We start from the raw sequence: 115,343 nt of genomic DNA on the forward strand, positions 1-115,343 counted from the left end.
CACATCGAGCATCTGCGCGTCGATGCCGTCGAGGCAGCCGCGGGTCTCGGGCGAACCCAGCACCCAGGCCAGTTGTGCGTCGGCGGCGATGTAGCGCAGGCGTTCGGCCGGGTAATCCGGATCCATCGGCACATAGGCCGCGCCGGCCTTGAGGATCGCCAGCAGCGACACCACCAGCGCCGGGCTGCGCGACAGGCACACGCCGACCAGCGCGCCGGGACGCACGCCGCGCGCGATCAGCTCGTGCGACAGGCGATTGGCGCGCGCATTGAGCTCGGCGTAGCTCAGCGCTTCATCGCCGAAACGCAGTGCGACCGCGTCGGGCGTGCGCCGCACCTGGCGTTCGACCAGGGTGTGCATGCACTGCGGCGCTTCGGCCACGGACGTTTCGGGCGAGACAGTGGCCGGCGTCGAGCCGGACAGCACGAAGTCCTTCAACTGCTGCGCCGAACCGTCGGCCAGCTGATCGAAGATGCGGCTCAGGTCGCCCGCCATCTGCACGATCATCCACGGCGAGAACAGCGCCTTGCGGTAATTCGCGACCCAGCGCATCCCATCAGGCTGCGATGCCGCATGCAGGACCAGATCCGCTCCCTGCGCGGTCTCGTCGCCGATCCAGCTCGAGTCGTCGACCGCCAGCAGGATCTGGCACAGCGGGTTGAACGCGCCGTTCGCCTCGACGCCGAGATGCGCGGCGATCCGGTCCAGGCTCAGATCGCGATGTGCCCAAGCTTCCAGACGCGCCTGGCTCAGTCGAGCCAAGTAATCGTCCACGCGCTGCGTCGCCGAGCAATGGCTGCGCACCGCCGAAACCTGCCCCGGCGCTACGCACAAGGCTTCCAGCCCGGCCGGCGGCCGCACCGAATCGGTCAGACCGACCACGACATCGGCGTCGCCCGCATAGCGCGACGCCAACAGATTCAAACCCGCATGCAGCACCACGCCGAGTTCGACGCCGCAGGCCTGCGCCCGCGCCTGCAGCGCCGCGAGCGTAGCGGCCGGCAACGACCACTCGTGCCGCGCGGCCTCGCGGCTCTCGTCGTGCAGGCCGGCGTCCAGCATCGGCAGGCCGTGGCGCGGCGGCAGCTCGCGCAGCGCCCGCGCCCAGTAGCGCTCGCTGCCGTGCGGCGAGGCCACCAGCTTGCCTTCGTGATCGAAGCGGACCCGGCGCCCGGTCGGCAGCAGGCGCTGCTCGCCGGTCAACGCCGGCGGCGCCGGGATCGTAGCGTCGTGCGCGCCCGCCTGCGCCAGCGCGGCGACGCGCGCGCCGCCGACGTGCAGTTCGCCCTCGAAGCCGTACGGCAGCGGCCGCCGCGCGTCGTCCAGCACGTACAAGCGGTCGCCCGTCGCCGAACCGGCGAAGGACGCGCGCCCTGCGTGCTGGATCAGGCGCCGGCGCTCGTCCTCGCCGAGCAGGCTCAGTTCCGCCACCGGCGCATCCGGCCGCTGCGACAGATCGTCGAGCAGCGCGGTCAACTGTTCGGCCAAGCTCACGATGGTGCGTGCGCTGAACAAGGCCTTGCAGTAATTCAGTTCCAGCGTCAGCCCGTGCTCGCCCGCGGCGACGCCGAGGCTCAGGTCGAACTTCGCGGTTTCGTCCTCGGACAGGCGCGGCGCGCTCAGCGGCGCCGCGGCGCCGCCCTGCTCCACGTTGAGCATGATCTGCGCCAGCGGGTTGTGCGCGGCGCTGCGCTCGGGGTTCAACGCTTCGACCAGATACTCGAACGGCACGTCCTGGTGTTCCTGCGCCTCCATGTTGGTCTGCCGCACCGCCTGCAGATAGGCGGAGAACGGCAGCTCGCCGGCGACCCGCGTGCGCAGGATCACCAGGTTCGCCAGCAGACCGATCAGGTTGGCGACTTCCGGCCGGTCGCGGTTGGCCGCCGGCGTCGACACCACCACGTCGGCCTCGCCGGTGCGGCGCGCCAGCAATACCGACAGCGCGGCGTGGAACAGCATGAACAGCGAGGTTCCGCTGCTGACCGCGAGCTGGTTCAGGCGCTCGTGGCAGGCCGCGTCGACCGGCCAGGAATAGCTCGCGCCTTCGAAACTCTGCAGCTCCGGGCGCGGGAAGTCGGCAGGCAGGCGGTGCAGCGTCGGCAGCGCGGCCAGTTGCCGCTTCCAGTACTCGACCGAGCCGGCCAGCGCGCCGTCGCGCAATTGCCGGTGCTGCCACGCCGAATAATCCAGGTACTGCAACGGCGCGACGGCTTGCTCGGCCGCCGATCCGCTTTCCAGCGCCGCGTATTCCTGGTCGAACTCGCGCCAGAACACCTCGATGCTCCAGCCGTCGGCGGCGATGTGGTGCACGCCGAGCAACAGCGCCGTGCCGAACTCCTCGACGATCGCGTCCATGCGGATCAGCAGGCCGCCGCTCAGGTCGAACGGTTGCCGCGACTTGGCCTGGAACACCTGGCGGACGAAGGCTTCGCGCAGCGGTTGCGGCACCGACAGCGCGTCGACCATGCCCAAGCGGAACGGCGCGGGCTCGGCCACGATCTGGAACAGCTCGAAATCGCGCGCCTCGAAGCGCGTGCGCAGCGCGCTGTGGCGACGCACGATGCGCGCGACCGCGGTTTCGGCCAGGGCCAGGTCCAGTTCGCGGTCGAACCGGCGCAGCCCGTGGATGTTGTAGCTGCCGGCGGTCTGCGCGACCTGCTCCAGGTACCACAGCTGCTTCTGCGCGAACGACGCCGGCGCGACGCCGTCCGGGGTCGAGTTCGGCGCGATCGCCACGGCCTGGTGCAGGGATTGCTCCTCGATCTTGCGCGCGAACTCGCCCAGCACCGGCGTTTCGAAGATCTGGCGCACGTTGAAGCGCTTGCCGAACGCTTCCTGGATGTCGTTGAGCAGGCGCACCGCCAGCAGCGAATGGCCGCCGACTTCGAAGAAGCTGGTGTTGCGGCCGATCGCCGCGAGCTCCACCCGCAGGCGCTTGGACCACAGCGCGGCCAGGGCCTTTTCGGTCGCCGTCGCCGGCGGCACCGCGGTGGCCGCCGACACCGCGCGGAACGGTTGCGCCAGCAGCAGCGAGCGCGCCAGCTTGCCGTTGCCGGTCAGCGGCAGCGCGTCCATCACCGCGTAGGCCGAAGGCACCATGTAGTGCGGCAGCGCGGCCTTGACCTGACGGTGCACCCGTTCGATCAACCCGTCCGCGTCGCCGCGCGCATCGCCGGCATCGGGCACCAGCGCCGCGACCAGCCGCGCTTCGCCGCCCTGCCCGTCGAGCAAGACCACCGCCATCGACAGGCCCGGCACGGACAGGATCTGCCGCTCGATTTCGCCGGTGGCGACGCGGAATCCGGAAATCTTGATCTGGTCGTCGCGCCGGCCCACGTACTCCAGCGCGCCGTCGCAGTTCAGCCGCACCAGATCGCCGGTGCGGTAGCTGCGGTGCACGCCGCCGCGGCCATCGACCGTCTGGCCGAACGCCGCCGCGGTCTGCTCGGGCTTACCGAAGTAGCCCAGCGCGACGCTGTGGCCGGCGAGGATCAGCTCGCCGACCGCGCCCGGCGGCGTCGGCTCGCCGTGCGCGTCGCGGATCAGGCAGTGGCTGTTGCGCAGCGGCGTCCCGATCGGAATTTCGTCCTGCGCCTGCGGATGCGCGGTGACGTCATGGACCGTGGCGATCACCGTCGCTTCGGTCGGCCCGTAGGTGTTGAGCACGCGCACGCCGGCCAGGGCCGGGGTTTGCTGCCATTGGCGCAGGGACTCGGCGGCCATCTTCTCGCCGCCGGCGATCAGCAGGCGCAGGCGCAGATCCGCGCGCGGCCGGCCGGCCGGCTGGGCCAGCTCGCTGCACAGCAGATGCCAGTACGCGGTCGGCAGCGAAGCGACGGTGACGCCGTGCGCGGCGATCTCGTCCCAGAACCCGCGCTGCGCGGCCGGATCGCGTTCGCGCAGGACCAGCGCGGCGCCGGCGAACAGCGCGACGGTGAGTTCCTCGATGAAGATGTCGAACGACGGCGACGAGAACTGCAAGACCCGGTCGGCGTCGGTCGCCGCGTACACCCCGCGCACCGCGGCGTGGTAATGCAGCACGTTGCCGTGGCTGACCATCACGCCCTTGGGCTCGCCGGTGGAGCCGGAGGTGTAGACGATGTAGGCCAGCGAGGCGTGGTCGGGCGCGGTCGGGTCGCCGTCGGGTTCGTCGGCGTTCCACTGCACCTCCTCGCCCCAGAACAGCACGCGCGCGGACACGTCGGCCAGACGCTCGCGATGCTCGCGGCGGGCCACGACCAGGCGCGCGCCGCTGTCGGCGAGCATGTAGGCCAGGCGCTGGCGCGGATAATCGGGATCCAGCGGCACGTACACCGCGCCGAGCTTGAACAGCGCCAGCGCGGCGACGATCAGTTCCGGCGAGGATTCCAGATGCACGCCGACGCGGTCGCCATGGCCGATGCCGGCGGTGCTGAGGTCGGCGGCGAAACGCTGCACGTCCGCGGCCAGTTCGGCGTAGCTGCGGCGGGTCGCGCCGTGCAGCAGCGCCGGCTGTTGCGGGTGGGCCGACACGGCGCGTTCGAACGCGGCGGCGAGGTTGGCCGGCAGTTCTTCCGCGCCCGCGTCATCGCCGCCGAAGTCCAGCAGTTGCTCGCGCAGCGGCTGCGGCAGGATCGAAAGCTGGCGCATCGGCGCCCGCGCGTCTTCGGCGATCGCGCGCAGCAGTTCCTGGAAGTACCGGTCCAGGCGCTGCACGCTGGCTTCGCGGAAGATGTCGCTGGCGTAGCGCCAGCTCAGCTCGATCCCGTCCGCGCCCTGGACCGCGTCCAGCGACAGGTCGAACTTGCTGCTGTTGGACTCCTGCGCCAGCGGCGCGAACCGCGCCTCGCCGAGCGCGAACGAGGTGCGCTCCTGGTTGTGCAGGGCGAACATGATCTGGAACAGCGGGTTGTACTGCAGGCTGCGGCTGGGCTTGAGTTCCTCGACCAGATACTCGAACGGCACGTGCTGATGGTCGTAGGCGTCGAGCAGTTGCTGCCGGCACTGGCGCAGGAACTGGGCGAAGGATTGCTCGACATCGACCCGCGCGCGCAGCACCAGGGTGTTGACGAAGCAGCCGATCAGGCCTTCCTGGTCGGGATCGTCGCGGCCGGCGATGGGCGTACCGAGGACGATGTCGTTTTCGCCGGTGTAGCGCGCCAGCAGCAGGTTCAGCGCCGAATACAGCGTCATGAACAAGGTCACGTCCTGCGCGCGGCCCAGCGCCACGATGCGCTCGGACACCGCCTTGGGCACCCGGCTGCGCACTACGCCGCCGCGATACGACTGCTGCGGCGGGCGCGGCGCGTCGAGCGGCAAGGCATGCACTTCGGGCAGGTCGCGCAGGTAGTCGCGCCAGAACCCGCCGCCTTCGATGCTGTCGCCCTTGCGGTAGCGGCTGTCCTGCTGCCTGGCGTAATCCGCGTACTGGATCGGCAGCGCCGGCAGCCCGGCGTCTTCGGCCCGGCCGCCTTCGCGAAAATGCTTGTAGAGGCGGTTGAGTTCGCGGATGAACACCGACAACGACCAGCCGTCGGCGGCGATGTGGTGCATGTGGATCATCAGCCGGGTTTCGTCGGCGGCGTAATCGGCGACGCCGACGCGCAGCATCAGGTCCTGGCTCAGGTCGAACGGCCGCGCCGCATACTCGGCGGCGATCGCGCGCCATTGCGCGTCGCGCGCCGCCTCGTCGCCGCTGAGTTCGAAGCGGTCCAGCGTCAGCCGGCCGTCTTCGCGCAGGCGCTGATAGGGCTCGCCGCTCTCCTGGCCGTAGACCGTGCGCAGCACGCCGTGGCGGGCGACGATGGCGTTGAGCGCGCGTTCCAGCGCGGCCGCGTCGAGGCCGCCGCGGATCGAGAAATTGCCGCCGATGTTGTAGAGGCCGCCGCCTTCGAGCTGTTGCAGGAACCACAGCCGCTTCTGCGCGAACGACAGCGGCCCGCGCGCGTCCGACACTACTTGCGCGGGCGCTTCCTCGGCCGCGGGCTGCTCGGCCAAAGCTTGGAGCAGCGCGGCCTTGTGCTCGCGGATCAGGGTCTTGAGCTCGTCGTTCAAGGTCCCGGCGGGCGCCAACACCTTCAGGTTGCCGGCGTTCTCGCGCAATTGGATATGGTGCTCGCGCAGCAGCGCCAACAGCTCGGTGGTGGTCATACGTCGAATTCCTCCATGTCTTCCCGCTGCGCCTGCTCCGGCGCTTCGACGGACAGCTGCGCCGGGATCTTCAGCAAGGAAATCAGGCGCGCCTGCTCCTCGATGCTCGGCAGTTCGAACAAACTCTTGAGGGTGAAATCCACTTCGAAGCGGCGGCGGATCTGGCTCGCCAAGCGGGTCGCCAGCAGCGAGTGGCCGCCGCGCTGGAAGAAGTTGTCGGTGACGCCGATGTCGTCGGTCTTCAGCAGCGCCGTCCAGATTTCCAGCAATGCCGATTCGATGTCGTTGGCGGGCTCGCGCCGCTTCGGCGCCGCGGCGTGGCCGCGGACCAGAGCGTTGCGGTCGATCTTGCCGCTGCGGGTCAGCGGCCATTCGTCGACGCGCTCGTAACCGCTCGGGAGCAGATAAGCCGGCAAGCGCGAGGACAGTTGCGCTTCCACCTGGGCCAGGTCGCCGGAATTCAGCGCGACGTAGGCGCACAGGCTGTCTTGCTCGGCCTTGACCACCGCGCCGGCGACGCCGTCGCAGGCTTGCAGCGCGGCTTCGATTTCGCCGAGCTCGATGCGGTAGCCGCGGACCTTGACCTGATGGTCGTTGCGGCCGACGAACTCCAGCTCGCCGAGTCCGTTCCAGCGGGCGCGGTCGCCGCTGCGATACAGCCGCTCGCGCTGGCCCGGAACCGGCTCCAGTTCGACGAAGCGTTCGCGGGTCTGCTGGTCGCGGCCCCAATAACCGTCGGCCAGACTGCTGCCGCCGATGCACAGTTCGCCGACGGCGCCGCGCGGCAACGCATGGCCCTGCTCGTCCAGCACCCAGTAGCGGGTGTTGGCCAGCGGCCGGCCGATCGGCACCGCCGTCTCGTCGCCGCGTACGCGGTGGACGCTGCTGGTGATGGTGATTTCGGTCGGGCCGTAGGAGTTGTAGAGCGCGATGCCTGCGCGTTCCGCAACGAACCACGCCTGTTGCAGGCCGCGGTCGAGCACGTCGCCGCCGCTGCTGACGCGGCGCAGCTTTGTGTTGGCCCAGCCAGGCACTTCCAGCAACTGACGCAGATACGCCGGCACCACATGCATCCAGGTCACACCCTGCGTTGCGACGTACGCCAACAACGCGTCCGGTTCGGTCACCCCGTCCGGACGCAGCGCCACGCTGCCGCCGACGCTCAGCGTCGTCAGCAACTGGCTGATCGAGGCATCGAAGCTGGTCGAGGCGAACAGCAGGCTGCGATCCGTCTCGTCCAATCCGTAGTTCTGGGCCAACGCGGCCAGCTTGTCGGCCAACGCGCCGTGGCTCACCACTACGCCCTTGGGCTGCCCGGTCGAACCGGAGGTGTAGATCATGTAGGCCGGCGATTCGGCGGTGATCGGGCTGACGAAGGCCGCGCCGTCCTGCGCGTCGGCCTCGGACACCAACACCACCGCCTGGCCGCGCAACGGCAGTTGCGGCGCCAGATACGCCTCGGTCAGGACGTGGCCGATCCCCGCGTCGCTCAACAGATACGCCAGACGCTCGTCGGGATAACCCGGATCCAGCGGCACGTACACCGCCCCCGCCTTCATCGTGCCGATCACGCTGGCCAGCATGTCCAGCGTCCGTTCCTGGCAGACGCCGACGCGGTTGCCGGCCTGCACGCCGGCCGCGACCAGGGCGCGCGCGATCTGGTTGGCGCGACGTTCGAGCCCCGCGTAATCCAGCGTGGCCTCGCCCAGCGACAGCGCCGGAGCTTGGCCGCGCTCGCCGGCCTGGGCCGCGATCAGCTCGGGAACCAGCACGGACGGGCTTGCCGCTTCCGGTCCCGCGGCCAAGGCCTGCAACGCCGCAAGCTCATCGCTGTCGGCCAACGGCAAGGAGTGCAGCGGCGCGTCCGGCGCGGCGACCAGCGCGGTCAACAGCGATTCCAGGCTCGCGGCCATGCGCTCGATCGACTCGGCGACGAACAGATCGGTCGCGTAGCGCCACATCAGCTTGATGCCCGAAGCCTGCTCCACCGCATACAGGGTCAGGTCGAAGTTGCTTTCGTAGCTCGGCTGGCCCTTGCTCTGCACGTCGGAACCGCGCAGGTGGAAGCGCTCGCTGTCGTTGTTGTCCAGGTTCAGCACGATCTGGAAGATCGGGTTGTGGCCGAGGCTGCGTTCCGGGTTGAGCTTCTCGGCCAGCAGTTCGAACGGCAGCTGCTGGCGGTCGAAATCGGCGATGTTCTGGCGCTTGATCCGGGCCAGGCAGGTCGCGAAGCTGTCCTGCGCTTCGATCCGGTTGCGCAGCACGATCGAGTTGGAGAAGAAGCCGATCAGCGGCGCGACTTCGCTCTGCTCGCGGTTGGCGATGGCCGTGCCCAGCACGATGTCGTCGCTGCCGGAGTAGCGCGACAGCCAGGTCGAGAACGCCGCGTGCATGCCCATGAAGAAGGTCGCGCCCTGCGCCCGGCACAGGCGCTTGAGGCCGTCGGCGACGTCGGCGCCGAGCTGCTGGCGATGCACGGCGCCGCGGTAAGAAGGCTGTTCCGGACGCGGACGGTCGGTCGGCAGCGCGTGCAGGGTCGGTATGCCGTCGAGACGCTCGCGCCAGTAGTCGACCAGTTCCTCCAGGTACGCGCCCGACAGGCGCTCGCGCTGCCAGTGCGCGTAGTCGCGGTACTGGATCGGCAGCGCGGGCAGCGCGGCCTGGGTTTGCGCGGTGTCGCGGTCCTGGGTGTAGGCGCGGTACAGCGCGTTGAACTCGTTCATCAGCAGGCCGACCGACCAGCCGTCGCAGACGATGTGGTGCATGTGCACCAGCAGCGTGTGGCGCTCCTCGGCCTGCTTGACCAGATGCACGCGCAGCATCACGTCGCGCGACAGATCGAAGCGCCGGGTCTTGGCCACGCGCGTCAGCGCCAGCAGTTCGCGCTCGGCCTCGGTCGCGGACAGGCTGCTGAGGTCGACCCACTGCACGCGGAACGCCGCGGCGTCGATCACCGACTGCATCGGGCCGGACTCGTGCTCGCGGATCACCGTGCGCAGGACGCGATGGCGCTCGACGATGGCGGCGAAGGTTTTCTCGACCGCGGTGACGTCGATCGCGCCGTCGATCGCCAGCGAGGTGCCGGCGATGTAGCTGGCGCTGGAGCCCTCGATCTGGTCGAGCAGCCACAGGCTGTTCTGCGCGTAGGACAGCGCCACCGGGCCGTCGTGGTCGAGCGGACGGATCGCGGGATTGCGCGGCGCGGCGATGTCGGCGGCTTCGGCGATGGCCGCCTTCTGCGCCAGGATCAGGCCGGCCTGCTCCTCGATGCTCGGCAGTTCGAACAGGCTCTTGAGAGTGAAGTCCACTTCGAAACGGCGGCGGATCTGGCTGGCCAGGCGGGTCGCCAGCAGCGAGTGGCCGCCGCGTTGGAAGAAGTTTTCGGTCACGCCGATGTCGTCGGTCTTCAGCAGCGCCGACCAGATCTCGAGCAACGCGGATTCGGTTTCGTTGCCGGGTTCGCGGCGCTTGGGCGCTGCGGCCTGGCCGCGGACCAGGGCGCGGCGGTCGATCTTGCCGCTGCGGGTCAGCGGCCATTCGTCCACTTGTTCGTAGCCGCCCGGCAGCAGGTAGCCCGGCAAGCGCGAGGACAGCTCCGCTTCGACGTGGGCTAAATCGCCGGATCCCAGCGAGACATAGGCCCATAGGCTGTCTTGCTCGACCTTGACGACAGCGCCTGTGACGCCATCGCAAGCTTGCAGCGCAGCTTCGATCTCGCCGAGCTCGATGCGGTAACCGCGGACCTTGACCTGATGATCGTTGCGGCCGACGAACTCCAGCTCGCCGAGTTCGTTCCAGCGGGCGCGGTCGCCACTGCGGTACAGGCGCTCGCGTTGACCCGGGATCGGCTCCAGTTCGACGAAGCGTTCGCCGGTTTGCTGATCGCGGCCCCAATAGCCATCGGCCAAGCTGCTGCCGCCGATGCACAGTTCGCCGACGGCGCCGCGCGGCAACGCGTGGCCCTGCTCGTCCAGTACCCAGTAACGGGTATTGGCCAGCGGCCGGCCGATCGGCACCACGGCCTCGTCGCCACGCACGCGATGGACGCTGCTGGTGATGGTGATTTCGGTCGGGCCGTAGGAGTTGTACAGCGCGATTCTCGAGCGCTCCGGAACGAACCACGCTTGTTGCAGGCTGCGGTCGAGCACGTCGCCGCCGCTGCTGACGCGACGGAGCTTGGTCTCCGACCAACCCGGAACTTCCAGCAGTTGGCGCAGATACGCCGGCACCACATGCATCCAGGTCACGTCTTGCGCAGCGACGTAAGCCAGCAGCGCCTCCGGCTCGGTAACGCCATCCGGACGCAGCGCCACGCTGCCGCCGACGCTCAGCGTGGCCAGCAACTGGCTGATCGAGGCATCGAAGCTGGTCGAGGCGAACAGCAGGCTGCGATCCGTCTCGTCCAAATCATAGTTTTGGGCCAACGCCGCCAATTTGTCGGCCAACGCGCCATGGCTCACCACCACGCCCTTCGGCTGCCCGGTCGAACCGGAGGTGTAGATCATGTAGGCCGGCGATTCGGCGGTCGCCGGGCTGGCGAACACGGCCGCGTCCTGCTCGTCGGCATCCGACACCAACACCACACGCTGCCCGTTCAACGGCAGCTGCGGCGCCAGATAGGCCTCGGTCAGCACATGACCGATCCCAGCATCGCTCAGCAAATACGCCAGGCGCTCGTCCGGATAGCCCGGATCCAGCGGCACGTACACCGCCCCCGCCTTCATCGTGCCGATCACGCTGGCCAACATGTCCAGCGTCCGCTCCTGGCAGACGCCGACACGGTCGCCCGCTTGAACACCCGACACAGCAAGCAACCGCGCGATCTGGTTCGCACGAGCTTCCAGCCCGGCGAAGCTCAGCGTCTCGTCTTCCAGCGACAAAGCGACCTTGTCGCCAAGCGCAGCCGCGTGCCGCTCGATCAACGCAGGCACCAGCACCGCTTCGCGCTCCAGCGCAGGCCCCTGCGCCAGCACCGCCAACGCTTCGCGTTCGCCGAGCGACAGCATGTCGAGGTCGCCGACCGTGCGATGCCGCGCCGACACCAAACCCTTCAGCACGTTCTCCAGATGCCCGCATAAGCGCTGCATCGCCGCCTCGGCGAACCTGGACGCGTCGTACGTCAAAGTGAACTGCAAGCCCGCATGCGGCGAAACGCCGAGCACCAGCGGGTAATGCGTATGCTCGTGCCCCACTCCGCCCTTGATGCCGGCCTTCTGCATCGCCGACGCAGCCTGCTCGACCGGTTGGCTGTGGAAGCCCAGCACGGTGTCGAACACCGCCTGGCCGTCGTCGACGGCGGCGAGCTTGACGATCTCGGACAACGGCATGTGCCCAAACGTCTCGCGTTGCAGCTGGCGCTCGTGCAGCCCCTGCAGCCAGCCGGCCAGGCTCTGGTCGCGCACCAGCCGCACTACGGCCGGCACGGTGTTGACCATCAGGCCGACGATGTCTTCCACGCCAGGCAGTTCCGCCGGGCGGCCGGACAAGGTCATGCCCGTGGTCACGCAGTCGGTGTCGCGATAGCGCGCCAGCAGGTAGGCCCACGCGGCCTGCACCATCGTGCTGACGGTAATGCCGTGCTGCGCGGCGAAACGCTTGAGCGCCGCGTAATCGGCGTCGGCCAGCGCATGCCGCAGCGTGCGCTTGCCGGCTCCGGCCTGCGCCGACGCGGCTTCGATGCCGACCCGTTCGGCCGGTTCCGCGCCGCCGACTTCCTGGGCCCAGAACGCGCGCGCTTCTTCGCCGCTGCGTTGTTGCACCCATTCGATATAGCGGCGGTATTCCGCGACCGGCGCCGCCGCCGGCTCGCGCCCCGCGCGCATGGCTTCGTAGGCGGCCAGCATGTCGCGGTAGACGACGCCCAGGCTCCAGCCGTCCAGCAGCGCGTGCGAGCACGACCACACGAACACGCTCCGCCCGGCTTCGACCTGGAACAGCGCGAAACGCGCCAGCGGCGCACGCTGCTGATCCAGCGGCGTGCGGTTGTCGTCGCGCAGATACGCGTCGATGGCGGCTTGTTGTTCCGACTCCGGCAGCGAGCGCAGGTCCTGTTCGTGCCAGCGCAAGTCCACATTGCGCAGCACCAACTGCAGGCTCTGCTCGCGGTCCAGGCCGACGAACACCGTGCGCAGCACCGCATGGCGCTGGGTCACCCAGTCCCAGGCGCGCTTGAACGCGGCGGCGTCGAAACCGGCCGGGAACCGCACCAGGTTCTGGGTGGAATAGCTGGCGCCGTCCTCGAGCTGGGCGTGATAGAGCATGCCCAACTGATTGCCCGAGGCCGGATACAAGTCCTCGATGTCGCCGAAATCGCGCTGCCATTGGTCGATGTCGGCCTGCGACACCGCGCACAGCGGGAAATCCGCTGGCGACGCCCAGCGCCGGGTCTGCTGGCGGCAATGCGCCAGCACGCGGCGCAGCGCTTGTTCGAACCCCGCGGCGAGCTTGGCGACATCGTCGCGCTCGAAGCGCCGCGCATCGAAATCGATATGGAAGCTCAGGCGCCCGTCGGCGACGCGGCCGTTGAAGCCCAGCGCGTACTCGCGGCTGCGACGGCGGTCGACATCGAATCCGGTCGGTTCGGCCGCGCGGGCGAAACGGCTGCTGCGGCCCATTTGCTGGTCGAACTGGCCGAGGTAGTTGAACGCCACGCCCGGGCGCACCGCCACGCGCTCGCCGTGCAGATAGCCCAGGCCCAGATGCGGCACCTGCCGCAACGCCTGCTTGGCGTGGCGGATGGTCGCGCGCAAGCCGTCCTCGTCGTTGCCGTGCGCGGCCAGGCGAACCGGATACAGCGAGGTGAACCAGCCCAGGCACTGGCCCAGGTCGATGCCGTCGAACAGGCCGTCGTCGCGGCCGTGCGATTCCAGGTGGATGTCGTGGTGTCCGGCGCCGTTCCAGCCGTTCAAGGCCACGGCCAGCGCCGCCAGCAGCAGATCGTTGATCTGGGTGTGGTACGCGAAGTGGCTGTCCTGCAACAGCGCGGCGGTTTCGGCGATGTCGAGCGAGGCGGTCACCGACTCGGTGTCGGCCAGCGTTCCTGCCGCCCGCGGATCGTCGTCGCGCGCCTCGTCCTCGGCCGGCCAGTAAGCCTGCGCTTCCAGACCGCCTTCGGCCGCGCGCCACACCGACAGGCGCCGGCTCCATTCCTGGAAACCGGTCGCCTTGGCCGGCAGCCGCACGGCTTCGCCGCGCTCGTACTGCTCGAACGCCAGGGCCAGATCGTCGAGCACGATGCGCCAGCTCACGCCATCGACGATCAGGTGATGGAACGCGATCAGCAGGCGGCGGTCCTGCGCCTGCTCCGCATCGAACAACAGCAGCGAGAACAGCTTGCCCGCGCCGATGCCGATCGCCGCCTTGCAGGCATCGCCGGCGGCCTCGATCCGTTGCCGGCGCTGCTGCGCGTCGAGGCCGTGCAGGCGCTCGACCGCGAACGCGGCCATCGGGTCGGTCTGTTCGAGCGGATGCAACCAGGCCTTCGGCTGCGGCCGGTCGAGTTCGCCCAGACGCAAGCGCAGCAGGTCATGACGCGCGTACAGCGCCGGCAGGAACTCGGCGAAGAACGTCGGGTCCGCGCCTTCGGGCAAATGCAGCAAGGCCGACTGCAGGAAGCGGTCGTCGTGGCCGTCGCGCAAGGCGAAGAAGCGGCGCTGGATCGGCAGCAGTTCCACGGCGCCCTCGCTGGGCGCCTGATCGAAGCCGGCGCCGTCGCGGGCGCCGTTCTCCAGCAGCGCGGCGATGCCCTCGACGGTGCGCGCGTCGAAGAACTGGCGCGAGGTCAGGCGGTGCCCGTGGGCGTTGATCCGGGCGATGGCGCGGATCGACAGGATCGAATCGCCGCCCAGGGCGTAGAAGCTGTCCTTGACGCCGATCTTCTGCTGCGGCAGCAGTTCGGCGAGCACCGCGCAGACCAGGCGCTCGGCTTCGCTGCGCGGCGCGAGGTATTCGCGCTGCACCGAATCGCTTTCGCCGGGACGCGGCAGCGCGGCCGAATCGATCTTGCCGTGCGCGGTCAGCGGCAACGCGTCCATCGGCACATAGGCCGCCGGCACCATGTAATCGGGCAGGCGCTGTTCCATGAACTCGCGCACGTCGCCGCGGCTGGCGGCGCCGTCAAGAACGAAATAAGCGGTCAAGCGCGGTTCGCCGCTGACCTCGTCGTGCCAGACCTTGGCGTGCGCCGCGGTCACCTCGGGATGGCTGGCCAGCACCGACTCGACTTCGCCGAGTTCGATGCGGAAGCCGCGGATCTTGACCTGCTTGTCGACGCGGCCGAGATACTCGAGCTGGCCGCCCGGCAGCCAGCGCACCAGGTCGCCGCTGCGGTACCAGCGCTCGGCCGCGCCGCCGTCGACGCTGTGCCATACGAAGCGTTCGGCGGTCAGCTGCGGATTGTTGTGATAGCCGCGCGCCAGGCCGATGCCGCCCAGATACAGTTCGCCGACCGCGCCCAGCGGCACCCGCCGGCCGTTGCCGTCGAGCACCGCGCAACGGTGGTTGGCGATCGGCCCGCCCATGTGCACGCGGTCGCCGCCGAGGTATTCGCCGACGGTGGCGCATACCGTGGCCTCGGTCGGGCCGTAGGCGTTGTGGAAGCGCCGGCCGTGGTTCCACTTCTGCGCCTCGGCCGAGCCGATCGCTTCGCCGCCGACGATCAGATGGCGCAAGGTCGGCAGGCTGTCGCGCTCGAACGCAGCCAGATAGACCGGCGGCAAGGTCGCGTGGGTGACGCCGTGACGGCGCAGGAACGCCGCCATCGCGGCCGGATCCTGCTTTTCCTCGGGCTCGGGCACGATCAGGCAGCCGCCGTTGCACAGCGACATCAGCAGCTCCCAGGTCGCCGCGTCGAAGCTGATCGAGGAGAACTGCAATACGCGATGGTGGGTTTCGCCCTCGCCGTTGAGGTCGAACAGCTCCACGTGCGCCAGCGCCAGATTGACCGCGCCGCGATGCTCCAGCAACGTGCCCTTCGGCAAACCGGTCGAGCCGGAGGTGTAGATCATGTAGGCCAGATCGCCGGCTTCGACCCGGATGTCGGGCGCGTCGGCGCGGCGGCCGCCGGCCGCGGCCAGCAGCGCGTCGATCTCGATCAGCTCGGCGCTGCCGCCGCTGAGGCCGGCGACGTCGCCGTCGCCCAGCCACAGGCGCGCGCCGCTGTCGCGCACGATGTGTTCGATGCGCAGCGCCGGATAGCGCGGATCCATCGGCAGATACGCCGCGCCGGCCTTCAACGCGGCCAACGCCGCCAGCGGGAACCGGCGCGGGTGGTGCAGGCAGATGCCGACCACATCGCCGCGGCCGACGCCGCGCTCGGTCAGCGCATGCGCCAGCGCGTTGGCCTGCTCGTCCAGTTCGCGATAGCTCAGCGTGCGCTCGCCGCACACCAGCGCCGGTGCGTCGGGATTCGATCGCGCCCAGCGTTCGAACAGCCGGTGCACCGCGGTATCTTCGACCGCCAGGGCCGCACCTTCGCCGAGCGTCGACAGCAGATTTTTTTCTTCATCGCTGAGCAGATCGAGCTCGGCCACCGGACGCCCGGGCGCGGCGACGATGCTGCGCAGCAGCTGGACGAAGTTCTCGGCCAAACGCGCGATGGTCGCCGGCTCGAACAGATCCGAGGCGTACTCCCAGGCGAACACCAGACCGTCGGCGGAGGAACGCGCGATCAGGCTCAGGTCGAACTTGCTGCCGGTCGCGCTGCGGCGCTGGCTGGAACGCTCGAGCGTGCGCTCGGCGGCCGACGCGGCGGCGCCCTGCCCGCCTTCCTCGAACACCAGCATCATCTGCAACAGCGGATGGTGGCTGGCGCGGCGCGGCAGTTGCAGCGCGTCGATCAGCATTTCGGTCGGTACGCCGTGGTGCGGCAGGTCGGCGACGAAATCGGCGCCGGCTTGGGCGAGCACGTCCAGGAACGAAGCCTCGGGCGCGACCCGCGTCCGCACCGGCACCACGTTGGCCAGATAACCGACCATTCCGGCGGTGGCGGGGATCTCGCGATTGGCCACCGGCGTGCCGAACACGACGTCGGCGCTGTCGCTGTAGCGCGACACGAACACGGCGAAGGCGGCCTGGACCGCGGCGAACAAAGTGCAGCCCTGGCGCGTCGCCAGTTGGCGCAAGGTTTCGCTGGCGGCCGCATCCAGGCCGAAGCGAAGCCGGTCGCCGCGCTGGCTCGGCACCGGCGGGCGCGCCTTGTCGAGCGGGAAGCGGTGCAGCTCCGGCATGCCGGCCAGGCGCCGCTTCCAGTAACCGATCTGGCTATCGGTCGCGGCGGCGTCGAGCCGGGTCTGCTGCCACGATGCGTAGTCGCTGAAGCGGTGCGGCAGCGGCGCGGCGTTCGGCCGCTCGCCGCGCGCGAACGCGTCGTAAGCGGCGTTGAGCTCGTCGACGATGATGTCGAGCGACCAGCCGTCGACGGCGATATGGTGCAGGGTCAGGAACAGCAGGGAACCCTGCCCGCGCCGATGCATCAGTTCGGCGCGCAGCATGAATTCGCTGGAAAGATCGAACGCGCGCGAGGTCTGCTCGGCGGTCAGGCGCTTGGCCAACGCATCGCCGTCGGCCGTTTCGTCGTGCTCGACCAGCGCGAACGTTTCCGCGTCGAGCAGGTAAGGCACGGCCACGCCGTCGTCGGTGCGGATCGCCGTGCGCAACGGCTCGTGCCGCTGCACCAGCCAGCGCAAGCCCGCGCGCAGCGCGTCCGGGTCGAGCCGGTCGCGGCTTTCGAGCGCCAGCGGCACGTTGTAGACCGCGCTGTGCTCGTCGTACAGCTGCTGGAACCACAGCCGCTGCTGCGCATACGACAGCGCCGGCGCGTCCTGGGTGGCGGGCAAGGACGGCGCCGCCGGCGTGCGGTGCTCGGACAGCAGCGCGACCAGCGCCGGCTTGTGCGCGCGCACCAGCGCCACGATCCGCTCCGGGATGGCGCCTTGGCTCGCCGACAGGCGCAGGTCGGCGCCTTCCACGGCTAGGTTCACGCCGAATTCCTTGCACAGCTTGTAAAGCTCGACAGCGTTCATCGGATCCACTTCCTTATTGCGATCAGGCCAGGATGTCGCTGCGGCTGCGCGAGAGCTTGAGCAGGCTGCGGTCGTATTCCTCCGTCATGTCGTGGAAGAACTCCTCCTTGAACTCGGTGAGCTTGCGCACCACCGTCAGGCTGCGCTGGGTGAACTTGTGCGGCTCCAGGAAGGTCAGCAGCTCGGCTTGGCGCGACTGCAGCTGCGGACGCAGCGCATCGAACACCCGGTCCAGGTCTTCCTTGTGGTCCTTCTCGCTGCTGGTGGTGTTGTGGAACGCCATGATTCCGCCGTCGCCGCGCACATGGGCGTAGGTTTCGTCGTAGAAACGCTTCTTGTTGCCGAAGTCGTTCCAGGCGAAATCGATCGGCAGGCGTTCCTGCGGCACCAGCTTGACGTAGTCGGCGACGCGGCAGCCGGCCGAGAGCGTGAAGTAACCGTCGAGCTTCAGGTCGGCGACCAGGCGCGAGAGCTTGCTGACATAGGCGTCGTCGCTCGGCAGCACTTCGAAGGTGAACAGACGCGGCCGGTAGCTGCGGGCGTAGAACGAGGGAATCGGCACCACCGGTTCTTGCCCGTAAACCTCCTGCGTGGTCGGGTCCAGCAGCCAGTCGTCGGGCGTCATGCCGGCGCGCTCGGCCTGCGAGAGCTTGGCGAAGTGCTTGATCACCCGATTCTTCAGCAGCTTCTGGTTGAGCTTGAAGTCGTCCTCGTTGTCCTTCAGCGCCTGCAGGATGTACGGCGTGGTGTAGCCGCTGCCGAACTCGACCACGGTCTGCGGTTTGAGCATCCGGATCAGCTGATACAACAAGGGCGCGACGTGCTCCGTTCCCGACAGATGCTGGAACGGCGTGATTTCGGCAATGACCTTGCCGACGAACTCCTCGGAAAACCCCAGCTTCATCTCAGTCCCCACCTTTCCCTGTAATGACTACCCCGTACCGGGCGCGCGGCCCGGCCGGCTTCGTTGTGGCGAAGCCGTCCCCTGGTACTGCGTTCGACTAGATCACCAACTCGTCGCTGACGCTGCGAGCCGCGCTGTGGTCGAGTTCGGCCACCATCCGCCCCACTTCGATCCATTCGGCCAGCCCGCGCACCGTCGGCTGCTCGAACACCGCGCGGATCGGCACGCGCGCATGCAGCGATTCGGCGAGTTGCGCGACCAGGCGCGTGGCGAGCAGCGAGTGGCCGCCGAGCTGGAAGAAGTTCGCGGTGACGCTGACCGTCTCCACGCCCAGCAGCTGCGACCACAGCTGGGCCAGCTGGCGTTCGATGTCGTTGGCGGGCGCCACGTACGCCGCCGCTGCGGTCTGCTGCGGCGCCGGCAGCGCCTTGCGGTCGATCTTGCCGTTGGCGGTCAGCGGCAGCGCGTCGAGTACGGTCAGGCTGGCCGGGTGCATGTAGTCCGGCAACTGCGCGGCCAGGTGGCTGCGCCAGGCGTCGTCGGCCGGCGCGTCCGCACCCGCTTGCAGCACGGCGTAGGCGACCAGTTGCGGTTCGCGGCCTTCCCCGGGCCGATACACATCGACCACGGCATCGGCGATCGCGCTCAACCCGTGCAGGCACTGCTCGATTTCCCCGAGCTCGATGCGGTGGCCGCGCAGCTTGATCTGCTGATCGATACGGCCCAGGTAGCGCAGTTCGCCGTCGTGGCGCAGCTGCACCCAGTCGCCGGTGCGGTACCAGCGACGCGGGCCGTCGAGCAGGTCGCGTTCGACGAAGCGTTCCGCGGTCAGTTCGTCGCGATTCCAGTAGCCGGCGGCCAAAGCCTTGCCGCCGAGCCACAGTTCGCCTACGCCACCGATCGGCGCCGGTTCGCCGTCCAGGCCGACCACTTGCTGGTCGACGTGGCGCAAGCGGCCGCCGAGGTCCGAGACCGTGCCGGTCAAACGGCCGTCGCGGGCGAACGGCTTCATGTGCGTCCACACCGTCGCTTCGGTCGGACCGTAGCAGTTCCACGCGCCCGCGCTGACGCTGGCCAGCCAGTGGCCCAGCGATTCGGCAACGAGTTCGCCGCCGACCAAGGCCTTCAAGCCTGCATGGCCTTGCCAGCCGACTTCGCGCAGCAGCTTCCACGTCACCGGCGTGGCTTGCAGCGCGGTGATGGATTGGGTGTCGATCAGCGCGGCCAGGGCGTTGCCGTCCTGGGTCGCGGCGCGGTCGGCCAGGACCACGGCACCGCCTTGCGACAGCGGCAAGAACAGTTCCAGCACCGAGATGTCGAACGACACCGGCGTTACCGCCAGCCAGCGATACGGGACATCGTCGCCCGTCGCCAGCGCTTCGTGCGCGCTGGCCAGGAACCGGGTCGCCGCGCTGTGCCCGATCATCACACCCTTCGGGCGGCCGGTCGAACCGGAGGTATAGATCACATAAGCCAGATCGGCGGGCGCGACGCCGACGTCGGTGTTGGCTGCGTCGCCATCGACGGTTTCGATGGCGTCGAGCGGCAAGCGCACGATATCGGCTTCGGCCCACGCGTCCAGGCAGACGCGATCGCCGAGCAGCCAACGCGCGCCGCTGTCGCCGACCATGTAATGCAAACGCTCCGCCGGATAAGCCGGATCCAACGGCAGATACGCGGCACCGGCCTTGAGCGTGCCCAACAGCGCCGCGACCAGGTCGGCGTGGCGTTCGGCGCAGACGCCGACCACGCTGCCGACGCCCGCGCCTTGCTCGCGCAGGCGACGCGCCACCGCGTTGGCACGGGCGTTGAGGGTCGCATACGTCCACGCCGCATCGCCGCCGACAAGCGCGACCGCATCGGGCGTTTGTGCCGCCTGTCGCTCGAAGTTCCGATGCACGCATGTCGCGATCGCCTCGTGCTGGGCATCGTGGCGATGCCAGCCCAAGACGGTGTTTTTCTCGTCCTCGCCCATTACCGGCAGTTGGCCGACGCGCCGCGCGGGATCGGCCGCGATGCCTTCGAGCAGGCACGCGAAGCTGTTGGCCCAGGCTCGAACGCTGACTTCATCGAACAGGTCGCTGGCATAGCGCCACGACAGCCACAAACCGCCGTCGTCGGCCTCCTGCACCGTCAGCGTCAGATCGAACTTGCTGACCGCGCGTTCCAGCGGGTAGTCGGAGAACCGCAACCCCTCGCCCAGATCCAGCGCGGCGCGCTCGTTGTTCTGCCACAGCAGCATGATCTGGAACAGCGGATTGTGGCTGAGCTGACGCGCCGGGTTCAGCGCCTCCACCAGCAGTTCGAACGGCATGTGCTGGTGGGCGAAGTCGGCCAGCAACTGCTGCCGCGAGCGCTCCAGCAACTCGACGAACGGTTGCTCGGCGGCGACCTGGGTGCGCAGCACCAAGGTGTTGGCGAACAAGCCGATCAGCTCGGCCAGTTCCGGCTGCTCGCGGTTGGCGATCGCGGTGCCGACGACGATGTCGCCCTCGCCGCTGAAGCGGCTCAGCAGCACCGCGAACGCGCTTTGCACCGTCATGAACAGCGTGGTGCGCTGGCGCTGCGACAGCGATTCCAGCGCCTGCTTGAGCTTCGCCGGCAGTTCCTGGCGATACAGGGCGCCGCGGTAACTCGGCTGCACCGGCCGCGGACGGTCCAGCGGCAATTGATGCACCTGCGGCAAGCCGCCCAGTCGCTGCAACCAGTAATCCCTGGCTTCTTCGAGCGCAGGCCCCTGCAGCCACTGTCGCTGCCACTGAGCGTAATCGCGATACTGGATCGGCAATGGCGCCCGAGTGTCGCCACCACCGATCGCAGCCGCCGCGTACAACGCGTTCAGTTCCCGCGTCAACACCGCCTTGGACCAGCCATCGCAAGCGATGTGGTGCAAGGTCAATACCAGCACGTGGCGGTCCGCCGCGCGCCGCACCAGGCAACCGCGCAGCATCAGGTCCTGGCTCAGATCGAACGGCGTGCCGGCGCTGTCGTGCGCGATCGCCGCGATGGCTTGGTCCTGCGCGTTTCCGCTCAGGCCGCTCACGTCGCTGCGCAACAAACGGAACTGCGGCGCCGGCAAGGCCGATTGAACCGGGCCGGATTCGCCTGCGCGAACCACGCTGCGCAGCGCCGCATGCCGTTCGATCAGCATCGCGAACGCCCGCTCCAACGCGGCGACGTCCAGTTCGCCGTCGACGGCCAGGCTCCAGCTGGCGTTGTACGCACCCGACCGGTCTTCCATCTCGGACAAGAACCAGATCCGCAGTTGCTGGTACGACAAAGGCGCGCCGGACTCCGATCCGGGCGCGGCCTCGATAGCCGGGCGCGAACGCTCCGCGACCGAACCGCGGCGCTCGTCGATATCCGCGGCGAGCTGCCGGATCGTGCGCGCCTCGAACAGCACCGACAGCGGCAGCGCGACGCCGAACACGGTCTCGATCCGCGCCACCAGCTTCATCGCCAGAATCGAATTGCCGCCGAGCTGGAAGAAATTTCCGGCCACGTCCGCTTGCTCGCGGCCCAGCACCTGGGACAAGGCCTCGCACAGCGCGACTTCGGTAGCGGTGTTCGGCGGCTGCGCTTGTGCCGCGACCGTTGCCAGCGTCTGCGGCTTCGGCAACGCGCCGCGGTCGACCTTGCCGTTTTCCAGCGTAGGCAGTCGCGCCATCCGCACGTATGCGGACGGCAGCATATAGGCCGGCAGTCGCGCCGCCAGCGCATCGTGCAGACCCGCGCTCAGGCGCGCCCATCCGTCCTCGTCCAGCGGCTGCGCGGGCACGACATAGGCGACCAGCGATTTCTCGTCGCCGGCCAACGCCAGAGCGTGCGCCACGGCTTCGCGAACCCCTGCGAGCTCGCCGATGCAGGCGGAGATTTCATCGGTCTCGACGCGATGGCCGCGCACCTTCACCTGATCGTCGAGGCGACCGAGGAACTCGATGCGCCCATCCCCGCGCCGCCGCGCCAGATCGCCGGTGCGGTACAGCCGCTGCACCGCGCCGGTTTCGAAACGGTGTTCTACGAAACGCTCGGCGGTCAACGCCGGTTGATTCAGATAGCGCAGGGCCAGGCCCACGCCGCCGAGGTAGAGCTCGCCCGGCACGCCCTGCGGCACCACTCTGCCGTTGCCGTCGAGCAGGTAGGCGGCCATGTTGTCGATCGGATGGCCGATGGCCACGCCCTGCCCCAGATATTCCTCAGCGACCGCGCAGATCGTCGCTTCGGTGGGGCCGTAGGCGTTGAACAGGCGATTATGCCGCGACCACGCCTCGGCCTGCTCGGCGCGGATCGTCTCGCCGCCGACGATGATGGATCGCACGCCGCGCAAGCGCTCGGGCGGCAGCAGCGCCAGCACCGAGGGAATCAGCATCAGATGGGTGATGCCGGCGGTTTCGACATAGCGCGCCAGCGCCAGCGGCTGGGTCTTCAGCGGCTCGTCGACGATATGCAGCTCGGCGCCGCTGCACAGCGCCAGGAAGGTCTCGCAGGCGGCCACGTCGAAGCTCATCGCCGCGTATTGCAGGATGCGGCTTTCGGCGCCGACCGCGAACAGCTCGCGCTGCGACAGCACGTGATTGACCAGCCCGCGGTGATGCAGGAGCACGCCCTTGGGCCGTCCGGTCGAACCGGAGGTGTAGATGGCGTAGGCCGGCGCTTGCTCGCTGGACACCGCGTCCGCGACGACCGGAACCGGCGGCGCCGGCTCGAACGGCGCGGTGGCGTCGACCTCGATCGCGATCCACTCGTCGGTATCCGACCATGCGGACGCAACGCCGGCGTTGCCGCGACGGATCAGCAAATGGGCGATGCCCGCCTCAGCCGCCATGTGGCGCAGCCGGTCCGGCGGATACGACGGATCCAGCGGCACGTACGCACCGCCGGCCTTGAGGACCGCCAGCATCGCCACCGCCGACTCCAGCGACGGCGCAATCAGCAGGCCGACCCGCTCGCCCGCGCCGACGCCGGCCGCGCGCAACTGCGCCGCGACACTGTCGGCGCGGCGGTCGAGTTCGCCGTAGCTCAATCGCGCGGCGCCGGCGACCACCGCCGTGGCCTCGGGCGTCGACGCCGCCCAGCGCTCCACCAGTTCGTGCACGCGCCGCTCGCCGTCCGCGAACGTGCGCCCGGTGCGGTTGCAGTCCGAAGTCTGCCGCGCGATTTCCGTTTCGCTGAGAATCGGCAAGGCATGCACATCGCCATCGGGATCGGTCAGCGCCTGCCCGATCAGGCGCAGCAGCGCGCCGGCCAGCTCGGCGATGCGCTCGCCGTCGAACAGTTCGGTGGCGTAACGCCAGGCGAACACCAGCGTGCCTTCGTGCTCGCGCACCGCCAGGGTCAGGTCGAACTGGCTCGAGCCGCGATCCTGGTCCTGGGCGACGAAGCCGTCCGCCTCGGCGTCGGCGCCGGACGTCGGCGATTCGAGGTTCTGCAGCACCAGCATGATCTGGAACAGCGGATTCGCCGCGAGCTTGCGCTCGGGCTTGAGCGCATCCACCAGCAGTTCGAACGGCAGCTGCTGGTGTTCGTGATCGGCCAGGAAGGCGTCGCGCGCCTCGCGCAGCAGGCTGCGGAAGTCCTGGCGCTCGCGCATGCGCTGGCGCATCACCAAGGTATTGGCGAAGAAACCGACCACCTGCTCCAGCGCACGGTGCGGACGGTTGGCGACCGCGGTTCCGATCACGATGTCCTTCTCGCCGCTGTAGCGCGCCAGCAACGCGCAGAACAGCGCCTTCAGGCCGACGAACAGCGACGCATCCTGGCCGCTCAGGAACGATTTGAACCGCGCGGTGGTCGCCGCATCCAGAATCTCGCGATGGATGGCGCCGTCGAAACTCGGCAGCGCCGGGCGCGGGCGGTCGAGCGGCAGCCGGTGCTCGGACGGCGCGCCGTCGAGGCGCTGCGTCCAGTACGTCATCAGCTGTTTCAGGGGTTCGCCCTGCAGCCAGTCGCGCTGCCAGTCGCTGTAGTCCTGATAGCCGCTTTCCGGCTCGGCCAGCGAGTCTTCCACGCCGTCGCGATGGCAGACGTACAAATGCTGCAGCTCGCGCACGAACAGGTCGACCGACCAACCGTCGCTGACGATGTGATGGAACGTCAGGAATACGTACCACTGTTCCGCGCCGGCCTTGATTACCGACAACTGCAAGGGGCTGTCGCGGGTCAGATCGATCGCCCGGTACTTCTGTTCGTCGCACAGCGCGCGCAGGCGCGGCGCGAGTTCCGGCCCGGCCACGCTGCTGAGATCGAACAGCGCGACCATCGGCGCGAGCGCGGGACGCACGACCTGATACAGCGTGTCGTCGCTGTACTCGAAACGCGTGCGCAGTGCGGCATGGCGCTGGACCAACTGCGAGATCGCCGCATTGAACGCGGCCAAGTCCAGCGCTTCGTCGAGCTTCAACAAGGTGTTGATGTGGTACGCGCCGGGCACCGGGCGCAACCGTTCGAGGAACCACAGGCGCGTCTGCGCAAACGAGGCCAGCGTGCGCACCGCGCCGCGGCGGGCGGTTTCCGGCGAACGCACCGGCAGCGGCGGCGCGACCGGCTGAGCGCTGGCCTGCCCCAGCTGCGCGGCCAGGGCGCGGATGGTCGGGTGCAGAAAGATCTGCTTGAGCTCGAGCGAGATGCCTTGCTCGGCCAGGCGGTTGATGAGGCGCGCGGCCAGCAGCGAATGGCCGCCGAGCTGGAAGAAGTTCGCGGCGACGCTGACGTTTTCCAGGCCCAGCAGTTGCGACCACAAGTCCGCAAGCAAGCGCTCGTTGTCGCTGGTCGCTTCGGCATGCTCGTCGGCCGCTCCGAGCTGCGGCGCCGGCAGCGCCTTGCGGTCGATCTTGCCGTTGGCGCTCAGCGGCAGCGCGTCGAGCACGGTCAGGCTGGCCGGGTGCATGTAGTCCGGCAAATGCGCTGCCAGGTGGCTGCGCCAGGCGTCTTCGGCCGGCGCGTTCGCGCCCGCTTGCAGCACGACGTAGGCGGCCAGTTGCGGCTCGCGGCCGTCGCCGGGGCGGTACACATCGACCACGGCGTCGGCGATATCGCTCAGTCCGTGCAGGCACTGCTCGATTTCCCCGAGCTCGATGCGGTGGCCGCGCAGCTTGATCTGCTGGTCGATACGGCCCAGGTAGCGCAGCTCGCCGTCGTGGCGCAGCTGCACCCAGTCGCCGGTGCGGTACCAGCGGCGCGGGCCGTCGAGCAGATCGCGGTCGACAAAGCGTTCCGCGGTCAGTTCGTCGCGATTCCAGTAGCCGGCGGCCAAAGCTTGGCCGCCGAGCCACAGTTCGCCTACGCCGCCGATCGGCGCCGGTTCCCCATCCAGGCCGACCACTTGCTGGTCGACGTGGCGCAAGCGGCCGCCGAGGTCCGAGACCGTGCCGGTCAAACGGCCGTCGCGGGCGAACGGCTTCATGTGCGTCCACACCGTCGCTTCGGTCGGGCCGTAGCAGTTCCACGCGCCCGCGCTGAGGCTGGCCAGCCAGTGGCCCAGCGATTCGGCAACGAGTTCGCCGCCGACCAGGGCCTTCAAGCCTGCATGGCCTTGCCAGCCGACTTCGCGCAGCAGCTTCCACGTCACCGGCGTGGCTTGCAGCGCGGTGATGGCTTGGGTGTCGATCAGCGCGGCCAGGGCGTTGCCGTCCTGGGTCGCGGCGCGGTCGGCCAGGATGACCGTGCCGCCTTGCGATAGCGGCAGGAACAGTTCCAGCACCGAGATGTCGAACGAGACCGGCGTTACCGCCAGCCAGCGATACGGGACATCATCGCCCGTCGCCAAAGCTTCGTGCGCGCTGGCGAGGAACTGGGTGGCCGCGGCATGGCCGATGGTCACGCCCTTCGGACGGCCGGTCGAGCCGGATGTGTAGATCACATAAGCCAGATCGGCCGGGGTTGCGCCCGCATCGAAGTTCTGCGCGTCGGCCGCCGCCGTTTCGACAGTCTCCAATGTCAGCAGCGCAATGTCGGAATCGCTCCACGCATCCAGGCAAGCGCGATCGCCGACCAACCAGCGCGCACCGCTGTCGTTCACCATGTACTGCAGGCGTTCGGCCGGATAGGCCGGATCCAGCGGCAGATACGCGGCACCGGCCTTGAGCGTGCCCAGCAGCGCGGCGACCAGATCGCCATGGCGTTCGGCGCAGACGCCGACCACGCTGCCGATGCCCGCGCCTTGCTCGCGCAAGCGACGCGCCACCGCGTTGGCGCGGGCGTTCAGGGACGCGTAGGTCCACGATCGATCGCCGCTCGCCAGCGCGATGGCATCGGGCGTGGCCGCGGCCTGGCGTTCGAAATTCTGGTGCAAGCATGCCGGAGCCGGCGCGGCGCCGGCGTCGCGACGATGCCAACCCAGCACGGTCTTACGAGCGTCTTCGTTCATCGCCGGCAGCTTGCCGACACGCTGGCCCGGATCGGCCGCGACGCCTTCCAGCAGGCACGCGAAGCTGTCCGCCCAGGCTCGAACGCTGATTTCATCGAACAGGTCGCTGGCATAGCGCCACGACAGCCACAAACCGCCGTCGTCGGCTTCCTGCACCGTCAGCGTCAGATCGAACTTGCTGACCGCGCGTTCCAGCGGGTAATCCGAGAACTGCAACCCTTCGCCCAGATCCAGCGCGGCGCGCTCGTTGTTCTGCCACAGCAGCATGATCTGGAACAGCGGATTGTGGCTGAGCTGACGCGCCGGGTTCAGCGCCTCCACCAGCAGCTCGAACGGCATGTGCTGGTGGGCGAAGTCGGCCAGCAACTGCTGCCGCGAGCGCTCCAGCAACTCGACGAACGGCTGCTCGGCGGCGACCTGCGTACGCAGCACCAAGGTGTTGGCGAACAAGCCGATCAGCTCGGCCAGTTCCGGCTGCTCGCGGTTGGCGATCGCGGTGCCGACGACGATGTCGCCCTCGCCGCTGAAGCGGCTCAGCAGCACCGCGAACGCGCTTTGCACCGTCATGAACAGCGTGGTGCGCTGGCGCTGCGACAGCGATTCCAGGGCTTGCTTCAAGTCGGCCGGCAATTCCTGGCGGTGGACCGCGCCGCGATAGCTGGGTTGGACCGGTCGCGGCCGGTCCAGCGGCAGTTGATGCACTTGCGGCAGCCCGCTCAGACGCCGCAGCCAGTAATCGCGGGTCTCATCCAGCGCCGGGCCTTGCAGCCACTGACGCTGCCAATGGGCGTAGTCGCGATACTGAATCGACAGCGGCGCACGGACGTCGACGCCGTTTTCGGCCGCCACCGCATACAGCGCGTTCAATTCGCGCGTCAGCACGGCCATCGACCAGCCGTCGCAGACGATGTGATGCAGGGTCAGCACCAGCACGTGACGTTCCGCCGCGCAGCGCACCAGGCAGCCGCGCAGCATCAGGTCTTGGCTCAGGTCGAACGGCGCGGCCGCGCTGTCTCGCGCGATCGCCGCGATTGCTTCGTCCTGTTCGCGTTCGGCCAGACCGCTTACATCTTCGCGCGTCAAACGGAACACCGGCGCCGGCAGGATCGACTGCACCGGTCCGGACTCGCCCTGGCGGATCACCGTGCGCAGAATCGTATGGCGCTCTACCAGCGCGCCGATCGCGCGCTCCAGCGCCGCCGCATCCAGTTCGCCATCGATGGCGATGGTCTGCGGCGAGTTGTAGGCGGAACTGGCGTTCTCCAGTTCCGACAGAATCCACAGCCGGCTCTGGGCGTAGGACAGTTCGACCGGCTCGTCGGTAGACAGCGGCACGATCGCAGGCAGATGCGGAGCCTGCACCGTGGCTTCCTGCGTGGCGGAGTTCGCCTTCTGCGCGAGGATCAGGCCGGCCTGTTCCTCGATGCTGGGCAGTTCGAACAGGCTCTTGAGAGTGAAGTCCACTTCAAAACGGCGGCGGATCTGGCTGGCCAGACGGGTCGCCAGCAACGAGTGGCCGCCGCGTTGGAAGAAGTTTTCGGTCACGCCGATGTCGTCGGTCTTCAGCAGCGCCGACCAGATCTCCAGCAACGCGGATTCGGTTTCGTTGCCGGGTTCGCGACGCTTAGGCGCCGCGGCCTGGCCGCGGACCAGAGCGCGGCGGTCGATCTTGCCGCTGCGCGTCAGCGGCCATTCGTCCACTTGTTCGTAACCGCCCGGCAGCAGATAGCCCGGCAAGCGCGAGGACAGGTCCGCTTCGACGCGAGCCAGATCGCTGGAACTCAGCGAAACATAGGCCCACAGGCTGTCTTGCTCGACCTTGACGACCGCGCCGGTGACTCCATCGCAAGCTTGCAGCGCAGTTTCGATCTCGCCGAGCTCGATGCGGTAACCGCGGACCTTCACTTGATGATCGTTGCGGCCGACGAACTCCAGCTCGCCGAGTTCGTTCCAGCGGGCGCGGTCGCCGCTGCGATACAGCCGCTCGCGCTGGCCCGGAATCGGCTCCAGCTCGACGAAACGTTCGTGGGTCTGCTGGTCGCGCCCCCAATAACCGTCGGCCAGACTGCTGCCGCCGATGCACAGTTCGCCGACGGCGCCGCGCGGCAACGCGCGGCCCTGCTCGTCCAGCACCCAGTAACGGGTGTTGGCCAGCGGCCGGCCGATCGGCACCACGGCCTCGTCGCCGCGTACGCGGTGGACGCTGCTGGTGATGGTGATTTCGGTCGGGCCGTACGAGTTGTACAGCGCGATGCCCGAGCGCTCCGGTACGAACCACGCTTGTTGCAGGCCTCGGTCAAGGACGTCGCCGCCGCTGCTCACGCGGCGCAGCTTTGTGTCGGACCAGCCCGGCACTTCCAGCAACTGGCGCAGATACGCCGGCACCACATGCATCCAGGTCACGCCTTGCGCCGCGACGTAAGCCAGCAGCGCCTCCGGCTCGGTAACGCCATCCGGACGCAGCGCCACGCTGCCGCCGACGCTCAGCGTCGTCAGCAACTGGCTGATCGAGGCATCGAAGCTGGTCGAGGCGAACAGCAGGCTGCGATCCGTCTCGTCCAAATCATAGTTTTGGGCCAACGCCGCCAATTTATCGGCCAACGCACCATGGCTCACCACCACGCCCTTCGGCTGCCCGGTCGAACCGGAGGTGTAGATCATGTAGGCGGGCGATTCGCCGGTTACCGGACTAGCGAACGCCGTCGCGTCCTGCTCGTCGGCATCCGACACCAACACCACGCGCTGCCCGTTCAACGGCAGTTGCGGCGCCAGATACGCCTCGGTCAGCACATGACCGATCCCGGCATCGCTCAGCAAATACGCCAAACGCTCGTCCGGATAGCCCGGATCCAGCGGCACGTACACCGCCCCCGCCTTCATCGTGCCGATCACGCTGGCCAACATGTCCAGCGACCGCTCCTGGCAGACGCCGACGCGGTCGCCCGCTTGAACACCCGACACAGCAAGCAACCGCGCGATCTGGTTCGCGCGCGCATCCAGCTCCGCGAAGCTCAGCGTTTCGTCTTCCAGCGACAGCGCGACCTTGTCGCCGCGCCCGGCCGCGTGCCGCTCGATCAGCGCAGGCACCAGCACCGCCTCGCGCTCCAGCGCGGGCCCCTGCGCCAGAACGGCCAGTTCGGCCAACGCACCGTCATCGGTCAACGCCAAAGAACTGAGCTTGCGTTCCGGATCCGCCAGCACCCCGGCCAACAGGCTGCGCAACCCCGCCGCCATGCGCGCGATCGTTTCCGGCTTGAACAGTTCGACCGAATACCCCCATGCGATCTCGATGCCGTCGCCGACCGGTCCGGCGTGAAGCGAAAGATCGAATTTGCTGACGTCGTACTCCAGCTCGTGGCGCTGCAACCCCAGCGCCCCGGTTTCGCCGTCGGACGTCGAACCGTTCTCGTAGGTGAACATGATCTGCACGAGCGGATGGTGCGCCAGCGACCGCTCGGGATTGACTTGCTCCACCAGCAACTCGAACGGCACGTGCTGATGTTCGAAGTCCGCGATGAAACGGCGCTGTTGATCGCACAGGAACCGCGAAACCGGCTGATCGACGCTCAGGTCCGCGCGCAACACCAGGTTGTTCAAGAAGCAGCCCAGCAACGGCTGCACCGCGGCTTCGACGCGGCTGGCGTTGGCCGACCCCATCAGTACATCGTGGTTGCCGCTGTAGCGCGAAATCAGCAAGGCGAACAGCGACTGCAACACCACGAAGGCGCTGGTGTTCAACGAAGACGACAGCGCGGCCAGACCCGCCGCGGACGCAGCATCCAGGCGCTGGAGGTGCACGCCGCCGGCGTGGCCTTGGCGCTGCGGACGCTCGAAATCCAGAGGCAGGCCGTGAACCGCGGCGACGCCGTCCAGGCGTTCGCGCCAGTAATCGAGCAGCGTTTCCAGCGAACGCCCGGACAGGCGCGCGCGCTGCCAGACGGCGTAGTCGACGTACTGGATCGGCAGGTCGGGCAGCGGATCGGGCTCGCCGCGCAGGCGCGCGCCGTACAGCGCATCCAGCTCGCGCAGCAGCACACCGGTGGACCAGCCGTCGGTAGCGATATGGTGGATCGTGATCACCAACTCGTGATGATCGTCGGCGAACTCGAGCAAATGCACGCGCAGCGGCGGATCGCGCCCCAGGTCGAACGGATGCAGCATCTCGCGGTCGACGAGGGCGCGCAGCGCCGCGGCCTGCGCATCGGCGTCGAGGCCGCGGTGGTCGCTCAGCGATACGCGCACCTGCGCCGCCGGCAGAACCTTCTGCAACGGCTCGCCTTCATCGGCCAGATACACCGTGCGCAGAATGGCGTGACGCGCGACGATGGCGGTGAACGCCGCTTCCAGCGCGTCCAGCGACAGTTCGCCGCGGATGCGGCCGGCCACGCGCGTGTTGTAGATGGCCTTGTCGTCCGACAGCGTCGATTCCAGCCAGATGCGGCGCTGGGCGAACGAAGTCGCCTGCGGCGAAAGCAGCAGCGCCGGATCGGCGACGATGTCCTCGTCGCGATAGTCCGCCGCTCCGCCCTGCCCCAGCATGGCGATCAGCAACAGCTTGTTGGCCTTGAGCAGCGCCTTGATCTCGTCGGAGACCCGATTGCGGGTGGCGGTGACGCGCAATGCGCCGTCCTTGACCGCCAACTCGATCCCTTCTTGCTTGCACAGCGCGAGTATGTCGGCGAGCTTCACAGCGAGAACTCCTCCACGGCTTCCGTTCCTTGCTCGCTGCGTTCGCTGGCAGCGGCCTTGTCCTTGAGCACGTCGATGAACACGGCCTGCTCTTCGATGCTGGGCAGCTCGAACAGGCTCTTGAGGGTGAAGTCGACTTCGAAACGGCGGCGGATCTGGCTCGCCAGGCGGGTCGCCAGCAGCGAGTGGCCGCCGCGTTGGAAGAAGTTGTCGGTCACGCCGATATCGTCGGTCTTCAGCAGCGTCGACCAGATCTCCAGCAACGAGGTCTCGACCTCGTTGCCGGGCGCGCGACGCTTCGGTGCCGAGGCATGGCCGCGGACCAGGGCGTTGCGGTCGACTTTGCCGCTGCGGGTCAGCGGCCATTCGTCCATACGTTCGTAGCCGCCCGGGAGCAGGTAGCTCGGCAAGCGCGAGGACAGTTGCGCTTCGACGTTAGCCAGATCGCCGGAACTCAGCGAAACGTAGGCCCACAGGCTGTCCTGCTCGACCTTGACGACGGCGCCTGTGACGCCATCGCAGGCTTGCAGCGCGGCCTCGATTTCGCCGAGTTCGATACGGTAGCCGCGGACCTTGACCTGATGATCGTTGCGACCGACGAACTCCAGCTCGCCGAGTTCGTTCCAGCGGGCGCGGTCGCCGCTGCGATACAGCCGCTCGCGCTGGCCCGGAACCGGCTCCAGCTCGACGAAGCGTTCGCGGGTCTGCTGGTCGCGCCCCCAATAACCGTCGGCCAGACTGCTGCCGCCGATGCACAGTTCGCCGACGGCGCCCCGTGGCGTCGCATGGCCCTGCTCGTCCAGCACCCAGTAGCGGGTGTTGGCCAGCGGCCGACCAATCGGCACCACGGCTTCGTCGCCACGCACGCGATGGACGCTGCTGGTGATGGTGACTTCGGTCGGGCCGTAGGAGTTGTACAGCGCGATGCCCGAGCGCTCCGGAACGAACCACGCTTGTTGCAGGCCGCGGTCAAGGACGTCGCCGCCGCTGCTCACGCGGCGCAGCTTTGTGTCGGACCAGCCCGGCACTTCCAGCAACTGGCGCAGATACGCCGGTACCACATGCATCCAGGTCACGTCTTGCGCCGCGACGTAAGCCAGCAGCGCCTCCGGCTCGGTAACGCCATCCGGACGCAGCGCCACGCTGCCGCCAACGCTCAGCGTCGTCAGCAACTGGCTGATCGAGGCATCGAAGCTGGTCGAGGCGAACAGCAGGCAGCGATCCGTCTCATCGAGCCCGTAATTCTGGGCCAACGCCGCCAGCTTGTCGGCCAACGCGCCATGGCTCACCACTACGCCCTTGGGCTGACCGGTCGAACCGGACGTATAGATCATGTACGCGGGCGATTCGGCTTTTACCGGACTGGCGAACGCGGTCGCGTCCTGCTCATCGGCGTCGGAAACCAGCACCACACGCTGCGCGCTCAACGGCAGCTGCGGCGCCAGATACGCTTCGGTCAGCACATGACCGATCCCGGCATCGCTCAGCAAATACGCCAGGCGCTCGTCCGGATAGCCCGGATCCAGCGGCACGTACACCGCCCCCGCCTTCATCGTGCCGATGACGCTCGCCAGCATGTCCAGCGTCCGCTCCTGGCAGACGCCGACGCGATCGCCCGCCTGCACACCCGACGTCGCAAGCAATCGCGCGATCTGGTTCGCGCGCGCATCCAGCTCCGCGAAGCTCAGCGTTTCGTCTTCCAGCGACAGCGCGACCTTGTCGCCGCGCTCCAGCGCATGCCGCTCGATCAACGCGGGCACCAGAACCGTCTCGCGCTGCAGCGCCGGCCCCTGCGCCAACGCAGCCAACCCTTCGCGATCCGACCCGTTCACCAACGGCAACGCCCCCAGCCGCTGCGCCGGATCGGCGACCACCGCAGCCAGCAGCGTCTCCAGGCTGGACGCCATCCGCGCGATGGTCGACGGCTTGAACAGATCCGCGGCATAGCACCACGTCAACTCCAGCCCCTGCTCGGAAGGCTTCGCGTACAGAGTCAGATCGTAGTTGACGTTGATCGTCTGACCGCCGCCCACGCCCGACTCGCCGCCTTCGAACCCGACGATGTCGTTGTCCGAATAAATCAGGTTCAGCACCAACTGGAACAGCGGACTGTAGCCGCCGTTGCGCTCCGGATTGAGGGTGCGCACCAGCGCTTCGAACGGCATGTCGAAGTGCGCCTGGTCGTCCAGGGTCTGCTCGCGCACCGCTTGCAGGTGATCGACGAACGACCGATCTTCGCGCACCTCGTTGCGCACCACGCCGGTGTCCACCAGCGCGCCGATCAGGTGGCGCGTGTCGGGGTGGTCGCGGTTGGCCGTGGCGGTGCCCAGGACGATATCGTCCTGGCCGGACCAGCGCGCCAGGAACGCAGAAAACAGCGCCTGCAAGCCGACGAACAGCGTCGCCTTGTGGTTCAGGAACAGCGTCGACAGCGCCTTGTGCAAGGCCGGATCGATGCGGTGCGAATGGAACGCGCCGACCGAACTCGGGCTGGCCGGACGGGCGAAATCCAGCGGCAGGCCATGCACCAGCGGCAGGCCGTCCAGGCGCTGGGTCCAGTACGCTTCCAGGACAGGCAAGCGCTGCTGCAGGGCCGCGTGCTGCCAGGCCGAATAATCGCGGTACTGGATCGGCAACGCGGGCAGATCGACCGGCCGTCCCTGCGCCAGCGCGGCATAGGCCGCACGCAGTTCCTGCGCCAGTTGCTCGTTCGACCAGGCGTCGCAGACGATGTGATGCAGATTGACCAGCAGCGCGCCGCACTCCGGCAGCTGGACCAGCGTCGCGCCGATCAAGGGACCGGTGCGCAGGTCGCGAACCAGCGCGTCCTCGGCCGCCAGCACGTCGTCCAGGCGGCGCGCGCGCTCGTCCGCGTCGCAGCCGCGCAGGTCGACCACGCCCAAGCCGCACTGGCCGCGTTCGTGCACGACCTGCCACAAGCTCTCGGCATGCTCGAACGTGGTCCGCAGCGCCTCATGGCGTGCCACCACCGCGTCCAGCGCCTGCCGGACCAGGCCAGGATCGCAATCGCGCGGCAGCTCGATGCGCATCACCACGTTGAACCGCTTGCCGCTTTCGCTGAGGTTGTCCACGAGCCAGAACTTGTTCTGGCTGTAGGACGCCGGGAACCGCGCCGCACCATCCGCCGATGGCGCGGACACGGTGGCGATCGGCACCGCACCGGCGCGCGCCAGCGGCGAGCGGATCCGCTCGGCCAGATCCGCGAAGCGCGAATGTTCGAGCACATCGCGCACCTGCAACATGCAGCCGAGCGATTGGTACAGCCGGCTGGTCAGCTGGATCGCGATCAGCGAATGGCCGCCGAGCTTGAAGAAACAGCTGTCCGCGCCGATCGACGAAAGCGGCACGTTGAGCAGCGAAGACCACGCCTCCGCCAGCTTGAGCTCCAGTTCGCCGACAGGCGCGCGGCCGGCATCGGCGATGGCGGCGACCGCGGGCAGATTCATCAATGCGTGGCGGTCGAGCTTGCCGTGGCGGGTGCTCGGCCACGCGTGCAGGCAGGCGTAGCGCGCCGGATGCATGTACGCAGGCAGACGTTCGTGAAGCGCGAGCCGCACGCGCTCGATCAGCGCCGGATCGGCCTGCGCGCCTTCGCCGGCGCCGGCCTGCGCATCGACGATCGCGAACGCGAGCAACTGCTGCGCCTGCGGCTCGAACATCACCCGCACGTCGCGGACCAGGCCCGTCGCCAGGATCGCGTGCTCGACTTCGCCGGCCTCGACCCGATAGCCGCGCACCTTGACCTGGGTGTCGCGGCGTCCGACGAACTGCAGGCGCCCGTCGTCCAGCCAGCGCACGAAATCGCCGGTGCGATACAACCGGCCGCGCTCGGATGCCGGGAACGGACTGTCTACGAACGCCTCGCGGGTCAGCGACTCCATGCCGAGATAACCGCGGGCGACGCAATCGCCGCCGATGTAGAGCTCGCCGACGCTGCCGCGCGGCAGCAGCGAGCGACCCTCGCCGAGCACGTACGCGGCGCAGCCGGGCATCGGCCGGCCGAGCGTCACCTTGCCGTCGATCACGTCGAAGGCGCAGTTGACCGTGGTTTCGGTAGGCCCGTAAGCATTCAGCGCCTTGCGGCCGAAACGCGCGCAGTAATGGCTCAGCCGTTCGAGCGCGTGCGCGGAGGTGTCGTCGCCGCCGACGATCAGGTGCGGCGCGTGCCCGGCCCGCGCGATGCCGTCGATCAAGGCCACCGCCAGCGACGGCGAGGTCTTGAAGATGGGCACCTCGTAGCGTTCGATCAGCCGCAGGATCTCGGCCGGCTCCTGCATCTGCCCGGCAGAGAGGATCACCACGCGTGTGCCGGCGCACAGCAGCGCCAGACCGATCAGCGCGGGGTCGAAGGTGAACGCGTGGTTGATCAGCCAACTGTCGGGCGATTCCACACCAAGCGCCCTGCATTGCTGGGCGAAGCCCGGCACGAAGCCGGCGAACTGGCGGTGCTCGACCATGACGCCCTTGGGGCGGCCGGTGGAACCGGAGGTGTAGACCACGTACATCAGTTCGTCGGCGCGGACTTCGCGGCCCGCGTCCGCGGCCGTCGGTTCGAACGCCAACGCCTCGGCCAGATCGAGCAGCGCCGTGGGTTCCGGCAAGGCTTCGCGCCAAGCCGCGGGATCGGCGCACAGCAGCAACGCGGGCCGGGCGTCCTCCAGGATCGCGCGATTGCGCGCCAGCGAGGCTTCCGCATCCAGGCAGACGAAGGCGCCGCCGGCCTTCAGCACGCCCAGCATCGACGCGACCGTCGCCACGCCGCGCGGACCGTGCAGCGCCACCAGGAATTCGCCGCGCTGCGCCTGCGGGCACGCCGCGCGCACGGCCGCGGCGATGCGTTCGACGCGTGCGGCGAGCTCGGCGAAGGTCGCCGATTCGTGCTCGTCGACCGCGGCGACCCGATCGGGAGTGCGCTGCGCCTGGGCTTCGAAACGCGCGATCAACGGCTGGAACGGCGCCGGTTCGGCGGCCTCGCCCTGCCCCAGCGCCAGCAACTGCGCCTGTTCTTCGGCGCCGAGCATCGCCAGCGCATAGATGTTCCGATCCGGCGCCGCCGCGGCGGATTCGGCGAGGTTGAACAGATGCCGCTGCAGGCCGCCGATCCACTCCGCCTCGAACAGATCGGCGTTGTAGTTGAAATGGAATTCGATGCGCTCGTCGCCGCGCTCGGCCACGTACAGGGTCAGGTCGTACTTGGCCTGATCGCCGGCCACCACCTCGAATCCGCCGCCGGCCTCGCCGTCGCCGTGCATCGCGCCGTCGACCATGTTCAACATGATCTGGAACAACGGCGGCGCGCGGCCGCTGCGGTCCCTGTGCAGTTCGTTGACCAGCGATGCGAACGGCACGTCGGCGTTGAGCAAGGACTCCAGGCTGGTTTCGCGCGCGGCGGCCACCAGTTCGGCGAAGCTCAGCGACGGCCGGCAGTCCAACCGCAGCACCACCGGGTCGGCGAACTGTCCGATCAGGTCTTCCAGCGCGGCGCCGCTGCCGTCGGCGCCGGAGCGCTTGGCGAACGGCACGCCGACGACCACGTCCGCAGTGTTGCCGTGGCGCGCGATCAGCAGCGCGAACAGCGCGTGGATCACGCTGAACAAGGACGCGTTGAACGACGCCGACAGCGCCTTGATCCGCCGCGACACGTCCGCATCCAGCGTCGCCGAATGCACCTTGCCGCGATGGCCGTAGGTCTCGCGCCGCGACGCATCGACCGGCAGGCTGTGCACCGCCGGCAGGCCGTCGAGGCGGTCGCGCCAGTACTCCAACTGGCGCTGGAACGCCTGTCCGGCGACCTGCGACTGCTGCGCGCGGCAATAGTCGAAATAGCTCATCGCCGGCGTCGGCAGATCGCACGGCAGGCCCGCCGCGTACGCCGCGTACAGCGCGTCGAACTCGCGTTCGAACACCGTCATCGACAGCGCGTCGAAGCAGATGTGATGCACCGCGAGCACCAGCACGCTGTACCGGCCGCTCAGTTCCAGGTGTTCGAACCGCAGCAACGGACCTTCGGCCAGATCGAACGGCTGCTCCTGCGCATGCGCTTGGTCAATGCAGGCGCGCTGCTGCGCCTCGTCCAGGCCGTCCAGCCTCGCATGCGTCCACGGAACCGTGGCGTCGGCGACGAGTTCCTGCTTCAACACACCGTCGACGACGCGAAAGCGCACGCGCAACGCGGCGTGGCGACGGACGATTTCGGCGACGGCCCGGCGCGCCGCGGCATCGTCGAGCGGGCGCTCGAAGCGGCGGGTGTAGACCAGGTTGTAGAGGTCGCGCTCGTTGCCGAGCTGGCTGTGCAGCCAGATGCCTGCTTGCTGCGCGGAGACGGCAATGCCGGTTCCACTCGCGGTATCGGACGGTGCGGAATCGTGAAACAACGCCCACGAACTTTTGAGCATGTGCAAGAACATCCTTTGTCCGAACGCACGCCGCCATGCGGCAAGCCGCATGCGTGCGAACGCTCCCCCTGTCCGGACGCCGACCTGCGGACGAGCCGCGATGCCGACGCAATTGTTCCGAAGCATCCGTCACGGTCGAACGGACAAATCGGTCACACTTCCCCAGTACGCCCGCCACAACGTGGCCCGTACGTAACCCAAATATTGAGAATCCCCAAGCCCTCGAAGGGCACCGCGCATCACAAAAAGTGTGAACGACAGACCAGATCGATCACTTGCTTCACACAATGCGAAGCACGCATGGCAAGTGAATTTCTTGATCGCCGTACGCCTGAAAAATCCCCCGATGGCGCAATTCGTTTATGACGGCGGCACAAGAATTCTTACGCCCGCCTATTTGCCTTGTCAACACGGTTGCGAGACAGAATCGCACCGAAAATGTGCGCTCCGTTCGTTCTTCAATTTTGCTTCGCGACGCAGTGTAAGCACGCGCTTTCGCACACGTTGATACGCGCGCCGGCGCACGCGGCGGTTCTTCGCTGCGTCCTGTTTTTCCGAGTGTTTTTCCGTTTTTTCGTTCGAATTCATCGATCGATTCGAACCCGTCGAAGTCGCACGCGTCGCGACGGTTCGCTGTGCTCATCAAGGTTGCGGATGCGAGCAGAGCGAATTTGGACATCTACAACATTCATGTATCTGAAACGCAACTTCGATGCGTTGCGCGCGCATCGCTTCGCGAGCGCAGCTCAAGAAATTTTGTGATGCCTGCACATCGAAGAACGATTCATTTGTCTGAAGACCGTTGCCGACGCACGGGCGGCTCGACGTTGCCGCGAGCGCGAAACTGAGACGGTCGACGCGAATGTGTCGACACGAGACGCTGGCGTACGGTCGAGCAATGATCGAGTCGACACTGTCGCGAACGGGCCTTCCCCGCCCTGGCTCCGACCACGCGCGAACGCGGACGCGCCGCAATCGGCGCGCCCGGCGCCGCAGCGACGCTCAGGCCAGGTAGTCCTTCAGGAAGTCCACCCACGCGCGCACCTTGTGCGGCACGTGTCGAGTCGGCGGATACAAGGCGTAGACGGACTGCGCCGGAAAACGGTAGTCGGGCAGCGCGTCGACCAGCGCGCCGCTGGCCAGATCGTCGCGCACCAGCCAGTCGGGCAGCAGCGCCACGCCGCTGCCCTGCCGCGCCAATGCGCGCAGCACCGAAGCGTTGTCGACGACGGCGCGCGGCTTCGGATCGGGACGGAACGCGTGTTCGCCGCCATCGGCGCCGCTGAGCGGCCATTGCGCCACCCGCTGCAAGCGCGAGTGGCCGAGCTGCGGCAGACGCGCCAGTTCGGCGGGCGATCCGATCCGCGCCAGGCCGTGCGCGGCCAGCAGCGACGGCGCCGCCACGGCCAGCACCCGGTAACTGGCCAGCGCGGCCGCACGGTACGGCAGGTCCTGGAACTGTTCGGGCCGTCCGAGCCGGATGGCGACATCGAGCCGGTCGCGGATCAGGTCGGCGCGCGCGGTGTTCGTCTCCAGGCGCACGCGCAAGCCGGGATGGCGTTGCATGAACTCGTGCAGCGCCGGGGCCAGCACCATCGACGCGTATTCGACCGTCGAAGCCAGCCGCAACACGCCGCGCATGCCGCCGTGCTCGCCGCGCGCTTCGTCGATCGCCGCATCGGCTTCCTCGAGCGTGCGCAGGCAACGCGCGTAGAAGCGCGCGCCCGCTTCGGTCAGTTCGACCCGGCGGGTGGTGCGCACCAGCAGGACCACGCCGAGTTCGGTTTCCAGTTGCTTGATGTTGAAGCTCACCGCCGCGCGCGCCTGGTTGAGGCGTTCGGCCGCGGCGGTGAACGAGCCGGCTTCCACCACGGCGCGGAAGACGGCGAAACGGTCGAGACTCACCATGAGGCGGCGCGGATCCTGCGGGAAAGCGAGATGCTGGCGCGAATACTGCGCCGATTGGCAAATTTTTTCGACCAGTGTTTCCGTCGGATCGGCCTTATCCGCGGCGGCCGCGCTGCCTAGACTGCGCGCCATTCCATCCACATCGCCGTCATGACCGCCCGCTCCAGGATCGCCGCCGTCTACTTGCTGGGTTTCGCACTGGATCTGGCCAATATGTTTGCGCTGAACGCCGCCTACCCCGCTCTGCAACGCGAGCTGCGCGCGTCGCTCGCGCAACTGGCCTGGACCAGCACGATCTATGTGCTCGGCCTGACCGCGGTGATTCCGCTCGGCGCCTGGCTCGCGCGCCGCTTCGGCGAGCGGCGCTTGCTGATCGCCTCGCTGTCGCTGTTCGCGCTCGGCACGCTCGGCAGCGGCGCGTCGGGATCGATCGGCGCGCTGCTCGGCTGGCGCTTGCTGCAAGGCCTCGGCGGCGGCCTGTTGATTCCGGTCGGGCAGACGATGGCCTACCGCGCCTACCCCAGCCACGCGCGCGCGCACCTGACCTCGGTGGTGATGGCGGTCGCGCTGCTGGTGCCGGCGCTGTCGCCTGCGTTCGGCGGCATCGTGGCCGATCGCTGCTCGTGGCGCGCGATCTTCTTCGCGATGGCGGCGCCGGCGGTGCTCGCCTGCGCGCTCGCCGCGGTGTGGTTGCCGCGCGACGGCGCGAACCCGCGGCCGGCGCCGCTGGATCTGCCGGGCCTGGGCTTGAGCACGACCGCGCTGGTCGCCTTGTTGCTGGGCCTGAGTTTCGCTGGACAGGCGGGTCAAGGCCGCGTCGCCGCCGCAGCGCTCGCGCTCGCGTTCGCAGCCGGCCTCGCCTACCTCGTTCAAGCCCGGCGCGCCCGCGCGCCGCTGCTGGACCTGAGCCTGCTGGCGCAGCCGCAGCTGCGCGTCGGCCTGATCGTGTACCTGTGCGTGCCCGGCGTGTTCGCCGGCGCCAATCTGGTCGCATTCCTGTATTTCCAGAATGCGCTCGGGCTCAGCGCCACCCGCAGCGGCGCCTTGATGATGCCCTGGGCCGCGGCCGCATTCGCCGCCATCGCGACCACCCGCCGCTGCTTTGCGCGATACGGCGCCAGGCCGCTGTTCGCCTGCGGCATCGTGGTCGAAGCGTTCGCGCTGGCCGCGCTCGCCACGCCGCTGGCCGAATCGGACGCCGGGCGCGTGATCGCGTTCGCGGCGATGGGCTTCGGCGCCAGCCTGTGCACCAGCGCCGCGCAAAGCGCCGCCTTCGTCGACGTTCCGGCCGCGCGCATGGGCGATGCCAGCGCGCTGTGGAACCTCAATCGCCAACTCAGCTTCTGTCTCGGCGTGGCCTTGCTCGGCAGCGCGTTGGGCGCATTGCTGCCGCTGTACGGCGCGGCCGCGCGCACCGCGTATCAGCACTGTTTCGTCCTCGCTGCGGCGTTGACCTTGCTGCCGCTGCCGTGGGTGGCGCGCCTGCCTGCGGTTCGCGTTGGCGCCACGACCTCCTCTGTTTCTTCTCAACCGCACGAGTGATTCCATGAACCCGACCGATCCGTTCTTCTGCGAAATCGTCGACACCCTCGCCGAGATCGAACACTGGCTGTCCGGCCGCGCCGACGACGACGCGCTGGCGCCGCTGCTGGCGCGCTTCGCCGAGGCGTTCTCGATGATTTCGCTGAGCGGCGATGCGCTCGACCGCGCGCAGATCGCGACGTTCTTCCGCACGGGTTTCGGCGCGCGCCCCGGATTGCGCATCGCGATCGACGAGGTGCGCCTGCTGTGCGCGTGGAACGGCGGCGCCGTGCTGGCCTATCGCGAGATCCAGACCGTCGGCTCAGGCGGCCGCAATGTGCGGCGCGCGACTGCGGTGTTCGAACGCGACGACGCCGGCCGCATCCGCTGGCTGCGCCTGCATGAGACGGCGGCAACGCCGTAAGCGCGGGCCTGCGCGGCGCGTGCCGTGCGAGCGGCCGCTGCGCGATGGCCATCGACGCCAATTCTCGAACGCTCTTGCGCTAAATGTGCGCGGCATCGCGCCGCGCGGCGGATGCGGTCACGCTTCAGCCCACGCGCATGCGGCAGCGCCGCATGACAGCAACATTCGCGAACGTATGCTCGTTGCCATCGCCGCGCAGGAGCGCGCGGCCGCATCGACCGCGGATGGGCGCGAGGGAACGCGCCGGGGAATGCATCGGCGGTCCATCGGGGAGAACTCATGCATCAGCACCGCACCACGCCGCGGCCGCGCGCCGCCGCGCTGTTCCTCGCCGCCTCGCTGGCGGCCGCGCCGTTCGCCGCCGGCGCGGTCACCGGCGTCGCCTTCGTCCACGGCACCGGCAAGCAGACCAACGCGTATCAGGATTACTGGCAGCCGACGATGGTCGACAGCGTGCGCCAGGGCCTGGCCAATCCGGGCAACTACGTCGTGGTCAACTGCGACTTCGAGCAGTACATGTGGGACAGCCGCGCGGCCGGTTGCCTGGCCCAGCAGCTCACCGACTTCATCGCCAGCAAGGGCATCACCCAGCTGATCGTCATCACCCATTCCAACGGCGGCAACGTGATGCGTTGGATCCTGTCGAACCCGACCTACGACAGCCGCTATCCGAACATCATCGCCAAGACCGTGCGGGTCAACGCGATCGCGCCGTCCTCGGCCGGCACGCCGCTGGCCGATGCGGCGATGAACGGCAACGCCTTCGAACAGGCGGTGGGCTGGCTGCTGGGCTACAAGTCCGACGCGGTGAAGATGCAGCAGGTCAGCTGGATGGCGACCTACAACGCCAACAATCTGTACGGCACCGCCGGCCGTCCGGCGTTGCCCAAGCCGTTCCGCAGCGTGGTCGGCACCGACGTGGATTCCTCGCCGTTCGACAGCGACAGCTATTGCGGCGGCTATGCCGAGAACGTCGGGCTGGAGACCACCCAGAACTGGTTGAACAGCTGTTCCGACGGGTTCCTCAACTGCTCCAGCCAGTCGGCCGCGGGCACGGTCTGGTTCCAGGACAAGCAGCGCACCGCCGATGCCGAGCCGCTGAGCCACAACCAGAGCCGGCGCGCCTGCTTCAACCTCAACACCATCCTGCGCAACGACATGACCCCGTGAGGACGCCGACCATGCGAACGATTCTGTCCCTTGCCCTGCTCGTCGCCGCCGGGCACGCCAGCGCCGCCGACGCGCCGATGTTGCCGGCGGCCAAGAACGACCAGATCCCGCAGCGCCTGGCCGTGGTCGCCGCGCCCAAGGCCGCGGCCGAACGCGCGCCGCTGCGGTTTTCCTGGGCGCTGGATCCCGACGCCGAACTCGCCGCCGATGCGCTGCCCGAAGCGGTGGAAAGCCGCGAGTACTGGCAGGAAACCGACGGCGCGGCCTTGCAGCGCGGCGTGCCGGTGGCCACCAGCGCGCCGGGCGCGTTGATCCGGGTCAGCCCGGTCGCCGGCGCGGCCCGGGTCGGCGCCGATTCGGTGCGCATCACCCGCGCCGGCCAGCCGGTCGGCGCGCTCAAGCGCACCGGCGCCGAACAGTTGCAAGCCGCCGGCCTCGCGGTCGGCGCCGGCACCGCCGCGGTCCAGCTCGGCGCCGACGCGGCGCCGGGCGCGTACGCGGTGCAGGTCGCGCAGGCGCGCGGCCGCTACGTGGTGCACGTGTTCGAACCCAACAGCGACGTACGCCTGCTCGCGCGCTTGAACCGCGACCATGCGTTGGCCGGCGGTTCTCGCGAAATCGAAGTCGACCTGCAGCGCGGCAAGTCGTCGCTGAAGGCCGAAGGCGGCGCGTTGCTGGTGGCGCCGTCCGGACGCAGCTGGCCGCTGGCGCTGAAGGCCGGCGGCGACGGCAAGCTGCGCGGCGCGGTGCCGCTGCCGGCCGACGCCGGCGACGAGCCGGCGGGCCTGTGGGAAGTGCAGGTGTTCGCCGGCGACGGCAGCATCCAGCGCGATGCGCGCACCGCGATCGCGGTGGCGCAGCCGACCGCCCGGCTCGACGGCGCCTACGCCTTCGATGCGCGCACGCTGAGCTTCGCCCTGCCGCTGCGCGCCGCTTCGCCGGGCCGCTACGAAGTGCGCGGCACGCTGTACGCGAGCAATGCCAAGCGCGAATTGCGGCCGGTGGCGATCGCGCACAGCGCGCAGTGGCTCGACGGCGGCGCGGCGCGGATCGAGCTGGCGTTCGAGCGTTCGCAGTTGCCGAAGGGGTATGGCGCGCCGTTCGAGCTGCGCAATGTGGAGCTCAACGATCAGAGCCGGTTGGCGCCGATCGAGCGGCGCGAGCGGGTGGCGCGGGTTCGTTGATGGCTTGAAGACTGCGCGCGCCCTCATCCGCCCCTTCGGGGCACCTTCTCCCGCAAGCGGGAGAAGGGACAGCTGGCAGCGCTGCTGCTCTTAGCCCCTCTCCCGCTTGCGGGAGAGGGGGTGGGGTGAGGGCCGCCCACCGCGACGCAAACCCAGCCAGCCCCGCTTCATGCCGCCCCCGCCCGACGCGGCTACCCTGACGGCTCCCGTCACGGACCGCCGCATATGAAGAAATGGATCGTCGCCCTCGTCCTGATCGCTGCCCTGCTGATCGGCTACATCGCCGCCGGGCCGTTCCTGACCGTCCACGCCATCCGCACCGCGGTCAAGGAAGGCAACACCGGCGAGTTGTCCAAGCACGTGGATTTCGCCGCGCTGCGGCTGAGCCTGAAGGCCCAGGTCGACGATTATCTGGTGCGCCGCGCCGGTCCGAAGGTGCAGTCCAGCCTGCTCGGCGCGATCGGCCTGAGCATGGCCAGCGGCGTGGCCGGCACCGCGGTCGACGCGATCGCGACGCCGATGGGCATCGGCGCGGTACTGGAGGGGCGCAATCTGGTCAAGCGCTTCGATCCGACCGCGCCGCGCCGCGATGCCTACGCGCCGGTGGATCCGGCCGAACCGCTCAAGCGCGCGAGCTATCGCTTCGAGTCGCCGTCGCGGTTCACCGCGACGGTCGCCAACGCCGACGGGGATCCGGTGGTGTTCGTGCTGACCCGCGATGGGTTGAGCTGGAAGGTCACGGATGTGCGGCTGCCGTTGGAGAAGATGTTGCCTTGAGGGGTGCGCGGGTTCAGCGAGGTTCGTCGTGGTTGGGTTGGCGCGGTCGCGGCTCGCGCCGCTCCTACATGAAAGCAGAGTGCTTGCTTTCTGTGAGCGCCGGCAATATTTTTCACGCGACCGCCGGCCGCCGCGCGCAGCGGTCGCCGGACAGGCATGCCCGGCCCCGATCGTCAACGCCACACGCATTGGACTGGAACGCCATGAAAACGATCTTCTCCGCCCTCGCCTTCGCCGTGCTCGCGCTCAGCGCCAACGCCGCCTACGCCCAGGGCGAGTGCGACAAGTACCGGACCAGCTACGACAAGACCTACTGCTTCGCCAAGCTGTTCCTGGAATCGGACAAGGAGCTCAACGCCGCCTACACCGAGCTGCGCGGCGTGGCCAAGGAGCCGGCCAAGACCCAGCTCAAGCAGACCCAGCTGCAGTGGATCAAGCACCGCGACGCCAGCTGCGAAAGCTCCGGCAGCATCAACGTCGACTGCAACTACCGGGTCAACCGCGAGCGCACCGAGTACCTGCGCGATCGCGCCCGCGAGTGCAAGGCCGGGACCTGCCGCGACGAGATGATCGTCAAGAAGTCCTGGGACTGAGCGGACGCGCCAGCGCGAACGCCGGCGCAAGCCACGCCGCAAGGCGTGGTTTGTTTCGTTTCGGGGTCGCTTTTTGTAGGAGCGGCGCGAGCCGCGACCGCGATAACGCAACTACGCCGTAACCTGCGCAATGGTCGGGTTGTCGCGGTCGCGGCTCGCGCCGCTCCTACAGGGAGCAACCCAACCGCGCTCAGCGATTGGCGACGCCGTGCGGCACGTGCCCCGCCGCGACGTGCCCGCGCGCCGAGGCGATGTTGCTTTCGGAGTCGTCGAAGAAGATGTCCGCGCCGAACGCTTCCAGGAACGGCCCCTTGGCGCGGCCGCCGAGGAACAGCGCTTCGTCGAGGCGGATGCCCCATTCGCGCAGGGTGCGGATCACCCGCTCGTGCGCGGGCACCGAGCGCGCGGTGACCAGCGCGGTGCGGATCGGCGCGTCCTGGCCGACCGGGAACGCGGCCTGCAGGCGATGCAGCGCATCGAGGAAACCGCGGAACGGGCCGCCGGACAACGGCTCGCCGGCGTGGCTGCGTTCGTGCTCGGCGAACGCGGCCAGGCCGCCTTCGCGCGAGACCCGCTCGCCTTCGTCGTCGAAGATCACCGCGTCGCCGTCGAAGGCGATGCGCAGTTGATCCGGCGGCAGGTGCGGGGCCAGCTTGGAGTTCGGCACCGCCGGCAGCAAGGTCGCCGCAGCGATGCCGGCTTCGAGCGCGGCGGTCACGTCGTGGGCGTTGGCCGACAGGAACAGGTCGGCGCCGAACGGCCGGATGTAGGGAAACGGCGGCGCGCCGTTGCTGAACGCCGCGCGCTTGATCGACAGGCCGTGATGGGCGATGGAATTGAAGATGCGCAGCCCGCTGTCGGCGGAGTTGCGCGAGATCAGGATCACCTCGACCCGCGGCGCCTCCGGCGGCGCGTCGCGGTTCAGCGCGAGCAGCTTGCGCACCAGCGGGAAGGCGATGCCGGGGCGCAGGATGTCGTCCTCGCGCGCGCGCTGGAACGCGGCATAGGCGTCGATGCCTTCGCGTTCGAACAGCGAATGGCTCTCTTCCATGTCGAACAGGGTGCGCGAGGAAATCGCGACGATCAGGGGGTCGGCATCACGGTCGGGCATGGGGGCATTGTGCCTGAGGTGCGGGGATTCGGGATTCGGGATTCGGGAGTTGGTAGTTGGGAGTCGGTCGTTGAGTCGAGGGTTGCGTCGTTGGTCGATTGGCGCGGTCGCGGCTCGCGCCGCTCCTACAGGTAGGTCGCGCGCCATGGCGCGAACCGCGGGCGGTGGCCGTGCCGATCCGGACGCTCCGGCGTGTCGCGACGGGCGGCTCGGCCGGCGCCGCTCGCCCCCGCCGCCGATGCGGTATCGTGCCGCACTTCCCGCCGCACGCCCGGACCCGCTCGATGCCCGCCAGTCCCGCCGCCACCGCCGCCGATCCGCAACTCGGCCACGCCCTCAAATCGCGTCAGTTGGTGATGATGGGCCTGGGCAGCGCGATCGGCGCCGGCCTGTTCCTCGGCTCCGGCGTCGGCGTGCAGACCGCGGGCCCGGCGGTGCTGCTGTCGTACCTGATCGCCGGCACGCTGATCATCATCGTGATGCGCGCGCTCGGCGAAATGGCCGCGGCGCGGCCGACCAGCGGCGCGTTTTCGGTGTATGCCGCCGATGCGATGGGCCCGACCGCGGGCGCGACCCTGGGCTGGCTGTGGTGGGTTCAGATCGTGATCGTGGTGGCGGCCGAATCGGTCGGCGCCGCGGGCTTGCTGTCCACGGTCTGGCCGGGGCTGCCGGTCGCCGCCACCTCCTTGGTGTTCATGACCGCCTTCACCCTGGTCAACCTGCTCGGCGTGCGCAATTTCGGCGAGTTCGAGTTCTGGTTCGCGATCCTCAAGGTCGCCGCGATCCTGGCCTTCATCGCGATCGGCGCGGCGCTGCTGCTCGGCCTGCTGCCGGACGTGCCCTCGCCCGGCCTGTCGAACTTCAGCGAGCACGGCGGCTTCGCGCCCAAGGGCTGGGCCGGCGTCGGCGCGGCCTTGCTGGTGGTGGTGTTCGCGTTCGGCGGCACCGAGATCGTCGCGGTCGCCGCGGCCGAGACCCAGGACCCGCAGCGCAGCATCACCCAGGCGATCCGCACCGTGGCCTGGCGCATCCTGGTGTTCTACATCGGCTCGCTGGCGGTCATCATCGCGGTGGTGCCGTGGACCAGCGAACACTTGAAGTCGCCGTTCGCGGCGGTGCTGGAAGTCGCGCGGATTCCCGGTGCGGCCACGGCCATTACCTTGGTCGCGGTGGTGGCGCTGCTGTCGGCGCTCAACGCCAACCTCTACGGCGCCTCGCGCATGATCTATTCGCTGGCCCAGCGCAGCGAAGCGCCGCGCTTGCTCGCCCACCTCAGCCGCAGCCAGGTGCCGGTGGCGGCGGTGCTGGCGAGCGTGGCGTTCGGCTTCGTCGCCACCGCGCTGGAGCTGCTGTATCCGGACAAGGTGCTGCCGGCGCTGTTGAACGTGGTCGGTTCGACCTGTCTGTTGGTGTGGACGCTGTCGCTGGTCTCGCAGCTGATCCTGCGCCGCCGCGCGGACCGCGCCGGCACCGTGCTGCCGTTCAAGATGTGGGCGTTCCCGTACGTGACCTACATCGGCCTGGGCATCCTCGCCCTGGTGTTTGTGCTGGCGCTGATGACGCCGGGGCCGCGGGTGCAGTTGCTGTCGACGGTGGGGCTGACCTTGGGCATCGCGGCGATCAGCGAGATCGCGCGGCGGATCCGCGCGCGGGGTTGAGGGCGGTTTCGCCGTAGCTGGGACGGCGCAGTCGCGGCCTGGGCTCATGTAGGAGCGGCGCGAGCCGCGACCGCGAATCCACAACCACGGCGCCTGCCGCCCCTGCCCGCCGGCCTCAACCGACCTTGACCAACTGATGCAGCGCCAGCGCCCCACCCGGGAACTGGTGCAGACGCCCGCCTTCGGCCAAACCGCCCAGGTCCACCGTGAAGTAGCCGGTCCGCTGCAACAAGCCCGCGACCTCGGCCTTGGCCGCCGCGTCGTCGCCCGACAGGAACAGCGTGCGCTGCCCGCCGTCGGCGTGCGGATCGCTGCCGAGCACCGGCGCCAGCAAGTGATTGAGCGCCTTGACCACGCGCGCGCCCGGCACGAGTTCGGCGAACGCCTCGCTCGAGGTCTTGCCGCCCAGGTCGAACGGCTTGAACTCCGGCGCCTCGATCGCGTTGTTGGCGTCGACCACGATGCGGCCGCGCAGGTCCAGCCCGGCCAGCGCCGCCGGCAGCTTGGACCAGTTCACCGCAACGAAGACCAGGTCGGCCTGCGCCGCCTGCGCGACCGTGCCGGCGCGGATCGACGGCCCGAGCTCGGCGAGGGTGGCGGCCAGCGAGGCCGGACCGCTGCGGTTGGACAAGGTCGCCTGGATCCCGCTGCGGGCCAGGGTGCGGGCGATGGCGGTGCCGATCTGGCCCGCGCCGATGATGCCGATGTTCATGAGGTTTCTCCTTCAAGCCTTTGATAGTGAATGACCCGGCGACGGAAACCTCAGACCGTTTCGAGGTTGTGGCGGCGCCTTGGACGTCACTATGGATGTGGCATTGCGTTCGGATAAGCCGGCAATGCTTAGAATGAATTTCAAGCGATGCTTGAAGGTAGCAACCCCGTGGAAACCCTCGCCAATCTCGAATCCTTCGTCCGCAGCGCCGAACTCGGCGGCTTTTCCGCGGCCGCGCGCCAGCTCGGGCTGAGCCCGGCCGCGGTCAGCCGCAACGTCGCGGTGCTGGAGCGCAACCTCGGCCTGCGCCTGTTCCAGCGCAGCACCCGCAAGCTGACCCTGACCGAAGCCGGCGAACGCGTCCTCGACTCGGTGCGCGAACATGTCGAGGCGCTGCGCGCCGCGCTCGGCGCGGCGGCGCTGGACCGCAGCGAGCCGGCCGGCACGCTCAAGCTCAGCCTGTCGCCCGGTTTCGGCCTGGATTACGTGCTGCCGCTGATGCCCGAATTCCTGCGCCGCTATCCGCGTCTGCGCCTGGACTGGCGCTTCGAGAACCGCCCGGTCGAGCTGATCGCCGAAGGCTTCGACGCCGCGATCGGCGGCGGCATCGAACTCGCCGCCGGGCTGGTGGCGCGGCCGCTGGCGCCGCTGCACCTGATCGCGGTAGCGGCGCCGGCGTACCTGCATCGCTGGGCGGCCGACGGCGGCGCCCTGCCCGCGCATCCCGACGATCTGGCCGGGCACGACGGCATCGTCATGCGTTCGCACCGCCACGGCCGCATCAACCACTGGACCCTGCGCGACGGCGCCGGCCGCGAAGCCGCGGCGCTGCCGCGCGAACGCATGGCCTTCGACGACCCCGAGGCGATGGCGCGCGCCGCCGCGCTCGGCCTCGGCGTGACCCTGGTCGCGGTGCAGTACGCGTTGCCGTATCTCGAAGACGGCCGCCTGCAACGGCTGTTGCCGGACTGGCATGCGGACCTGGGGCCGATCAATCTGTATTTCGCCGGCCGCAGCCTGCTGCCGGCGAAGACCCGCGCGTTCGTGGATTTCCTCGGCGCGGCCTGCGAGCGCGCCGGGCTGGCGCGACGGCTGTCAGGGCGCACGGCGGGGCCTTGACCGCCTCCGCCCCGAGCCAGCCGCGCCGGACGCGCGTCGTCCGGACCGGGCCGCGCCAAGCCGCCCTTGTGCCGTCTATCTGTTGAAACCGTTACGCCACAGCGACCACCACGGTTCGGGCGCCTGCACCAACTGCCCGGTCTTCAGATCGACCTGGAACGGCGTCCAGCCGTCGGGCGGGTCGCATTGCGCCGATCCGCGCACGCAGCCGGCGCGCACCCCGTGCAGGACCACTCCATCGACCGCGAGCATCTCCTGGCGCCAGCGCTCGCTGCCGTCCTCGTTCAAATGCCACAGGTCCAGATAACCGCCGACCAGGAAGCCGAACGTGCCGGCCGGCTCGGCCAGATCCTCCGGCACGATCACCTGCTCCATCGGCGATCCACGCCCATCGCAGAACGATCGCATCTCGCCGGTCTCGGGCCCGACCACATGGCCGTGCCTGCCCGCGACGATCACCACCGCGCGCGCCGAGCAACGCACCTCGCGCGCGAAGGTGTAGCCGCACTCGTGCCACAGATCGATCCGCAGCAACGGGCGGCCGCCGCCGTCGGCGATGCCGACGCGGTCGTCGGCCACGACCGTCGGCCGCGAGTCCCAGGCGAAGGCGATCGCCGGGACGCTTGCCCACGGCTCGGGCAGGCCTTGCAGGAATTGCGCCTGGTACATGTCCGATCGGATGGCGGTAGGCGGGCCGGCTGCGGCGCTCAGCCGCTGGTGAACTGCTCGATCAGCATCCGTTCTTCCAGGTTGTGCTCCGGATCGAACAGCAAGGTGACCGTGCGGTCGCGCGATTCGCGGATGGTGACTTCGACCACGTCGCGCACTTCGTGCGAGTCGGCGGTGGCGCTGACCGGGCGCTTGTACGGGTCGAGCACGCGGAAGCGCACTTCGGTGTCGGCCTTGAGCAGCGCGCCGCGCCAGCGGCGCGGGCGGAATGCGGCGATCGGGGTCAGCGCGATCACCGCCGAGCCCAGCGGCAGGATCGGACCGTGGGCGGAGAAGTTGTAGGCGGTGCTGCCGGCCGGGGTCGCGACCAGGACGCCGTCGCAGATCAGCTCGTCGAGGCGGGTCTGGCCGTTGAGGTCGATGCGCAGGTGCGCGGCCTGGCGGGTCTGGCGCAGCAGCGAGACTTCGTTGTAGGCCAGCGAGCCGAAGCTCGCGCCCGACTCGGTCTGCGCGACCATTTCCAGCGGCCGCAGCACCGCCGGCTCGGCCAGGGTCAGGCGTTCGAGCAAGTCGTCGCCGCCGCCGGCGTGCTGGTTCATCAGGAAGCCGACCGTGCCGAGCTTCATCCCGTACACGGGTTTGCCGAGCGCGCCGTGGCGGTGCAGGGTCTGCAGCATGAAGCCGTCGCCGCCGAGCGCGCACAGGATGTCGGCGTCGGCCGGTTCGCACTGGCCGTGGCGGGCGCTGAGTCCGGCGAGCGCGCGCTGCGCTTCGTCGGTGTGGCTGGCGAGAAAGGCGATGCGGGGCGTCGCGGTCATCGGCGGCTCCGGGAGGACCGCGTCAGCATAACCCGGCCGGTGCGGGGGATTGGTGTCGGGGCGGCGCAACGCGAGGTGTTGGCGGAATGTGTTTTTCGCGACGCGGTCGCGGTTTGCGCGCGCATTGGTACCGCGCCGTCGCGGTTTCTTCCTGTAGGAGCGGCGCGAGCCGCGACCGCGACAACGCAGCGATTGCGCAAGGTCCGTCGTAGTTGCGTTTTCGCGGTCGCGGCTCGCGCCGCTCCTACAGGGGACCGCCCACGAAAAAGCCCCTCGCCCGCGAGGGCGAAGGGCTTGGTTTCGCTGCCGCGAAGCCGGCGCGAACGCCGGCCCCGCGCATCGCCGTCAGCCGCGCGCGGCCAACTGCGACAGACGCTGCACCGCGACCGACGCGGTCGGGTAGTCCAGGGTCTTCTGCGCCGCCAGTTCGGTCAGCATCGCCAGGGTGAAGCGCAGCGACTGGTCGTCGCGGCTCAGCCACTGCTTGACCTTGGCTTCGGCGTTGGCGCCCGGCATCTTCAGCACCTGGCCGACCAGCACGCGCTGCTGGGTCGACAGTTCCTCGCGCAGCACGCCGCGCGCGACCGCGTGCCAGCGGCCGTCGACGGCCAGCGCGTCGATCTGCTCCTGCAGCCACGGCAGGCGCAGCGCTTCGCCGAGGCGGAAGTGGACCTTGGCCACGTCGACCGGCTTGAGCTTGCGCTCGCGCGCCAGTTCGATGATGTCGCAGCTCGGCTCCAGGTACGGCAGCGCCGCCAGCTGCGCGGCCAGCGCTTCCGGCACGCCCTTGGCCTTCCAGTCGGCGAACGCGGCATCGTGCGCCGGACGCTCGCCGTCGCCGAGGATGCCGTGGCCGGCGCGGATGTTCTTGAAGCCGTCGTGGTAGCGCTCCACCGCGGTGGTGATGTCGGGGATCGCGCCGGGGCGCGACAGCAGCCAGCGCGTGAACGAGCGCTGCAGGTTCCAGATCACCTGCAGGGCGTCGATCTGGGTCGACTCGGCGACCTTGCCGTCGAGCGCGTCGATCTGCGCCCACAGCTCGCGCGCGTCGAGCGTCTCGCGGGTGATGGTGAAGGCCTTGGCGACCTCGCCCGGGGTGCGGCCGCTGTCTTCCTGCATGCGCAGCAGGAAGGTCGCGCCCATCCGGTTGATGGTCGAGTTGGTCACCGCGGTGGCGATGATCTCGCGCTTCAGGCGGTGGTTCTCCATCGCCTTGGCGTACTTGGCCTGCAACGGCTGCGGGAAGTAGCGGACCAGTTCCTTCGACAGGTACGGGTCTTCCGGCACGTCCGAATCGAGCATCTGCTGGAACGCGACCAGCTTGGAGTACGACAGCAGCACCGACAGTTCCGGACGGGTCAGGCCCTGGCCGCGCGCCTTGCGCTCGGCGATCTCGGCGTCGGTCGGCAGGAACTCGATCTGGCGGTCGAGCAGGCCCTGCGATTCCAGGGTGCGGATGAAGTGCAGCTTGCTGCCCAGGCGGGTCAGGCTCATCCGCTCCATCAGGCTGATCGCCTGGTTCTGGCGGTAGTTGTCGTTGAGCACCAGCTCGGCGACCTCGTCGGTCATCGACGCCAGCAGCTTGTTGCGCTCCGGCAGCGTGAGCTTCTTCGCCTGCACCTGCCCGTTGAGCAGGATCTTGATGTTGACCTCGTGGTCGGAGGTGTCCACGCCGGCGGAGTTGTCGATGAAGTCGGTGTTCAGCAGCACGCCGTGCTGGGCCGCTTCGATGCGGCCGAGCTGGGTCAGGCCGAGGTTGCCGCCCTCGCCGACCATCTTGCAGCGCAGGTCCGCGCCGTTGACGCGCAGGGCGTTGTTGGCGCGGTCGCCGACGTCGCCGTTGGACTCGCTGCGGGCCTTGACGTAGGTGCCGATGCCGCCGTTCCACAGCAGGTCGACCGGCGCCTTGAGGATCGCGCTCATCAGTTCGGCCGGGCTCAGCGCGCTGACGTTGCCTTCGATGCCGAGCGCGGCGCGGGCCTCGGCCGACAGCGGGATCGACTTGGCCGAGCGCGGGTACACGCCGCCGCCCTTGCTGATGAGCTTCTTGTCGTAATCCTCCCAGCTCGAACGCGGCAGCTTGAACATGCGGTCGCGTTCGGCGAACGAGCGCGCCGCGTCCGGAGTCGGGTCGAGGAAGATGTGGCGGTGGTCGAACGCGGCGACCAGCAGGATGTGTTCGCTCAGCAGCATGCCGTTGCCGAACACGTCGCCGGACATGTCGCCGATGCCGACCGCGGTGAAGTCCTGGGTCTGGCTGTCGCGGCCGAGCGCGCGGAAGTGGCGCTTGACCGATTCCCACGCGCCCTTGGCGGTGATGCCCATGCCCTTGTGGTCGTAACCGACCGAGCCGCCCGAGGCGAACGCGTCGTCGAGCCAGAACTTGTGCTCGGCGGCGATGCCGTTGGCGATGTCGGAGAAGGTCGCGGTGCCCTTGTCGGCGGCGACGACCAGGTAGGGGTCGTCGTTGTCGTGACGCACGACATTAGCCGGCGGCACGATCTTGCCGTCGACGATGTTGTCGGTGATGTCGAGCAGGCCGTTGATGAACATCTTGTAGCAGGCGATGCCCTCGGCCAGCACCGCGTCGCGGTCGCCGCCCAGCGGCGGACGCTTGGCGAAGAAGCCGCCCTTGGAACCGACCGGCACGATCACCGTGTTCTTGACCATCTGCGCCTTGACCAGACCCAGCACCTCGGTGCGGAAGTCCTCGCGCCGGTCCGACCAGCGCAGGCCGCCGCGGGCGACCGGGCCGAAGCGCAGGTGCACGCCTTCTACGCGCGGGCCGTAGACGAAGATTTCGCGGTAGGGCTTGGGCTTGGGCAGGTCCGGCACCTGCGCCGAATCGAACTTGTAGCTGACGTAGCCGCGGTCGGAACCATCGTTCGCGCGCTGGTAGTAGCTGGTGCGCAACGTCGCCTGGATCGCGCCGATGAAGCTGCGCAGGATGCGGTCTTCGTCGAGGCTGGAGACGCGGTCGAGCAGCGACTTCAGCGCGGTCACCGCGGCCTCGGCCTGGGCCTCGCGCTTGCCGGCGCGGGCGGCGATGACCGGCTCGAGCGCGGCGCGCACGGCGTCGTCGCCGTCGTGCAGGGCTTCGAACTGGACCTTGAGGCGGTCCTGGCCGGCCTTGATCTCGGCCTTGCTCTCGCTGCCGGTGGTCGGGTCGAAGCGCGCTTCGAACAGCTCGACCAGCAGGCGCGCCAGCAACGGATAGCGGGCGAAGGTTTCTTCGACGTAGCTCTGCGAGAACGGCACGCCGACCTGCAGCAGGTACTTGCAGTACGCGCGCAGCATCGCGATCTGGCGCCAGGACAGGCTGGCGGCCAGGATCAGGCGGTTGAAGCCGTCGTTCTCGGCGTTGCCGCGCCAGATCTGGGCGAAGGCGTCCTCGAAGTTCTCGTCGAGGCGGTCGACGTCGATGTCGGTGTTGGCGGTCTCGACTTCGAAGTCCTGGATGTAGACCGGCTGGCCGTCGACGGTCAGCCGGTACGGGTGCTCGGAGATCACCCGCAGGCCCATGTTCTCCATCATCGGCAGCGCGTCCGACAGCGGGATGTCGTCGAGCTGGCGGTAGAACTTGAAGCGCAGGCCGCCCTCGCCCGGACGGGTCCGGCACAGGCTCAAGCGCAGGTCTTCCGGACCGCTCAGCGCGGCCAGGTGGGCGATGTCCTGCGCGGCGACGCCGGCGGAGACTTCGTCGATGTAGCCCGGCGGCAGCGCGCGGCCGTAGCGCTGGATCAGCGCCAGGCCCTGCTGCTCGCCGTTGTTGCGCACCAGCGCTTCGCGCAGGTCGTCCTGGCGGTTGCGCACGATCTCGGTCAGCTGCGCTTCGATCGCGCCGTTGTCGACCTGCACCGCCTCGCCCGACTTCGGCCGCACGATCAGGTGCAGCTGGGCCAGCGGCGACTCGCCGATGTGCACGGTGGTGTCGACGTGCTCGCCGTGCAGCTTGTCCTTGAGCATCGCTTCCACGCGCAGGCGCACGTCGGTGTTGAAGCGTTCGCGCGGGATGTAGACCAGCACCGAGAAATAGCGGCCGTAGCGGTCGCGGCGCAGGAACAGCTTGCTGCGCACGCGCTCCTGCAGGCCGAGGATGCCCGAGGTGGTCTTGAGCAGTTCTTCCTCGCCGGACTGGAACAGCTCGTCGCGCGGCAGGGTTTCCAGCACGTGGCGCAGGGCCTTGCCGCTGTGGCTGTCGGCGGCCAGGCCGGACTGCTGCATCACGTAGTTGTGGCGCTGGCGCACCAGCGGGATGTCCCACGGGCGGCGGTTGTAGGCGCTGGAGGTGTACAGGCCGAGGAAGCGCTTCTCGCCGGTCGGACGGCCCTGGGCGTCGAAGCTGAGCACGCCGATGTAGTCCATGTAGCCCGGACGGTGCACGGTCGAGCGCGCATTGGTCTTGGTCAGGATCAGCGCATCGACCGAACCCGACTGCGGCATGTAGTGGGCCGCCAGCGAGGTCAGCGCGCGCGGCTTGCCGCCCTGCTTGCCGCGCAGCAGGCCCAGGCCGCTGTCCTTGACCGCGCGCAGCACGCCTTCGCCGCCCTGCTGCACGACTTCGTATTCGCGGTAGCCGAGGAAGGTGAAGTGGTTGTCGGCGGCCCATTGCAGGAACGCCTGCGCCTCGAGCTTGCCCTGCTCGTCGATCGGCATGGTCTGCGCCGGCAGTTCGTCGGCGACCTGCTTCATCCGGTCGCGCATCTGCGACCAGTCGCGCACGATCGCGCGTACGTCGGCGAGCACGGTGTCGAGCGCCTGCTTGATCTGCGCCATCGCTTCCGGCGTCTGCCGGTCCAGCTCCAGGTGCATCAGCGATTCGGCCTGGCCTTCGCCGACCGCGAGCAGCTTGCCGGCCTTGTCGCGCTGGAACTTGACCACCGGATGGCCGAGCACGTGCACGCCGACGCCGAGGTCGGCCAGGGCCATCGTCACCGAGTCGACCAGGAACGGCATGTCGTCGTTGGCGACCTGCAGCACGGTGTGCTGCGATTCCCAGCCGTGGCTCTTGAGCTGCGGGTTGAACAGGCGCACCAGCGCGTTGCCGGGCTTGCGGTCGCGGGCGAAGTCGAGGAAGTCGGCGGCCAGCGCGGCCCAGCCGTCGGCCGCGTGCTGCGGCATCTCGTCGCTGCTCATGCGCTTGTAGAACGCCTGGGCGAAGGCCTCGGCCTCGGCATGGCGCGCCTTCGGCAGGCGCTTGCGCATGGCTTCGACGACCGGGCGCAGGTCGACCGACTGCGCGTCCAGCGGCGGCGCCGACTGCGGCGCGCGGCTGGCGGACTTGGCGGCCGGCTTGGCGGCGGCCGCGGGCTTGGCGGCGGACTTGGCGGCCGGTGCGGTCGCCTTGGCTTGCTTGGCCGGGGCCGCCTTGGCGGCCTTGGCGGCCGGTTTGGCGGGTTCGGACTTGGAAGCTTTGGGTTTGCTGCTCATGGGAACGTTTTAGGTCCGGATGGAATGAGGCCCACGCTTGCGCGCGGGCCAAGAGAGAGGTTGTTGCAGCGGATACAGCGGAATTCGTACGGCGGCAAAAGCGCCGGCGCCGTAATCGGGCGACGCCGCGGCGCAGCCGCGCGCGCCGGCGCGAAGGCCGGAGCGCGGGCCGGCGTGAAGCGCGGCGGCGACGACGGCGCGCAGGCCAGTGCCGCCGTCCTCAGGACAGGCGGTGGGCCGGGACGAGCCGAAACGTTTCATCGGCGGGGAACGTCAGCGCAGGCCGGTTTCGTTGCGGGCGATGACCAGACGCTGGATCTCGCTGGTGCCTTCGTAGATCTCGGTGATCTTGGCGTCGCGGAAATAGCGCTCCAGCGGCATCTCCTTGGAATAGCCCATGCCGCCGTGGATCTGCACGGCCTGGTGGGTGATCCACATCGCCGCTTCCGAGGCTGTCAGCTTGGCGATCGCCGCCTCGTTGCTGAAGCGGCCGCCGTTCTTTTCGGTCCGGCCCTTCTGCCAGGCCGCGCGCAAGGTCAGCAGCAGGGCCGCGTCGAGCTTGCACTTCATGTCGGCGATCTTGGCCTGGGTCATCTGGAAGGTGCCGATCGGCGCGCCGAAGGCCTTGCGTTCCTTGACGTAGTCCAGGGTGCGCTCGTAGGCGGCGCGGGCGATGCCGATGGCCTGGCTGGCGATGCCGATGCGGCCGGCGTCGAGCACGCCCATCGCGATCTTGAAGCCGTGGCCTTCCTCGCCGAGCACGTCGTCGGCGCTGGCGACGTAGTCCTCGAATTCGATCTCGCAGGTGGCCGAGGCGCGGATGCCGAGCTTGGGCTCGGTCTTGCCGCGGTGGAAGCCGGGCTTGGCGGTGTCGATCATGAACGCGGTGATGCCGCGCGCGCCCTTGTCCGGGTCGGTCATCGCGAACAGCACGATGTACTTGGCGACCGGGCCGGAGGTGATCCAGCTTTTCTTGCCGTTGATGACGAAGCTGCCGTCGGCCTGCTTGACCGCCTTGCAGCGCATCGCGGTGGCGTCGGAGCCCGACTGCGGCTCGGTCAGGGCGAACGCGCCGATTTCGCGGCCTTCGGCGATCGCGCGCACGTACAGCTGCTTCTGCGCTTCGCTGCCGAACTTGAGGATGCCGTTGCAGAACAGCGAATTGTTGACCGAGACGATGGTCGAGTGCGCGGCGTCGCCGGCGGCGATCTCGACCATGGCCAGCACGTAGGCCACCGGGTCCATGCCGGCGCCGCCGTACTCGGCCGGCACCTCGATGCCCATCAGGCCGTTTTCGCCGAGGGTGCGGATGTTCTCGAGCGGGAATTCGCCGGTCTGGTCATGGTGCTCGGCGCTGGGAGCAATCTTCTCCTGGGCGATACGGCGCGCCACGTCCTGGATCATCAACTGCTCTTCGGTAAAGCCAAAATCCACGTCGCACCTCTGCTGGGTTGAGCGCTGCGGCCGTTCCCCCTTTTCGCGGCGCGCTCTGCGGCGCGGTCGCATCCCGGAACGACCGGCGCGTTGGTTCTGCGTCCTGGTCCGCGACCGTGCATCGGGCCGCGAATGCGAATTGTAGCCGCGCGCGCCGCAGAACCCCACCCATGCGGCTGCCCCGATCTGGCGTCATGCCGGTCTTCGCCGCCGCGCTTCAGTCGCCGTTGCGGCGTGCTGCGGCGCCGCACGACTTGACCTGGGCGCACGGCCGGCACACACTTATCTCTATATCGCGATACGTTGATGAAAGCCGGGAATAGGGATTCGGGATTGGGGATTCGCAGAGCGGATCGTCCCGCCCATACCGCGTAACCGCTTTCACCGATCCCTCATCTCAAATCCCGAATCCCGACCTATGGACCTCGAAGGCTGGTCAGCCCGACTCAAAGTATTCGCCGACGCGACCCGCGTGCGCCTGCTCGCCCTGCTCGAGCGCGAGGAGCTGACCGTGGCCGAGCTGTCGGCGATCACCCGGCTGGCCCAGCCGCGCGTGTCCACCCACCTGTCCAAGCTCAAGGAAGCCGGGCTGGTGCGCGACCGCCGCGCCGGCGTCTCGGCGTACTACCGTTTCGACGAAGGCGCGCTCGACCAGGCCCAGCGCGCGCTGTGGCAGACCCTGAGCACCGGCAGCGACGATCCTTTGCTGCGCCAGGACGCCGAGCGCGTGACCGCGGTGCTGGCGATGCGCGCCTCCGACCAGAACTGGGCCGACTCGGTCGCCGGCGACATGGAACGCCACTACTCGCCTGGCCGCACCTGGGAAGCGCTGGCGCGTTCGGCGCTGCCGTTGCTGCAGCCCGGCGACGTGCTCGACATCGCCTCCGGCGACGGCGTGCTGGCCGAACTGCTGGCGCCGCACTCGCACCGCTACATCTGCCTGGACGCCAGCACCAAGGTGGTCGCCGCCGCGTCCGAGCGCCTGCGCAAGCTGCGCAACGTGGAAGTGCGCGAAGGCGACATGCACGCGCTGCCGTTCGAAGCCGAGACCTTCGACCTGGTGGTGCTGATGCACGCGCTGACCTACGCCGAGCAGCCGGCCCAGGCCGTGGTCGAGGCCGCGCGCGTGCTGCGCCCCGGCGGCCGCCTGCTGCTGACCAGTCTGGCCCGGCACGAGCACCGCGGCGCGGTCGAGGCCTTCGGCCACGTCAACCTCGGCTTCACCGAGAAGGACCTGCATAAGTTCGCGTCCAAGGCCGGCTTCGAGATCGTCAGCTGCGAGACCGTCACCCGCGAGCGCCGTCCGCCGCACTTCGAGGTGATCGCGCTGATGGCGCGCAAGCCGCAGCCCGAGCCGGCGCGCAAGCCCGGCAAGAAGTGACCGTCCGCCCGCACCCGCACCGTCGACAAGAGCAACGCCGATGAACGCCCTGCCCTGGCTCCACCCCGAACGCGCCCACGCGCTGCTGCGCGGCCTGTCCGAACGCATCCTCATCATCGACGGGGCGATGGGCACGATGATCCAGCAGCACTCGCTGAGCGAGGAGGACTACCGCGGCGAACGCTTCGCCGAAGGCTACGACCGGCTGTATTCGCCGCCGGTGCGCGAGCACGACGGCGAACACGTGCACGGCGAAGGCTGCGGCTGCGCGCGCGACCAGCGCGGCAACAACGACCTGCTTACTTTGACCCGCCCCGACATCATCGCCGGCATCCACCGCGAGTACCTGCAGGCCGGCGCCGACCTGGTCGAGACCAACACCTTCAACTCGACCACGATCTCGCTGGAGGACTACGGGCTGGAGCATCTGGCGCGCGAACTCAACTTCGAAGGCGCCAGGCTCGCGCGCGGCGTCTGCGACGAGATCGAGGCGCTCGACCCGGCGCGCCCGCGCTTCGTCATCGGCGTGCTCGGCCCGACCAGCCGCACCGCCTCGCTGAGCCCGGACGTGAACCGCCCCGGCTACCGCGCGATCAGCTTCGACCAACTGCGCGAGGCCTACCGCGAGGCCGCCGACGGCCTGATCGACGGCGGCGCCGACGTGCTGATGGTGGAAACCATCTTCGACACCCTCAACGCCAAAGCCGCGCTGTTCGCGATCGAGGAAGCCTTCGACGCGCGCGGCGCGCGGCTGCCGGTAATGATCTCCGGCACGATCACCGACGCCTCCGGCCGCACCCTCTCGGGCCAGACCGCCGAGGCGTTCTGGTACTCGGTGCGGCACGTGCAGCCGACCGCGGTCGGGCTGAACTGCGCGCTCGGCGCCAAGGACCTGCGCGTGCACGTCGACGTGCTTTCGCAGATCGCCGACGCCCACGTCAGCACCCACCCCAACGCCGGCCTGCCGAACGCCTTCGGCGGCTACGACGAAACCCCCGAGGACATGGCCGCGGTGCTCGGCGAATTCGCCCAGGCCGGGCTGTTGAATCTGGTCGGCGGCTGCTGCGGCACCACGCCGGCGCATATCGCCGCGATCGCCGCGGTGGTCGCAGGGGTGCCGCCGCGGCAGCCGTTGCAGTTGGTCGACGCGGCGGCGTGAGGCTCGCTCTCGCCCGTCGCCGCGCTCCCTACCTACCGTCATTCCCGCGAAGGCGGGAATCCAGAGACTTCAGAGTCCTGTCGCGATAAAGCCCTGGATCCCCGCCTCCGCGGGGATGACGAGCCAAAAAAACCGATACCGCCGATGACCACCGCCCTTCCCCGCCAGACCCGCCTCAGCGGCCTCGAACCGCTGCAGATCACCCCGGAAAGCAACTTCGTCAACGTCGGCGAACGCACCAACGTCACCGGCAGCGCGCAGTTCAAGAAACTGATCCTGGAAGGCCGCCTCGACGAAGCGGTGGTGGTCGCGCGCCAGCAGGTCGAGAACGGCGCCCAGGTCATCGACATCAACATGGACGAAGGCCTGCTCGACTCGCAGCAGGCGATGGTCGAGTTCATCAATCTGATCGCGGCCGAGCCGGACATCGCGCGGGTGCCGGTGATGGTCGACAGCTCCAAGTGGAACGTGATCGAGGCCGGGCTGAAGTGCCTGCAGGGCAAGGGCATCGTCAACTCGATCTCGATGAAGGAAGGCGAAGCCGAGTTCCTGCGCCAGGCGCGGCTGGTGCGCCGCTACGGCGCGGCGGTGGTGGTGATGGCGTTCGACGAGGTCGGCCAGGCCGACACCATCGAGCGCAAGGTCGAGATCTGCTCGCGCGCCTACCAGCTGCTGACCGAGCAGGTCGGCTTCCCGCCCGAGGACATCATCTTCGACCCCAACGTGTTCGCGGTCGCCACCGGCATCGAGGAGCACAACGATTACGCGGTGGCCTTCATCGAGGCCACGCGCGAGATCAAGCGGCGTTTCCCGTACTGCCACATCTCCGGCGGCGTGTCGAACGTGTCGTTCTCGTTCCGCGGCAACGAGCCGGTGCGCCAAGCCATCCACGTGGTGTTCCTGTATCACGCGATCAAGGCCGGCATGGACATGGGCATCGTCAACGCCGGCGCGCTGCCGCTGTACGACGACCTCGACGCGGATTTGCGCGAGCGGGTCGAGGACGTGGTGCTGAACCGCCGCAGCGACGCCACCGAGCGCCTGCTCGAGATCGCCGACCGCTTCAAGGGCAAGAAGGGCGAGAAGAAGGTCGAGGACCTGCGCTGGCGCGACAAGCCGGTGCGCGACCGCCTCAGCCACGCCCTGGTCCACGGCATCGACCAGTGGATCGAGGAAGACACCGAGACCGCGCGCGCCGAATCGACCCGCCCGCTCGACGTGATCGAAGGCCCGCTGATGTCCGGCATGAACGTGGTCGGCGACCTGTTCGGCGCCGGCAAGATGTTCCTGCCGCAGGTGGTCAAGTCGGCGCGGGTGATGAAGAAGGCGGTCGCTTATCTGCTGCCGTACATCGAAGCCGAGAAGCTGCGCACCGGCGATGTCGGCAAGTCCAACGGCAAGATCGTCATGGCCACGGTCAAGGGCGACGTGCACGACATCGGCAAGAACATCGTCGGCGTGGTCCTGGCCTGCAACAACTTCGAGGTCGTCGACCTCGGGGTGATGGTGCCGGCGCAGACCATCCTCGATCGCGCCCGCGCCGAGAACGCCGACCTGATCGGCCTGTCCGGCCTGATCACGCCGTCGCTGGAGGAGATGAGCCACGTCGCCCGCGAAATGCAGCGCCAGGGCTTCACCATGCCGCTGCTGATCGGCGGCGCGACGACCTCGCGCGCGCACACCGCGCTGAAGATCGACCCGCACTACAAGGCGCCGACGATCTGGGTCAAGGACGCCTCGCGCGCGGTCGGCGTGGCCCAGTCGCTGATCTCGATCGAACTGCGCGAGCCGTTCGTCGCCGCCAACGCCTCCGACTACGCCGAGATCCGCCAGCGCCATCGCCAGCGCGGCGACGGCAAGCGCCTGGTGTCGCTGGACAAAGCCCGCGGCCAGCGCTTCGACGGCGGCTGGAGCGAGTACGCGCCGCCGGCGCCGAACGCGCCCGGCGTGTACGTGTTCGACGATTACCCGCTCGACGAGTTGGTCGACTACATCGACTGGACGCCGTTCTTCAACACCTGGGAACTGGCCGGGCGCTACCCGGCGATCCTGACCGACGAGATCGTCGGCACCCAGGCCAGCGAGCTGTACCGCGACGCGCGCGCGATGCTCAAGCAGCTCGTCGCGGAGAAGTGGATCCAGGCCAAGGCGGTGTTCGGGCTGTGGCCGGCGAATGCGGTCGGCGACGATGTCGACGTCGACCTGAGCGTCGCCCTCGATGCGGCGCCGCTGCCGGCGGACGGCGCCGGCGGCGTGCAGCCGCGCCGCGTCGGCAACGGCGTGGACGGCACGATGCGCTTGCACTTCCTGCGCCAGCAGGTCGACAAACCGGTCGACCGCCCCGACTTCTGCCTGGCCGATTTCATCGCGCCGAAGGACAGCGGCCGCCAGGACTGGATCGGCGGCTTCGCGGTCACCGCGGGTCTGGGCATCGAGCCGCACGTGGCGCGCTTCGAGGCCGATCACGACGACTACAACGCGATCATGCTCAAGGCCCTGGCCGACCGCTTCGCCGAAGCCCTGGCCGAGCGCCTGCATGAGCGCGTGCGCAAGGAGTTCTGGGGCTACGCGCGCGACGAAGCGCTCGACAACGACACCCTGATCGACGAAGGCTACCGCGGCATCCGCCCGGCCCCGGGCTACCCGGCCTGCCCCGAGCACAGCGAGAAGCGCAGCTTGTTCGACCTACTCGACGCCAGCGCCCACACCGGCCTGGAGCTGACCGAAAGCTTCGCCATGTACCCCGCCGCGGCGGTGTCGGGCTATTACTTCAGCCATCCCGACAGCCAGTACTTCGTGGTCGGCCGGGTGTCCAAGGAACAGGTCGAGGACTACGCCCGGCGCAAGGGCGCCAGCGTGGCCCAGGCCGAGCGCTGGCTGGCCTCGAATCTGGATTACGATCCCGAGTGAACCGCGCCGGCCGGCGCCGGCGCCGCACCAGGGACCATCACGGATGAGCGACATCCTCCTGCCCGAAGACCTCGACGAGAGCGAGTCCAACGACCCGCTCGGCAATCGCGCCTTCATCGAAAAGCACGCCGCGCCCGGCCGCATCGGCCTGTGCGGCGGGCGCGACTTCATCAACAAGCTGATCCGCAAGGCGCAGTCGCCGCTGACCGAGGACGGCCACCGCAGCCTGTGGTCGCACGCCTTCGTCTTCAGCGAACGGCGCGTCGACGGCCAGTGGTGGGTCATCGAGTCCGACCTGGACCTGCGCTACCGGCAGATCCGCCTGGGCGTGCAGGAAAACCGGGTGGCGCGCTACTACGACGCCGAAGCGTTTCCGAACATCGCCATCCTCGACTTCGGCTTGAGCCCGGAGCAGGTGCTGCAAGTGCAGAAGGCCGGGCTGGACCTGCTGGCCGGGTTGTCGAGCTATTCGCTCAGCGAACTGCTCGGCACGATGATGGCCATGCACAGCCGCCGCCTGCGCAAGCGCGGCAACCTGCTGGCCAAAGACGGCGCGCTGTTCTGCTCGGCGCTGGTGCAGCACTGCTACCTCGCCGCCGGCATCGAGTTCCTGCCCGGCGTGCCCGGCAAGAACATCGCGCCGCACGACATCGACGAATCGCCGCTGCCGCATGCGACGCATCGCATCCTGCGCGACCTGGGCGTGTCGACGGTGCGCGAGTTGGGGCATTCGCTGCGCGAGCGGCTGGCTTCGTCGCTGGATTGAACTTTCGTCGGATTCAACCATCGTTGGATTGAGCCGTCGCTGGATTCGGCTATCGTCGGATTCGGCCATCGCCGGATCGAGCCCGGACCCGCGCCGGCGCGAACGGCGCGGCCGTCGCGCGGCGTTGCGGATAAACCGCGACGCGTCACGCATCCGCGACGATGCTGCTGCGCGGGATACGGCTGCAGCCTAAAGTAGCGGTTCGACGCAACCGCCGGCCGCGAACGCAGCCGCGCAGCGATACCGCCGGCCGGCGCGCGCACAGCTGCCCGCCGCTGGTGCGTCCCCTGCTCCCCCCTTGCGACAGGAGTCCGCATGCCTTTCCAACTGTTCCGCACCGACAACCGCGATCCCGACACCATCGCCCGCGACGGGTTCCAGGCGCGCGCGCCGATGAGCGCGGACGCCGCCCGCCAGTTCGTCGAGCGCAGCGTGGTCGATGCCAATACGCCGCTGAACCTGCCGGTCGCGGCGCAGCGCGGGGTCATGGCGGACTATTTCGCCAGAAATCAGAGCCTGGTCGGCCTGGGTTCGCTGTATCAGGAGATCCGCCGCGAAACCAGCCAGTCGACCCTGCACGTGTCGACCTCGCCCAGCGACGGCACCGGCGGCATCCGCAGTCGCCATCTGTACGAAATCGAGGTGCCGGCGCAGCGTCTGTATGCGTGGCAGGAAGGCCGGCTCGGGCGCATCAGCGCGACGCCGACCGAAGTGTCGAGCCTGGCCGAGGCGCATCCCATCAACAACAGCCTGGGCCTGCCTCCGACCCGGCCGGTGTTGCTGACCGACGCGCCGACCCTGCGCGACTCCACGATGTTCGCCATCTCCAGCCCCAGCGGCGAAGGCGAGGTCGCCTTCCTGACCGGCATTCCGCGCGAATGGACCCAGCGCAGCCGCGCGCTGGCCGAAGGCGGCGGCTGGCAGCCGATGCCGGCGCCGGCGCAGGGCCTGGGCGCGTCGACCGTCGCCACGCCGGTCGCGACGCCGGCGGCGCCGGTCGCGTCGAGTTCTTCGGTTTCCTCGCCTGCCGTGCCGACGCCATCGACCACGCCGGTAACGACTGCGCCGGTCGCGTCGACCTCATCGCTCTCCTCGCCCGCCGTTTCGCTGTCCGCATCGAACCCGGGTTCGAGCAGCGCCTCGCCGGCCATGCCGTGGACGGCTTCGGCCTCCTCGACCCAGGACCACGCCGAAGGCCGCCGCCCGCCGCCGGTGCCGGCGCGGCCGCTGTCGATGCTGACCCATCCGTACCAGGAAGCCGGCCATTCCAGGCACGAGGCGTACGAGCAGGCGCGCGACGGCTTGCAGCGATTGCAGCCGCAGCGTCCGGCCGGCGAGCGCTCGCTCGCCGCCGCGGCCCTGGCCGATGCCGCCCACAACGCGACGCCGCCGCTGCCGCGCATCGATCACGTCGCCGAAGGCCCCAACGGCCGGCTGTTCGCGGTCCACGGCGAATTGGGCAACTCGGCCGCCCGTTACGCGCATGCCGATCCGGCGCAGGTCAAGGCGCAGGCGCAGGTGGTTTCCGATTACGCGGCGGGCCGTCTCGCCGCGAGCCACACCGCGTCTGCGAGCCAGCGCGCGCCGGCTGCGGCGACGCCCGGGCAACAGCCGCAGGCGCCGAATGTGGCGCAGGCGCCGCAACAACAGCAACAAGAGCAGCCCGCTCAGCAGGAAGGCAATCGGGTGCGCGCGCTGGCGGCGATGTTCGAAGCGTCCGCTGCGGATCAGAACCAGAACCAGGGCGGCCAGAACTCAGGCGGCGGCCCGCGCCATCGCTGATCGGTTTCGCGCCGTCCCGGCGGCGCGATGGCGGCCTGCGCGCATCGCCGCTGCGGCCGCAGCGGCATGAAAAGCCTGCGAGACCGACAAAGAAAAACCGCCGCGGCCGGAGCCGCGGCGGTTCGGGTCGGTCTTCGCGCCCTTGTGCCGATCAGTCGTTGACGATCTGCTCGACGTTGTCGCGCTTCACCGAGCACTCGTCGAACCCCGACGGCGAGGTGTTGATGAACACGTTCTCGACGCAGGTCGCGTCCAGCGCGCCGACCAGGCCGCGCCCGGAGAGGCCGCGGCGCAGCATCGCGGTGTTGTGGACCAGATGCGCACGCGGCGAATACTCCATCCGCACCGCCGCCGAGCCGCCTTCGTTGAGGTCCAGCAACTGATTGCCGGTCAGCCGCGCGTCCGGCGCGCGGTCGAGCCAGATCGCGCTCCAGCCGCGGAAGCCGGCGACCACGTTGTTGATCAGCACCGGCTTGGCCGCATGCTGGATCTCGATCGCCGCGTTGGCGCCGTTGCCCGGGCCGTAATAGAAGATGCGGTTGCCGATCAGGCGCGCGTTTTCGTCCTGCGGCCGGTCGCTGCCCTGCACGGCGATGCCGATGCCGCCGGCGTCGACGGTGTTGTTGATGACCTGGGCATTGCCGCGCTCGCTGACCAGGATGCCGTAGCTCCAGCCATACAAACGGCAGTTGCGCACGGTGGCCTTGTCGCCGCGGCGCAGGTGCACGCCGATGCCGTCGTTGCCGTCGCCGGGCGTCCAGGTCAGGCGGTGGCCGGCGCAGTCGAGCTCGACGTTGTCGGCGAGGATCGCGACCGGCGCGGTGCGGTCGGCGGCGAGGCAGTACTTGCCGGGCTGGTCGATGAAGCGCCGGTCCGGGTCCAGCACGGTGTCGCAGGCCAGCGCCGAACCGGCGCCGGCGAGGCAGGCCAAGGCCAGGCCCGCATGGATGAAGTTGCGCATGAAGTCCCTCTCTGATGATGGCGTCCGTGGATGATGCGCGGCGGCGCCGCATGGGGCGTCGCCGGCACAACGAGTATGCGCAAGCCATCATGGCGGCGCTATCGCCGCTGGCAAAACCGCCGTTTTAATCTGTGCGTCGCGAGCTCTGCGACGACACGCGCATAGCGCTCAGCCGGCGCCGCGTTCGCCGATCCACTGCCGCGCCTGTTCGAGGATTTCCTCGCTCAGGGCCGCATCGTCGCTGAGCCGCGCCAAGGTCAAGGCGCCGACCATCGCCGACCAGCGCCCGATCGCTTCGCGCCGGCGCGCGAGCGCGTCGGCGCCGGGCGCGCTGTCGCTCATGCGCCGCAATTGCTCGCGCAGGCCGGCGGTCATGGTCGCGCGCGCCTGCGGCGACTGGCGCAGCGTCTCCGCGCCGAGCCCCGCGACCGGGCAACCGCCGGCCGCGTCGGCGCAGTGCCGCGACGACAGGTAGTCGGCGAGGAAAGCCTCGGGTTCGGCGCGGACTTCGGCCGTGGCCAGCACGTGCGCCAGGGTCTGCGCGATCAGGTCGTCTTTGGACTGGAAATGGCCGTAGAACGCGCCGTGGGTCAGCCCGGCGGCCTTCATCACCTCGGCCACGCTGACCGCGTCGAAGCCGCGCGCGCGGAACAGCCGGCCGGCCTCGTCGAGGATGCGGCGGCGGTTTTCGCCGACCTGCTCGCGGCTGACTTTCATCGCGGGAACCTCGCTTCGGGTGGCTTGACAGCTTACATGACGATCATCATGATAACTCAAACATGATATTCATCATGAATAAACCCGATTCCTCCCCCGACCCCACCGAGCCCGCCATGTCCACTCTCCCCACCGTCCTCATCACCGGCGCCTCCACCGGCATCGGCGCCGTCTACGCCGACCGCTACGCCCGCCGCGGCCACGACCTGATCCTGGTCGCGCGCGACCTGGGCCGCCTGCAAGCCCTCGCCGCCCGCCTGCGCGCCGACTACGGCGTGCGCGCCGAACCGCTGCAGGCCGACCTCGCCGACCCGGCCCAGCTGGCCCGGATCGAAAGCCTGCTGCGCGACGACGCCCGCATCGGCGTGCTGGTCAACAACGCCGGCGCGACCCTGGCTGGCGGCTTCCTCGAACAGACGCCGGAGCAGACCGCGCAGCTGATCGCGCTGAACGTCACCGCCCCGACCCGCCTGGCCGCGGCGATCGCCCCGCGCCTGGCCGCGGCCGGCACCGGCGCGATCGTCAACCTCGCCTCGGTGGTCGGGCTGGCGCCCGAGTTCGGCATGAGCGTCTACGGCGCGACCAAGGCCTTCGTCCAGTACCTGAGCCAGTCGCTGCAAGGCGAAATCGGCGGCCAGGGCGTGTACGTGCAGGCGGTGCTGCCGGCGGCGACGCGGACCGAAATCTGGGAACGCTCCGGGCGCGACGTCGAGCAGATCCCCGGAGTCATGGAAGTCGACGCCTTGGTCGACGCCGCGCTGGCCGGCTACGACCGCCGCGAGCCGGTGACGATCCCGCCGCTGCACGACGAAACCCTGTGGCAGGCCGCCGACGCGGCGCGCAAGGCGATGCTGCCGCATTACAGCCAGTCGCAGCCGGCGCCGCGTTATCTCAACGGCGGTTGAGGCTTCGAACCGCTCTCCTGTGCCGGCCGAAGCGCCGCTCCTACAGGGAGTCCATGCACCCGCGAGGCGGCTGCTGACACCAAACAGTACGCAATGGTATGTTTCGCCCACCGCCGCCCCGCGTGCCCGCGCCGCCATGCAAGACCTCTTGCTGTTCTCCCACGCCAACGGCTTCCCCGCCCCGGTCTACCGGGTGATGCTGGAGGCCTTGTCGGCGCGCTACCGGGTCGTCCGGCCCGAACGCATCGGCCACGATCCGCGCTACCCGGTGACCCTGGACTGGCCGCACCTGATCGACGAATTGGTCCAGCGCGTGCAGGCCGCAGCCGGCGACGCGCGGCGGATCTTCCTGGTCGGCCACTCGCTCGGCGGCTATCTGAGCCTGCTCGCCTCGCACCGCCTCGCCGGCACCGCGCTGGCCTCGCGCCTGGGCGGCGTAGTGATGCTGGATTCGCCGCTGATCGCCGGCTGGCGCGCGCGCCTGGTGCAGCTGGGCCGGCGCACCGGCCTGGACAATCTGGTCATGCCGACCCGCGCCACCCTGCAGCGCCGCCGCCACTGGCCCGACCGCGCCGCAGTGCGCGCGCATTTCCTGGCCAAGCCCGCGTTCGCGCGCTGGGACGCGCGCGTGCTCGACGATTACGTCGAATACGGCACCCGCGCGGCCGACGACGGCGCGCGCGAACTGTCGTTCGAACGCGAAATCGAATACCGCATCTACCGCAGCCTGCCGACCACCTCGCTGAGCGGCCTGACCGCGCAGTTGCGCACGCCGGTCGGCTTCCTCGCCGGCACCCGCTCGCGCGAGTTGCGCAATGCCGGCAGCGCGGCGACCCGGCGCCTGGTCGGCGAGCGCTGGAGCTGGGTCGAGGGCAGCCATCTGTTTCCGATGGAGCGTCCGCTGGAGACCGCGCAGGCGATCGAGGCGATGCTGGAGCGGATGGCGCCGGCGGCGGCCGACGCGGTAGCGTTGCGCCCCACCGGCACTTGATGGGCCCCCTGTAGGAGCGGCGCGAGCCGCGACCGCGAATCCTCAGCTACGCCGCAACCATCGTCGTAGTTGAATTGGCGCGGTCGCGGCTTGCGCCGCTCCTACACGGAGCTACCGATCCGAAAACGCGAACGGCCGCGATTCGCATCGCGGCCGTTCGCGCAAATCCGTCAGGCGCGCAGCGCCCGCGGTCGTCTCACCAAACCAGATCGTCCGGCACCTGGTACATCGGATCCGCATACGGATCCTCGTGCGCCGGCGCGTTCGGATCGACCTTCAGCGCCACCGCCGGGGCGAAGATCTCCTCGGCCTGGGCCAGCATCGCCGCGGTCACCAGCAGGTAGCGGCCTTCCTGTTGCAGCACGCCGAGTTCGCCGGCGTTGAGTTGCTTGAGCTGCTCGGCGGTCACGTACACGCGCTTGATCTTGCCGCCGTACGGGAAATGCCGGGCGATGTCGGCGTCGGCCACGTTCAGGGCCTGGTCCTTGAGCAGTTCGGTCAGTTTGGCCCGCGCTTCGCGGCGCAGGCGCGCTTCTTCCTGCTTGGCCTGTTCCGCGGCGATGCGCTCGTCCTTCTCGCGCTGGGCGCGGATCGCATAGGCCTTGGCCAGATCGATGTCCTCGCGCGAGGCCGGACGCCCGCGCTGCTCGCCGGGTTTGCCGCCGCCGGGACGGCCGTGGCCGCGCTGCTCGCCCGGCTTGCCGCCGCCGGGGCGGCCCTGGCCGGGCCGTGCGGCGGGCGCGGCGCCCGGACGTTGCCCGCCCGCCCGCGCATCGCCGTCGGCGCGCGCCTGCGGCTTGCCGCCCGCAGGGTGTCCGCCCGCAGGCTTGCCGCCGCCGGGCTTGCCGCCGCGGCGGTCGTCGCCCTTGCGTTCGGGGCGTTCGGGCTTGGGCGCGGGCTTGAAGCCCAGGCCCAGCAATTGGTCGCGCAAGCTATCGCTCATTGCAGTTTCGTCAGTAGTGCGGCGGCGGCGGTTCGTTGGCCGAATCGCCGGTCAGGGGGCTCGCGGCCAGGGCCGCGCGCAGGTGCTTGATTTCTTCCAGCGCGCGGAACAGCAGCAGGCTGTTGCGCGCTTCTTCGCTGCGCGCGGCGGCGAGCGCGTCGCTGAGTTCGGTCAGCGCGTGCTCCTGGAACGCCACGCGGCTTTCCAGGTCGATCAGGCGCTGCTGCATCTGGCTCAGGTCGGAATCGGAACTCACGGGCGGCGGCTCACGCATCGATCAGGATCGAACGGCCGCGGCCGATGCCGTAATAGGCCAGATCGGCGGCCTCGACCTCGTCGGGATGGTACAGGTTGCGTCCGTCGAAGATCACCGCGTCGGCCAGGGCCTGGCGCACGCGGACGAAATCGGGGCTGCGGAACTGCTTCCACTCGGTCACCACCACCAGCGCGTCGGCGTCGGCCAGCGCGGCGCGCGCCGAGTCGCACAGCACCAGGTCGTCGCGCTCGCCGAAGATGCGCTGCGCTTCATCGCTGGCTTCCGGATCGTAGGCGCGGACCTTGGCGCCGGCCTCCCACAGCTGCGCCAGCAGGCGCCGGCTGGAGGCTTCGCGCATGTCGTCGGTGTTGGGCTTGAACGCCAGGCCCCACACCGCGAAGGTCTTGCCGCGAACCTCGCCGCCGTAGTGGCGCTGGATCAGTTCGAACAGATGGCCCTTCTGGCTGTCGTTGACCGCTTCCACCGCATCGAGCAGGCGCGCGTCGTAGCCGTGCTGCTGGGCGGTGCGCGCCAGCGCCTGCACGTCCTTGGGGAAGCACGAGCCGCCGTAGCCGGCGCCGGGATAGATGAAGTGCCAGCCGATGCGCGGGTCCGAGCCGATGCCCTGGCGGACCATCTCGATGTCGGCGCCGACTTTCTCGGCGATGTTGGCGATCTCGTTCATGAAACTGATCTTGGTCGCCAGCATCGCGTTGGCCGCGTACTTGGTCAGCTCGGCCGAGCGCACGTCCATGACCACGATGCGTTCGTGGTTGCGGTTGAACGGCGCGTACAGGCGCTTGAGCTTCTCCACCGCGAGCGGATTGGCCGCGCCGATGACGATGCGGTCCGGGCGCATGCAGTCGTTGACCGCGTCGCCCTCCTTGAGGAATTCGGGATTGGAGGCGATGTCGAACGCGACCTGCGCGCCGCGCGCGGCCAGTTCGGCGGCGATCGTCGCCTGGACCTTGTCGGCGGTGCCGACCGGCACGGTCGACTTGTTGACCACGATCACCGGGCGCTCGATGTGGCGGCCGATGGTCTGCGCCACCGCCAGCACGTACTTGAGGTCGGCGCTGCCGTCCTCGTCGGGCGGGGTGCCGACCGCGATGAAGATCAGGTCGCCGTGGGCGATCGCGCCGGCGGCGTCGGTGGTGAAGTGCAGACGGCCGGAGGCGTGGTTGGCCTTGACCATCGATTCCAGGCCCGGCTCGTAGATCGGGATCACGCCGCGGTTGAGGCCCTCGACCTTGGCCTGGTCGATGTCGACGCAGACCACGTCGTGTCCGACGTCGGCCAGGCAGGTGCCGGTGACCAGGCCCACATAGCCGGTGCCGAAGATGGTGACGCGCATTTCGTGCTTCCTTGGGTGTTGCGGGATCCGTCGGGCGAACCGCTAGGTCCGACGCCCTGGGGACTGAAGTCCGCCGGCCGCGGCCGCGCCGTGGCGCGCGCCGAAGCCCGCAGCGGCGAAACCGGCCGGACGACGGCAGCGGTAGCCGCAAGGGTATGGGGACGGCGGCCGCGCTGCAAAAGCGCGTGCGGTCCGCCGCCTGCGCCGGACCGACCGGATCGGGCCCGATCGGCCTGGCCTGCGGCCGCGAGCGCGCCGAACGCGCTCCGCCGCACGCTCCCGCCGCGAGGGCGGAAACGACGCGGCGCCGGCGCGGATCGCGCGCCGGCGCCGCCGGTTGCCGCTTAGTGCTTCGGCGCGGTGCCCATCGCGGCCGATTCCGGACCGTCGGCCTTGACGATGTCGAGCAGCTCGACGTCGAACACCAGGGTCGCGTTCGGGCCGATCGGGCCGCCCGGGGTGCCCTGCTCGCCGTAGCCGAGCTTGGCCGGGATCCACAGCTTGAACTTGCTGCCGACCGGCATCAGCGCGATGCCTTCCTGCCAGCCCGGCACCACCGCGCCGAGCGGGAACACCGCCGGCTCGTTGCGCGCGTAGGAGCTGTCGAATTCCTTGCCGTCCAGCAGCGTGCCCTTGTAGTGCACGCGGACCGTGTCGGAGGCCTTGGGCTTGGCGCCCTTGCCTTCGCTGACGATCTGGTACTGCAGGCCCGAAGCGGTGGTCACCACGCCGGCCTTCTTGCCGTTGGCGGCGAGGAACTTCTCGCCCTCCTCCTGGTTCTTCTTGGCCGTCGCCAGCATCTTCTCGACCTGCTTGTTGCGCACGGTCTCCTGCAGGCGCTGGCGGATCTGCATCGCTTCCTCGTCGCTCAGCGACGACTTCTCGCCCTTCATGCTGGCCTGCATCGCCTTCTGCAGCACGGCCAGGTCGATATCGTCCTTGAGCAGCTCCAGCGAGCGGCCCATGTCCATGCCGATCAGATAGCTGTTCTGTTCCTTCTCGGTCTTCATGCCGCCCAGGACCTTGACGTCCTTCTTGGCATCGGCCGCCTTGTCGCCGCTCTTGCTCTCGGCGGCCTTGTCGCCGGCCGGCTTGCCGGTCTGGTCGCAACCCGCGGCGAACAGCGCCATCGAGGCCACGGCGATCGCCAAGGCGGTGTTACGCATGAAAGGCTTCATCAAACTGCACTCCTGAAAAAGACTGGACCGGAAGGTGGTGGGCCGGCCGGACAAACTGCCCGGAACCGGCTGAACGTTGCTTCACGCGCCGCGCGTGCGCGGCGCGCATGGGGGATTACAGGATGTCGAGCAGTTCGACTTCGAAGGTCAGCACCGCGTTCGGGCCGATGCTCGGCGGCGCGCCGTTCGGGCCGTAGGCGAGTTCGGACGGGATCCAGAACTTGAACTTGCTGCCGACCGGCATCATCGCCAGGCCTTCCTGCCAGCCCTGGATCACGCCGTTGACCGGGAATTCGGCCGGCTGGCCGCGATCGTAGGAGCTGTCGAAGGTCTTGCCGTCGAGCAGCATGCCCTTGTAGTTCACGCTGACCTTGTCGGTCGGCTTGGGACGCTCGCCGGAGCCCTGGCGCAGGATCATGTACTGCAGGCCCGAGCCGGTCGCGAACACGCCCTTGACCTTCTTGTTCTCGTCCAGGAACGCCTTGCCTTCCTTGAGGTTCTTCTCGCCGGCCGCGGCCGCTTCGGCCTTGGTCTTGGCCTGCATGCGCTCGCTGAAGTTGGTCAGCACGGTGCGCGCGTCGCCTTCGGCCAGCAGCGGCTTGCCGCCGCCGAGCGAGGTGCGCACGGCCTGGGCCAGCACCGGCAGGTCGATTTCGGATTTGATCTGCTGCAGGGCCGGGCCGACCATGAAGGTGCCGATCATCAGGCCGACCTTGGTCTTGTCGACCGCCGGCGGCGGCGTGCCCGGCGGGGTGCCCTGGGCCGGCTTGCCCTCGCGCGAGGCGATGCGCGCGCGCAGGGCGGTGTCGACGCTGCGCGCCTCGTCCTGGGTGATCAGCGGCTTGCCGCCGTCGAACACGTTCTTGACCGCTTTTTCGAACGCCGCGGCGTCGAGGTCCGGGCCGACCGGCTTGAGCGAGGAGGCCACGTCCAGGCCGATGGCGTAGCTGATCTTTTCGCGTTCGTTGGCGAGCACGGTCTTGTCCTGGGCAGAGGCGGCGCCAGCGAACAGCGCCGCGGTGGTCATCAACACGGCCGCGCCGCGCACGAAGTGCTTCATTAGGGTCCCGCTCCTGGTACCTGGTCCTGGTGGTGTAAGAGTCCGGCGTCGCCGATCGCTGCGACAGCGACGACGCGGACGCCGACGCGCCGCCGTGCGGCGCGAGCCCGCCATTGTCGCGGTCGCGGCCTTGTGCGGCAACGCTCCAGTGTGACGGCGGCCCGGCGTTTTAGTTCCGCTGCGGCGCCGGCGGACCGGCGCGGAAACCGGACCGGGCGCGCAAATCGCGCCGCGGCGGCGCCGGCCGGCGCCGCCCGGGCGAGCGATCGATCAGCGCGCCGCGACCGGCTTGGGCGCCGGCGCGGCCAGCGCGCGCTCGATCGCCGCGACCACCGCCGGATCGTCCGGCGTGGTCTTGCTGCCGTAGCTGGCGATCAGCTTGCCGTCGCGGCCGATCAGGTACTTGTGGAAATTCCACTTCGGCGCTTCGCCGGCGGCCTTGGCCAGGTCCTTGTACAGCGGCGTGGCCTGGTCGCCGACCACGTGCACCTTCTCGAACATCGGGAACTTGACCCCGTAGGTCAGCGTGCAGAACTCCTGGATCTGCTTCTCGTCCTCGAACTCCTGCGCCTTGAAATCGCCGGACGGGAAGCCGAGCACGGCGAAACCGCGCGCCTTGTACTTGGCGTGCAGGCCTTCCAGCGCTTCGAACTGCGGGGTGAAGCCGCATTTGCTGGCGGTGTTGACGACCAGCACGACATCGCCGGCATAGGTCTTGGACAGCTCGACCGGCTGCTTGCCGGCGAGCGGGCGGTAGCTGCGGTCGAGCAGGCCGCCGGCCGCGGCGGCGGCGCCGACGGCCGCGGTCAAGGCAAGCGCCAGCAGGGCGCGGGCGGCGCGGCGGGTGTTCGAGGGGGCGATGGCGGGCATGGGACGCCTCAGGAAAGTGGGGAAAGGCCCGTCCGGCGGGCCGCGAGGGGGGCACGACCCGACATGGGGGCGGCCGGACGGATTCGGGCCAAGTATGACTTCAGTTGGGTCCGCAGCGATTGACGCGGCGTGATTAGGTGTTATAGTTGAATACAACACCGGCCCACTAAAGAGCAGGACGTTCGCATGAACCGCAAGCTCCATAACTCGATTTCGGCCCTGATGGCCGCCGGCGGCGCCCTGGTCCTGGGCCTGGTGGTCGCGCTGCCGCTGCCCGCCCCCGACGCCCCGCCGGCGCCGCTGCTGGCCCAGTTCGCCGCCGACGCCCCGGCGACCCGCCCGATCGAGGTCAACCTCGGCGCGGTGCAGGCGCGGATCAGCTTCGACCGCGATTTCCTCGAACGCGCCCGCAGCCGCTCCGGCGACGTCGCCGGCGCGGTGCGCAAGATCGAACAGCGCGCCCAGCAACTGGAAAACACCGACCAGGCCGGCGAACTGACCGCCCTGGCCGGCGCCCTGGCCGGCGATGTCGCCGACCTGGCCGCGCTGGCCAATGCGGTCGCCCCGGGCCTGGCCCCCGCCTCCAACGCCGCCGCGGAGCCGGCCGGCGCCGCCGAACCCAAGCGCAAGGCCGGAAGCGCCGCGCGCCGCAACCGCAGCAATCTCGTCATGCCCTATTTCTCCTTCCTGTCGCGGGGCTGAGCCATGACCGCAATCCAATGGAGCGACGGCGCTCCGATCTATCGCCAGCTCAAGGAACGCGTCGTCGCGATGATGCTCGACGGCGTGCTCAAACCCGGCGACGCCCTGCCCTCCGTGCGCCAGGTCGCCGCCGAATACCAACTCAATCCCATCACCGTCTCGCGCGCCTACCAAGAGCTGGCCGACGAGTCGCTGGTCGAAAAACGCCGAGGCCTGGGCATGTACGTGACCGAAGAAGCCGCGAAGAAACTGCTCCTCAACGAACGCGAGCGGTTCCTGCGCGAGGAATGGCCGCTGGTGCTGGAACGCATCGCCCGGCTCGGCCTGCGCGCGGAAGAACTGTTCGGCGGCAACGGCGGCAACGGCACCCACAAGGCGGACGCACCATGACCAACGCCCTCACCATCGATCCCGGCCAGGTCGTGCGCGCCCGCGGCCTGCGCAAGACCTACCGCAACAAGAACGCGCTCGACGGCGCCGACTTCGACATCCCGACCGGCCGCATCGTCGGCCTGATCGGCCCCAACGGCGCCGGAAAGACCACCGCGCTCAAGGCCGTGCTCGGCCTGACCCAGTTCGAAGGCGAGCTGTCGGTGCTCGGCCTGGACCCGCGCCACCAGCGCGACGCGCTGATGCGCGAGGTCTGCTTCATCGCCGACGTGGCGGTGCTGCCGCGCTGGCTGCGGGTGCGCGAGGCGATCGAGTTCGTCGCCGGCGTGCATCCGCGCTTCGACCGGGCCAAGTGCGAGCGCTTCCTGCACGGCACCCAGCTCAAGCCCGACCTGCGCGTGCGCGAGATGTCCAAGGGCATGATCGTGCAGCTGCACCTGGCGCTGGTGATGGCCATCGACGCGCGCCTGCTGGTGCTCGACGAGCCGACCCTGGGCCTGGACATCCTGTACCGCAAGCAGTTCTACCAGCGCCTGCTGGAAGACTACTTCGACGAGAACAAGACCATCGTGGTCACCACCCACCAGGTCGAGGAGATCGAACACATCCTCACCGACGTGATGTTCATCCGCGACGGCAAGATCGTGCTCGACTGCCCGATGGAGAACCTCGGCGAGCGCTTCGTCGAAGTGCTGGTCGACCGCGACAAGGCCGAGCACGCGCGCACCCTCGGCCCGCTCGACGAACGCGCCCTGCCGTTCGGCAAGACCGTGATGCTGTTCGACGGCGTCGCCGCCGCCCAGCTCGACGGACTCGGCGAAACCCGCACCCCGGGCCTGGCCGACCTGTTCGTCGCCACCATGAAGGGGACTTACGCATGAACGCCGCCACCGACGACTACACCTCCCCTGCCGCCGTACCCCGCGCCGCCGCCGCGATCTCGCCGTCGCAGGTGTTCGTGATGCTGCTCAAGCGCGAGTTCTGGGAACACCGCGGCGGGTTCCTGTGGGGCCCGCTGATCGCCGGCGCGATCGCCGTGGCGTTCACCGTGCTCGGCGTGATCGCCGGCTCGGTGCTGTTCAACAAGTACTCGGTGCGCGACCACGACGGCATCAACCTGGAAATGACCGGCGACCTCAGCCGCGCCGGACAGATCGGCGACGCCGCGCTCGCCGGCGGCCTCGGCATCGTCTGCCTGGTGTTCGTGTTCGTGGTGTTCTTCTACGCGCTCGGCTCGCTGTACGACGAGCGCAAGGACCGCAGCATCCTGTTCTGGAAATCGCTGCCGGTGTCCGACACCCAGGCGGTGCTGTCCAAGCTGGCGTGGGCGCTGTTGCTGGCGCCGCTGATGGCCGCGGCGATCGGCCTGGCCGTGGGACTGCTGATGTGGGTGCTGGCGTGGCTGGCGGCGGTGCTCAACGGCTTCGCCGGCGCCGGCGCGATCTTCACCCAGGCGCATCCGTTCCGCCTGCTCGGCGAGCTGCTGCTGTCGGTGCCGGTGTACGCGCTGTGGGCGCTGCCGACCGTGGGCTGGCTGATGCTGTGCTCGGCCTGGGCGCGCAGCGTGCCGTTCGTCTGGGCGGTGGTGGTGCCGCTGCTGGCCTGCGTGTTCGTCAGCTTCCTCGACGTGATGCCGGGCATCGAGATCCCGCACGCCGCGATCTGGTACACGGTGGCGCTGCGCGGCCTGCTCAGCGTGGTGCCGGGCACCTGGTTCCTGCACTACCGCTACGGCGACGAGGCCCAGCAGGCGGCCCTGCGCGGCACCGATGCGCTGAACCAACTGGATTCGGTATCGAGCCTGCACATGCTGGCGACCGCCGACCTGTGGATCGGCGCGGCGCTCGGCGCGGCGATGATCTTCGCCGCGATCCGCCTGCGCCGCTGGCGCGACGACGGCTGAGGCGCGCGGCCGGCGCCGGTGGCGGGTCCATCGCGGACCGATTGCAACCCTGCCGGCCCCGGCCGCATCCCAGCCTCACCCATCCGCTCAGGAGCGTCACATGCGTCCCCTCTCCTTCCTGCTCTGCGCCGCGCTGCTGCCGGCCTCCGCCTTCGCCGGCGACCGCTGCGACAACGCCCAGCCGCGCAATCTCGCGCTCGACCTCAAGGGCGCCAAGGTCGTGGTGTTCGAAATCGGCTCCGACGACCTGGTCGTGGAAGGCGGCAACGGCGCCGCGGCGGTGACCGGACGCGCCTGCGCCAGCAACGCCGGCGACCTGCCCGGCCTGACGATCAGCCAGCGCCGCGAAGGCGACAAGCTGGTGGTCGTGGCCGAGCACGCCAAGCGCCTGGGCCTGAACTTCAACGGCCAGTACCACCTGCAATTGCACGCCAGCGTGCCGCGCGAGCTGCGCGTGCAGCTCAAGGTCGGTTCCGGCGACGCCGCGGTCAAGGACGTGGCCGCGCTCAGCGCCGACGTCAATTCCGGCGACATCCAGATAGCCAACGTGCGCGGCCTCACCGTCGCCTCGGTCGGCTCCGGCGACATCGGCCTGCGCGACATCGGCCCGCTGCAGATCGTCAGCCTCGGCTCGGGCGACCTCAAGGCGCGCAACGTCGGCGGCGACGTCAAGATCGGCACGGTCGGCTCCGGCGACGTCGAACTCGACCAGGTCGCCGGCTCGGTGACGATGGACCGCATCGGCTCGGGCGACCTGGAAGTCGACGGCGTGCGCGGCGACCTGCGCGTGGCCCGGGTCGGCAGCGGTTCGGTGCGCCATCGCGGCGTGGCCGGCAAGGTCGACGTGCCCAAGGACGATTGATCCACGGCGGCGCGGGCCGAGCGCCACGGCCCGCGCCGCCGCCTCCGCAACGGCGCGCTTCCATCGGACTCCTCTCATGAACGCCCGCAAGTCCCCCTTCGTCCTGCTGCTCGCCGCCGCGATGGTCGCGGTCTTCGCCGGCGCCTGCTCGCGCAAGTCCGACACCGACGGCGTGCACGTCTCGGTGATCGACCACATCGCCATCGGCGGCGACCGGGTGACGGTGCGCGGCGGCGGCCAGCGCGCCGAAATCGGCGCCGACGGCGCCATCGCCATCGACGGCAAGGCCTTGACCCTGAGCGCGGAGCAGCAGGCCGCGGGACGCGAGTTCTACCTCCAGGCGACCGGCATGAAGCGCGACGGCGCCGCCATCGGCAAGGCCGGCGCGGCGATGGCCGGGCAAGTGCTGAGCACCGTGGTGCAGGACGTGCGCGACGGCCGCACCGACCAGACCGAGGCCAAGGTCGAAGCGCAGGCCGACAAGCTGCGCGAGCAGGCCATGCAAGTTTGCCGCCGGGTCGAGACCTTGCGCCAGGCCCAGCAGCGGCTGACCGCGGTATTGCCGCAGTTCCAGCCGTTCGCGCGGATCAAGCAGGGCACCGGCGACGAGTGCAAGGATCGCGGCTGAGTCCGTGCGGTCGGCCGGGAAGGATCGCGCTGAAGCCTCTGGATCCCCGCGTTCGCGGGGATGACGGCTGGGACAGACGCGGCGAACCTACCTGTCGTCGTTCCCGCGAACGCGGGAATCCAGGGATTCATCGCAGCATGACTCTGAAGTCTCTGGATCCCCGCCTTCGCGGGGATGACGGCTGATGAAACCGCGGCCACCCCACCTATCGTCGTTCCCGCGAAGGCGGGAACCCAGGGCTTCATCGCAGCATGACTCTGAAGTCTCTGGATCCCCGCGTTCGCGGGGATGACGGCTGATGGAAACGCAGCAAACTCACCTATCGTCGTTCCCGCGAAGGCGGGAACCCAGGGCTTCATCGCAGCGTGACTCTGAAGTCTCCGGGCCCCCGCCTTCGCGAGGATGACCACCGATGGATCAGTCGAACCCGCGCCCGTCGTCGGCGCTGTCGCGCGTGTTCTTCTGCACCGCGATCGCCGCGAACAGGCTCATGCCGTAGGCCATCGCGTAGAAGCCCTTCTCGCTGAAGGCGATCTGCGCGTTCCACAGGCCGACGAACATCAACGTCAGCGCCGCGATCACCGAGGTCCAGGCCAGGCCGTAGTAGAGGTTGGTGACCGGCAGGCCTTCCATGCGGTCGCGCACCGACTTCTGCACCGACACCGCCGAAAACAGGCCGTACAGCAACAGGGTGAAGTAATAGCCCTTTTCGTTGAGCTGCAACCCGGCGTTCCACAAGCCGACCAGATAGGCCAGCGAGCCGAGCAGGAGCGCGCCCCACGAGGCGCCGACGAAAGCGGCCGAGGGCTTGCGGGATACAGCACGGTTCATAGCGCTTCCTTGAGTGAGCGGCGGCCGGCGCTGGCCGGAAAGTCCGCCGTTGCGCGCTGTGCGCGACGGCGGCGGATGCGGGCGTTCCGAGCCCGCGCAGCCACTGTGCCGAGCGCGCCAGGCGCTGTCATCGGCGATCGCTCAAGTATCGAAAGATGCGACTCGCGGGGGAGTCGTGCGCGCCGTGTCGCGGCGACGGCGCGGGAGAACAAGCGCTGAGGGGCCTGCCTCTTGAGTCGCCAGCCCTCGAATGGCCGCGCTCTGAGCGGCCGGGCTGCGCGTGGCCGGGCCTCGCGCGGCCGGTGCCGCGCCCTCGCGGCGGCACGCCGCCGGGCCGCGCCGCGCGCGCCGCGACGGCGCGCGCGTCCCGGGCCGGAACCTCCGGCCCGGGGCGGCGGTCAGCGCGCGGCCTGGACGCCGGCGACGGCGGCCTTGGCCGCACCGGCCACGGCCGGCGCGGCGTGCCCGCTCAGGTCGACGTGGATGTTGTCGCCGGGAAAACCCGGGAAGAACGTCGGCTTGCAGGCGGCGCAGGCCAGCAGCGAAGCGATGGCGGCGTACCGAAGGAAACGATTGGATTTCATGAGCGAGGCTCCATTAGTTATGGCTGGCCGGGCGGCCAGGGGCTGCGGGGAAACTCGTGCGCGCGCCACGTCCTGTTCCGCGCGAACGACAGTTACTTCATACCCGTCACGGTAGATCCGTAATGACCGCACAGTTACCGCTCAATAACCGTGCGCCCGCGACGGACCGCGGCGGACATCGCGGCGGCCGAAACCGCCGATTTTCCGCGCCGGCGCCGGTTTGGCGGCGTCGGTGCGGGCTCCGCGAACGCAGGACGCTACGCCCGGACCGCGCCCTCGCACGGCCCCGGAGCGGCCGGATAACCGGCAGCTCCCTGTCGCAACCTCCCCATCCGCGGCGGGCGTAATATTATCCGCGCTCGCGCACCGATAATCCTCCCGTGCGGCGAGGATATCCAGGCGCATGCGCCGGAAACCCCCACGCCGGTCGCGAAACAAAATCCTCGAACATTCTCCGCGGCGCCCCCGGAGCCGCGGCCGTTCGCGACGGCGCGGGCGATTGTGCATCAAATCCCGCGCCGTGCGAATGTGTCGCCGCCCGCCTCAGCCGCCGCCGCCCGCGCCGCCGCCGTGAATGCCGCCGCGGGTCAGCGCGGCCGGGTCGAGCAGTTTGCGCAGTTGTTTCTCGCTCAGGCCGCTGTCCTGCGCCGCGATTTCCAGCACCGGCCGGCCTTCCTTGTAAGCGCGCTTGGCGATCGCCGCGGCTTTTTCGTAGCCGATGATCGGATTCAGCGCGGTGACCAGGATCGGATTGCGGTCCAGCGCTTCGCGCACGTGCGCCTCGCGCACCTTGAGCCCGGCGATCGCGCTGTCGGCCAGCAGCGGCATCGCGCGCGCGAGCAGGCGGATCGAATCGAGCAGGTCGTAGGCGATCAGCGGCAGCATCACGTTGAGCTGGAAATTGCCGCTTTGCCCGGCGATGGTGATCGCGGTGTGGTGGCCCATGACTTGCGCGCAGACCATCGCCAGCGCTTCGGGAATCACCGGGTTGACCTTGCCCGGCATGATCGAGCTGCCCGGCTGCAGCGCCGGCAGTTCGATTTCGCCCAGGCCGGCGAGCGGGCCGGAATTCATCCAGCGCAGGTCGTTGGCGATCTTGGTCAACGCCACCGCCAGCGCGCTGAGCTGGCCGGACAGTTCGACCGCGTCGTCCTGCGCGGCCAGGCCCTCGAACTTGTCGGCGGCCGATTCGAAGCGCACCCCGCCGGCGACGCTGAGCGCCTTGGCCACGGCCTTGCCGAAGCGCGGATCGGCGTTGATGCCGGTGCCGATCGCGGTGCCGCCGATCGGCAGCCGGCGCAGCCGCTTGAGCGCGTCCTCGATGCGCTGCTGGGCCGAATCCAGCTGCGCGGCCCAGGCGCCGAACTCCTGGCCGAAGGTCAGCGGCATCGCATCCATCAGATGGGTGCGGCCGGTCTTGACCGTCTTGCCGAGTTCCTTGGCCCGGCGCTCGATGGTCTTGCGCAGGTGCTTGAGCGCCGGCAGCAGGCTTTCGTGCACGGCCAGCGCGGCCGACACCCGGATCGCGGTGGGAACGACGTCGTTGGAACTCTGGCCGAGGTTGACGTGATCGTTGGGGTGGATCGCGTGCTTGCCCGCGCGCGTGGCCAGGGTCGCGATCACCTCGTTGGCGTTCATGTTGCTCGAGGTGCCCGAACCGGTCTGATAGACGTCGATCGGGAACTGCGCGTCATGGCCGCCGTCGGCGACCGCGCGCGCGGCCGCGGCGATGGCCTGCGCCGCGCCCGGATCGAGCAGGCCGAAGCCGCCGTTGGCCTGGGCCGCGGCGGCCTTGATCAGGGCCAGGGCGCGGATGAACTCGCGCGGCATCGGCTGCCCGGAAATCGGGAAGTTCTGCACCGCGCGCTGGGTCTGCGCGCCCCACAGCGCCGCGGCGGGAACGCTGAGTTCGCCCATGCTGTCGTGTTCGAGGCGGAAACCCGCGGCCGCGCCGCCGGTCTTGCCGGCCGCCGCGCGTTCGCCGCGGGCCGGGGTCTTGCGTTTGCTCGCCATTGCCAACTCCGTTGAGTCGTAGGGGAAGCGCGCGGTGTCTGCCCGCGCGCGCTGTGATCGGGTCGGCCGCGCCGCGGCTGAAGGCCGGTGCGGGCGTGGCGACCGTGCTGGCTGGACTACGCTGGCGGCGCTCATGATCGCCGCGGCGGCGACGGGCGTCGAGGCCGGCCGCGGTTTCCGCCCGATCATGCAGGGTGCGGCCGCAGCTTCCTGTAGGGGCGGCGCGAGCCGCGACCGCGGGGGCACAAGGTCGCGCCGCAAACATGCGAGTCCGCGGTCGCGGCTCGCGCCGCTCCTACAGGGGTCGCCGGCACGTCCCGGGCGCAGGGGTTAGAATGCGCGACTGTCTCCTCCCCGCGCCCGCCATGCCCGCCGATACCCAGACCACCCTGCTCGCCCTGTCCCCGCTCGATGGCCGCTACGCCGGCAAGGTCGACGCGCTGCGGCCGATCTTTTCCGAATTCGGCCTGATCAAGGCCCGGGTCAAGGTCGAGGTGGAGTGGCTGCTGGCGCTGGCCGCCGAGCCCGGCATCGCCGAACTGGCGCCGTTCTCCGACGCCGCCGCCGCGCGCCTGCGCGCGCTGGCCGAGCACCTCTCGGTCGAGGACGCCGCCCGGGTCAAGGACATCGAGCGCACCACCAACCACGACGTCAAAGCCGTCGAATACCTCATCAAGGAGCGGCTCAAGGACGACGCCGAGCTCGGGCCGGCACTGGAGTTCGTGCACTTCGCCTGCACCAGCGAGGACATCAACAACCTCAGCTACGCGCTGATGCTGAACCAGGCGCGTCAGGACGTGCTGCTGCCCAAGCTCGACGAGCTGATCCAGACCCTGCGCGCGATGGCGCACCAGCACGCCGGCCTGCCGATGCTCTCGCGCACCCACGGCCAGACCGCGTCGCCGACCACGGTCGGCAAGGAAATCGCCAACGTGGTCGCGCGCCTGCAGCGCCAGGGCGAAACCCTGGCCGGCGCGCAGATGCCGGGCAAGATCAACGGCGCGGTCGGCAACTACAACGCCCACGTCGCCGCCTACCCCGAGATCGACTGGCCGCGCTTCTCGCAGCGCTTCGTCGCTTCGCTGGGCCTGGATTGGCAGCCTTACACCACCCAGATCGAGCCGCACGACGGCATCGCCGAGCTCTGCGACGCGCAGCGCCGCATCGACACGATCTGCGTCGACCTGTGCCGCGACGTGTGGGGCTATATCTCGCTGGGTTACTTCAAGCAGGCGGTCAAGGCCGGCGAAGTCGGCAGCTCGACCATGCCGCACAAGGTCAACCCGATCGACTTCGAGAACGCCGAAGGCAATTTCGGCATCGCCAACGCGCTGTTCGAGCATTTCGCCGCCAAGCTGCCGATCAGCCGCTGGCAGCGCGATCTGACCGACTCGACCGTGCTGCGCGCGCTCGGCACCGCATTCGGCCACGCGCTGATCGGCTTCGACGCGCTGCTGCGCGGGCTCGGCAAGCTCAGCGCCAACCCCGAGCGGCTGGCCGCCGACCTCGACGCGTCGTGGGAAGTGCTGGCCGAAGCCGTGCAGACGGTGATGCGCCGCTACGGCCTGCCGAATCCGTACGAACAGCTCAAGGCGCTGACCCGCGGCCACGGCATCAACGAGGCCTCGATGCGCGAGTTCATCGGCTCGCTGGAACTGCCGGAGGCGGACAAGCAGCGCTTGCTGGCGATGACGCCGGGCAGCTATGTCGGTCTGGCCGAGCGGTTGGCGCGCGAGATTTGATCGCGGCGCGTTGCTGCGGGTGATTGCGCCGTAGTTTTATTGTCGCGGTCGCGGCTTGCGCCGCTCCTACAGTCGTTGCGTTTTCTTCCTGTAGGAGCGGCGCGAGCCGCGACCGCGAATCCGCGACGGCGACGAACGCCGCTTCGCGACCGGGATTAACGGCTGCGACGAGGTTTTCGCCGCAATCGCAGTGTCGCGGTCGCGGCTTGCGCCGCTCCTACAGGAGTTGCGATGCGGCGACGTAAAAATCCAGCTTTGCGCAGCCACGATTTCTTTTTGAACCGCGCCGCATGCGAATCCGGGATAGTGACGGCCACTCTCCCGCAAGGATTCCGCGCATGCGTTTGCCCTCCGCTTTGCTGGCCGTCTCGATCGCTTCATCGCTGCTCGCCGCGTGCGCGAACGCGCCCCATCGCGACGGCGCGGCGACGGCCGGCGCCGACGCCGCCGCGCCCTGCCCCGCCAAGCCGAACTGGGACGATCCGACCCCGCCGCGCCGCATCTACGGCAACACCTGGTACGTCGGCACCTGCGCGATCAGCGCGATCCTGATCACCTCCGACGCCGGCCACATCCTCATCGACGGCGTCACCGACACCGCCGCGCCGACCATCGAGGCCAACATCCGCGCGCTCGGCTTCGATCCCGGGCAGATCCGCTACATCCTCAATTCGCACGAGCATATCGACCACGCCGGCGGCATCGCCCGTCTCGCGCGCGACACCGGCGCGCGCGTCGTCGCGCGCGAGCCCGCGGCGACCGCGCTGGAGCGCGGCAAGGCCGACCGCGGCGATCCGCAGTTCCTGACCGTGCCGGCTTTTCCGCCGGTGTCCGCGGTGCAGCGCATCGGCGACGGCGAAACGCTGGAACTCGGCGCGCTGCGGCTGACCGCGCACGCGACGCCCGGGCATACCGCCGGCGCGACCAGTTGGAGCTGGCGCTCCTGCGACGAGGCCGGCGCGTGCCGCGACGTGGTCTACGCCGACAGCCTCACGCCGTTCAGCGACAAGGTCTACCGCTACAGCGACGACGCCGCGCATCCGGGCGCGCTGGCGGCGTTCCGCCGCAGCATCGACACCATCGCCGCGCTGCCGTGCGAGATCGTGCTGAGCCCGCACCCGGGCGCCAGCGACATGTTCGAACGCATGGGGCCGCAGGCGAGCCGGCCGCTGGTCGATGCCGGCGGTTGCCGCGCGTATGCGGCCGCCGGCGCGGCCAAGCTCGATGCGCGGCTGCAAGAGGAGCGGGCCAAGCCGGCGCCGGCGCGCTGAGGCGCGCCGGCATTGGTTGTTGGGGGAAGGACTTCAGCCCCCCGCACTCTGCGGCCCGATCCCCGCGCCCCGGGCAAAAGCGTCGGTACCGAAGTCCCTCCTGCATCGAACGCCGCCGCTTGACCCCCTCTCCCGCTAGTGGGGTGAGGGGCTGCGCTTGCGAGCCATTGGCTCGCGCAGCACCGAACGCCCGAACGCTATGCGTTCGGGCCGGGGCGGGATTGGGGTGAGGGCATGCGCAGCCCTCCTCCGCCCCTTCGGGGCACCTTCTCCCGCGAGCGGGACAAGAGACAGCAGGCATTGCCGCTTTCACATCGCCGCCCACACCGCCTTAGCACTCGCCCCCGCACACTGCCCGCCTCCGTCCGCAGAGCGCCGCGATGCACCTGCTCATCAACATCGACGTCCCCGACCTCGACGCCGCGCTGGCGTTCTACACCCGCGCGTTCGGCCTGCACGTCGGCCGCCGCATCGGCGGCGATGCGATCGAACTGCTCGGTGCGGCGGCGCCGTTCTATCTGCTGCACAAGCCCGAGGGCTCGCTCGGCGCCGGCCAGCAGGCGCGCGGCTATGCCCGGCACTGGACGCCGCTGCACCTGGATGTCGTGGTCGACGACCTCGACGCCGCCCTGGCCAGCGCGCTGGCCGCCGGCGCGCGCCAGGAAGGCGAGGCGCGCAAGGCCAGCTGGGGCCGGATCGTGCAGTTGTCGGATCCGTTCGGCCACGGCTGGTGCCTGCTGCAATTCCTCGGCCGCGGCTACGACGAAATCGCCGGGTGAACCCGGCGCGCCGGCGGCGCCGTCGCAACCGGCGGGAGACGTGCGAACTGGGTCTCAACGCGGACGCTGTCCCTACAACGAAGACGGCCGAACCCGCGCTGCGGGCGCCACGCCCGCGCCGCCCGTGCGCGCAATGAGCGACAATGACCGTCCTCTCCGCGCCCGCTGCAACGCCGCATCGCCATGGCCACCCGCAAGCCCGACCCCGCCGCCCGCAAGCCCGCCCGCAAGTCCAACCAGCACGCCGCTGCGGTCATCGAGATCGATGCCGCCGCGCGTCCGCCGCTGGGCATGCCGCCGCAGACCTTCCTGCAGCGGTACTGGCAAAAACGCCCGCTGCTGATCCGTAACGCTTTCCCGGGCCTGCAGTCTCCGCTGCAGCCCGAAGACCTGGCCGGCCTGGCCTGCGAGGAAGGCGCGCTGGCGCGGCTGATCCAGCACGACCGCGCGCGCGATCACTACTCGGTGCGGCACGGGCCGTTCGCCGAATCCGATTTTCCCGGGCTGCCGCGGCAGGACTGGACGCTGTTGGTGCAGGACGTGGACAAGTGGGACGCCGACGTCGCCGCATTGCTGCCGGCGTTCGCGTTCCTGCCGCGCTGGCGCATCGACGACATCATGGTGTCGTTCGCCGCGCCGGGCGGTTCGGTCGGCGCCCACGTCGATCAGTACGACGTGTTCCTGTTGCAGGCCCAGGGCCACCGGCGCTGGCAGATCGACGCGCGTCCGAACCCGCCGCAAGGCTTCCGCGCCGACGCCGAGCTCAAGCTGCTGCGCGAATTCGAACCCAGCCACGAATGGGTGCTCGGCCCCGGCGACATGCTGTATCTGCCGCCCGGCGTGCCCCACCACGGCGTCGCCGAGGACGCCTGCCTGACCTTCTCGGTCGGCATGCGCGCGCCGTCGGCGGCCGAGCTGATGGGCGACTACATCGACACCCTCGCCGCCGACGCCGACGAGGCGCTGCGCTACGCCGATCCGGATCTGGCCGCGCCGCGCGATCCCAACGAGATCGACGCGGCGGCGATGGAACGCGTGGTCCAGGGCTTGAACGCGTTGCGCATGAACGACCCCGACCGGCTCGGCGACTGGTTCGGCCGCTTCATCACCGTCTACCGCGCCGCCGGCGAAGTCTCCGCGGGCGGCGCGCCGGCGCCGTCGCGGATCGAACTCGAATTCGCCCTGCAGCACGGCGCGACGCTGTGGCGGCATCCGTGGTCGCGCATGGCCTGGCGCCGCGCGCACGCCAAGGGCCGCGCCGCGCGCCTGTACGTGAGCGGCCAGGAGTACGCGCTGGCGGCCAAGGACGCGCAGGCGCTGGCGGCCGCGGCCGAGCTCGATCTGGCCGCGTATTCGGCGCTGTCCGACGCCGGCCGCGCCTGCGTGCTGGAACTGGTCGCCGGCGGCCACTACCGGCTCGGCCACGACGACGAGGACGAATCCGAAACCTTCGGAGACGAAGAAGAATGAGCGCCGCCGCGCCGGACCCGGGCCCGTACCGCGTCGTCGCGGTCGAGGATTACGCCGCCGCCCTGCCCGCGCTGCGCGCGGTGCGCGAGGCGGTGTTCGTGCGCGAACAGAACGTGCCGCTGGAGCTCGAGCGCGACGCCGAAGGCGACCCGCTATGCCAGCACGTGCTCGCGTTCGACGCCGACGGCGCGCCGATCGGCACCGGCCGGCTGACCCCGGACCGGCGCATCGGGCGCATGGCGGTGCTGGCCTCGTGGCGCGGCCGCGGGGTCGGCGAGGCCTTGCTGGCGGCGCTGGTCGAACGCGCGCGAGCGCTGGGCTGGCGCGAGCTCTCGCTGCACAGCCAGGCCAGCGCGATCGAGTTTTATGCCCGCCAGGGTTTTCTGCCGTTCGGGCCGCGCTTTTTCGAAGCCGGCGGGATCGAGCATCTGGCGATGTACCGCCTGCTCGGCGCGGCCAATCCGGTCGACGGCCGCGAAGCCGCGGCGGCGGCGCTGAGCGGCCTGCTCGCCCACGCCGGCCGCAGCCTGTGGATCTGCAGCCGCGATCTCGACCCGGGCCTGCTCGACCGCGCCGCGACGATCGCCGCGCTGCGCCGTTTCGCCGTCGGCGGCGGCCAGGTGCGGGTGCTGCTGCACGACCCGGCCGCGCCGCAGCGCGCGCTGGCGCCGCTGATCGGGCTGGCCCAGCGCCTGCCGACCGCGTTCGAGTTCCGCGCGATCGAGGAAACCGTCGACCAGAACGATCCGGCGGCTTATTGCGTCAACGACCGCGACGGCTGGTATTACCGCCCGCTCGGCCACCGTTTCGACGGCGAGACCCGCCTCGACGGCGGCCCGCGCGCGCGCCAGCTGCGCGCCCGGTTCGAACCGGTGTGGGAGCGGGCGCGGCCGTGCACGGAGTTCCGCGCGCTGGGGATCTGAGCGCGAATCGGGGTTTTCTGCGCGCGGGGCGGCTTTTAAAGAAACCCTGCGCTGGAAGAACCTTGTTTCTGCCAGAGGGCTTGTCCGCTGAGGCGCAATTTTGTGGGACGGACTTGAGTCCCGACGTTTTCCGATCAAGTCGCTGCGATCGGCGAGAAAGGCGTCGGGACTGAAGCCGCCCCCCACACAAGGCCCGCATGCAAACGGGCCGTCGCCAAGCAAACACTCTGCAAAGCCCCGCGCGGATCACTCCCCGCAGGCCCGCACGACCTTGGTCTTCCCGCCCGGCGCCAGATCGAAGCGGCACACGACCTTGACCCGGCTGTCGTACGTCGCCACCCCGCGCAACTCGACCCGCACGCCGGCCGCGCTCGCGGCCAGCTTCGGCGGGTCCAGCGAATACAGCCCGGGCGCGACCAGCTCGGCCTCGTGCACGATCCGGGCCTGCCCGTCCTCGCCGCCGTCGGCCTTCCACTGCGCCAGCACCCGGGTCGAGACGTGCTCGTAGCCCTGGCTGGCCGCGACCACGCGATAGGTCCCCTGCGCGCCTTCGGCGCCCACCGTCTCGCTCCAGCGGCCGGCCTGGACCACCGCGTCCACGTTCGGATCCACCGCCGGCGCGGCGCTGTCCGCGGCCCGGGCCGCGCCCGCCGCGGCGAGCGTCAGGCCCACCGCCCACGACACCCACGCCGCTCCCGCCTTGTTCGCTTCCGCCATCGCCGCCTCCCTGAGTCGTCCGGTCGGGGCCGGCGCGCCGCACTTCGCGCCCGGCCCCGAGTTCCAGGTCCTGAGTCCTGAGTCCTGAGTCCTGAGTCCTGAGCGCCAGCCTAGCGACCCGCCACCGTCGCGCACAATCCGCGCCGCCGCGACGCTGAAAGCGATTCCAGCCGCGCCGCGCGTCTGCCGCCTGAGCGCGGCCTAAACCGCGACCCTTGCCGCAACGCGCTTGAAAGCCGCCGCCGCAACCCAAGACATTAGCGGCGCGCGGCGCGGGAAATACCGCCTTGCCGGAACGGTCGGCTCGACGGTCCGGCCCGGGCCGGCGCCGGAAATCGAACCAAAACCGCCACATAGACGTAAGTAGTTATGCCTTTGCGCTTAACACTGCCGCTATAATTCCGAGCCTTGTCTGCGCCCGGCGCCTTGCGCGCGCGCGCCGACCCCTCTCCCGTCCCCTAGAGTTTCCCGATAGCCATCGTGGACAGTCTCCTGAAGCAGTTCTCGCAGTCCTCGCAACTCGGCGCCAACGCCGCCTTCATCGAAGACCTGTACGAGCAGTACCTGGTCGATCCCGACAGCGTCGGGCCCAAGTGGAAAGCCTATTTCGACGGCTTCAAGGGCCGCGAGGCCGGCGATGTGCCGCACTCGGCCGCGATCGACAGCATCACCGCGGCCGGCAAGGCCGCCGCGCGCGGCGCGGTCGCCGCGGCCGGCGCCGCCTCGGGCGGCGACGAACGCGAGCGCATGGTCGGCAAGGTCATCACCGCCTACCGTTCGCGCGGCCACCTCGCCGCCGACATCGACCCGCTCGGCCTGCTGCAGAAACCCGACGCGCCGGACCTGGCGCTGGGCTTCCACCGCCTGTCCGAAAGCGACCAGTCGGTCGAATTCTCCACCGGCGGCGTCGCCGGCAAGGAACGGATGAAGCTCGGCGAGCTGGTCGCCCTGCTCAAGGCGACCTACACCGGCCCGATCGGCGCCGAGTTCATGCACATCGCCGACGCCGAACAGCGCCGCTGGATGTACGAGCGCCTGGAAGCGGCCGGCGGCAAGTTCGGCCGCAGCGCCGCCGACAAGGTCCGCATCCTCGAGCGCCTGACCGCGGCCGACGGCCTGGAGCGCTACCTGGGCACCAAGTACGTCGGCCAGAAGCGCTTCTCGCTGGAAGGCGGCGACGCGCTGATCCCGCTGATGGACACCACGATCCGCCGCTCCGGCGAACAGGGCGTGCAGGACGTGGTCATCGGCATGGCCCACCGCGGCCGCCTCAACGTCCTGGTCAACACCCTCGGCAAGCCGCCGCGCAAGCTGTTCGACGAGTTCGAAGGCAAGTTCGACCACGACGAGCACGCCCACAGCGGCGACGTGAAGTACCACATGGGCTTCAGCGCCGACGTCGCCACCCCGGGCGGCCCGGTCCACCTGGCGCTGGCGTTCAATCCCTCGCACCTGGAAATCGTCAACCCGGTGGTCGCCGGCAGCGTGCGTTCGCGCCAGACCCGCCGCGGCGACAACGGCCGCGCCCAGGTGCTGCCGGTGCTGCTGCACGGCGACGCCGCGTTCGCCGGCCAAGGCGTCGGCATGGAGCTGTTCCAGATGTCGCAGGCGCGCGGCTTCGCCGTCGGCGGCACCGTGCACATCGTCATCAACAACCAGGTCGGCTTCACCACCTCGGAACGTCAGGACGCGCGCTCGACCCTGTACTGCACCGACGTGGCCAAGATGGTCGGCGCGCCGATCCTGCACGTGAACTCCGACCACCCCGAAGCGGTGGTGTTCTGCGCCGAGCTGGCGCTGGACTTCCGCCAGCGCTTCGGCCGCGACGTGGTCATCGACCTGGTCTGCTACCGCCGCCACGGCCACAACGAGGCCGACGAGCCGGCGGCGACCCAGCCGCTGATGTACCAGGTGATCCGCAAGCACAAGACCCCGCGCGAGATCTACGCCGACCAACTGGTCGCCGAAGGCACGATCAAGGCCGAGGACGCGCAGGCGCTGGTCGACGGCTACCGCAACAAGCTCGACGCCGGCGAAGTCACCACCGAACTGGTCGAGGTCAAGCCCGACGAGTTCACCATCGACTGGTCCAAGTACCTGCAGGGCAAGCTCAGCGATCCGGTCGACACCACCTTCGACCGCGCCAAGCTCGATGCGCTGGCGGTCGAGATCAACGCCATCCCGGACAGCGTCAAGCTGCACCCGCGCGTGGCCAAGATCTACGAAGATCGCCGCAAGATGTCGGCCGGCGAACAGCCGGGCGACTGGGGCTTCGCCGAGAACCTGGCCTACGCCACCCTGATCAGCGAAGGCTACAAGCTGCGCCTGGTCGGCCAGGACAGCGGCCGCGGCACCTTCTTCCACCGCCACGCGATCCTGCACGAGCAGAGCACCGACGAATACGTCATGCCGCTGCGCCGCCTGGTCAAGAACCCGTCCGACGTCACCATCATCGACTCGCTGCTGTCGGAAGAAGCGGTGATGGCGTTCGAATACGGCTATTCGACCGCCGATCCGATGACCCTGGACATCTGGGAAGCGCAGTTCGGCGACTTCGCCAACGGCGCGCAGGTGGTCATCGACCAGTTCCTGTCCTCGGGCGAAGCCAAGTGGGGCCGCCTGTGCGGTCTGGCGCTGCTGCTGCCGCACGGCTACGAAGGCCAGGGCCCCGAGCACAGCTCGGCGCGCCTGGAGCGCTTCCTGCAGCTGTGCGCGCTGGAGAACATGCTGGTCTGCGTGCCGACCACCCCGGCCCAGGCCTACCACATGATCCGCCGGCAGATGCGCATGAGCACGCGCAAGCCGCTGGTGGTGATGACGCCGAAGTCGCTGCTGCGCCACAAGCTGGCGGTGTCGAGCCTGGAAGAACTGGCCAACGGCGAGTTCCAGCACCTGATCCCGGACGCCGCCGCCAACGCCAAGAAGGTCAAGCGCGTGGTGCTGTGCTCGGGCAAGGTCTATTACGACCTGTTCGAACAGGCGCAGAAGGACGGCGTCGAAGACGTCGCCATCGTCCGCGTCGAGCAGCTCTACCCGTTCCCGCGCGAGGCGCTGGCCGCCGAGCTCAAGCGCTTCGGCGCGGCCAAGGACGTGGTGTGGTGCCAGGAAGAACCGCAGAACCAGGGCGCGTGGTACCAGATCCGTCACCACCTCAGCGCCTGCCTGGCGCCGAAGCAGGCCCTGCACTACGCCGGCCGCGCCCGTTCGCCGTCGCCGGCGGCCGGCCACCTGGCCGACCACGTCGCCGAGCAGACCAAGCTGGTCGCCGACGCGCTGGTCAATCCGCTGCACGGGGAGTCCAGCGCCGAGTAAGGCGCGGGCTCCATCGGGAAGGTCCGGCGCCGCTGCCGGCGCCGGACCTTCCGCGAAAACCCCAGATTCGAACTCCACCTTCAAGTACTCCAGGATGCCTGCCCCATGAGCACCGAGATCAAAGTCCCCGTTCTGCCCGAGTCGGTCTCCGACGCCACGATCGCCACGTGGCACAAGAAGCCGGGCGACGCGGTCAAGCGCGACGAGAACCTGGTCGACCTCGAAACCGACAAGGTCGTGCTCGAAGTGCCCTCGCCGGTCGACGGCGTGCTCAAGGAAATCAAGTTCGAAGAAGGCGCGACCGTGACCAGCCAGCAGCTGATCGCGATCGTCGAAGCCGGCGCCGCCGCCGCTGCGCCGGCCGCTCCGGCCAAGACCGAAGCCGCTGCGGCTCCGGCCGCCGCTGCCGCCGCCGCTCCGGCCAAGACCGAGGCCGCCAAGCCCGCCGCCGCGCCGTCGGCCAACGACCAGCTGCCGCCGGGCGCGCGCTTCGCCGCCAACACCCAGGGCGTCGACGCCGCCCAGGTCGAAGGCACCGGCCGCAAGGGCGCGGTGACCAAGGAAGACATCCTCAACTACGCCAAGTCCGGCGGCGTGGGTTCGGCCGCGGGCGCGCGTCCGGAAGAACGCGTGCCGATGACCCGCATGCGCGCGCGCATCGCCGAGCGCCTGATGCAGTCGAAGAACTCCATCGCCATGCTGACCTCGTTCAACGAAGTCAACCTCGGCAAGGTCATGGCCATGCGCAAGGAGCTCGGCGAGAGCTTCGAGAAGGCCAACGGGGTCAAGCTCGGCTTCATGAGCTTCTTCGCCAAGGCCGCGGCGAACGCGCTGCAGCGCCACCCGATCGTCAACGCCTCGGTCGACGGCAACGACGTGATCTACCACGGCTACTCGGACATCTCGATCGCCGTGTCGACCGACAAGGGCCTGGTGACCCCGGTGCTGCGCAACGTCGAGCGCCTGGGCTTCGCCGACATCGAAAAGGCCATCGGCGACTACGCCAAGAAGGCCCGCGACGGCAAGCTGGCGCTGGAAGACCTGCAGGGCGGCACCTTCACCATCACCAACGGCGGCACCTTCGGCTCGCTGATGTCGACCCCGATCGTCAACCCGCCGCAGTCGGCGATCCTCGGCATGCACGCGATCAAGGAGCGCGCGATCGTCGAGAACGGCGCCGTCGTGGCCGCGCCGATGATGTACATCGCGCTGTCCTACGATCACCGCATCATCGACGGCAAGGACGCGGTGCTGTTCCTGGTCGACATCAAGAACCAGCTGGAAAATCCGCACCGCATGCTGCTCGGCATGTGATGCCGAGCTGGGATTCGGGATTGGGGATTCGGGATTCGCAACGGCAAAGCCGACGCGGTTTCGTTCCCACTCCCGACCTCAGCTTTGCAGCATTTCGCGGATTTGGCATTCGCGGCGCTTGAGCGCTTTGAACGAATCCCGAATCCCCAATCCCGAATCCCGTGAGCGAATGAAATGAGCGAACAATTCGACGTAGTCGTCATCGGCGCCGGCCCCGCCGGCTACCACGCCGCCATCCGCGCCGCGCAGCTGGGCCTGAAGACCGCGTGCATCGACGCCGCGCTCGGCAAGGACGGCAAGCCGGCTCTCGGCGGCACCTGCCTGCGCGTGGGCTGCATCCCGTCCAAGGCCCTGCTCGACAGCTCGCGCCAGTACTGGAACCTGCAGCACCTGTTCGGCGAGCACGGCATCAGCGCCGACAACGCCAAGATCGACATCGGCACGATGGTCGGCCGCAAGGACAAGATCGTCAAACAGTTCACCGGCGGCATCGCGATGCTGTTCAAGGCGAACAAGATCGCCCCGTACTACGGCTTCGGCACCCTGCACCCGGGCAACATCGTCAAGGTCAAGCAGCACGACGGCAGCGAAGTCGAGCTCAAGGGCACCAACGTCATCATCGCCGCCGGTTCGGATTCGATCGAACTGCCGTTCGCCAAGTTCGACGGCGACAAGATCGTCGACAACGTCGGCGCGCTGGACTTCACCGAAGTGCCCAAGCGCCTGGGCGTGATCGGCGCCGGCGTGATCGGCCTGGAACTGGGCAGCGTGTGGAAGCGCCTGGGTTCGGAAGTCACCATCCTGGAAGCGCTGCCGGACTTCCTCGCCGCCGCCGACGCCGAAGTCGCCAAGACCGCGGCCAAGGAATTCAAGAAGCAGGGCCTGGACATCAAGCTCGGCGCCAAGGTCTCCAAGGCCGAGATCAAGGGCGATGAAGTCCACCTGACCTACAACGACGGCAAGGCCGACCAGCAACTGGTCGTGGACAAGCTGCTGGTGGCCGTCGGCCGCCGCGCCGCGTCCAAAGGCCTGCTGGCCGAAGGCACCGGGGTCAAGCTCAACGAGCGCGGCCAGATCGAAGTCGACGAGCATTGCCACACCGGCGTCGACGGCGTCTGGGCGGTCGGCGACTGCGTGCGCGGCCCGATGCTGGCGCACAAGGGCTTCGAGGAAGGCATCGCGGTGGCCGAACTGATCGCCGGCCTGCCGGGCCACGTCAACTTCGACACCATTCCGTGGGTCATCTACACCGAGCCGGAAATCGCTTGGGTCGGCCAGACCGAGCAGCAGCTCAAGGCCGACGGCGTGCCGTACAAGACCGGCAGCTTCCCGTTCGCGGCGATCGGCCGCGCGGTGGCCATGGGCGAGCCGGCCGGCTTCGTCAAGGTCATCGCCCACGCCGAGACCGACCGCGTGCTCGGCCTGCACCTGGTCGGCGTCGGCGTCTCCGAACTGGTCCACGAAGGCGTGCTGACCATGGAGTTCAAGGGTTCGGCCGACGACCTCGCGCGCATCTGCCACGCTCACCCGACCTTGTCGGAAGCGATCCACGACGCGGCGATGGCGGTCGACAAGCGCGCTATCCATAAGGCGAACTAAAGCCGGGATTGGGGATGTCGGGATTCGGGATTCGCACAGCGCTTCCGATCCCCACCCCAAGCCGCGAAGCATGCGCCAGGCCAAGCCTGGCGTTTTGCTTTTACGTCCAGCGTCCCATCGCCAACCAGCGCTTTCGGCGAATCCCTAATCTCCAATCCCGAATCCCGTGGCCATGAAAACCCTCTGCGTGTACTGCGGCTCCAACGCCGGCTCCCGTCCGATCTACACCGAACGCGCGATGGTGCTGGGCACCCGCCTGGCCCGCGACGGCATCGCCCTGGTCTACGGCGGCGGCAACGTCGGCCTGATGGGCGTGGTCGCCGACGCCGTGCTCGAAGCCGGCGGCGAAGCGATCGGGGTGATTCCCGAACAGTTGGTCAACTGGGAAGTCGCCCACAAGGGCCTGAGCAAGCTCGAAGTCGTCGGTTCGATGCACGAACGCAAGCAGCGCATGTTCGAGCTCGCCGACGGCTTCGTCGCCCTGCCCGGCGGCTTCGGCACCCTCGACGAGATGTTCGAGATGCTGACCTGGCGCCAGCTCGGCATCGGCGACAAGCCCTGCGCGTTCCTGGACATCGACGGGTTCTATTCGCCGCTGATGGGCATGCTCGACCGCATGGTCGCCGAGCGCTTCCTGCACCCGGACCAGCGCCAGGACCTGTGGCACGGCGACGACATCGACACGATGCTGGAGTGGATGCGCGCCTACCAGCCGGCGCGCTCGTCGAAGTGGATGGACGAGAAGCGGCGCAGCGCGATGCGCTAAGCTGCACCGGCGCCCGCACCGCCGGTGCGGGCGCCATCCCTAGAGGAGAACGAAATGGATTTCCGTTCTTGGCTGTACGCCTCTTGCCTGTGCGCCGCCGGCCTCGCCGCGGCCTGCGCAGTGTTTCCCGCCCGCGCCACCGCGCCGGCGCCTTACGTGCCCGACACCGACTGCGCAGCCGCGCGCAAGCTGCCGGCCGAAGTCGCCGCCGCCGCGCGTCGGATCGTCTGCGAGATTCCGGCCGGCTACCGCGAAGACGTGTCGCGCGCCGAAGCGCTGGGCGCGATCTTGCGCCGCCACGACGTCGCCGCGTGGCTGACCAGCGATTCGCTCAACGCCGCCGGCGCGCTGAGTTCACTGCCCGGCGAACCCGCCGGCTGGCTCAGCGAGGAACACGCCGACCGCGTCGACGTGCGCTACTTCGTCCGCGCCGACGGCCGCACGCTCGCGTTCGCGCAATCCTCGCTGCCGCTGCGCACGCCGCTGACGGCGCGCGACTCGCGCCGGCTCGACCCGCCGCGACCGGCCAGCGAGCGCGAGCTGCGCCTGCTGGCCGCGATCAAGCTCGCGCGCGCGCAATCGATGACCTACTGCGCCAAGGCGCCGCCGAACACCGTCGCGATCGAATGGAGCGAGCCCGGCCAGCCGGCGCAGATCCTGGTGTTCCTGATGTCGCCGTGGACCGACGATTCGCTGCCGCTGGGCGGCCACGCGCTGTTCCGCGTTTCGCGCGACGGCACGCGCGTGCTCGATCGTTTCGAGCAGACCCGCAGCTGCGTCAACCTGGATCCGCGCGAACTGAAGAAAGTCGAAGCGTTGACGATCAGCCACCTGGCCTCGGACACGCCGACCTGCTTCCACGCGTTCATGAGCCTGCAATACCGCAAACCGATCTACGTCACCACCGTGCGCAACCGCCGGCTGTGGAAAGTCGAAGACGGGAGCATCCGTTTGCTGCCGGCCGGCGCGACCGAAGCGGGCGATGCGGCCGACACGGCAAAGCGCGGCAACAAACGCGGCGCAAAAGCCGCGCAGCCATCCAAAGACAAGCGCTGAACGCCGCACAGCGCGCCGCGCACCGCGGCGCGCGCCGGCGCTGGGCTATCATCGCGGTCTGCTTCCGGAGTCCGCGCCATGACCGTTCCCGCCGCGTTCAACGCCTTCCGCATCCACAACGACGCCGCCGGTTACCGCAGCGGCGTCGAACAGGTGTCGATCGACGATCTCGCCCCCGGCGAGGTCACGATCAAGACCGCGTACTCCTCGATCAACTTCAAGGACGCGCTGGCCGGCACCGGCGAGGGCAAGATCCTGCGCTCGTTTCCGCTGGTCGGCGGGATCGACGTGGCCGGCCACGTGGTCGCGTCGAGCGACGCCAAGTTCAAGGAAGGCGACGCGGTCGTGGTCACCGGCTGCGGCCTCAGCGAGACCCGCGACGGCGGCTACAGCGAGTACGCGCGCCTGCCGGCGCAGTGGGCGATCCCGCTGCCGGCCGGGCTGAGCCTGCGCGAGGCCATGGTGCTCGGCACCGCCGGCTTCACCGCCGCGCTGGCGCTGTTCCGGATGCTGGAAAACCGCCAGGCGCCGGAACTGGGGCCGCTCGCGGTGACCGGCGCCAGCGGCGGCGTGGGTTCGCTCGCGCTCGACATCTTCAGCCGCGCCGGCTTCGAAGTGCATGCGGTCAGCGGCAAGAGCGAACAGGCCGATTACCTCAAGTCGATCGGCGCCAGCCAGGTGCTCGGCCGCGACGCGCTGGCGACGACCCGGCCGATGGATTCGGCGCGCTTCGGCGGCGGCCTCGACAACGTCGGCGGGCCGATGCTCGCCAGCCTGCTCGCGCAGACCGCGCCGTACGGCAACGTCGCCAGCGCCGGCCTCGCCGCGACCCACGATCTGGACACCACGGTGATGCCGTTCATCATCCGCGGCGTGTCGCTGCTCGGCGTGGCCTCGGCCGGCACCGCGCGCGCGATCCGCGACGAGATCTGGCAGCGTCTGGCCAGCGACTGGAAACCGGCGCATCTGGACCGCATCTGCACCCGCGAAGTGACGCTGTCGGAGTTGCCGCAGGCGTTTCCGGGCATGCTGGCCGGGGGTTCCCTGGGCCGGACCCTGGTCGTGATCTAGTTGGCATTGCAGCCGCGCGGCGCGTCGCTACAATCGGCCGCAAGTTCCAGGGGAAAGATATGGCGCGTATTTTGATCGTCGACGATTCGCCGTCCCAGCTGATGGGCATCCGTCGCATCGTCGAGAAACTGGGCCACGAGGCCCTCACCGCAGAAGACGGCGCCGCCGGCGTCGAAGCCGCCAAGCGCGAGCTGCCCGACCTGATCCTGATGGACGTGGTCATGCCGAACCTCAACGGGTTCCAGGCCACCCGTTCGATCTGCCGGGAAAGCACCACCAAGCACATCCCGATCGTGCTGGTCACCACCAAGGACCAGGACACCGACCGGGTGTGGGGCATGCGCCAAGGCGCGAAAGCCTATATCACCAAGCCTTTCAGCGAGACCGACCTGTCCGAGATCATCGGCCAGTTGTTGCCCGCGGCCGGCTGAACCGGGCGCGGCCCGCCGCGCTTGCAGGATGAACACGGAATCCCGGCGCGAGCCGGGATTCTTGCGTTTGGGGTCGGGCGAACGCCGCTGTCTGCCTGTCCGGCGCGCCGCACGCACGTGGCGGATGCGGCCCGCGCAGGCCCGCCCCGCTACGCCGCGGTGCACTTCGCGACGACCGCGGATGCGCCTATGCGCGCACTCGTGGCGTATACGCTCCGCATGCGCCGCCGCGCTCTCGCGAGCGCTTGCGCAGTTCGCGCAAAACTTCGCAGTTCAGCGCCGGCCGCACCCGTTCATGCGGCGCGAACCCGTCCCGTCCGTCGGCTCAATCGCGCCGCCAGTCTTCGCCGAACGCCACGCGCAAGGCTTCGTACGCCTCGCGCTGCGCGTCGTTGTCGGCGCGCGGCGCCAGCACTTCGAGTTCGACGATCTGATCGCCGGCCGGCGTGCCCGGCAGGCCGCGTCCGCGCAGGCGCAGTTTGCGGCCGGCCTCGGAATTGGCCGGAATCTTCAGCTCGACCGCGCCGCCGAGGGTCGGCACGCTGACGCTGGCGCCGAGCGCGGCTTCCCACGGCGCCAGTTCCAGCACGTGGATGACGTTGCGCCCGTCGACTTCGAACTGCGGGTGCGCGGCGTACTCGATCTCCAGCAGCAGATCGCCGTGGGTGCCTTGGCCGGCGAGGCGGATCAGCTGGCCCGGGCGGATGCCCTTGGGCACGCGCACGTCCAGCGTCTTGTGGTTGACCGAAATGCGCACCTGCCCGCCTTCGTAGACGGTCTCCAGCGACACCGCCAGCTTGGCCCGGGTGTCGCCGCGCGGCGGCGCGCCGCGCTGGCCGAAGCCGCCCGCGCCCGGCGCGGCGCGGCCGCGGCCGAACAGGGTCTCGAAGAAGTCGCTGAAACCGCCGCCCGCGCCGCCGCCGGCGAAGATCTCCTCGAAATCCGGGCCGCCCTGGCCGCCGCCGAAACCGCCCGGCGGCGCGTGCACTTCGTCGCCGGGGCGATAGCCGCGCGCGCGCAGCTGATCGTAGGCCGCGCGCTTTTGCGGATCGCGCAGCGCCTCATAAGCCTCGTTGACCGCCTTGAACCGGTCTTCCGCGCCGGCTTCCTTGCTGACGTCGGGGTGGTACTTGCGCGCCAACCGGCGATAGGCGGTCTTGATCTCCGCCTCGCCCGCGCTCGGCTCCACGCCGAGGGTTTCGTAGTAATCCTTGAACTGCATCGATGCGGGCTCCACGGCGCAAGCGCCAAGCGCAGCGCTGTCCGCACAGGCCGCCTTGGCGCATCATTGAGGTCACAAGCATGGCGGCGGACGCGGGATTTTCAAGTCGCGCCGAACCCGCGAAACGCTGCCGTCGAACGCAACAATCCCGTCAAGCCGCCTTGACGCCGAGTTTAGCCCTGCCTTCCTAGACTTCACCCCCACCCCAGGAGAATCCCATGAGCATCCAGGTCGGCGACCGCCTGCCCGAAGTCGCGCTCAAGCGCATCAACGACGGCATCGAGACGGTCGATACCCGCGCCCTGTTCGACGACGGCAAAGCGGTGTTGTTCGCGGTGCCCGGCGCGTTCACTCCGACCTGTTCGGAGAAGCACCTGCCCGGCTTCGTCCAGCACTTCCAGCAATTCCGCGACAAGGGCATCGACGTGGCCTGCCTGGCCGTCAACGATCCCTTCGTCATGCAGGCCTGGGCCAAGACTCAGCACGTGCCCGACGGCCTGCTGATGCTGTCCGACGGCAACGGCGAGCTGACCCGCGCGCTCGGCCTGGAGCTCGACGCCAGCGCCTACGGCATGGGCACGCGCGCCAAGCGCTTCGCCTTGTACATCGAGGACGGCACGGTCAAGCAGGTCCACGTCGAGGAGCCGGGCGAGTACCGCGTGTCCTCGGCCGAATACATGCTCGAGCAAGTCTGATCCGCGCGGCGCCGGGCCCTTGCGACCCGGCGCCGTCGTTCTTCCCCGTCCGCTTTCCAGCCTTTACCTGTCGAGGTACTCCGCCCCTTCCCCCCGACCAGCCAGGAGACGTCATGTCTGCCAAGCCCGTCAGCCAGCGCGGCAGCGCCGGCAAAGCGCCCGCGAGCAAACCCGCCGGCAAAACCTCCGCCGGCAAGCCCGCCGCGGCCAAACCCTCGGCCTTCGTCGCCGACCTCAGCGCGATCCGTGCGCGCGCGCGCCAGCACATCGAGGACGGCGCGATCACCGCCAGCTACAGCGCCGACCGCGAAACCGTGGTGCGGCTGCTCAACGAAGCGCTGGCCACCGAAATCGTCTGCGTGCTGCGCTACAAGCGCCACTACTTCATGGCCAGCGGCCTGATGGCCGACGCGATCAAGTCCGAATTCCTCGAGCACGCCAACGAAGAACAGGCGCACGCCGACCTGATCGCCGAACGCATCGTCCAGCTCGGCGGCGAACCCGACCTCAACCCCGACGTGCTGTCCGGCCGCGCGCACGCCGAATACGTCGAAGGCCGCGATCTGCGCGACATGGTCAAGGAGGACCTGATCGCCGAGCGCATCGCCATCGACAGCTACCGCGCGATCATCGAGTTCGTCGGCGACAAGGACACCACGACCAAGCGGATGATGGAGCACATCCTGGCGCAGGAGGAGGAGCATGCCGACGAGTTGGCGGACATGCTGGATGGGTGGACGGGGCGCTGACGCGCGCAGTCGGGTGTCGCCGTAGTTGAATTTTCGCGGTCGCGGCTCGCGCCGCTCCTACAGGGGCTGCCTGTAGGAGCGGCGCGAGCCGCGACCGCGCCACCGCGCCTGCGACGACCGCCTCAACGCCTGCGCGAACTCACGCCGCCCGGCACCCCTCGCCCTCGAACACTGCGCGCCCGAGCTCGAACGCCGCATCCAGATGCGGCTGCCGATCGCGCCCCTCGGTATCGAAACGCACCGTCGAACTGGCCACGCAGGCGCCGCAGTAATCGAACACGCCGTGGTCGATCTGGGTCTTCATCGCCACGTCGTACGCGTGCTTGACGTAGCTGCGCTGGTCCGCGCCGCCGATACCGAACAGATGCACCTGCAAACGCTGCAACTGCCCGACCACGCGGCCGTCGCGGGTCGCGTAGGCCCAGTTGTTGGAAAACACCCGGTCGACCCAGCCCTTGAGCAGGCCCGGCATCGACCACCAGTACACCGGAAACACCAGCACCAGCGCATCGGCGCGGTCGATCCGCGCCTGCTCGGCGCGCACCTGCGGCGGATGCGGCGCGCGTTCGCGGTAGGCGTCGTGGTCGGCCTGGCCGTAACGCGGGTCGAAGCCTTCGCCGGCGAGGTCGGCCAGCTCGGCGCTGTGGCCGGCGGCGCGCAGCCCCTCGGCGACGCGGGCCGCGGCGGCGTGGGTCAGCGAATCCGGGTCGGGATGGGCGAAGACTATCAAGGCGTGCATGGCGGGCTCCTGAGTTTAATTACCGAAAGTAACTTACTAAAAGTAAGCTACTTTCGGTAGTTGCGACTGTCAAGCCGTCCCGACGACCGCGCAGGGCCCCGGCATGGAACTGAATCTTTCCGCCGCCGCTACGCCGCATCGGCTTGCCTCGCCGCCACAGCGCGCGCTATGACTCCCGCCATGAGCCGAGATATGGAAATCGCGCGGCTGCGCGAACGCCTGGAACGCGACCACTGGCCGCGCCTGCAGATGAGCCTGATCGTGCTGCTGACCGGCGCCGCGGGTTTCCTCGCCTCGTTCGGCCTGCTGCTGGCCGGCGTGCGCGGCATGGCGCTGCGCTATCCCCTCGCCGCCTGCGTCGCGTACGCGGCGTTCCTGCTGTTGCTGTGGACCTGGGCGCGCAGCCACGGCCGCAAGGACGAGTTCGACACGCCCGACTTCGAAGGCGCCTCCGACGGCCCGTCCTCATCGGGCTGGCACGGCGGCGGCGGCCACAGCGGCGGCGGCGGCGCCAACGCCAGCTTCGAAGCGCCGTCTTCGTCCGCTTCGTCTTCTTCGTCCTGGTCTTCGTCGCCGCAGCGTTCCGGCGGCGACGGCGGACTGGATTTGCCTTCGCTCGACGATGCCGACGTGTTCGGCTGGATCGTGGCGGCGATCGTGGTGCTGGCCGTCGCGGTGCTGGCCACCGTGTTCGCGCTGTGGTCGGCGCCCGGCCTGATGGCCGAGGTGCTGCTCGACGTGACCCTGGCCGGCGGCCTGTACCGGCGCCTGCGCCGGATCGAATCGCAGCACTGGCTGGCGACCGCGCTGCGCCGCACCGCCGTGCCGTTCCTGCTCGTCGCCGTGCTGGCGACCGCGGCCGGGTTCGTCGGCGCGCAGTACGTGCCCGGCGCGGATTCCATCGGCGACGTGATCGCCGCGCTGCGCGCCGCGCGTGACTGACGCCCGCACACCTTGCGAGACCTTCTGCGAACGCGCGCGCGACGCGATGCGTTCGCATACGCAGGGCCTGAGCCTGATCGTCACCTGCGGGCATTGCGGCCTGTCCGCGGTCACGACCCGGCCGGATCTCGCGCGCATCGCCGCGATGCGCCATCGCTTGTCGCTGGCGCCGCAGCACCGCAATCCGGCCGATACGCTGCGCGCGGCCGCGTGCCTGGCCGCCGAAAGCGGACGCGCCGCCGCCGACGTGTTGCGCACGTTGCGCGAAGACGGCGCGCTGGTCGAGCTGACGGTGATCGAAGCCGAGCGGTATGCGCAGGCGCTGGCGCGCGCCGGCCTGAGCGCGGAAATCGAACCGCCGCCGTATTCGCTGGAATAGTTCGCCCGAATGATTCGAGCGCGGCGGCGGCCGACTGTAGGAGCGGCGCGAGCCGCGACCGCGACAACGCGACTACGACGAAGGTTGCTGCGCAGTTGTGTCGTCGCGGTCGCGGCTCGCGCCGCTCCTACAGGTAGAACGCCGGAGCTGCTGCCTCTCTCAAGCGCCGCTACGGCCAGCGCTGCTATCGCCAGGTTTCTCCCGCATCGGCTGTTGCGCGACAAAGGCGCCCGCCAAACCCGCTCAACGCAATACCTTGAACCGCACCCGCGACCACGCACCGGTATCGGCCAACGCCGTCAGCGTGTGCTCGCCCGGTTCGCCGAAGTCGTAATCCAGCCGCCCGCGCCCGTCGCTTTCGCCGATCCAGCGTCCGTCGAGCAGCCAGCGCACCCGCGCGTCGCTGCCGAGCGCGCGCACCGACAAGCGCAGCGGCGTCGCGCTGCCGGGCGCGCGCGCCAGCGTGGCCAGGTCGTCGATGCCTTCGATGCGCAGTTCTTCGGCGGCGTCGCGGCCGTCGGCGCTGCAATCGGGCGACAGCGGCGGCAGGCGCGAGGCCCGGCGCGTGTCGGCCGGCAGCCACGGCGAGGCCAGCGCCGGCCAGCGCGCCAGCGCGCGCGCTACGCGCACGTGTTCGCGCGCGCACTCGGCAGACAGGCGCAGGCCGCTGCGCGCGTCGACCTCGAAGCGCTCGACGCCGGCGCTCCACAGCCGCGCATCGCGCTCGGCGAAGGTCGGCGGCACCGAACCGTCGAGCGTCCAGGCCTCGCGACGGCGCTGGCACAGCTGCGGCTCGGCCGGGTCCGGCGGCAGGCCCAGCGGCCAGCACACCTCGATCTGGCGCACGCTCGCCGGCGGCGGCAGCGGCACTGCGTCGCCGCGCAGGCGCGGCAGGCTGTCGATGGTTTCGAACAGCAGCGGCAACGCGGTCACCGCGCCGTACTGGCCCGGCAACGGGGTGCCGTCGGGGCGGCCGACCCACACGCCGACCGTGTAGCGGCGCGTGCTGCCGAGCGCCCAGGCGTCGCGGAAGCCGTAGCTGGTGCCGGTCTTCCAGGCCACGCGCGGGCGGCCGGCGGCGTCGAAGGTTTGTTCCACGCTGCCGGGGCGCGGGTTGGCTTCGAGGATTTCGCGCACGATCCATGCCGCGCCCGGCGACAGCAAGCGACGTTCGGTTTTCGGCGAGCCCAGTTGATAGCGCACCCGCCCGGCGATGCCGCCGCGGTTGAACGCCGCGTACGCGCCGACCAGATCCTCCAGCCGCGCGCCGGTGCCGCCGAGGATCATCGCCAGGTTCGGCTGCGCGCCGCGCGGCCATTGCAGGTCGATGCCGGCATGGGCCAGGCGCGCGGAGAAGCGCGCCGGCCCGACCCGGTCGAGCAGATCCACCGCCGGAATGTTCAGCGACAGACGCAGCGCGCTGGCCGCGCCGACCGGCCCGTTGAACGCGGTGTCGAAGTTGCCGGGCCGGTAGCCGCCGAAGGATTGCGGCGCGTCGACGAACAGGCTTTCCGAATGGATCAGCCCGTCGTCCATCGCCAGCCCGTACAGGAACGGCTTGAGCGTCGAGCCCGGCGAACGCCAGGCCTGGACCATGTCGACATGGCCGAGCCGCGCCGGATCGCCGAAGCTGACCGAGCCGACGTAGGCGCGCGCTTCCAGGCTGGCGTTGTCGATCACCAGCAGCGCCGCCGAAGTGCGTTCGGGCAACGTCGAGAAATACGCGGCGACGCGGTCTTCGAGCGTGCGCTGCAGTTGCGGGTCGATGGTCGAGACCACCCGCCCGGCGCGCGGATTGGCGAAGCGCAGGCGCTGCGCCAGCAGCGGCGCGAAGCGCGGCGGTTGCAGCGAGCGCGCGACCACCGGCTCGACCCGCGCATCGGCGACCTGCGCGCGCGTCCACACGCCCAACTGCGCCATGCGCGCGAGCACCTTGTCGCGGGCGACGCGCGCGCGCTCGGGCTCGCGGTCCGGACGCAAGCGGCTCGGCGATTGCGGCAGCACGGTCAGCAGCGCCGCCTCGGCGTGCGACAGGCGCGAGGACGGCTTGCCGAGGTAAGCCCAACTCGCCGCCTCCACGCCCTCGACGGTGCCGCCGAACGGCGCGCGGTTGAGGTACAGGGCGAGGATCTGCGGCTTCGACAGATGCGCTTCGAGTTGCAGCGCGCGCAGCATCTGCCGGCTCTTGGCCCACAGGCTGCGGCGGCGCTCGCCGGGCTCGGCGTCGAGGATGCGCGCGACCTGCATGGTCAGGGTCGAACCGCCGGAGACCACGCGCCCGCTGCGCAGCCATTGCGCCGCGGCGCGCGCCATCGCCAAGGGATTGATGCCGGCGTGCTGCCAGAACCAGCGGTCCTCGTAGTTCAACAGCGCCTGCAGGTACAGCGGCGACACCTGCGCGGCATCGACCGGATAGCGCCACACGCCGTCGCGGTCGGCGAACGCGCGCAGCGGCGTACCGTCGCGCGCGACCACCACCGCGCCGGCGTCGCGCGCGCGCGGCAACGGCAGCGGGAAGGCCAGATCGAGCAGCATCGCCGCGGTCGCCAGCGAAGCCAGCGCCAGGATCGCCCACAGGCCGGCGCGGCGCAGGCGGTGGCGGCGCGGCGTTGCAGCGGTGGCGGCGAAAGAGGACGGCATCGAAGCTTAGGGTTTGTTGTGGGAGGAACTTCAGGCCCGGGGCTTTCGGCTCAGCTTGCCTGGAAGTTCTGGACGCTGCGGCGATGCGACGACCTGAGCCGAAAGCGTCGGACCTGAAGTCCCTCCTACACGAGCCGGCACCGGGACTTCGGTTGGATGTGAGAAGGACTTCAGTCCCTGCGCTATTGGCTCAGCTTGCCTGGAAACAGCGGCGATTCGGCGGCCTGAGCCGGAAGCGTCGGGCTGAAGCCCTTCCCGCACAAGCCGGCACCGGAACTCCGGTTGCTGTGGGAGGGACTTCGGTCCCTCCCATCACGGTTCGCCCTCAGGCTTCGCCGCGTCAGCCCGCGCCGTTCGGCAACTGGATCCGCAGTTCGCCGTCGATCAGGAACAAGCGCATTTCCTCGTAGACGCGGCGGCTGGCCTTTTCGCGCTCCAGCACCTCGCCGAGGGTACGCGCCTGCGCCTTGACGTCCTTGCCGATGCCGCCGCTGATTTCGATCCGCGCCTGGATCAGTTCCTGGTTGTCCTCGTCGCGATCCTCATCGGGATCCCAGTCGATCCGCAGTTCGTACCACTCGGTCTCCTCGCCCTGCTTGCGCTCGCCGTAGGCGGTTTCGCCGCCCTCGTCGTCGGGCTTGGGTTCGAGCGCGCGCACCTGACCGAGCAGCAGCGCGTAGTCGGCCACGCGCTGGTCCGGGAACAGGTCCTGGAAGCGACGTTCGGCCATCGCCCGGTCGATGCGGTCGCCGTTGCGCTCGGCCTCGTCGCCGAGCGGCGTGCCGACCGCCGGCACCTGGCCGAGCGGGATCGGGAACTTGAACAAGTCCAGGATCGCCTTGCGGTCCTTGCGCGCGAACGCGTCGGCGAGCGCGCCCAGGCGCTGGCGCACGCGCGCGTCGGCGCTTTCGCTGGCGACCTTGGCCAGGGTCTTGCCGTTCCAGGCGTAGGTCAGGTATTCGCGGGTCTTGGGCCGCGCGGCGGTGCAGATGTCGGGCACCTGCAGATACAACTTGCCTTGCGCGATCTTGTCGAGGTACACGCAGTCGTCGGCCGTGTCGGCGGCCGGCAGCAGCAGCGGGCCATCGGCGCGGCTGAGGATCGCCGCCCATTTCTTCAGCGTCGCCATCTGCGCGTCGGGCGTGCCTTCGCCGTACGCGACCACGACATCGTCGACGCCGTCGCCGTCGAGGTCGCCGACCAAGTGTTCATAGCCCAGGCGTTCGAAATCCGGCACGCGCTTGCGCAAGGCGGCGAACGCGGCTTCGGCGGTCTGCTTGGGATCGGCGGCGGGTTTGGCCGGCGCCGCAGCGGCAGGTGCCGCGGCCTGGGCGGCCGGCGCCTCGCCGGCGGACGGGTCGCCGGCCTTGCACGCGGCCAGGCTCAGGCCGATCAGCAACGCGGCGGACAGTCGGGTGTAACGCATCTATCGCTCCTTGCGGGTGTTCGCGACCGGCGGGGGCCGGTCGAAGGTCGTGACCGAAGCTTCGGTCGGATGGGGGCGCGGCCGCCGTCGCGGCCGGCGCGGGCGCGGCGCGCTCAGCTTTCCAGGCCGTCGAGGTCGTGCGCGTCGGCTTCTTCCAGATACAGCTCGCCGTCGATCAGGCGCCAACGCAGGTGATAGCCGACGCCGTCGCCTTCCGGCCATTCCACGGTCGCGCGCGCGTCGACCACGTAGGTGTAGCCGTCGATCTCGACGGTCGCGTCGTCGGGCGCGGTGTCGATGAGCAGCTTGCGCTCGCCGGCGTCGGCGCCGCGCGGTTTGACGAAGCTGACGACGCTCTCGTGAGGATCGAGCCGCTTCAATTCGAGGTGGCTCAAGAGGCCGACCGCATCGGCGAAAGCGCGACGCCGATCGGCGTCGGCGAAGACCGGGTCGGGCGCCGGCGCGGCTTCGCCGCGGATCGGCGGGCCCGGTCGCAGGTTGGCGTCCAGGGCCGACAGCTTGCCTGCCTCGATCGACTCGCGCATCGCCCGCAGGCGCGACAGCACCCGCTGCCGCGCATCCTCGGTCGACACCCGCACCAGCGCGCCGTCGCGCCATTCGAACTGGTAGTAGTTCAAGGTGCGCGGGAACGGCAGCATGCACGCTTCCAGGCCGTCGGCCCACAAGCGGCCGTCGCGGATCTCGCGCACCGCCGGGCAGTCTTCGAACTTGTCGGTCTGGTCGGCCTGCAGCTGCAGGCCGCCGTCGCGCGCCAGCAGCACCCGCACCGTTTTGGCGACGTGACGCATCGCGCCTTCGTCGCCGATGCCGTATTCGATCACGACATCGTCGCGGCCGTCGCGGTCGAGATCGCCGGTGAAGTAGTTGACCTCGAACTTGTCGAATTTCGGATCGGCCTTGCGCATGACCGCCTCGGCCTGCGCGATCAAGGGATCGGGCAGCGGCGGCTTGTCGTGCGGCGTGGTGCCGCCCCAGTTCAACGCCGGATCGGTGGCCGGCGACGGCGCCGGCGCGACCGACGCTGCCGCCGCTTCCGAACTGGTCGACGCGCCCTTGCGCTTGCACCCGGGCGCCGCCGCCAACAGCGCCGCGCACAGCGCGACGCCGGCCACGGCGGGAAGCGCGACGCCTCCCGCCCGCTTCGCCGCGGTCACGGCTGACGCACCGTCAGGCTCGCCGGCGCGGCCTTGCCGACGCCGCGCAGCTCCGGACGGTACATGTCTTCCACCAGCGACGGCGGCACCGTGTAAGTACCCGGCGTCACCGCGCGCACGAGATAGAACACCCGCGCGGTGCGGCCTTCGTCGAGCTTGAGCGCGGCGACGTAGCGGTCGTCGCGGAACTCCTCGTGCTTGACGTCGGCGGCGCTGGAGCGCTCGGAGATCTCGATCCCGTCGACCACCACGCCGGCCCACTGCTTGGCGTCGCCGAGATTGAAGTTCTCGATCTCCAGGCCGGCCGGCAGCAGATCGGTCAGCAGCGCATCGGGCATCGCGCTGCGCGCCTTGATCGCGACCTGCACGATCAGCGCCTCGCCCTCGACCAGGCTGCCGCCGGACCAGTCCTTGCCTTCGGTGGTGTAGTACTTGCGCGTCACCTCGATCCGGGAGCCGTCCGCGGCCGGCGGCGTCCGCGGCACGCCGGCGACTTCGAAGCTGGCGTACAACGGGGTCGGCCCGTTCGGCGCGAAGCTGACGCCCGCGGCGAGCTGGGCGAAGTCGAAGGCGCCGCCGATCAGCTTGGCCGGCTCGGCGTCGGTGGCGCCGCCGGCGACGGTCCAGCGGCCCGACAGCTGCTTGCCCTGGTCGGCCATCAGCGCCTTGCCGAGCCGCGCCAGCGCGACCTGCTCCTGCGTGCTCAGGTACAGCCAGCCGCTGTTGCGGCGCGCGTCGAGGTCGCGGCCCATCGCCACCGCGCGCGCGTCGTACTCGGGCTGCGACAGCTTGTGCTCGTGCACCAGCGCGATCATCAGCGCGTCGTCGCGCAGGCGGCTGCCGTAGTCGCCGAGGTACTCGGGACGCTGCGAGGAATCGCGGGCGAAGCCTTCCTTGATCGCCTTGGAACCGCGCGCCTTGTCGCCCTGCAGGCTCAAGGCCAGGCCCAGGTGCACCAGCGGCAGGCCGGTCAGGCTCTGCTTGCGGTCGTTGTCGTACAGCGCGCGCAGGGTGCCGAGCGGAGCGCGGTTGACCCGCGCCAGCACGTAGCCGGCATGCGCCTGATAGGCGAACTTGAGGTGTTCGCGGCGGTCGTAGCCGTAGAACGAGGCGTTGCCCGACAGCAAGTCCTCGCCGAGCGCCTTGAGCGCCTTCTGCAACATCGCCTCGGGCACGGCGAAGCCGCCGTCGCGCGCGTCGAGCAGGAACTCGACCACGTACGGGGTCAGCGCCGGATTGACGTAGTCGCCGTCGCCCCACATCGAGAAATGCCCCGAGGCGATCTGCATCGCCGCGAGCCGGCCGAACGCGCCTTCCATGCGCGCGCGCCGCTGCTTGGCGTCGATGCCCTTGACCCCGAGCATCTTGGCCGTGGCCTCGTCGAGTTCGAGCGCGGCATAGCCCTTGCTCGTGGTCTGCTCGGCGCAGCCGTACGGATATTCCAGCGCGCCTTGCAGCGCGCTGGCGAACGGAATCGGCGGCAACGCGCTGACCACCATGCGCGCGCTGACCGAATCCGGCATCAGCCCCTCGGCGAAATCGCTGCCGAGCTGGATCGCGCCGAGCTGGTCGAGCACGCGGGTGCGCGAGCGCAGCACCGCCGGCCACGCCGGACGCACCGGCAGGTCGTAGCGGCGGTCGACCTTGTAGCCGTTGCCGTCGACCCGCACCCGCACCTGCGCGACGGTGTAGCCCTCGCGCGCGGTCACCGGGAAGGTCAGGGTCTTCTTGGCTTCCACGCCGAGGTTCAACGTGTGCTCGCCGCCGTCGAGCGACAGCGGGCCGATGCCTTCGACCTTGACCGCGAACTCGCCGGCCTTGCCGGTGAAGTTCTGCACGTCGAGGGTCACGCTGCTCTTGTCGCCCGGCGCCAGCACCCGCGGCGTGCTCGCCTCGGCCAGCACCGGCGCGCGCACGATGGTCTCGGCGTCGCGGTTGCCGTAGCTGCCGCCGGAGTAGACCAGCGCGGAAACGCGCAAGGTGCCGTTGAAGTCCGGCACCGCCAGCTTGATCCGCGCGTTGCCTTGCGCGTCGAGCTTCACCGGGCCTGCGAACAGGTCGACCGTCTGCACCCGCGCGGTCGGCCGGCGCGCCTGCGGCAAGGCCTGCAAGGCCATGTCGCCGCCGAAGCGGATCTTGGCGGTCTCGCCGTCGAAGCTCTCGATGACCCGGCCGTACACGTCGTACGCGTCGACGCCGAGGCGGCGCTGGGCGAAGAAATGCGCGGCCGCGTCGGGCACCGCGAAACGGGTGATGTTGAGGATGCCGACATCGACCGCCGAGACGGTGACGTAAGCGTCCTTGCCGGCCAGTTGCGGTGCGCTGACGGTCACCGGCAGGTCCTGCTCGGGCTTCATCAGCTTGGGCACGTTGACGCCGACCGCGACCTTGCGCTCGCGCCGGTCCATCGGCACGAACGCCACGCCGACCGCGCGCGCGGGCGTGATCTTGCTCGGCGCGCTGCCGCCGCGGAACACCAGCGCGGTGACGTAGACGTCGTGGCGCTCCCAGGCGTCGGTGACCGGAATCTTGAACTTGCTGCCGGCCTTGGCGGTGATCGCCTGCACGTAGACCATGCGGTCGGTCTCGACCATCAGCAGGCCCGGGCCCTCGTGCGGCGGCGTCACCGTCACTTCGAGCGTGTCGCCGGACTTGTACGAAGTCTTGTCGAGCGCGAGCTTGACCTTGTCGGGACGCGCGTCGAGGCCGCGGTTCTGGTCGTCCCAGCTCCAGCCGGCGCGGAACGGATAGCGCGTGGTGATCTTGGTCTGCGGGTCGAACACGTCGAGGCGGTACTCGCCCCACTCGACCTGGAAGCTGAGCTTGGCCGCGTTCGCGCCGAGGTCGACGTTGCGCGTTTCCACGTCCTCGAAGCGGCGGGTGAAGTCGTACTTCCAGCCGCCCTCCTCGCCGTAGTTCCAGTGGTAATCGCGGCGTTCGCGCACCAGGGTGGCGCGCACGCCGCTGGCCGGGCGCGGCTTGCCGTCGCTGCCCACGCGCATCAGTTCGAAGCCGACCGTGGCGTTGCTGTCGGCGCCGTCCTTGTCGTCGAACAGCGGGCGCACGCCGACCAGCGCGTCGGCCGGCCACAGCACCCGCTTGACGCTGCGGTTGACGCTGCGGCCGCCGGACTCGAACACGCTGCCGGTGACGATCGCGGCGATCGTGCTGACCGGCTTGGCCTCGTCCGGCAGGGCGATGTCCTGCGCCAGCTTGCCGGCGTCGTCGAGCGTGGCGTCGACGACGTCCTTGGCTTCCTTCGGCAGGCTCAGGGTCGGATCGCCGAAGAAGTAACCCGGCATCTGCTCCAGCGGATGCTGCTCCACCGCCACCGTCATCTTGGCGGTGAAGCGGTTGCCCGCGGCCGGCGCGCCGTACAGATACGCCGCCTGCACGCCGAGCTTGAACGGCTGGCCCGGACGCAGCACCGCCGGCGCGTCGAGGTCGAGCTTGAGCCGCTCGGGCAGGAACTCCTCGATCCGCAGGGTCATGCCCTGCACCGCTTCCTTGCTGGCCGGATCGGTGCGGAATTCGACCCGCCAGCGGCCGGTCGCGGCGTCGGCGGGAATCAGCTGCGCATGGCGCACATAGCCCTGCGCATCGGGCTGCAGGCGGGTTTCCAGGAAAGTCTTGCCGTCGGGCTGCACATAGCGCAGGAACACCGGCTGCAACGCCTTGCCCTTGGTGTCGACGGGCTTGCCGTCCTGGTCGCGCAGCAGCGCCGACAGGCGCACGGTTTCGCCGGGGCGGTACAGGTCGCGGCCGGACCACGCGAACACGTCGAACCAGGCCTGCTCGCGCCCGGCCACGGCGAACTCGGAAAGATCCAGCGCGGGCTGGTTGAACGGCAGCATCGACACGTCGCTGCCCTTGCTCGCGATCAGCACCTGGGCCGCGTCGAGCTTGTAGTTCAGCAGCGCGTTGCCGTTGCCGTCGGTCTCGCCCTTGAGCGTCAGCTCGCCGTCGGCGCCGATGACCTTGAGCTCGACCCCGCCGACCGCCTCGCCTTTCTCCAGCGAGGCCACGTGCACGAACAGCTTGTCCTTGTAGGCGCGCGCGTGCAGGCCGAGGTCGCTGACGGTGAAGAACGCGGTCTCGAACTCGTCCTTGAACTGGCCGGCGCGCTTCATCACCGCGAAATACAGGCCGGGCTTCTGCAGCTCCTTGATCTCCTGCAGCGGCAAGTAGGTCAGCACGCGCTCGTTGGGCTTGCCGCCGAGCACGAAGCGGTTGACGTAGACCGGCTCGGCCAGCTTCGACAGCGGCTTCTTGTCGTCCCAGTCGCGTTCCAGCTCCCAACTGCCCTTGCGCCCGCCGCGCTGGTACTCGGCGAAGAACTTCGGCAGTTCCTTGTCCTTGACCCGCAGGAATTCGACATCGACTTCGGACACGTTGATCGACACCACCGGCAGGCCGCGGCTGTCGCGCGCCGGCAGCACGCTGCCCTGCGAGGCGAAGCCGACCACGGGCTCCAGCGGGCCGGTGTAGACCTGCTTGACGATCGCCTCGGCGATGCGGTCGCCGGCCGCGGCGGTCAGGCCGGGCTTGATCGCGACGGTGTAGTCCTTGCTCGCTTCCACGTGCGGGAAGCGCAGGATCTTGCCGCCGTCGTCGAGCACCCAGCTGCCTTCGACCGGGGCGCCGTTCTTGTCGGTCACCGCCAGCCACTGGTCGAAGTCCTGGGTGCCGACCAGCGGCTGGCTGAATTCCAGGGCGATGGCGAGTTCGTCGCCGCGCTTCTGATCCGGATACGCGGCGACCAGGGCGAAACCCTTGACCGCTTCGCGCTTGACCACGATGGCCTCGCCGCTGGCCTGCGGCAGCTGGCCGCCGCCGTCGCGCTTGCAGCCGGCGACCAGCGCGGTGGCCGCGATCAGCACCGCCGCCGCGGCGCGCAACAGGCCGGGCCGCCAATGCGGTGCGGGCTTCGAGAGGCGGACTCCTTCCGCGGCTCCGTCCAAGGGCTTCGTTCGCATCATGCGGTTCTCTCCGGAAACTGCGACGCAGTATAGAACGAGCGCACGCAAGCGGTAATCGCAACGGAAGGCCGCATGTGAGCGCCGTTGCGGCGATGCGCCCCCTGTAGGAGCGGCGCGAGCCGCGACCACGAAGTCGCACGGTCGCGCCGCAAGAATGCAACCCCGCGACTTCGTGGTCGCGGCCCGCGCCGTCCCTGCAGGCGCCGCCGCCACGGCGATCTGTGCGCCCGCGCCGGTTTCCGCCTCATGCCCGCCGCCATGAGCAAAGGTTATGTAAGCCGCCGCGTTCCGATAATGCCCGCCGCCGGCTCAAAACCGGCGCAGAAACCGTCACAACCGGGTATTGACCCGACGATAACCCCGTTATCCGGACCCAATTAAATCGCTCGAAAATCCGCCATTAAATCGGCGCGCGAAACCCAAACGCAATCCACATCACATAATCGGCGCCCAATCCAGCGCAAGCAGCCTCGCCCAGGCTCCAATCTTATGCTGCACCGCAACATAATTATTGAAACATTATTACTTGTTTCAATATTTCTCCTTTGGAATCCGGGATTTACACATTCCGCGCGCAGCAACGGTTTCGACCGAAACCAGCGCGAAAACCGCCCCGAAAGGCATCGCGTTCGCGATGTGACCGCGGCACGGCGCGTTGCCCGTCCCGACCCGCCTGCCTAGCGTCGATCCCGCCGCACCGACACGCCGCGGCAGCCGCGCAAACCGCGCGGACACGGCCTTCGCTTTC

Annotated in this window: 68 protein-coding genes and 1 pseudogene (1 of these 69 cut by a window edge); 38 read left to right on the forward strand and 31 right to left on the reverse strand. The window is 69.4% G+C overall.

Translation table 11 applies throughout. The features are described 5' to 3' along the window. The 7 genes from JHW38_RS04375 to JHW38_RS04435 all read right to left on the reverse strand — a co-directional run. Nucleotides 1-6,129 carry the 5' portion of a non-ribosomal peptide synthetase gene (locus JHW38_RS04375; protein ID WP_207524807.1) on the reverse strand. The gene continues 5,424 nt to the left of window position 1, outside the view, so only the first 6,129 of its 11,553 coding nucleotides appear in the window; the start codon lies at nucleotides 6,127-6,129; its stop codon lies beyond the left edge, outside the window. Continuing rightward, a complete protein-coding gene (locus tag JHW38_RS04380; RefSeq protein WP_207524808.1) occupies nucleotides 6,126-17,150 on the reverse strand; it encodes a non-ribosomal peptide synthetase in 11,025 nt (3,674 codons plus the stop codon). Before JHW38_RS04380 ends, JHW38_RS04375 begins: the two co-directional genes overlap by 4 nt. 22 nt (nucleotides 17,151-17,172) lie before the next feature. Further along, on the reverse strand, nucleotides 17,173-18,054 hold the full coding sequence (locus tag JHW38_RS04385) for a hypothetical protein (RefSeq protein ID WP_207524809.1): 882 nt from the start codon (nucleotides 18,052-18,054) through the stop codon (nucleotides 17,173-17,175). A 97-nt stretch (nucleotides 18,055-18,151) separates the two neighbouring features. Further along, nucleotides 18,152-30,958, reverse strand: a complete 12,807-nt coding sequence (locus tag JHW38_RS25405) for a non-ribosomal peptide synthetase (RefSeq protein ID WP_242691354.1) — start codon at nucleotides 30,956-30,958, stop codon at nucleotides 18,152-18,154. A 146-nt stretch (nucleotides 30,959-31,104) separates the two neighbouring features. After that, nucleotides 31,105-37,524, reverse strand: coding sequence for a non-ribosomal peptide synthetase (locus JHW38_RS04425; protein WP_207524810.1), 6,420 nt, complete (start codon nucleotides 37,522-37,524; stop codon nucleotides 31,105-31,107). A gap of 280 nt (nucleotides 37,525-37,804) precedes the next feature. Further along, the gene (locus tag JHW38_RS04430) at nucleotides 37,805-38,203 is read right to left on the reverse strand and encodes a hypothetical protein (protein WP_207524811.1); all 399 of its coding nucleotides are present in this window, start codon (nucleotides 38,201-38,203) and stop codon (nucleotides 37,805-37,807) included. Between the two features lie 323 nt (nucleotides 38,204-38,526). Beyond that, on the reverse strand, nucleotides 38,527-39,564 hold the full coding sequence (locus tag JHW38_RS04435; protein ID WP_343225442.1) for a LysR family transcriptional regulator: 1,038 nt from the start codon (nucleotides 39,562-39,564) through the stop codon (nucleotides 38,527-38,529). An 18-nt stretch (nucleotides 39,565-39,582) separates the two neighbouring features. Between JHW38_RS04435 and JHW38_RS04440 the strand changes: the two genes are divergently transcribed. The 6 genes from JHW38_RS04440 to JHW38_RS04465 all read left to right on the forward strand — a co-directional run bounded on the left by JHW38_RS04440 (nucleotide 39,583) and on the right by JHW38_RS04465 (nucleotide 45,101). Beyond that, nucleotides 39,583-40,974, forward strand: coding sequence for an MFS transporter (locus tag JHW38_RS04440; protein ID WP_207524812.1), 1,392 nt, complete (start codon nucleotides 39,583-39,585; stop codon nucleotides 40,972-40,974). 4 nt (nucleotides 40,975-40,978) lie between these two features. After that, nucleotides 40,979-41,377, forward strand: a complete 399-nt coding sequence (locus JHW38_RS04445) for a hypothetical protein (protein ID WP_207524813.1) — start codon at nucleotides 40,979-40,981, stop codon at nucleotides 41,375-41,377. A gap of 279 nt (nucleotides 41,378-41,656) precedes the next feature. Beyond that, nucleotides 41,657-42,547: a hypothetical protein gene (locus JHW38_RS04450; RefSeq protein ID WP_242691196.1), complete on the forward strand. Its 891-nt coding sequence runs from the start codon at nucleotides 41,657-41,659 to the stop codon at nucleotides 42,545-42,547. Nucleotides 42,548-42,558: 11 nt separating this feature from the next. Next, complete coding sequence (locus JHW38_RS04455; protein ID WP_207524814.1) at nucleotides 42,559-43,731, forward strand: DUF4785 domain-containing protein; 1,173 nt, start codon at nucleotides 42,559-42,561, stop codon at nucleotides 43,729-43,731. 225 nt (nucleotides 43,732-43,956) lie between these two features. After that, on the forward strand, nucleotides 43,957-44,508 hold the full coding sequence (locus tag JHW38_RS04460; RefSeq protein ID WP_207524815.1) for a DUF2939 domain-containing protein: 552 nt from the start codon (nucleotides 43,957-43,959) through the stop codon (nucleotides 44,506-44,508). 203 nt (nucleotides 44,509-44,711) lie between these two features. Then, nucleotides 44,712-45,101 (forward strand): lysozyme inhibitor LprI family protein, encoded by a 390-nt coding sequence (locus JHW38_RS04465; protein ID WP_207524816.1) that lies wholly within the window; start codon nucleotides 44,712-44,714, stop codon nucleotides 45,099-45,101. Between the two features lie 190 nt (nucleotides 45,102-45,291). Here the strand turns inward: JHW38_RS04465 and JHW38_RS04470 are convergent, their stop codons facing one another. Then, on the reverse strand, nucleotides 45,292-46,212 hold the full coding sequence (locus JHW38_RS04470; protein WP_207524817.1) for a 5'-nucleotidase: 921 nt from the start codon (nucleotides 46,210-46,212) through the stop codon (nucleotides 45,292-45,294). A 284-nt stretch (nucleotides 46,213-46,496) separates the two neighbouring features. Between JHW38_RS04470 and JHW38_RS04475 the strand changes: the two genes are divergently transcribed. Continuing rightward, nucleotides 46,497-47,870: an amino acid permease gene (locus JHW38_RS04475; protein ID WP_207524818.1), complete on the forward strand. Its 1,374-nt coding sequence runs from the start codon at nucleotides 46,497-46,499 to the stop codon at nucleotides 47,868-47,870. A 115-nt stretch (nucleotides 47,871-47,985) separates the two neighbouring features. Here the strand turns inward: JHW38_RS04475 and JHW38_RS04480 are convergent, their stop codons facing one another. Beyond that, on the reverse strand, nucleotides 47,986-48,582 hold the full coding sequence (locus JHW38_RS04480) for an NADPH-dependent F420 reductase (RefSeq protein ID WP_207524819.1): 597 nt from the start codon (nucleotides 48,580-48,582) through the stop codon (nucleotides 47,986-47,988). A 147-nt stretch (nucleotides 48,583-48,729) separates the two neighbouring features. On the opposite strand from JHW38_RS04480, the gene JHW38_RS04485 reads away from it, so the two are divergent. Continuing rightward, a complete protein-coding gene (locus tag JHW38_RS04485) occupies nucleotides 48,730-49,701 on the forward strand; it encodes a LysR family transcriptional regulator (protein ID WP_207524820.1) in 972 nt (323 codons plus the stop codon). Nucleotides 49,702-49,776: 75 nt separating this feature from the next. Here JHW38_RS04485 and JHW38_RS04490 read toward each other — a convergent pair whose 3' ends face one another. From JHW38_RS04490 to JHW38_RS04505, 4 genes are all read right to left on the reverse strand, one after another. Further along, nucleotides 49,777-50,370, reverse strand: coding sequence for a hypothetical protein (locus tag JHW38_RS04490; protein WP_207524821.1), 594 nt, complete (start codon nucleotides 50,368-50,370; stop codon nucleotides 49,777-49,779). Between the two features lie 38 nt (nucleotides 50,371-50,408). After that, nucleotides 50,409-51,188 (reverse strand): NAD kinase, encoded by a 780-nt coding sequence (locus JHW38_RS04495; protein WP_207524822.1) that lies wholly within the window; start codon nucleotides 51,186-51,188, stop codon nucleotides 50,409-50,411. Between the two features lie 345 nt (nucleotides 51,189-51,533). Continuing rightward, nucleotides 51,534-56,618 carry an NAD-glutamate dehydrogenase gene (locus JHW38_RS04500; RefSeq protein WP_207524823.1) on the reverse strand — a complete coding sequence of 1,695 codons (5,085 nt, stop codon included), beginning with the start codon at nucleotides 56,616-56,618 and terminating at the stop codon, nucleotides 51,534-51,536. A gap of 273 nt (nucleotides 56,619-56,891) precedes the next feature. Next, a complete protein-coding gene (locus JHW38_RS04505) occupies nucleotides 56,892-58,052 on the reverse strand; it encodes an acyl-CoA dehydrogenase family protein (protein WP_207524824.1) in 1,161 nt (386 codons plus the stop codon). Between the two features lie 418 nt (nucleotides 58,053-58,470). On the opposite strand from JHW38_RS04505, the gene JHW38_RS04510 reads away from it, so the two are divergent. The 5 genes from JHW38_RS04510 (at nucleotide 58,471) to JHW38_RS04530 (ending at nucleotide 66,050) form a co-directional block, all read left to right on the forward strand. Beyond that, on the forward strand, nucleotides 58,471-59,433 hold the full coding sequence (locus JHW38_RS04510; RefSeq protein WP_207524825.1) for an ArsR/SmtB family transcription factor: 963 nt from the start codon (nucleotides 58,471-58,473) through the stop codon (nucleotides 59,431-59,433). A 40-nt stretch (nucleotides 59,434-59,473) separates the two neighbouring features. Then, nucleotides 59,474-60,592, forward strand: coding sequence for a homocysteine S-methyltransferase family protein (locus JHW38_RS04515; protein ID WP_207524826.1), 1,119 nt, complete (start codon nucleotides 59,474-59,476; stop codon nucleotides 60,590-60,592). A gap of 144 nt (nucleotides 60,593-60,736) precedes the next feature. Next, nucleotides 60,737-63,502, forward strand: coding sequence for a methionine synthase (metH, locus tag JHW38_RS04520; protein WP_207524827.1), 2,766 nt, complete (start codon nucleotides 60,737-60,739; stop codon nucleotides 63,500-63,502). A gap of 43 nt (nucleotides 63,503-63,545) precedes the next feature. Beyond that, nucleotides 63,546-64,268: a hypothetical protein gene (locus tag JHW38_RS04525; protein WP_207524828.1), complete on the forward strand. Its 723-nt coding sequence runs from the start codon at nucleotides 63,546-63,548 to the stop codon at nucleotides 64,266-64,268. 315 nt (nucleotides 64,269-64,583) lie between these two features. Then, nucleotides 64,584-66,050, forward strand: a complete 1,467-nt coding sequence (locus JHW38_RS04530; protein ID WP_207524829.1) for an XVIPCD domain-containing protein — start codon at nucleotides 64,584-64,586, stop codon at nucleotides 66,048-66,050. 151 nt (nucleotides 66,051-66,201) lie between these two features. Here JHW38_RS04530 and JHW38_RS04535 read toward each other — a convergent pair whose 3' ends face one another. Together JHW38_RS04535 and JHW38_RS04540 are read right to left on the reverse strand one after the other, a co-directional pair. Further along, complete coding sequence (locus tag JHW38_RS04535) at nucleotides 66,202-67,011, reverse strand: right-handed parallel beta-helix repeat-containing protein (RefSeq protein WP_207524830.1); 810 nt, start codon at nucleotides 67,009-67,011, stop codon at nucleotides 66,202-66,204. A gap of 168 nt (nucleotides 67,012-67,179) precedes the next feature. Continuing rightward, entirely contained in the window at nucleotides 67,180-67,728 is a 549-nt protein-coding gene (locus tag JHW38_RS04540) for a TetR/AcrR family transcriptional regulator (protein WP_207524831.1), read from the reverse strand. Between the two features lie 116 nt (nucleotides 67,729-67,844). Here JHW38_RS04540 and JHW38_RS04545 point away from each other — a divergent pair, with 116 nt between their 5' ends. After that, nucleotides 67,845-68,633, forward strand: a complete 789-nt coding sequence (locus JHW38_RS04545; RefSeq protein WP_207524832.1) for an SDR family NAD(P)-dependent oxidoreductase — start codon at nucleotides 67,845-67,847, stop codon at nucleotides 68,631-68,633. A 136-nt stretch (nucleotides 68,634-68,769) separates the two neighbouring features. After that, on the forward strand, nucleotides 68,770-69,624 hold the full coding sequence (locus tag JHW38_RS04550) for an alpha/beta fold hydrolase (protein WP_207524833.1): 855 nt from the start codon (nucleotides 68,770-68,772) through the stop codon (nucleotides 69,622-69,624). Nucleotides 69,625-69,820: 196 nt separating this feature from the next. Here the strand turns inward: JHW38_RS04550 and JHW38_RS04555 are convergent, their stop codons facing one another. From JHW38_RS04555 to JHW38_RS04580, 6 genes are all read right to left on the reverse strand, one after another. After that, nucleotides 69,821-70,567, reverse strand: coding sequence for a DUF2058 domain-containing protein (locus JHW38_RS04555; protein WP_207524834.1), 747 nt, complete (start codon nucleotides 70,565-70,567; stop codon nucleotides 69,821-69,823). Between the two features lie 10 nt (nucleotides 70,568-70,577). Continuing rightward, nucleotides 70,578-70,823 (reverse strand): SlyX family protein, encoded by a 246-nt coding sequence (locus JHW38_RS04560; RefSeq protein ID WP_428995287.1) that lies wholly within the window; start codon nucleotides 70,821-70,823, stop codon nucleotides 70,578-70,580. 10 nt (nucleotides 70,824-70,833) lie between these two features. Continuing rightward, nucleotides 70,834-72,177 (reverse strand): UDP-glucose dehydrogenase family protein, encoded by a 1,344-nt coding sequence (locus JHW38_RS04565; RefSeq protein WP_207524836.1) that lies wholly within the window; start codon nucleotides 72,175-72,177, stop codon nucleotides 70,834-70,836. A 344-nt stretch (nucleotides 72,178-72,521) separates the two neighbouring features. Next, entirely contained in the window at nucleotides 72,522-73,343 is an 822-nt protein-coding gene (locus tag JHW38_RS04570; RefSeq protein WP_207524837.1) for an FKBP-type peptidyl-prolyl cis-trans isomerase, read from the reverse strand. 127 nt (nucleotides 73,344-73,470) lie between these two features. Further along, on the reverse strand, nucleotides 73,471-74,415 hold the full coding sequence (locus JHW38_RS04575) for an FKBP-type peptidyl-prolyl cis-trans isomerase (protein WP_207524838.1): 945 nt from the start codon (nucleotides 74,413-74,415) through the stop codon (nucleotides 73,471-73,473). Between the two features lie 270 nt (nucleotides 74,416-74,685). Next, the gene (locus JHW38_RS04580; RefSeq protein ID WP_207524839.1) at nucleotides 74,686-75,285 is read right to left on the reverse strand and encodes a glutathione peroxidase; all 600 of its coding nucleotides are present in this window, start codon (nucleotides 75,283-75,285) and stop codon (nucleotides 74,686-74,688) included. 186 nt (nucleotides 75,286-75,471) lie between these two features. On the opposite strand from JHW38_RS04580, the gene JHW38_RS25675 reads away from it, so the two are divergent. From JHW38_RS25675 to JHW38_RS04610, 6 genes are all read left to right on the forward strand, one after another. Beyond that, entirely contained in the window at nucleotides 75,472-75,987 is a 516-nt protein-coding gene (locus JHW38_RS25675) for a hypothetical protein (protein ID WP_207524840.1), read from the forward strand. A 3-nt stretch (nucleotides 75,988-75,990) separates the two neighbouring features. After that, nucleotides 75,991-76,377 (forward strand): GntR family transcriptional regulator, encoded by a 387-nt coding sequence (locus JHW38_RS04590; RefSeq protein ID WP_207524841.1) that lies wholly within the window; start codon nucleotides 75,991-75,993, stop codon nucleotides 76,375-76,377. Next, nucleotides 76,374-77,258 carry an ABC transporter ATP-binding protein gene (locus JHW38_RS04595; protein WP_207524842.1) on the forward strand — a complete coding sequence of 295 codons (885 nt, stop codon included), beginning with the start codon at nucleotides 76,374-76,376 and terminating at the stop codon, nucleotides 77,256-77,258. The genes JHW38_RS04590 and JHW38_RS04595 overlap by 4 nt, the downstream gene beginning before the upstream one ends. A gap of 80 nt (nucleotides 77,259-77,338) precedes the next feature. Then, nucleotides 77,339-78,280, forward strand: coding sequence for an ABC transporter permease (locus JHW38_RS04600; protein WP_207526248.1), 942 nt, complete (start codon nucleotides 77,339-77,341; stop codon nucleotides 78,278-78,280). Between the two features lie 100 nt (nucleotides 78,281-78,380). Beyond that, nucleotides 78,381-79,142 carry a hypothetical protein gene (locus JHW38_RS04605; RefSeq protein ID WP_207524843.1) on the forward strand — a complete coding sequence of 254 codons (762 nt, stop codon included), beginning with the start codon at nucleotides 78,381-78,383 and terminating at the stop codon, nucleotides 79,140-79,142. Between the two features lie 76 nt (nucleotides 79,143-79,218). Continuing rightward, entirely contained in the window at nucleotides 79,219-79,770 is a 552-nt protein-coding gene (locus JHW38_RS04610) for a hypothetical protein (protein WP_207524844.1), read from the forward strand. A gap of 417 nt (nucleotides 79,771-80,187) precedes the next feature. Here the strand turns inward: JHW38_RS04610 and yiaA are convergent, their stop codons facing one another. From yiaA to JHW38_RS04625, 3 genes are all read right to left on the reverse strand, one after another. Further along, nucleotides 80,188-80,601 carry an inner membrane protein YiaA gene (gene yiaA / locus JHW38_RS04615; RefSeq protein WP_207524845.1) on the reverse strand — a complete coding sequence of 138 codons (414 nt, stop codon included), beginning with the start codon at nucleotides 80,599-80,601 and terminating at the stop codon, nucleotides 80,188-80,190. A 398-nt stretch (nucleotides 80,602-80,999) separates the two neighbouring features. Then, the gene (locus JHW38_RS04620) at nucleotides 81,000-81,185 is read right to left on the reverse strand and encodes a hypothetical protein (protein ID WP_207524846.1); all 186 of its coding nucleotides are present in this window, start codon (nucleotides 81,183-81,185) and stop codon (nucleotides 81,000-81,002) included. A 543-nt stretch (nucleotides 81,186-81,728) separates the two neighbouring features. After that, nucleotides 81,729-83,198 (reverse strand): class II fumarate hydratase, encoded by a 1,470-nt coding sequence (locus JHW38_RS04625; RefSeq protein WP_207524847.1) that lies wholly within the window; start codon nucleotides 83,196-83,198, stop codon nucleotides 81,729-81,731. 365 nt (nucleotides 83,199-83,563) lie between these two features. Here JHW38_RS04625 and purB point away from each other — a divergent pair, with 365 nt between their 5' ends. From purB to JHW38_RS25870, 6 genes and pseudogenes are all read left to right on the forward strand, one after another. Then, complete coding sequence (gene purB / locus JHW38_RS04630; protein ID WP_207524848.1) at nucleotides 83,564-84,940, forward strand: adenylosuccinate lyase; 1,377 nt, start codon at nucleotides 83,564-83,566, stop codon at nucleotides 84,938-84,940. A gap of 338 nt (nucleotides 84,941-85,278) precedes the next feature. Then, nucleotides 85,279-86,211 (forward strand): subclass B3 metallo-beta-lactamase, encoded by a 933-nt coding sequence (bla, locus tag JHW38_RS04635; protein ID WP_207524849.1) that lies wholly within the window; start codon nucleotides 85,279-85,281, stop codon nucleotides 86,209-86,211. A 380-nt stretch (nucleotides 86,212-86,591) separates the two neighbouring features. Beyond that, complete coding sequence (locus JHW38_RS04640; protein ID WP_207524850.1) at nucleotides 86,592-86,990, forward strand: VOC family protein; 399 nt, start codon at nucleotides 86,592-86,594, stop codon at nucleotides 86,988-86,990. A 183-nt stretch (nucleotides 86,991-87,173) separates the two neighbouring features. Continuing rightward, on the forward strand, nucleotides 87,174-88,460 hold the full coding sequence (locus JHW38_RS04645) for a cupin domain-containing protein (RefSeq protein WP_207524851.1): 1,287 nt from the start codon (nucleotides 87,174-87,176) through the stop codon (nucleotides 88,458-88,460). Then, a complete protein-coding gene (locus tag JHW38_RS04650; RefSeq protein ID WP_207524852.1) occupies nucleotides 88,457-89,383 on the forward strand; it encodes a GNAT family N-acetyltransferase in 927 nt (308 codons plus the stop codon). Before JHW38_RS04645 ends, JHW38_RS04650 begins: the two co-directional genes overlap by 4 nt. Before the next feature lie 123 nt (nucleotides 89,384-89,506). Further along, nucleotides 89,507-89,560 (forward strand): annotated as a pseudogene (locus tag JHW38_RS25870) (DUF6053 domain-containing protein); the annotation flags it as partial. Between the two features lie 69 nt (nucleotides 89,561-89,629). On the opposite strand, the gene JHW38_RS04655 reads toward JHW38_RS25870, so the two are convergent. Then, nucleotides 89,630-90,100, reverse strand: a complete 471-nt coding sequence (locus JHW38_RS04655; RefSeq protein ID WP_207524853.1) for a hypothetical protein — start codon at nucleotides 90,098-90,100, stop codon at nucleotides 89,630-89,632. Between the two features lie 480 nt (nucleotides 90,101-90,580). Between JHW38_RS04655 and JHW38_RS04660 the strand changes: the two genes are divergently transcribed. The 7 genes from JHW38_RS04660 (at nucleotide 90,581) to JHW38_RS04690 (ending at nucleotide 99,649) form a co-directional block, all read left to right on the forward strand. Then, nucleotides 90,581-93,412 carry a 2-oxoglutarate dehydrogenase E1 component gene (locus tag JHW38_RS04660; protein ID WP_207524854.1) on the forward strand — a complete coding sequence of 944 codons (2,832 nt, stop codon included), beginning with the start codon at nucleotides 90,581-90,583 and terminating at the stop codon, nucleotides 93,410-93,412. Between the two features lie 105 nt (nucleotides 93,413-93,517). Further along, complete coding sequence (sucB, locus tag JHW38_RS04665; protein ID WP_207524855.1) at nucleotides 93,518-94,726, forward strand: dihydrolipoyllysine-residue succinyltransferase; 1,209 nt, start codon at nucleotides 93,518-93,520, stop codon at nucleotides 94,724-94,726. A 174-nt stretch (nucleotides 94,727-94,900) separates the two neighbouring features. Beyond that, nucleotides 94,901-96,325 (forward strand): dihydrolipoyl dehydrogenase, encoded by a 1,425-nt coding sequence (gene lpdA, locus JHW38_RS04670; protein WP_207524856.1) that lies wholly within the window; start codon nucleotides 94,901-94,903, stop codon nucleotides 96,323-96,325. Between the two features lie 172 nt (nucleotides 96,326-96,497). Continuing rightward, nucleotides 96,498-97,091 (forward strand): TIGR00730 family Rossman fold protein, encoded by a 594-nt coding sequence (locus tag JHW38_RS04675; RefSeq protein ID WP_207524857.1) that lies wholly within the window; start codon nucleotides 96,498-96,500, stop codon nucleotides 97,089-97,091. Nucleotides 97,092-97,145: 54 nt separating this feature from the next. Beyond that, nucleotides 97,146-98,147 (forward strand): hypothetical protein, encoded by a 1,002-nt coding sequence (locus tag JHW38_RS04680; RefSeq protein ID WP_207524858.1) that lies wholly within the window; start codon nucleotides 97,146-97,148, stop codon nucleotides 98,145-98,147. Nucleotides 98,148-98,225: 78 nt separating this feature from the next. Beyond that, on the forward strand, nucleotides 98,226-99,218 hold the full coding sequence (locus tag JHW38_RS04685) for a YhdH/YhfP family quinone oxidoreductase (protein ID WP_207524859.1): 993 nt from the start codon (nucleotides 98,226-98,228) through the stop codon (nucleotides 99,216-99,218). Nucleotides 99,219-99,277: 59 nt separating this feature from the next. Beyond that, nucleotides 99,278-99,649, forward strand: a complete 372-nt coding sequence (locus JHW38_RS04690) for a response regulator (RefSeq protein ID WP_207524860.1) — start codon at nucleotides 99,278-99,280, stop codon at nucleotides 99,647-99,649. 325 nt (nucleotides 99,650-99,974) lie between these two features. Here JHW38_RS04690 and JHW38_RS04695 read toward each other — a convergent pair whose 3' ends face one another. Next, nucleotides 99,975-100,871 carry a DnaJ C-terminal domain-containing protein gene (locus JHW38_RS04695; protein WP_207524861.1) on the reverse strand — a complete coding sequence of 299 codons (897 nt, stop codon included), beginning with the start codon at nucleotides 100,869-100,871 and terminating at the stop codon, nucleotides 99,975-99,977. A gap of 218 nt (nucleotides 100,872-101,089) precedes the next feature. Here JHW38_RS04695 and JHW38_RS04700 point away from each other — a divergent pair, with 218 nt between their 5' ends. Together JHW38_RS04700 and JHW38_RS04705 are read left to right on the forward strand one after the other, a co-directional pair. Then, nucleotides 101,090-101,566 (forward strand): peroxiredoxin, encoded by a 477-nt coding sequence (locus JHW38_RS04700; protein WP_207524862.1) that lies wholly within the window; start codon nucleotides 101,090-101,092, stop codon nucleotides 101,564-101,566. A 113-nt stretch (nucleotides 101,567-101,679) separates the two neighbouring features. Beyond that, nucleotides 101,680-102,315 (forward strand): ferritin-like domain-containing protein, encoded by a 636-nt coding sequence (locus JHW38_RS04705; protein ID WP_207524863.1) that lies wholly within the window; start codon nucleotides 101,680-101,682, stop codon nucleotides 102,313-102,315. A 139-nt stretch (nucleotides 102,316-102,454) separates the two neighbouring features. On the opposite strand, the gene JHW38_RS04710 is transcribed toward JHW38_RS04705, so the two are convergent. After that, nucleotides 102,455-103,054 (reverse strand): NAD(P)H-dependent oxidoreductase, encoded by a 600-nt coding sequence (locus JHW38_RS04710; protein WP_207524864.1) that lies wholly within the window; start codon nucleotides 103,052-103,054, stop codon nucleotides 102,455-102,457. A gap of 180 nt (nucleotides 103,055-103,234) precedes the next feature. Between JHW38_RS04710 and JHW38_RS04715 the strand changes: the two genes are divergently transcribed. Next, on the forward strand, nucleotides 103,235-103,996 hold the full coding sequence (locus tag JHW38_RS04715; RefSeq protein WP_207524865.1) for a hypothetical protein: 762 nt from the start codon (nucleotides 103,235-103,237) through the stop codon (nucleotides 103,994-103,996). Between the two features lie 46 nt (nucleotides 103,997-104,042). Then, nucleotides 104,043-104,375 (forward strand): hypothetical protein, encoded by a 333-nt coding sequence (locus JHW38_RS04720; RefSeq protein WP_207524866.1) that lies wholly within the window; start codon nucleotides 104,043-104,045, stop codon nucleotides 104,373-104,375. Between the two features lie 243 nt (nucleotides 104,376-104,618). Here the strand turns inward: JHW38_RS04720 and pbpC are convergent, their stop codons facing one another. The 4 genes from pbpC to JHW38_RS04740 all read right to left on the reverse strand — a co-directional run bounded on the left by pbpC (nucleotide 104,619) and on the right by JHW38_RS04740 (nucleotide 114,517). Then, entirely contained in the window at nucleotides 104,619-107,015 is a 2,397-nt protein-coding gene (gene pbpC, locus JHW38_RS04725; RefSeq protein ID WP_207524867.1) for a penicillin-binding protein 1C, read from the reverse strand. 340 nt (nucleotides 107,016-107,355) lie between these two features. After that, nucleotides 107,356-108,441: a hypothetical protein gene (locus tag JHW38_RS04730; RefSeq protein WP_207524868.1), complete on the reverse strand. Its 1,086-nt coding sequence runs from the start codon at nucleotides 108,439-108,441 to the stop codon at nucleotides 107,356-107,358. A gap of 113 nt (nucleotides 108,442-108,554) precedes the next feature. Further along, the gene (locus JHW38_RS04735) at nucleotides 108,555-109,574 is read right to left on the reverse strand and encodes a hypothetical protein (RefSeq protein WP_207524869.1); all 1,020 of its coding nucleotides are present in this window, start codon (nucleotides 109,572-109,574) and stop codon (nucleotides 108,555-108,557) included. A 38-nt stretch (nucleotides 109,575-109,612) separates the two neighbouring features. Next, nucleotides 109,613-114,517: an alpha-2-macroglobulin family protein gene (locus JHW38_RS04740; protein ID WP_242691358.1), complete on the reverse strand. Its 4,905-nt coding sequence runs from the start codon at nucleotides 114,515-114,517 to the stop codon at nucleotides 109,613-109,615. Nucleotides 114,518-115,343 lie beyond the last annotated feature (826 nt).

Source organism: Lysobacter enzymogenes (genome assembly GCF_017355525.1).
Lineage (GTDB): Bacteria > Pseudomonadota > Gammaproteobacteria > Xanthomonadales > Xanthomonadaceae > Lysobacter > Lysobacter enzymogenes_C.

Coding starts and splice junctions, on each gene's coding strand:
- JHW38_RS04425 (WP_207524810.1), bottom strand. CDS start 37,524: ATGCTCAAAAGTTCGTGGGCGTTGTTTCACGATTCCGCACCGTCCGAT.
- JHW38_RS04380 (WP_207524808.1), bottom strand. CDS start 17,150: ATGAACGCTGTCGAGCTTTACAAGCTGTGCAAGGAATTCGGCGTGAAC.
- JHW38_RS04575 (WP_207524838.1), bottom strand. CDS start 74,415: ATGAAGCACTTCGTGCGCGGCGCGGCCGTGTTGATGACCACCGCGGCG.
- JHW38_RS04580 (WP_207524839.1), bottom strand. CDS start 75,285: ATGCCCGCCATCGCCCCCTCGAACACCCGCCGCGCCGCCCGCGCCCTG.
- JHW38_RS25675 (WP_207524840.1), top strand. CDS start 75,472: ATGAACCGCAAGCTCCATAACTCGATTTCGGCCCTGATGGCCGCCGGC.
- JHW38_RS04490 (WP_207524821.1), bottom strand. CDS start 50,370: ATGTACCAGGCGCAATTCCTGCAAGGCCTGCCCGAGCCGTGGGCAAGC.
- sucB (WP_207524855.1), top strand. CDS start 93,518: ATGAGCACCGAGATCAAAGTCCCCGTTCTGCCCGAGTCGGTCTCCGAC.
- pbpC (WP_207524867.1), bottom strand. CDS start 107,015: ATGCCGTCCTCTTTCGCCGCCACCGCTGCAACGCCGCGCCGCCACCGC.
- metH (WP_207524827.1), top strand. CDS start 60,737: ATGACCACCGCCCTTCCCCGCCAGACCCGCCTCAGCGGCCTCGAACCG.
- lpdA (WP_207524856.1), top strand. CDS start 94,901: ATGAGCGAACAATTCGACGTAGTCGTCATCGGCGCCGGCCCCGCCGGC.
- purB (WP_207524848.1), top strand. CDS start 83,564: ATGCCCGCCGATACCCAGACCACCCTGCTCGCCCTGTCCCCGCTCGAT.
- JHW38_RS25405 (WP_242691354.1), bottom strand. CDS start 30,958: ATGCTGGGGCAGGGCGGAGCGGCGGACTATCGCGACGAGGACATCGTC.
- JHW38_RS04475 (WP_207524818.1), top strand. CDS start 46,497: ATGCCCGCCAGTCCCGCCGCCACCGCCGCCGATCCGCAACTCGGCCAC.
- JHW38_RS04440 (WP_207524812.1), top strand. CDS start 39,583: ATGACCGCCCGCTCCAGGATCGCCGCCGTCTACTTGCTGGGTTTCGCA.
- JHW38_RS04535 (WP_207524830.1), bottom strand. CDS start 67,011: ATGCGCAACTTCATCCATGCGGGCCTGGCCTTGGCCTGCCTCGCCGGC.
- JHW38_RS04605 (WP_207524843.1), top strand. CDS start 78,381: ATGCGTCCCCTCTCCTTCCTGCTCTGCGCCGCGCTGCTGCCGGCCTCC.
- JHW38_RS04640 (WP_207524850.1), top strand. CDS start 86,592: ATGCACCTGCTCATCAACATCGACGTCCCCGACCTCGACGCCGCGCTG.
- JHW38_RS04730 (WP_207524868.1), bottom strand. CDS start 108,441: ATGCGTTACACCCGACTGTCCGCCGCGTTGCTGATCGGCCTGAGCCTG.
- JHW38_RS04455 (WP_207524814.1), top strand. CDS start 42,559: ATGCGAACGATTCTGTCCCTTGCCCTGCTCGTCGCCGCCGGGCACGCC.
- JHW38_RS04450 (WP_242691196.1), top strand. CDS start 41,657: ATGCATCAGCACCGCACCACGCCGCGGCCGCGCGCCGCCGCGCTGTTC.
- JHW38_RS04565 (WP_207524836.1), bottom strand. CDS start 72,177: ATGCGCGTCACCATCTTCGGCACCGGCTATGTGGGCCTGGTCACCGGC.
- JHW38_RS04655 (WP_207524853.1), bottom strand. CDS start 90,100: ATGGCGGAAGCGAACAAGGCGGGAGCGGCGTGGGTGTCGTGGGCGGTG.
- JHW38_RS04465 (WP_207524816.1), top strand. CDS start 44,712: ATGAAAACGATCTTCTCCGCCCTCGCCTTCGCCGTGCTCGCGCTCAGC.
- JHW38_RS04550 (WP_207524833.1), top strand. CDS start 68,770: ATGCAAGACCTCTTGCTGTTCTCCCACGCCAACGGCTTCCCCGCCCCG.
- JHW38_RS04685 (WP_207524859.1), top strand. CDS start 98,226: ATGACCGTTCCCGCCGCGTTCAACGCCTTCCGCATCCACAACGACGCC.
- JHW38_RS04515 (WP_207524826.1), top strand. CDS start 59,474: ATGAACGCCCTGCCCTGGCTCCACCCCGAACGCGCCCACGCGCTGCTG.
- JHW38_RS04720 (WP_207524866.1), top strand. CDS start 104,043: ATGCGTTCGCATACGCAGGGCCTGAGCCTGATCGTCACCTGCGGGCAT.
- JHW38_RS04595 (WP_207524842.1), top strand. CDS start 76,374: ATGACCAACGCCCTCACCATCGATCCCGGCCAGGTCGTGCGCGCCCGC.
- JHW38_RS04675 (WP_207524857.1), top strand. CDS start 96,498: ATGAAAACCCTCTGCGTGTACTGCGGCTCCAACGCCGGCTCCCGTCCG.
- JHW38_RS04695 (WP_207524861.1), bottom strand. CDS start 100,871: ATGCAGTTCAAGGATTACTACGAAACCCTCGGCGTGGAGCCGAGCGCG.
- JHW38_RS04700 (WP_207524862.1), top strand. CDS start 101,090: ATGAGCATCCAGGTCGGCGACCGCCTGCCCGAAGTCGCGCTCAAGCGC.
- JHW38_RS04680 (WP_207524858.1), top strand. CDS start 97,146: ATGGATTTCCGTTCTTGGCTGTACGCCTCTTGCCTGTGCGCCGCCGGC.
- JHW38_RS04705 (WP_207524863.1), top strand. CDS start 101,680: ATGTCTGCCAAGCCCGTCAGCCAGCGCGGCAGCGCCGGCAAAGCGCCC.
- JHW38_RS04500 (WP_207524823.1), bottom strand. CDS start 56,618: ATGAGCAGCAAACCCAAAGCTTCCAAGTCCGAACCCGCCAAACCGGCC.
- JHW38_RS04710 (WP_207524864.1), bottom strand. CDS start 103,054: ATGCACGCCTTGATAGTCTTCGCCCATCCCGACCCGGATTCGCTGACC.
- JHW38_RS04485 (WP_207524820.1), top strand. CDS start 48,730: ATGCTTGAAGGTAGCAACCCCGTGGAAACCCTCGCCAATCTCGAATCC.
- JHW38_RS04715 (WP_207524865.1), top strand. CDS start 103,235: ATGAGCCGAGATATGGAAATCGCGCGGCTGCGCGAACGCCTGGAACGC.
- JHW38_RS04645 (WP_207524851.1), top strand. CDS start 87,174: ATGGCCACCCGCAAGCCCGACCCCGCCGCCCGCAAGCCCGCCCGCAAG.
- JHW38_RS04610 (WP_207524844.1), top strand. CDS start 79,219: ATGAACGCCCGCAAGTCCCCCTTCGTCCTGCTGCTCGCCGCCGCGATG.
- JHW38_RS04545 (WP_207524832.1), top strand. CDS start 67,845: ATGTCCACTCTCCCCACCGTCCTCATCACCGGCGCCTCCACCGGCATC.
- JHW38_RS04620 (WP_207524846.1), bottom strand. CDS start 81,185: ATGAAATCCAATCGTTTCCTTCGGTACGCCGCCATCGCTTCGCTGCTG.
- JHW38_RS04460 (WP_207524815.1), top strand. CDS start 43,957: ATGAAGAAATGGATCGTCGCCCTCGTCCTGATCGCTGCCCTGCTGATC.
- yiaA (WP_207524845.1), bottom strand. CDS start 80,601: ATGAACCGTGCTGTATCCCGCAAGCCCTCGGCCGCTTTCGTCGGCGCC.
- JHW38_RS04495 (WP_207524822.1), bottom strand. CDS start 51,188: ATGACCGCGACGCCCCGCATCGCCTTTCTCGCCAGCCACACCGACGAA.
- JHW38_RS04430 (WP_207524811.1), bottom strand. CDS start 38,203: ATGTCCAAATTCGCTCTGCTCGCATCCGCAACCTTGATGAGCACAGCG.
- JHW38_RS04570 (WP_207524837.1), bottom strand. CDS start 73,343: ATGCGTAACACCGCCTTGGCGATCGCCGTGGCCTCGATGGCGCTGTTC.
- JHW38_RS04525 (WP_207524828.1), top strand. CDS start 63,546: ATGAGCGACATCCTCCTGCCCGAAGACCTCGACGAGAGCGAGTCCAAC.
- JHW38_RS04530 (WP_207524829.1), top strand. CDS start 64,584: ATGCCTTTCCAACTGTTCCGCACCGACAACCGCGATCCCGACACCATC.
- JHW38_RS04435 (WP_343225442.1), bottom strand. CDS start 39,564: ATGGCGCGCAGTCTAGGCAGCGCGGCCGCCGCGGATAAGGCCGATCCG.
- JHW38_RS04590 (WP_207524841.1), top strand. CDS start 75,991: ATGACCGCAATCCAATGGAGCGACGGCGCTCCGATCTATCGCCAGCTC.
- JHW38_RS04625 (WP_207524847.1), bottom strand. CDS start 83,198: ATGGCGAGCAAACGCAAGACCCCGGCCCGCGGCGAACGCGCGGCGGCC.
- JHW38_RS04600 (WP_207526248.1), top strand. CDS start 77,339: ATGCTGCTCAAGCGCGAGTTCTGGGAACACCGCGGCGGGTTCCTGTGG.
- JHW38_RS04510 (WP_207524825.1), top strand. CDS start 58,471: ATGGACCTCGAAGGCTGGTCAGCCCGACTCAAAGTATTCGCCGACGCG.
- JHW38_RS04480 (WP_207524819.1), bottom strand. CDS start 48,582: ATGAACATCGGCATCATCGGCGCGGGCCAGATCGGCACCGCCATCGCC.
- JHW38_RS04690 (WP_207524860.1), top strand. CDS start 99,278: ATGGCGCGTATTTTGATCGTCGACGATTCGCCGTCCCAGCTGATGGGC.
- JHW38_RS04445 (WP_207524813.1), top strand. CDS start 40,979: ATGAACCCGACCGATCCGTTCTTCTGCGAAATCGTCGACACCCTCGCC.
- JHW38_RS04540 (WP_207524831.1), bottom strand. CDS start 67,728: ATGAAAGTCAGCCGCGAGCAGGTCGGCGAAAACCGCCGCCGCATCCTC.
- bla (WP_207524849.1), top strand. CDS start 85,279: ATGCGTTTGCCCTCCGCTTTGCTGGCCGTCTCGATCGCTTCATCGCTG.
- JHW38_RS04555 (WP_207524834.1), bottom strand. CDS start 70,567: ATGAGCGATAGCTTGCGCGACCAATTGCTGGGCCTGGGCTTCAAGCCC.
- JHW38_RS04385 (WP_207524809.1), bottom strand. CDS start 18,054: ATGAAGCTGGGGTTTTCCGAGGAGTTCGTCGGCAAGGTCATTGCCGAA.
- JHW38_RS04470 (WP_207524817.1), bottom strand. CDS start 46,212: ATGCCCGACCGTGATGCCGACCCCCTGATCGTCGCGATTTCCTCGCGC.
- JHW38_RS04650 (WP_207524852.1), top strand. CDS start 88,457: ATGAGCGCCGCCGCGCCGGACCCGGGCCCGTACCGCGTCGTCGCGGTC.